Origin of the sequence: Enterobacter cloacae complex sp. P6RS, assembly GCF_014982245.1 — a bacterium.
GTDB lineage: Bacteria > Pseudomonadota > Gammaproteobacteria > Enterobacterales > Enterobacteriaceae > Enterobacter > Enterobacter bugandensis.
Map to the genome: position 1 here is coordinate 1 of NZ_JADCLB010000003.1, position 113737 is coordinate 113737.

Below are 113737 nucleotides of genomic sequence, written 5' to 3' on the forward strand. Positions count from 1 at the left end.
GGCGGGCTTTACAGGGATGTTACCTCCGCCCGTCCCCGATAAGCCGAAAGGAATTAGCCGAAGGTACCGCGTAGCGGCGATTTACCGCCGGGAGCCCGGGTCGCCAGGGCGGCGGCGATTGAGCCGCCCTGGCACGTTCACCGAAACAGCATTTACAGAGTAGCAAGGAACATAAAGTGAACGGAATGACCACCACTGCCGTATGTTCCCCTCACCCTAACACTCTCCCCAAAGGGGCGAGGGGATTGTTCAGTGCTCGCATTAATTTGTGGGGAACCCTCAGCCCACAGGGAGAGGGAGAAAACCGGGTAAGGACGTTAAGCGGAAATCTGCTCCATCGCCTGCAATATACGTTTATCCGAAATCGGATACGGCGTACCGAGCTGCTGGGCAAAGAAGCTGACGCGCAGCTCCTCGATCATCCAGCGGATCTCCTGCACATCTTCATCGTCGCGGCGCGCCGGCGGCAGCTTGTTTAACCACTGCTGCCACGCCTGCTGCACGCTCTCCACTTTCAGCATCTGCGCGCGATCGCGGTGCGGATCGATCGCCATTTTCTCCAGACGTTTTTCAATCGCCTGCAGATAGCGCAGCGTATCGCCCAGACGCTTAAAGCCGTTGCCGGTGACAAAGCCGCGGTACACCAGCCCCGCCATCTGCGCCTTCACGTCCGACAGCCCCAGCGCCATGGTCATATCCACGCGCCCCTTCAGGCGCTTGTTGATATTGAACACGGCGGTGAGGATCTGCTCGACCTGTTTGGCTATCTCCACCACGGTGTCGTTCAGCTCGGCGCGCACCTTGTCATGCAGCTTCGCAAAACCTTCTTCCGTCCAGACCGGGCCACCCGCCTCGTGGATCAGCTTGTCCACGCCGCAGGAGATGCAGTCGTCAATCAGATCCAGCACTTTGCCGTACGGGTTAAAGTAGAGCCCCAGCTTGGCTTTGTTCGGCAGCTTCTCGTGCAGATACTTGATCGGCGACGGGATGTTGAGCAGCAGCAGGCGGCGCAGCCCGCGCCACATCATCTGCTGCTGTTCCTGCGGGTTATCAAACAGTTTGATCGCCACGCTGTCACGTTCGTCCACCAGCGCCGGCCAGGCTTTGACCTTATAGTTGCCGCGCTTCTGCTCGTAGCTTTCCGGAAGCTGGCCAAAGCTCCAGATATGCAGCCCGCTCTGCTCGATGCCGTCGTCCGCCACCGCAGAAAGCGTCTCCTGAACTTTGCCTTTCAGCGCCTCTTTCAGCTCGCTGAGGGAACGCCCTTCCAGCAGCTTTTTGTTTTTATCATCCACCACGCGGAAGCTGATTTTCAGGTGATCGGGCACCTGATCCCAGTTCCAGTCTTCGCGGTCGATAGTGGTGCCGGTCATGCGGCGGAACTCACGCTCCAGCGCGTCCAGCAGCGGCAGTTCCAGCGGCGTGACGCGGCCCAGAAACGCTTCCGCATAGTTTGGCGCTGGCACAAAATTGCGCCGCACCGGTTTCGGCAGGGATTTGATCAGCGCAATCACCAGCTCGCGGCGCAGGCCGGGGATTTGCCACTCAAACCCGCTCTCGTCGACCTGGTTTAACAGCGGCAGCGGAATGTGGACGGTTACGCCGTCCGCGTCGGTTCCCGGTTCAAACTGGTAGGTCAGACGCAACTTGAGGTTGCCCTGATGCCAGAAGTTCGGGTAGTCGAGCTTGCTGACCGACTCCGCCCCCTCTTTAATCAGCATGCTCTTTTCGAAGTTGAGCAGGTCCGGCGTCGCTTTGCTGGCCTTCTTCCACCAGCTGTCAAAGTGGCGGGCGGAGATCACATCATGGCTGATGCGCTGGTCGTAAAACTCAAACAGCGCCTCATCGTCCACCAGAATGTCGCGGCGTCGGGACTTGTGCTCAAGCTCTTCCACCTCGGCGCGCAGCTTCAGGTTTTCACGGAAGAACGCGTGGCGCGTCTGCCAGTCCCCCTCCACCAGCGCGTGGCGGATAAACAGCTCGCGGCTGAGCGCCGGATCGATCTGGCTGTAGTTGACCTTACGCGCGGCGACCACCGGCAGGCCGTAAACGGTCACTTTTTCGGTCGCCATCACCGCGCCCTGCGCGCGCTCCCAGTGCGGCTCGCTGTACGAGCGTTTCAGCAGGTGCTGAGCCACCGGCTCAACCCATTCCGGGTCGATGCGCGCGGCAATGCGCCCCCACAGGCGGCTGGTTTCCACCAGCTCCGCGACCATGGTCCACTTCGGCGGCTTCTTGAACAAGCCGGAACCCGGGAAGATGGAGAAACGCGCGTTACGCGCGCCGGTATATTCCTGCTTATCCGCATCCTTCATCCCGATATGGGACAGCAGGCCGGTCAGCAGCGCGATGTGAATTTCGCGGTACTCCGCCGGTTCAGTGTTCACCGGAATGCCCAGCTCTTTCACAACCTGGCGCAGCTGGGTGTAGATATCCTGCCACTCGCGCACGCGGAGGTAGTTAAGGAAATCCACGCGGCACTGGCGGCGGAACTGGTTCGAGGAGAGCGCTTTCTGCTGCTCGCCGAGGTAGTTCCACAGGTTCACAAAGGCGAGGAAATCGGACTCTTTGTCGTGGAAGCGACGGTGCTTTTCGTCCGACGCCTGCTGTTTGTCCATCGGACGCTCGCGCGGGTCCTGAATGGAGAGCGCCGAGGTGATGATCATCGCCTCGCGCACGCAACCGTGCTTTTGCGCTTCCAGCACCATGCGCGCCAGGCGCGGGTCGACCGGCAGCTGGCTGAGCTGGCGGCCCAGCGGCGTCAGCTTATAGACCGTTGCCTGCTCGTCGGTGGTAATCGCTCCGAGCTCTTCCAGCAGACGCACGCCGTCCTGAATGTTGCGCTTATCCGGCGCTTCGACAAACGGAAACGCCGCGATGTCGCCCAGCCCCAGGGCCGTCATCTGCAGGATTACGGACGCCAGGTTGGTGCGCAGAATTTCCGGGTCGGTAAACTCCGGGCGCGACAGGAAATCGTCTTCGGAATAAAGACGAATACAGATCCCTTCCGACACGCGGCCGCAGCGGCCCTTACGCTGGTTAGCAGACGCCTGGGAGACCGGCTCAATCGGCAGGCGCTGAACCTTGGTGCGGTAGCTGTAGCGGCTGATGCGCGCCGTGCCCGGGTCGATCACGTATTTAATCCCCGGTACGGTCAGCGAGGTCTCCGCCACGTTGGTCGCCAGCACGATGCGGCGTCCGCTGTGTGGCTGGAAGACGCGGTTCTGTTCGCTGTTGGACAGGCGGGCATACAGCGGCAGGATCTCAGTGTGGCGCAGGTCGCGCTTGCTGAGCGCATCGGCAGTATCGCGAATTTCGCGCTCGCCGCTCATGAAGATCAGGATGTCGCCCGCGCTCTCGTTGCCCAGCTCGTCAACGGCGTCGAAGATGGCCTGCAGCTGATCGCGCTCGGTATCGTCCGCCTCTTCCACAATCGGGCGATAGCGCACTTCCACCGGATAGGTGCGGCCCGACACTTCAATAATCGGCGCATTGTTGAAGTGTTTTGAGAAGCGCTCCGGGTCGATGGTCGCGGAGGTGATGATGATTTTCAGATCAGGGCGACGTGGCAGCAGCTCTTTAAGATAGCCAAGCAGGAAGTCAATGTTCAGGCTGCGCTCGTGCGCTTCGTCAATGATGATGGTGTCGTACTGCATCAGCAGGCGGTCCTGCTGTATTTCCGCCAGCAGGATACCGTCCGTCATCAGCTTGACCATGGTGTTGTCGCTGACGTGGTCGCTGAATCGCACCTTGTAGCCGATGCAGCCGCCCGGCTCCGTCTGCAGCTCTTCGGCAATACGGTTCGCCACGGTGCGCGCCGCCAGACGACGCGGCTGGGTGTGGCCAATCAGCCCCTTCACCCCGCGGCCCAGCTCCATGCAGATTTTCGGCAACTGGGTGGTTTTGCCTGAACCGGTTTCCCCCGCGACAATCACCACCTGGTGATCGCGGACGGCCTCAAGGATGTCCTGTTTCTTCTGACTGACGGGCAGGTTTTCCGGGTAGGTAATCACCGGGCGCGCAGCTTCGCGCAGCACAACCTTCCCTGCCGCCTGTTCAATCTCTTTGGCCATCTCCTGGTAAATGGCCTGTTGTGCATCAGGATTTTTAACCTTCTTCACGCCGTGCAGACGGCGGGCGAAGCGCTGTTTATCGCGCAGCGTCAGAGAATCGAGCTGTTGCAGGAGCATCGGGAAGGTGAATTTTTGTTGTTCTGTCATAGCGTTAACGGGCAGTGCTCTGCCGGATAAAATCTCTTTTTAATGATTGCTATAGAGTACCACATTGACGCTTTTAGCGCCTTATTCAAAAAATTCGAACATAGACTTCGATATATTGCGCTATCTCTGTGGCAGGATTGTGAATAAAGTGTCAACAAGCAACGGGGCACCCCCCTTCAATCAAATGCAACAACAGGAATCATCCATGAGCAAAGTATTAGTTTTGAAATCCAGTATTCTGGCAGGGTACTCTCAGTCTGGTCAGCTGTCTGATTACTTCGTTGAACAGTGGCGTGAACAGCATTCTGCAGACGAAATCACCGTGCGTGACCTGGCAGCAAACCCCATTCCTGTCCTGGACGGCGAGCTGGTTGGCGCGCTGCGCCCGAGCGATGCGCCACTGTCCCCGCGTCAGCAGGAAGCCCTGGCCCTGTCCGACGAGCTGATTGCTGAGCTGCAGGCGCACGACGTTATCGTCATCAACGCCCCAATGTACAACTTCAACATTCCTACCCAGCTGAAGAACTACTTCGACCTGGTGGCGCGCGCTGGCGTAACCTTCCGCTACACCGAGAACGGCCCGGAAGGTCTGGTAAAAGGCAAGCGTGCGATCGTCCTGACCAGCCGTGGCGGTATCCATAAAGATACCCCAACTGACCTGGTTGCGCCGTACCTGAGCCTGTTCCTCGGCTTCATCGGCATCACTGACGTGAACTTCGTGTTCGCGGAAGGCATCGCTTACGGTCCTGAAGTGGCGACCAAAGCGCAGACCGACGCGAAAGCCGCCATCGACAGCCTGGTAGCCGCGTAAGATTTCCCCCTCTCACCGCCCGGTGGGAGGGTTTTTCTTTTCCCCGCATTTCGCTATCATCCGCATCCACTCTCCAGCCGGACGGCCTGATGTCTGCGATTATCGATTCTTTTATTGCCCCACCGTGTCACGACGACATTGAGATCCTCTGGCAGGATGAACATCTGCTGCTGATTAATAAGCCTTCCGGCCTGCTCAGCCTCTCGGGCAAAAACCCGCAAAACCTCGATTCTGTCCATTATCGTCTGGTCCAGACGTTCCCCGGATGCACGCTGGTACACCGTCTGGATTTCGGCACGTCCGGGCTGATGGTGGTTGCGCGCAATAAGGCCATCAACGCGGCGCTTTGCCAGCAGTTCAGCCAGCGCAGCGTGGAGAAAGTCTACAGCGCCCTGCTTTATGGGCATCTGGAAAACGACGAGGGAATAATAGACGCGCCCATTGCCAAAGACCCGGCGCTGTTCCCGCTGATGTCGATCTGCGCCATCAACGGTAAACCCGCTCGTTCCCGCTATCGGGTGGTGGAACGTTTTTATCAGGGGACAGGAGTGTCGTTAACGCGGGTGGAACTGACGCCGGAAACCGGGCGAACCCACCAGCTGCGCATCCACTGCCAACAGCTGGGGCACCCTATTCTGGGCTGCGATCTGTATGGCGGTCTTGACGCGCCGGGGGCTGAGGAAACGCCCCGGCTGATGCTGCATGCCAGCGAGCTGAATTTTATTCATCCCGTGAGCGGAGAGCCGGTTAACGCCCGCCACGCCGCCCCGTTTTGAACGCGGTTTACCACATCAAATCGTCAGGAATTTTGAAGTCCGCGTACGGATCGTCTTCGTCCTGCTCTTCCTGACTGAGCGCGCTGTTTAACACGATGCTGTCGGCATCGCGCTGGGCAATTTTATCAGCCACCACCGCCGGAATGATCGCGTATTCACAGTCGCCGTTTGCATTGAGCACCAGGCGCGCAATGGCCAGACGGCCGTTGATCAGCTGGGTTTGCGTCTGCTTGTCGACCTCAATTTTTTTGATCAGATTACCGTCGGTGAAGTTAAAGGTGATGTTGCCCTTCGCCACGGTGATGCGGTTCATCTCGATCAGCTGCTTCACCTGGGCTTTAAACTCTTTCGCGAGTACGGCCTGCTTCTGCTGCTCGCTCAGCAGCTTGTCACGCTCGATCTGCGCCTTCTTGTTCTCTTCTACCGCTTCCCGAGCCTCACGTGCCTGAACGCGTGATTTCTTTGCCGTACGCTGCACTTTCGCCGCTTTCTTGCTGCTGACCAGGCCCGCTTTCAGCATCTGCTCTTGTAAGGTGAGTTTTGTCATGATCGTTTCTAAACCGGTTGGAAATTTTGGGGATTATAGCGGGAATTGCGGAGCGTGTGCCAGAGAAGTAGGCATGGAGATGGGTTGCCTGAGCCTGGTTCATTATTTTTTAGCATTAACTCACATTAATGGCTGAATAGTGATTAAAAATTGTCGAGTCATTTTCTTAAAAAAAAATGCGCAGTTCATAAATATGATGTGTGTTCAATATCTCTACCCACTACAGGCGTAGGCTGCCTTTTTCTTATTACAAGGCAGCGGAGAAAATATGGCCTTAAAAGGAACGATGATGCTCAATGGTGCAGACTATGCCCCTTTTAATCTGCACGGCGTGGGTGTGTTTATGGCGCATTCCGGACAGGGAATTTACAGAAACCATGGATTTTGTGATGCAGTTAAAGGCGCAGGTCCAATTCCCCCAGGAAAATACTGGATTGTTGACAGAGGGACTGGAGGTTTCTTTTCAGGGTTAAAAGCAAAAGTTCAGGATCGGTGGAACCAGGTCAGAACCGGCGCAGAATTTGGCCGCGATGAGTGGTTTGCTTTATACAAGGATGACTGGGGAATCGATGATGGTACCTGGATTGATAACATCTATCGGGGTTTGTTTCGGTTGCATCCAGGTACGGTATCTGAAGGATGTATCACTATTGCCCATAATTCTGATTACGCATTGATCCGGAATGCACTCATGAGTACAGAGCTAATTCAGGTTCCCTGTATGCGTTCACTTATGGCACGCGGCTGGGTTGAGGTGATTGAAAGTGGATATATCAGCACTTGCCCTTAAATGGGGAATCAGGCTATTCAAAACGGTCTGGTTTCTGTGCATCAGCATTTTTGTAGGCCGCACACTTGGGCCCGCTGAACACTATCTTGATTATGACGTGGTCTCATCAATATGTAATTTTATTTATGGCGATGTGAATGCTGAAACAATTTACGACACATATACCAATATCGATATTTTAATCGTACTTACCCTCACCACGGTTATTTATCGCTTAACAACACTGTTACTCAATAAAATAAGGAAATAAAGAATGCCAATTCCTCCCTACATGTGGCTAAAAGACGACGGTGGAGCACATATTAAAGGTTCTGTAGATGTTCAGGACCGTGAAGGTAGCATTGAGATAATTGGGCTGAGCCATGGCATTAACCTCCCGGTAGACAGCGCTAACGGCAAGATCATCGGCACGCGTCAACACTCATCCATGCGGATTGAAAAGGAAGTTGATAGCTCCACGCCCTATCTCTACAAAGCGGCATCTACCGGTCAGGCACTTAAAAGCGCTGAAATCAAGTTCTATCATATTAATGATGCCGGACAGGAAGTCTGTTATTACACCGTACTAATGGAGAACGTAAAGGTTACCGGTGTTAACTGCAGCGTGCCAAACGTGAAAATCGCTGCCAATGATAAAATGAACCATGTTGAAAGCGTAAGCCTGCAGTACGAAAAAATTACCTGGTGCATTGTCGACGGGAATATCTTGCACAGTGACGCCTGGAACGAACGTCCTTCAGCATAACGCTAAGGGGCGCGATGCCCCTTACCCGTTCACTTCCCTCTCCGTCCTGTTCGCAATACTGTTCATGAACTTCCCTCATGTTGCATTGAAATTAAGTCACTTCCCCTGCGCCGCGGGCTCAGGCATAAATTATGCATTGGTAACTTCTTAGCAACATGAACTTAGGATGCATAACCACAATGAGCAAAGCTTTCACATATACCCTTAAGCGCAGTTGCTTCGATGAGAATTACAACCCGTCAGAAAATACGCGTACGACCACCAACTTTGCCAACCTGGCGCGTGGGGAAAAACGTCAGGAAAACCTGCGCAATACGCTGGTGATGATCAACAACCGCTTTAATGCCCTGGCGCGCTGGGATAACCCGACCGCCGATCGCTACGCGGTTGAGCTTGAAATCATCTCTGTCGATTTGAACATTGGCGCGGAAAAGCCGTTCCCGGCCATCGAGATTTTGCAGACGTATATTATCGACAAAAAAAATAACCAGCGTATCGCAGGCATTGTCGGGAATAACTTCTCCTCTTACGTGCGGGATTATGATTTCAGCGTCCTGCTGCTGGAGCACAACAAGAACCAGCAGCACTTCAGTATTCCGGAAAAGTTTGGCGAACTGCACGGCAATATTTTCCGCCATTTTGTGAACTCGCCTGAATACAAAGAGAACTTCAGCAAGGGCCCGGTGATCTGCCTGAGCGTCTCGAGCAAAGACACCTATCGCCGCACCGGTAACCAGCACCCTGTTCTGGGTATTGAGTACGCGCCGGATGGCGAGTCGTTAACGGAACTGTACTTCGCCAAAATGGGCCTGAAGGTCCGCTACTTCATGCCTGAGAACAGCGTGGCGCCTTTCGCGTTCTTCTTTACCGGAGACTTGCTGAGCGATTACACCGATCTGGAACTGATCGGCACCATCAGCACGATGGAGACGTTCCAGAAAATCTATCGCCCGGAAATTTATAACGCGAACTCGGCGGCGGGACTGTTTTATCGCCCGGACCTGAACCAGCAGGATCATTCATTAACCAAAATTGTTTATGACCGCGAAGAGCGAAGCCGGCTGGCGATTGAACAGGGTCGATTTACCGAAGAATATTTCATTAAGCCTTATAAACACATTCTCGAGCAGTGGTCTGATAACTACACGCTTTAATTCATCAAAAAAGGTCTTTTATTATGAAAACATTGCTCCCGACGTCTACGGCTGGCAGCCTGCCTAAGCCGACCTGGCTTGCGCAACCTGAAACGCTCTGGTCTCCGTGGAAACTGCAGGATCAGGAATTACTGGCGGGTAAACAGGATGCACTGCGCCTGTCTCTTGACGAGCAGATCCGTGCGGGAATCGATATTGTCAGCGACGGGGAACAGACCCGTCAGCACTTCGTCACCACCTTTATTGAACACCTGAGCGGCGTCGATTTTGAAAATCGCCAGACGGTGCGCATTCGTAACCGCTACGACGCCAGCGTCCCGTCCGTGGTTTCTGCCGTTGCGCGTCAGAAGCCGGTATTCGTGGACGATGCAAAGTACCTGCGCCAGCTTACGGACAAGCCGATCAAATGGGCCCTGCCAGGGCCAATGACCATGATCGACACCCTTTACGACGCGCATTATAAAAGCCGCGAAAAGCTGGCCTGGGAATTCGCCAAAATCCTCAACCAGGAAGCGCGTGAATTAGAAGCCGCGGGCGTGGATATTATCCAGTTCGACGAGCCGGCGTTTAACGTCTTTTTTGATGAGGTCAACGACTGGGGTATCGCCGCGCTCGAGCGCGCCATTGAGGGTCTGAAATGCGAAACCGCGGTACACATCTGCTACGGCTACGGCATCAAGGCCAATACCGACTGGAAAAAGACGCTCGGCTCAGAATGGCGCCAGTATGAAGAGGCTTTCCCTAAGCTGCAAACCTCTAACATCGACATCATCTCCCTGGAGTGCCACAACTCCCGCGTACCGATGGATCTGCTGGAGCTGATTCGCGGTAAAAAGGTGATGGTTGGGGCGATTGACGTGGCAACCAACACCGTCGAAACGCCAGAAGAGGTCGCCGACACCCTGCGTAAAGCGCTGCAGTTCGTCGACGCCGACAAGCTTTACCCCTCAACCAACTGCGGCATGGCTCCCCTCTCCCGTCAGGTGGCTAACGGCAAGCTGAAAGCGCTCAGCGCTGGCGCAGAAATTATCCGCAAGGAGCTCGGCGCGTAATTGCCTTACGTTTGCCAGTACGGTGGCGAGCCGAAAAACGCCACGTAATAATCAATCACCGCCCTGACGTTCAGGGGCGGATGACGTGCGTGAGGATAGATCGCCGCAATATTCAGCGGCTCCGTATTGATAGCGCACGCCATTTCCGGCATAAGAGCGACCAGCTCCCCGCGCTGCAGCCTGTCGCCAATCAGCCAGTCCGGAAACAGGACGATACCCATTCCACCCAGCGCGGCAATGAGCAGCGACTCCGCATTATTGGACGTCATCAACGGCGCCACGGGGTAGTGCACCCAATTCTCCCCCTTGCGTCGCACAAGCCAGCGATTAGGGCCAGACGAACCGCGATACACCAGGCATTTATGCTGGCTCAGCTCGGCCGGGTCGGCCGGTACGCCGTGTTGACGCAGATACGCGGGCGACGCGGCAAAATGGTAGCGCTGCTGCCCGAAGATGCGGGCGTGGAACGTCGAGTCCGTCAGCGTGCCGATGCGAAAAATGAGGTCGGCGGCATCCCGGTGCGGGTCGATAAAGTCATCGGTCAGCGTCAGCTCTATGGTTAACCGTGGATAACGCTCGGCCAGGCCTGCCAGGCCGGGTGCAACGTGCCTCTGTCCAAAAAATACCGGCCCGTTAATACGTACCGTGCCGGAGGGTTCGGTCGAACGTTCATCCAGCTCCCGACGCGCCTCTTCGAAGTTATCGACCATCGCCCGGGCATAGCGGATAAAAAGATGCCCGTTTTCCGTGGGGATCACCGCCCGGGTATTGCGATAGAACAGCTGCTGGCCGAGCGCGTCTTCAAGCTGATGAATAATCCGCGACACCTGCGAGGCAGAAATGCCCTCCCGTCGCGCAACGACGGAAAAGTTCTGCGTTTCATAGACGGCAATAAACAGCAGCAGTGAGCGAAGGTTCATGCTTCCGGCATCTGACATTAATGCATTTCCTGCAAAGGTGTTTCCTGCATTATGACATTTTTCTCACATGTCTACCGACGTAATCTTCTTCGCCTGATAATGGAGGAAGCATAATGCAGTTTGTATTGATTTTACTGGTGATTGCCGGCGGGATGGGCCTCTCCGTCGAGGCGGGTTTGCTGGGGCCGTTAGGGGGAGAAGTGGGCGATTTATGGGCCACGTTCAGCATTTTCGGGGTCGGCGCTGCGCTGACCTTTCTGCTGATGCTGTTTTTCAGCCCGCGCAACGGTCCGTCGTTTTTCGCACAGCCCGGCTGGCAGCTGCTCGGCGGCGTGCTGGGCCCTGTTTACGTTGTCATTCTGACTATCGCCACCCCCGCTATCGGCATCGCTCTGACGATGATCGGCATTCTGGCAGGTCAGGTTTTTAAAAGCCTGATCATTGACCACTTTGGCCTGCTGGGTACGCCGCACAGGAAGATAAACGCAAGACGCATCGTGGCGCTGGTTTTTATTATTGCCGCACTGGTACTGGTCGCAAAGGGGTAAACACATGACACTGATGATGATAATTCTGGCCATCTGCGGCGGCGCGACGCTGAGCATACAGGCCGCAATTAACGGACAGCTCGGCAGCAGCGTGGGCGTTTTCAAGAGCGCGTTTCTGACGTTTTCCGTCGGCGCGCTGGTGACCGCCCTGCTCATTTTCTTCTTTGAGCCTAAGCAGACGGTCACGCTGCTGGACGTGCCGAAATGGCAGCTCCTCGGGGCGATGTTCGGCGTGCCCTACATTGTGATCATGGTGCTTGCCGTGCAGCGCATCGGCACCGCCGTCGCCACGGTGGCGGTGATATTCGGCCAGCTCGCCATGAGCATGCTGATAGATAACTTTGGCTGGTTGAACAATCCCGCTATTCCGTTTTCACCGAGCCGTCTGGGCGCGGTGGTGTGCCTGGGGATTGCCCTGTACTTCATTTACTCCAGCAGCAAAACCGGCGATGTTCGCGACTAAGCTTCCGTATTCCGGGTAAAGAACAGCGTCACCGTGGCGACGGTGACGCCAAATTTCTTCATCTCGGTTTTATTGAACAGATGCGTCTCATCCTGCAGGTACATCCAGTCATCAAAGTTTAGCAGCCACGTTTTGCCGTTGGCCTTCACGTTCATGCTGTAATGCCAGTTAAAGGCGTTGCCTGCGGCCTGCCCGGTGGCAACCCCTTCAATATCACCTGCCGTTCCCTCGTAGCGGTCGTTCCCCACGCGGCGAATGTGCCATACCCGCTGCTGCTTCTCGCCGTCGTCGTAAACGAAGCGCTCGTTCAGCGTCAGCGTATCGCCGATGACGTCCCCGGCAATCTCAACGTGAAAGCGGCGGATCTGCTTGCCGCTGCGATCCTGCACCATGCCCCACGCTTCGGTTTTACCCTGAAAGTAGTGGAAGATATCAAGCCGCGGCTGCTGCTGGCGATACTCGGAAACCTCCGTACTGCAGCCGGCCAGCAGCATCGTGAATGCCAGCGCCAGCGTCAGGATTCGTTTCATTTTTTGCCTCCGATTAGCTGCTGACGCAGCTCAGGATATTGCGTGCGGGGATCGAGCCAGATGGCCAGAAAGCGGGTGCTGAACGCTTCTGACTGGCGCGGACCGAGCGGAATAAAAGATTTTTGCGCCGACGACGCGCGGTACCAGAACTGCCCCTGCTTATCGTTGAGAACAAACGCCAGCTGTGAACCCGGTCTGACATCCGGCCACAGGGACTGGAGCATCCTTAGCCAGGCTTCACTTTGCGGTTCCTGCGTCAGGATCCCCTGCGCCTGCCACTGGTCGCGGGTCGCCTCAACCAGTTCATCGCGATCTATGTCGCGCGCGTAGGTAATAATCAGCGCCTGATCCTGATCGTCCCGGCTGTAACGGCCATCCGGCGTGCGGAGCTGAGAGGTATAGACCGTGAACGGCCCCCAGGTCAGCGTGGCGTCGCCCACCTTGCGCCAGGCCAGCCAGTCGGCGGCCTGAGCACCAGTAACAACCAGCATGAGCCAAAACAGCAGAACCGCAGTCCTCATTTTTGTCTCCCCATCAGCAGGTGGAAAAACAGCATCAGCACCAGCCAGCCCGGCGCCATCCAGCTGACGACGATAAAGGTCGGCTCCAGAAACGTGATGGCGCCCAACCGCTCGCCAATCAGGTAGGCCACCGGGCCTCCCACGGCCGCCAGCAGGGTCAGCAGCCAGCCGGGCAACGTGGTGGTACGCGCAAGCTGCGTCCAGACCACGGCGAACATCAGCCACAATGCCACCATCCATAGCGGCATCAGGGAGTCGCCCGTGAAGGCAATCAGCCCCGTCAGCGCCCAGAGCGCATCCAGCAGGCTGCCCGCCGCGGCCAGCCCAATGGCGTAAAGACGGTATGCTGACGGCAAGAGAAGGCACGCCAGGATCGCCAGCCCGAGCCAGATAATCAGGCCCTGTTCGCGAAAAAGCACTACCAGCGCCCAGTAAAGATCGAACGCGACGGCCAGCAGAAAGACCTGAAGGTAGCGTCTCATACGCGCTCGGCGGTCAGCTGCACCACGCTGATGGTGCGGGCGTTAAACCCGGCTTCGCAGTAGCCGAAGTAGTACAGCCACATGCGGCGGAACCGTTCATCAAAGCCAAGCTTTTCAATCTCCTGCCAGGCGTGGACAAAGCGCTGCCGCCAGTGGGCCAGCGTGCGGGCGTAGTCCGGTCCCATGTCGAAGAGATTGCGCACCACGAAATCGGTGTGGCGCGTCATCAGCTCGTTCATCGCCGTAATGCTCGGCAGGAAGCCGCCGGGGAAAATGTAGCGCTGGATAAAATCGACGCTTTTGCTGTAGTCGCGGTAGCGCTGGTCCTGAATGGTGATGGCCTGAATCGCCATCCGTCCACCGGGGCGCAGCCGCGCCTGACAGGTACGGAAGAACGTAGGCAGATAGCGTTGCCCGACGGCTTCAATCATCTCTATCGAGACCAGCTTGTCGTACTGCCCGGTGAGGTCGCGATAGTCGCAGAGCAGTACCTCAACCCGATCCTGCAGCCCGGCGCGGGCAATGCGCTCGGTCGCCCAGATATATTGCTCCTGCGACAGCGTGGTAGTGGTCACCCGACAGCCGTAGTGACGGGCGGCGTATTCCGCCATCGCCCCCCAGCCGGTGCCAATTTCCAGCAGGTGATCGCCCGGGTTTAGCGCCAGTTGCTCGCACAGGCGCGCCATTTTGGCCTGCTGAGCCGCCGTCAGATCCTGCTCGTCCCCGGTAAACAGCGCGCTGGAGTAAAGCAGTTCCTTATCCAGAAAATGGGCATAGAAAGCGTTGCCCAGATCGTAATGGGCGGCAATATTTTCGCGGGCCTGGGCACGAGAGTTGCGCCGCGTCCAGTGGCGCAGCCGCTCCAGCGGTCGGCCAAGCAGCCGGAACCCGTTCTCCAGACGACCAAGCACCTCGCCGTTGAGGGCCAGGATTTGCAGAAGCGGCGTAAGCTGCGCGGTCTCCCATTCGCCGTCCATCCAGGCTTCTGCGGCGGCAAGGCTACCGCCCGTTAAGACGCGCCAGTAGACGCCGGGCGTGAGGATCTGCACGTCGGCGTGCAGCGCGGAGGATGTCTCGCCAAAATGGAAGGTCTGCGCCCCTTCACGCAGGGTGAGTGAGCCGCCGCGAATGCCGCTTAACAGACGAAACAGCAGCCATCGCGCGATGCGGACGTTGCGCGGGATATCGGGTTCTAGCGCAAAGACGGGATCGGTCATGAGCGTTCACTCCTGCTGACGGGATGGTTATACAGCGGCACGCGCTTGAGCCATAGCCTCAGCGCCTGCCAGTAAATGGCGAAAACGGTTTTCAGAGTCATCAGCGGGATGCGCAGCAGCAGCGCGCGCAGCGCCGGGCGGGTCAGAGGCTCCCGGCGCAGGGCCAGCGTGGCGTCAAAGACCTTCGCTTCCTGATGATTTTCAATGTGCATATGCAATGTGTTGTCCGGGTTGTTGAAGCGCCAGTGGTAGACCATGTCCATCGGGTTGAAGGGGGAAACGTGAAACGCTTTTTCCGTGGGCCGGGCATTTTGCCCGTCGACCGCGTAATAATGGCGCTCGTTCCACGGCGTATTGCGCACCTCCGCCAGCACCCAGCGAAGCGTGTTTTCCTGGTCATAGCAGTAGTAAAAATTGACCGGATTGAAATGAAACCCGAAGTAGCGCAGCTGCGTCAGAAGCATGACCCGCCCTGCGGGACGTTCCCCGGTCAGGCTCTCCAGCCTGTTCAGCACGTTCTCTTTAAGCGGCGTGCCGAGCGGGTAGTCCGCGTCATGGAACGCGGCGGCGGCAAAGCGGTTGCGCCGCACGCCGACGGACGCCAGCAGCGGCAGTTCATCAAGATCCAGCCAGGCCATAAAAACGCCGTAGCTGAATTCATGCGTTTTCGGCTGAAGGCGGCGGTGGCGCAATACGCCGTGATAGAGGCAGCTGTTCATGTCAGTTCCCCTCCCCGGCGGCTATTTCATTGACAACGTCCAGCGCGCTGCGCACGCCGTCTTCATGAAAACCGTTGTACCAGTAAGCGCCGCAGAACCAGCTCCGGTGATGACCGTTGATCTCCCCACGGCGCGCCTGCGCACGCCAGCTTTGCGGGTTAAACAGCGGATGCTCATAGACAAAGCGTTGCAGGACGAAGCGTTCATCCACCGGCGCGTCCGGGTTCAGGGTGACGCAGAACAGTGGGCTGCCCGCAGGCAGACCCTGCAGAATGTTCATGTTGTAGGTGACGCAGGCGCTGGCCTGCTCCTGCGCGCTCAGGCGGTAGTTCCAGCTGGCCCAGGCGCGCTGCCGCACCGGCAGCCAGCGCGGATCGCTGTGCAAAACAACCTCGTTGCGCTGCCAGCCGATATCGCCCAGCACTTCGCGCTCTGAGGCGGTTGGGTCGTCAAGCATGGCCAGCGCCTGGGCGGAGTGGCAGGCAAATATCACCTGGTCGAAGGTGTGGCTGCCGTTTTCAAGCTGGAGCGTGACCCCGTGCGCATGGCGGCTCACCCGCAGAACAGGCGTGTTCAGGTGCAGCGTCAGGCGGTCGCCCAGTTTTTGCAGCATGGCGCGGATATACTCCCGCGAGCCGCCCGGCACCACGTACCACTGCGGACGCTGGGTGATATCCAGCAGGCCGTGGTGATGAAAGAAGCGCAGGAAGAGCGGCAGCGGGAAACGCTTCATCTCCTGCAGCGATGACGACCAGATTGCAGCCCCCATCGGCAGAATGTAGTGGCGCGCAAAAAACGGCGTGAAGCCGTGCTGGTCCAGAAACGTCTGCAGCGTGGCGTTCGGATCGACTTCCCCTTCAAGGGCCTGTTTCGCCAGGCGGTTAAAGCGAACGATTTCGCCCAGCAGACGCCAGAATGCCGGATTTACCAGGTTTCGGCGCTGGGCAAACAGCGATGTCAGGGTGTGGCCGTTGTACTCAAGCCCCGTCTCGGGGTTGTGTACTGAAAAGCTCATCTGTGTTTTTTGCCCGCTGATGCCGAGCTCGCTGAGCAGGCCCATAAAGCGCGGGTAGGTGCGGTCGTTGTAGACAATAAACCCGGTATCGATCGCGTATGTGCCCTGGGGCGTTGAGACGTCAACCGTCGCGGTATGGCCGCCGGGCGTGGTGCCCGCTTCAAACAGGGTTACCTGATGATGCCCTGCCAGCCGCCAGGCGCAGGTCAGCCCGGCGATGCCGCTGCCGATAATTGCAATGTTCATGAGCGCACCATCCTGCGCAGCAGCGTGCGCTGCAAAAAAGCGGGCAGCCCGGAGAGCAGCCGCAAAATAAGGCCAAACGCGGCCGGAAACGCGATATGCATTTTGCCCTTTGCCAGCCCGGTGCGGATCGCCTTTACCGCTTCGTCAACGCTCACCTTACCCGGCATGGCAAAATCGTTTTTGCGCGTCAGCGGGGTATCGACAAATCCCGGAGAGACGACCGTCACGGCAATCCCCTTTGGCTCCCAGTCCAGACGCAGACTGTCGGCAAACCAGCTCAGCGCCGCTTTGGACGCGCCGTAGGCCTCTGCCCGCGGGAAGGGAAGCCAGTGGGCCATCGAGCTCACCAGCACCACGCGGTTACCGGCAACCAGCTGCGGCTGCAGCGCGGCCAGGCAGTTCACTGGCCCGAGAAAATTAGTGGTCATGACCCGCTCCACCAGCGCCGCATCCACCACGCCGCCGTCGAGATATTCGCAGGTACCGGCGCAGAGAATAACCAGATCGGCGTAAACGCCGCTCAGCGCCTGGCGACAGGCGTCCCTGTCTGTCATATCGAACGGGCGAACGGTGAGATTGGGGCAGGTCTGATGTAGCGCTTCTAGCCGCGCCGGATCGCGCCCGCAGGCAATCACGTGGTAGCCGTCAGCGGCAAAGGACTTCGCCAGCCCCGCGCCGATGCCCGAGCTTGCGCCGGTAATCAGCACCGCCTTCATGATTTGACCCTCCGCTTCACGCCGCGTACCGCCCAGCCCAGCAGAGGGAGGTGTTCGTAGATCATCTCTCCTGCATCGTAGAAGTCCCGCTGACGGGTGATGAGATTGTTTTCGGTGTCCACCACCGAACATCCTGGCAGTTCAAGCGGCTCGCCTCCGGCAATGCGCGGATGCGACCAGTGCATTACCCAGGTGACAACAAACCGGTTCCCGCTGCAGAGCGGCGGATCGATAGAAAAACGGCACTGCTCGACATTTGCCAGCAGATGGGTGAAATAGCGCTGAAGCGCGAAAATACCGTTGTGCTCGCCGAACGGATCGATAAGGGTGGCATTCGAATGGTAAAGCCCGACCAGCGCGGTCGGCGGCTGGCTATCCAGTGCGGCGTAGTACTCAATAAACCGACTCACGACAGAGGGCAAAGTGCTCATGGGTCACATCCTGGCTGTAAACAACGTGGCGTAATCGCATAATTAAAACTTACACAATTAATGTTATTTGTCCAAGTTTGTGCAAATTTATTTTTTATTACCCATAAATATCAACAATTTGAAAACACAATCACTTGACGGTTTTGTAGGCCGGGTAAGGTGTAGCCGCCACCCGGCTTTCACTTTCAGGTTATCCTTAAGGCAAATTCAGCCGTCATCTTCCAGGCTTATCCTTTTTATTCATAAGGATGCCTGACATGAAACGTTTCTTTCTCTCCCTATTCTCAAGCCCGGAATCCTTACTGCAGGTGATGAGTCAGCAGGAAATTATTGAAGCCGTGGAAGATGGCGATCGCATCATTATCGACCAGGACGGGAACGCCTCGGTGAACTACAAGAGCAACGAGGTGCGGCAGGACTTTCTGCGTCACGTTAACGCGCTGAAGAGGGCCTGATATGGGAACGGCGATATTTATGGTGCTGATGGTCTGCGGGTACTGGTACACCAGCCGCGACCTGTCGACCCGCTTTAAAATCAAGCGTTCCTTTGGCTGGGACGTCTATTTTCTCGTCGCGCTTTACGGCTGTATTTTCGTTCTGCAGGGCGTAATCGCCACGGGATTGCTCTGGCTGCTGTTGTTCGCCCTTTCCGCCGCCAACAACGCTTTCCACTTTGCCTCACCGAAATACACCGACTGGCAAATCGACTTTATGAACTGGAGTTTTTTAGGCATTCAGGCTCCGGTGGTCGTGATGCTGGCGTTTGCTATCCTGTTTTGCCTCTACCGCTCTAACTGGGCAGGAAGCGCCAGGCTGGACGGCGAGAGCAGGAAAAAGCTCTACAAACGGCTTGCGCAGGCGAGCGGGATTGAACAACTGCTCTATCAGTGTATGGAGCAAGGCGAGCTGGCGCAGATCACACTCCGGTCGCGGCGGATTTACGTCGGCATGATCCACACCGCGACGCTGGAATATGAAAAAACGGCCAATATCGTGCTGATCCCAATGTTGAGCGGGTACCGGGATGCGAAGACGATGAATCTGCGCATCGAGAATAATTACAGCAGGTGGTATGCGGAGCATGACATTACGCTCGACTCTGAACCCCGCAGCGCCATGTCATTCCGCAAGGTGATTTTACTCAATCAGATTGAGAGCATCTCGCTGTTCGACCCCGCCAGCGCCAGCGCGCTGTCGCTGGCACAGCGGGACGAGAGCCAGACGTCCCCATAATTTTGAGTACGCTCTGCTGGGAAGCGTGCACGACGAAAGGCGAATGACACATCATTTACGGTGATGTTCACGGTTGCGCATTCTGATAAAGATCCCAGCGGTTGCCGTAAATATCTTCAAAAACCACTACCGTCCCGTACTCTTCCTCACGAGGTTCTTCGCAGAAATGAACACCTTTTGCTTTCATGGCATGGTAATCGCGCCAAAAGTCATCCGTCTGAAGGAACAGGAAAACTCTTCCGCCGCTTTGATTACCGATAAAACCTTCCTGCCTTTCGTTGGAGGCACGAGCCAGCAGGATATTGCAGTCGCTTTCCGGGTTGGGTGAGACGACTACCCAGCGTTTCCCCGGCTGGGGCGTATCCTCTACGAGGGTAAAACCCAGCCTGTCAGTGTAGTATTCAATGGCGCGATCGTAGTCATCAACCACGATAGCCACGCATCCCAGGCATCGTTTCTGCGTTCTCATATTTTTCGTTTCCTTTGCATAAATAGCTTAGCGATTCGGTGAGTCGATATTCCAGCTACCGTAATACTTGCCCCACGCCGCTTGCGGCAGATTCAGGACTTATTTCTGACCGGTCAACGCCTCTAACCCACTTTTTAACACATTTATTACCGTCTCTGAATCCGTGCCCATTTGTGCATGAATAATGGCGCCGTCAATAAGCAGCATGATTTCATTGACGACGCGCTCATCAGCGATCTTCGTCAGCGACGCAATCATATTTTTAGTTTCGATTTTATGATCGCGGCATATCGCTTTTATTTCGCTTTCTATATCCTCGGATTTGGCTTCTGCACTGGCATTAATAAACGCGCAGCCGTGGAACTCTGGCGAAATAAACCATTCATAAAGGGTTGCAGATATCGCATCAGAAGGTATTTCGCCTTCATCAAGATGTCGACGCAGCGTGGTCTCAAACCAGTTAATCCATATTTCATGTCGATAGTGCAGGTAGGCGAGAATAAGTAAACTTTTACTCGGAAAATGGCGATAAAACGTCACCTTGGTCACCTTCGCCTCTTTAATCAGCGTATCCACCCCCGTCGCCCTGAAGCCATTAGAATAAAACAGATCGTGCGCCGTCAGTAATATTTTATCCCTGACGCTGATTTTTGCTTCGTTGCCTGCGTGCTCGGTTTTCACTTTTCGGTAGCCTCAAAACGGATGTTGACAGCGTTATTTTTCAGGCATAGATTAGCGCAAGTAGACAGACCTGTCTACATCATCACACAGAGGTTATCGCTATGAACACTCGTCCTCCATTACCGCCCTTCACCCGTGAAAGCGCGATCGAAAAGGTCAGACTGGCAGAAGATGGCTGGAACAGTCGGGATCCGGCGAAGGTCGCGCTGGCCTATACGCTGGATACTCAATGGCGCAACCGCGCGGAGTTCGCCACCAACCGTGAAGAGGCGCAGGCGTTTCTGGAGCGGAAATGGAAAAAAGAGCTCGATTATCGTTTGATTAAAGAGCTTTGGGCGTTTACGGATAACCGCATCGCCGTTCGCTATGCCTATGAATGGCATGATGATTCCGGCAACTGGTTCCGCTCGTACGGCAATGAAAACTGGGAGTTTGAACCGGACGGATTGATGAAGCGCCGTTTTGCCTGCGTTAACGATATGCCGATAAAAGAATCCGAGCGACTGTTCCACTGGCCGTTGGGTAGACGCCCGGACGATCATCCCTCATTGAGCGATCTGGGGTTATAGTTTTGTCACCAAAATCAGAGATAGCGCGCATTTCGGTGACCACCTCAGGACTACCCTATGAGCGGTTTTCAGGAGGAACAAAATATGAAAAAGCTTCTGATATGTTGTTTGTTCGGTAATACCGCAAACGCTCTTGCCAAAAAAATGCAGTCCCTGGCAGAACAAGAAGGCTATCCACTGATGATTAGCGCCGTTGGGCTGGATAACTTCGCCAGCGTCGCCCCCGCTTTCGACGGTTTTCTTATCGCGCCGCACATTCAGTACAAACTCGACGAAATACACGCAACGGTGGGCAATACACGTTCAATCGCCATCATTGAGAGTCTTCCCTACGCGTCTCTGGACGCGAAGAAGGTGTTGAATTTCGTAAAGGAGCAAATGCCTGAACTGGCTGCCTGACAGACAAGGCCGCATCGCTATTGCGGCCTCCTCGCCCCCGCAGACAGATAGATGCCATAGCGCGCGAAAAACAGTGATACACTTACCCCACCGGGTTGATCGTCCCGTCTGAACGGCTCATGAAGAAAACGGATGTAACCAAAATACGAAATGGTCACTCGTTGTCAATCGTAGCTCGTCACGCTAAGCTTACATAATGACTAAAACTATGAACGCCCCATCAATACGTGGTCCACTTGACCATTCTGTCAGAGAGCAAATCGTCGAAGCGGCCTTTGAGCACTTCGGTCACTACGGCTATGAAAAAACCACCGTCGCCGAGCTGGCGAAATCTATCGGTTTTTCAAAATCCTACATTTATAAGTTCTTCGATTCCAAGCAGGCTATCGGCGAAGTGATCTGCGCTAACCGCCTGGAGCTGATCATGACGGCCGTGCTTTCCGCCATTGCGGATGCGCCGTCAGCCAGCGAAAAACTCCGCCGTCTCTTCAAAGCACTTACCGAGGCCGGAAGCGAGCTGTTTTTCCACGATCGCAAGCTCTACGACATCGCCGCCGTCGCGTCACGGGAGAAGTGGCCTTCGACGGAAAGGTATACCGAAAGCCTCCTGAAGCTGATTGAGAGCATCATTATCGAAGGCAGACAGGCTGGAGAGTTCGAAAGGAAGACGCCTCTGGATGAGGTCACCTGCGCCGTTTACATGGTGATGTGCCCTTACATTAACCCCGTTCAGCTGCAGTACAACCTTGAAACTGCCCCAACGGCAGCGGTACTCCTCTCCTCACTAATTTTAAGAAGCCTGGCCCCCTGATTAGTGACCATTGACTTTATTGGTCACTAATCACAGAATGCGGAAACTGTCCTGTTACTTCAAAAGGGTTTCCCATGCTCAGGCTCACTTCAGCCCGCCTTGCCATATGTCTTCTGCCGTTTGCCCTCGCGGCATGCGGCGATATTTCCGCGAGTGACGATCCGCGCACCAGGCCACCGCTTGTCAGATCCGCCTCCGTCGAGATGGCGAATCCAGCGGCTCGCACCTTTACGGGCGTGGTGGTGGCAAGAACGCAAAGCGACCTGGGCTTCAGGGTTCAGGGTAAAATCCTCGAACGTCTGGTGGATACCGGGCAGACTGTCAAACAGGGCCAGCCCTTACTGCGTCTGGATCCGGTTGATCTGAAATTACAGGCTCAGGCGCAGCAGCGCGCGGTGGATGCTGCCCAGGCGCGGGCGAGAAAAGCCACCAGCGATGAGGCGCGTTATCGCGGTCTGGTGGCATCCGGCGCGGTGTCCGCCGCGGAGTACGATCAGATTAAAGCGGCGGCCGATACAGCCAGGGCGGATCTCAGCGCCGCCCGGGCGCAGGCCAACGTGGCGCAAAACGCCACGGGCTATGCCGTCCTGCTGGCGGATTCAGACGGCGTGGTGATGGAGACGCTAGCCGAACCCGGTCAGGTGGTCAGCGCCGGGCAGGTGGCGATCCGCCTTGCCAGAGCGGGACAGCGCGAAGCGCTCGTGCAGCTTCCGGAGACGCTGCGCCCTGCCGTCGGCAGCGAAGCACGAGCCACGCTTTATGGCCGTGAACAACACCCGGTCACCGCCACGTTGCGCCTGCTGTCTGACTCCGCGGATGCCACAACCCGGACGTATGAAGCACGCTACGTGCTGGCTGGCCAGCTGGCGAACGCGCCGCTGGGGGCGACCGTCACGCTCAGCCTTGAGGACCCGAAAGCGGAAGGTCAGGCCATGCAGGTCCCGCTGGCTTCACTCTACGATGCGGGTAAAGGGCCCGGCGTCTGGCGCATTTCCGCCCAGCCGGCAAAGGTCACATGGACGCCGGTTAAGGTGCTGAGCGTGGGCGAAGATGCGGTCCAGGTCACGGGCGGCGTGAAGCCCGGGGAGAAGATTGTTGCGTTAGGTGCCCATCTTCTGCACGAAGGTGAAGTTGTCAGGCTGGCAGAACAACGCCATGCCGCTCCGGCTGAGAACGCGCCATGAGCCAAAGTCGCTTCAACCTGTCCGCGCTGGCCGTCCGCGAGCGTTCCGTCACGCTGTTTCTGATCGTTCTGGTGACCATTGCCGGTATTTACGCTTTTTTTGGACTGGGACGCGCGGAAGATCCGCCCTTCACCGTGAAGCAGATGACGGCGATTGCCGTCTGGCCGGGCGCAACCGCGCAGGAGATCCAGGATCAGGTGGCCGAACCGCTGGAAAAGCGCCTGCAGGAACTCAAGTGGTATGACCGTACGGAAACCTATACCCGCCCCGGCATGGCGTATATCACCCTGTCACTGCAGGACAAAACCCCGCCTTCTGAGGTGCAGGAGGAGTTCTATCAGGCGCGTAAAAAGCTTGGGGATGAATCCCAGCGTCTCCCGGCGGGCGTCATCGGCCCGATGATCAATGACGAATTCTCGGATGTCACCTTTGCCCTCTTTGCTCTGAAAGCAAAAGGCGAACCGCAGCGGCAGCTGGTACGCGATGCCGAAGGCCTGCGCCAGCAGCTTCTGCACGTTCCAGGAGTCAAAAAAGTGAATATCATCGGTGAACAGGCCGAGCGGATTTATATCGCCTTCTCCCATGACCGTCTGGCGACAATGGGCCTCTCACCGCAGGATATTTTCAATGCCCTCAACGACCAGAATGCCCTGGCCGCGGCGGGCGCCATTGAGACCCGGGGCGCGCAGATTTTTATCCGCCTGGACGGCGCGTTCGATGAACTGCAGAAAATCCGCGATACGCCTTTAGTCGCTCAGGGCAAAACGCTCACGCTGTCGGATGTGGCAACGGTTGAACGAGGCTATGAAGATCCCCCGACGATGCTGATACGCAATCAGCATGAACCCGCCCTGCTGCTGGGTGTTGTCATGCGTGAGGGCTGGAACGGCCTGGCGCTGGGTAAAGCGCTGGATGCGGAGACGGCGAAAATCAATGATAGCCTGCCGCTTGGCATGACCCTGACCAAGGTCACCGACCAGTCCGTGAATATCCGCTCGTCGGTCGATGAGTTTATGATCAAATTCTTCGTCGCCCTGCTCGTGGTTATGGTGGTCTGTTTTATCAGCATGGGCTGGCGCGTGGGCGTGGTGGTCGCGGCGGCGGTCCCGCTGACGCTGGCGGTCGTCTTCGTGGTGATGGAGGCCGCGGGAATAAACTTTGACCGCGTCACGCTGGGCTCCCTGATCCTCGCCCTCGGCCTGCTGGTTGACGATGCCATTATCGCCATCGAAATGATGGTGGTGAAGATGGAGGAAGGTTACGACAGAATCAAAGCCTCAGCCTACGCCTGGAGCCACACCGCCGCGCCGATGCTGGCCGGTACCCTGGTGACGGCGATTGGCTTTATGCCGAATGGGTTTGCCCAGTCGACCGCCGGGGAATACACCAGCAATATGTTCTGGATTGTCGGCCTCGCCCTGATTGCCTCATGGTTTGTTGCGGTGGTGTTCACGCCGTATCTGGGGGTGAAGATCCTGCCGGCGATCCCCAAAGTGGAAGGCGGCCATGCCGCCATCTATAACACGCCTCGCTATAACCGTTTTCGCCAGCTGCTTGGCCGCGTTATCGCCAGAAAATGGCGCGTGGCCGGGTCCGTGGTCGCCATTTTCATTCTGGCCGTGCTCGGCATGGGGCTGGTAAAAAAACAGTTCTTCCCGACCTCCGATCGCCCGGAAGTGCTGGTTGAAGTACAGATGCCTTATGGTACCTCGATTGCGCAAACCAGCGCCGCTACTGCAAAAATAGAAGCGTGGCTGGGCAAGCAGCCAGAAGCCAAAATCGTCACGGCCTATATTGGTCAGGGCTCGCCCCGTTTCTATCTGGCAATGGCCCCCGAGCTGCCCGATCCCTCTTTTGCGAAAATCGTGATCCTGACGGACAGCGAGACGTCACGCGAGGCGCTCAAGTTCAGGCTCAGGGAGGCCGTCGCCAGCGGCCTTGCCCCCGAAGCCCGCGTGCGGGTGACGCAGCTGGTGTTTGGCCCCTACTCGCCTTTCCCGGTTGCCTGGCGCGTGTCAGGGCCGGATGTCAAACAGGTGCAGGACATCGCCGAACGGGTGAAAGCCGTGCTTCAGGCAAGCCCGATGATGCGAACCGTTAACACCGACTGGGGCTCGCGCGTTCCGGTGCTCCATTTCACTCTCGATCAGAACCGCCTGCAGGCGACCGGCTTAACTTCCAGCGCCGTTGCCGGGCAGCTTCAGTTCCTGCTCTCAGGCGTGCCTGTCACCTCCGTGCGGGAAGATATTCGATCGGTAGAGGTCGTTGCCCGCGCGGCGGGTGATATCCGCCTTGACCCGGCAAAAATCGAAGGCTTTACCCTGGTCGGCAATGCGGGACAGCGCGTGCCACTGTCTCAAATTGGCAAGATAGAGGTCGGTATGGAAGACCCGGTCCTTCGCCGTCGCGATCGCACCCCCACGATTACCGTACGGGGCGATATCGCCGACAATCTTCAGCCGCCGGACGTGTCGGTCGCCATCATGAAGCAGCTCCAGCCGATCGTTGATACGCTGCCGGCCGGCTACCGCATTGACATGGCGGGGTCGATTGAGGAGTCAGGCAAAGCCACGCAGGCCATGTTACCGCTGTTCCCGATCATGATTGCCCTGACGCTGCTGATCATCATTTTGCAGGTGCGCTCACTCTCCGCGATGGTCATGGTGTTCTTAACCGCGCCGCTGGGGCTGATTGGCGTTGTGCCGACCCTGCTGATATTTAATCAGCCGTTTGGCATCAACGCGCTGGTCGGCCTGATCGCCCTTTCTGGCATTCTGATGCGAAATACGCTGATCCTGATCGGTCAAATCGATCATAACCAGAGGGACGGCCTCGATCCGTTCCAGGCGGTGGTCGAGGCGACGGTCCAGCGAGCGCGGCCGGTCTTACTCACCGCCATGGCGGCCGTGCTGGCGTTCATTCCCCTGACGCATTCGGTATTCTGGGGCACGCTGGCCTGGACGCTGATTGGCGGCACGCTGGGCGGGACGATCATTACGCTCGTCTTCCTGCCTGCGATGTATGCGATCTGGTTCCGGATCCGCCCGGCTGAACAACGTGTGCAGCATGCCACGGAAAACGTGTAAACTACCATCAGTAGATAACTGACCTGAGGCAAGCATGGTTGTTAAGCGCTTAAGAAAAGAGGACCGCCGCGTACAGCTGCTGGGGGTTGCGCGAGGGATCGTGCGTCAGCAAGGCACGGAGGCGTTGACCCTTGGCTATCTGGCAGAACGGGCTAACGTGACCAAGCCTATCCCCTACGACCACTTTGGCGATCGTGAGGGGCTGCTGATGGCACTGTATCAGGACTATAGCGATCGGCAGCTGGCGAAATTCAGGGAGACGCTGGCGGTGGACAGCAAAACGCTGGAGAAGACGATCCGCTTTTTCAGCGCCGCCTATATCGACTGTGCCATTGCCGCCGGGCCTGAAACCGGGCCAATCGCCGCGGCGCTGTCCGGTTCTCGGGCGCTGCAGACGTTTCGGGAAGCATGCGTGGCCGAATGCGCCGACTGCCTGCGCACCGCGCTTTCTCCTTTTATCGTCTTAAAAGGTGTTAAGGGAGAAGCGGTACTGACGGCCATCATTGGCGCGGCGGAGGCGCTCAGCACCTCGGCGGGCAACGGCGTGCTCGCCCGGAATGTGGCGGAAGATATGCTCTGCGGCGCCATGACCGGGGTGCTGGAGACCTACGCGAGTAACACAAAATGATTGCCGGGGGCGGATTGACACCTAAGTTACCAATAGTAATATAGGCATCACTTCTCCCCCATCTGGAGGTCGCTATGTCTGCAACCCATGCCATTAAAAACGCGCTGATCGTGACGGCACACCCGATCGACAATTCGTTGTCCCATACGCTGGCAGCTCGTATTGCCGGGAAATTACGCGAGGAAGGTACGCAGATTGAGATCGCCGATCTGCATGCTGAAGGGTTTAATCCGGCGATGACCCGCGCCGATCTCGATTTGTATCACGGCGATCCGAGCGCCCTTCCCGACGATATTCTGCGCGAGCAAAAGCGCGTCGAGCGCGCGGATATGCTGGTATTCGTCTTCCCGGTGTACTGGTGGTCGGTTCCCGCGCTGTTGAAAGGCTGGTTCGATCGCGTGTTAACCCTGAACTGGGCGTATAAGGTGGCCGACGACGGCCGGATTGTGGGCAATTTACGTGATGTTCCCGTCCGCCTGATTGCCACCGGCGGTAGCGATCTTACCGGCTTCGACAAACACGGCTATTCGACGGCGATTCAGACGCAGATAATCGAAGGGGTATTTGGCTTCTGCGGGTTGAAGAACGTTAAGCTCGAAATCCTTTACCAGGCAGACACGGCTACGCCTGAGCAGGTTGAGGAATTCCTGCAAAGACTCGGCGACATCCAGTAAACCATACGGTGCTGGCGCGCTTTTCTGCGCGCCGGGAACACTACAGGAAAATTACAGGGTAAAACGCCTATCACCCACCTGCGCCTGGGCGTACCATTTCATCAACTCTACAGTACCTGGCGCGTTCTCAGCAGGCGACCACGGGGCGGTATCATGCTCAGGCACGGGCTGATACGCCCCGTGTTTTACCTCAAAAATGACGCCGCCTTTATCCAGCGACAGCACGGCATGCCAGGTTCCGGCATCCATCTCCAGGACTTTACACTCTTCGCCTAACACCACGCGCCGGGTCACGTTTCCGCTGTCGTCAAAATTCAGCACCAGAAAGCGACCACTCAGCGCCGTCAGCAGTTCAAACGTGTGCGGATGGCGATGGGGGCGGACATAGGTACCGGGTTCCATTGCAATGGCCAGGCGCTGCACCGGGTCGCTCAGGTCAGGGTGTAAATTACGGTGTGCGCGTAAGCGAGGAGAATGTGCGGCCTGCTCGCTTTGCTGCTGCAGGTCACTAAAAGTAATTTGTTTCATATAAGCCTTTGAGAATGTGGCGATTAACGGCAAGCCGATTGCTGCACGACGTTATACCATCCTGAAAAGCCGATAAACTAAGGCATTTGTGAAACAAAACGCTGCCGTGAGAGGATCTGCAATGTTGGAGCCCAGAGCGCCACATTGAGTAAAACTCACATTAATGCCAACTATTTATCGTTTTTCAAACATAACCGCACTGAAATACCATCCATTTACCCCTGGTATACCGCTGTCAAAAACAGATAGCGACGTAAAAACAATAAATAATAATGTGCGGATATGGAGCACCTATGACACTCGATGTTTTATTCCATTTAATGAAAACCCTCTCACCAGAAAAAAGCTCCGCTGATGAAAAAATACCTGCGCTAATCACCTTACTTTCCTTAGAAAGTCATCGTTCAGAAGCGCTTTCGCCATTTATACATCGACTGCACCTGCTCTCATTTGCCCAGAACGCTCCTGGCAATGCCGAGGAGCTACTCTCAGCTCATATTACAAAAGACGACGGACTCTTCCCCCAGCCTGACTTCGCGGACTGGCCACGGGTGCGTTACGCCGAGTCCGGTGAAGTACAGACGCCGGAATCAGAAGAGTATTTTCGTAAAATGACCTCGGCTGCCAATGTGCTACGTTCTTCGCTGATCGACGAAGAGCGCGCAAAGGGGACGCCAGCGCTTTATATTCTGGATAAATTACTTAACCTGAATAGCGCACTGCCGGAAAGATATAAAAAGATGGCGAATATACCCTACGCGTAAACTTATTAAACAGGATAGTCCGTAAGGAATATCCTGTTTAATTTAAGACAGCCGCTTTTCATTATACTCAAGGCAGACGATATCCAGCGAAGGAACGACCGGCGAATTGAGGTTAAGCCAGGCCAGCAACCGTTCAATACTCTGTCCTCTGAGCGAATTTTTCGGCCAGACAAGATAGTAACCGTCCCCTGTTGCTATCGCCTCCCGGAAGGGCAGCGCGAGCAAGCCGCTTTTCAGCGCGTCGAGCGTGAGCCGGAGATCGGCCATCGCCACGCCGTGTCCGTGCATGGCCGCAAGGCTTCCCTGCTCCAGGGTGTCGAATACGATCCCGCCGCTCATGTCGAGGCCGGGGAATAAGCCCGTCCTTTTCAGCCAGCGCTTCCAGTCCCGTCGGTCCGGTGACGGATGAATAAGATCGCATTCTGGAAGCTGATGCCGGGCAGACTCGAGCAAAGACGGCGTACAAACCGGAATAAGCCATTCGCTGAACAGCAGCCTGCTCTCCGTTGACTCGCCGAAATAGCCGTTACCGAGGAGGATCGCACAATCGTAGGGCTCGCGGCTGAAGTCAACCGTGTCGAAGTCCATCCAGACGCTGGCGATTTCGATTTTCGGCTTCGCATGATTCTCCCGAAAGGATTTAAGCACATTGAGAAGCCATCGCATCGTCAGGGTGCTGGGGGCCTTGAGGCGCAGAAGATGGTTTTCACTTTTGAATGCGCGACAGGCCCACTCAATATTCGAGAAACTTTCGCTAAGCTGCCCGGCCAGAATACGCCCGGCGTCGCTGACCTCCACTCTCGGTCCCTGCCGTTTAAACAGCTCACAGTCGAACCACATCTCAAGCGTCCGGACATGCCTGCTGACCGCCCCCGGCGTGATATTCAGGACTTCAGCCGCTTTGCTGAACGAGTTCAGCCGTGCGGCAACTTCGAACGCGCGCAGCGCATACAGTGGCGGTAAAGACATACATTCCCTTTTTGGAAGGTGTAATCATACAGTTTTTGTATTATCGGCACACGATGACGTCAGCCAACATTTTTTATCGCCGAGGCTTCCTGCTGAGGCATGCCGATGATCCTGGCCTGGGTGGTGATGAAGATAGCTACTTTGCGATAATCTCTGTTCAGACTGACGGAAGAGAGGATGTTTAAAGTGCTGGCTTATATCACGATTGGGACAAATGACTTTCAGCGCGCCGTGAACTTTTATGACGCTATTTTTAACGTGCTGGGCTATACGCGTCTGCCCGCCTGGACTGATAGCTGGGCAATGTGGGGAAACGAAAATCATCCGGATGACGAATTTAGCTTCTGCATTTGTCCTCCTTTTGACCAGCAACCCGCGACGGCGGGAAACGGGACAATGTTCGCCTTCAGAGCAAATAATGCGGACATAGTCAGACGCTTCCATGTAGCGGGACTCCGTGCGGGAGGGAAAAATGAAGGCGTGCCCGGAACACGGACCGCCTACGGCCCCGACTTTTATGTTGCCTATCTGCGCGATCCTGACGGGCATAAACTGGCGTGCGTTTGCCAGCATTATTCTCCTGATGCAGATAAGCTATCAGGCGAAGAAGAGTCACTTCAATAATAAAATTTTGCGGTAAGGACCGGTAGACACCCAGTCCTGCGGAGATCACTTCAGCTCCAGCGTGCTTATCACATGGGCAATATCCGCGATGTCGCCAGCTGACAACGGTTGCAGAGGGCGAGGCAGGCAATCCATGTCGGTAAGCCCAAGCACGCCAGACGCAGCGGCAATAACGCGAATACTTCCGCCATGTTTACGGAACAGCGACCACAATGGCTCAAGGCGGGTTGTCAGGGCTGTAACGCGTTGACGATCGTTTGCCGCCGCGGCTTCACTGATTTGTTTCGCCATCTCAGGGAACAGACCGCCACACACGGAATACCACACTTCACAACCGGCGTTTAATCCCAGTCCCGCATAAGCGTCGCCACTGATACCGATTGTTACGCCAGGATGCAGATGTTGACGTAACGCCTTCACCCGCTCAGTTGCTGCAGCGGGGCTATTCGGGACGCCAGGGATCTTGACCGAGCGGACACCCTCAAGTGATGAGAGACGACCGTGGAGTTCATCCGTAAAGGTAAAATGCGTCGTGCCCGGATTATCATAGATACACACCGGTACAGACACGTGCCGGGTAACGGTCTCAAAGAGTGAGAAGACTTCTTCGTCACGGAGTGGCTGGTAGCTGACCGCCGGGAGTAACAGCGCATTTGCACCAGCTGCCTGTGCATCATCTGCCAGATGCAGAATGGCATCGGTACTGACCGCTCCCACACACACCATCACGGGGATGTTCCCTGCATGCTGTTTGGCCAGCGTTGCTACGCGCTTGCGCTGCTCCCGGGTGAGATAGGCGTAGCTTCCGGTTGACCCCAGGATGCCCATTGAATCAACCCGAGCGTCTGTAAGACGAGAAAGGATATGGCTGAAACCCTTTTCATCCACGCCGCTGGCGGTGACTGGGGTTAATGGAAATGCCGACAAGCCGGTAAACATACATGTTTCTCCTGAAGGATATTACTGCTGTTGTTCTTCGATGAGAGCAACGTCAAACCACAGACCGGGCATCATTTTTTCCAGGCCGTCGGTCAGCATTTTTCCGGCTTCGTGAAGCGTCTCCAGCGGCATCTGCGGGAGACTCTCCAGAATGAACCACATTTGCTGCGCTTCCACGCCTAAGCGGGTTCTGATCCCCTGTCGCCAGTTCCAGCGACGGCAGGTCACGCCGATATCATCACACCAGATAACCTCACCTTGTGAAGGATACTCAACGGTGGTCTCTCCCTCTTTGACCGTATCAAAAGGTTCTGTTCCTTTGGCCACAGTCAGACGCGGCGCCCCCTGATAGGCAGAGAGATCCTCTCCACCAACCGGAACGGCATAGCGGAGACTGACGGCATTATAAAGATCAACGACAGGATCGAGCGCTGGCATCGTTCCGTCACGTAAGACGCGCTTGCGTAACGCATCCGCTGAGCAAGGGGTGCGTTTAGGTTTAGCCCCAAATTTTTGAAAAACGTCGGCCCATGCCGCCAGATGAGATTCCGCCCAGGCAGGCTCACCGGCCAGAACCGCCTCACAGGCTTCTCGCAGCGCCGTTTCTCCAGTGCCGGGATTAAGCACTGGCGCAGCTTTTACGCGGATACTGAGCGCCCGAAAACCGGGAGCAATACGATAAATTTCAGGAGAAATTGACGGAGATACTGTTAACACGTGATAATCCTGTAATGACCAATTTATTCCATGATAATGACCAATGACCAAAAAAGTCAATTTAATGACCGATGCAAATTCGATCGCCAGCTCCGTGAATGAAGCCGTATCGCAGCGAATTAAACTGTATCGTAAGCAAAAGAAAATCTCCCTTGATGAACTCTCGCGTCAGGCGGGTGTAAGTAAGGGAGCGTTAGTTGAGATAGAGGGATGCCGGGCGAATCCCAGCATTGCTCTGTTATGTCGCCTGGCTGCCGCGATGGGGGTTTCGGTGGCTGATTTTGTGGATGTCAGTGCCAAACCGACCGTGCATCTCATTGCTGAAGATGAGATCCCAGAATTGTGGCAAGGTGAAACAGGCGGGAGAGCAAGATTGCTCGCAGGATCGGGTGGCCCTGATATGACCGAGCTCTGGATGTGGGAAATGCAGCCCGGGGAAAAGTTTGCGTCACCCGGCCACGCGGAAGGAACGCTAGAACTGTTTTATGTTCAGTCGGGCACGCTCACACTCGGCGTACAGGATCACGTGTATCAGGTAAAAACTGGCTGTTCGGCAACTGCCAGAACGGACGTTCCTCATTTCTATGAAAACCGGGAGAAGGACCCATTGGTATTCATCATGACAGTGCATGAGAAAGCGTCCTGAGTTGTAGCCCGGTATGCCAGCAGGGCTTTTCTCATTAAAGCAATTTACAATTTATTCACATAACTGCCTTTGTCTAATTGATTGGCGCAAAGTAAGGGTGTAACATCCACTCTTTCGGATAAAGAAAATGTCTGTTACTGATTCTCTCCTTGCCTTCTCTCTCGCGGCACTACTGCTCACCCTCACTCCGGGCCTGGATACGGCACTCATTCTACGAACGGCATGTGCTGAAGGTGGAAAGAAGGCTTTTCAGGCAGCTCTTGGAATTGATGCTGGCTGTTTTATCTGGGGCGCACTCGTTGCGCTGGGACTGGGAGCGCTGCTGGCGGTGTCAGAGCTCGCTTATACCATGCTGAAAATGTGTGGTGCGACTTACCTTTGCTGGCTGGGTTTACAACTGCTGAGGCGGCCACGTTCATCTTTCAATCACGGCGATGGCGTTAATCCTTCAGCGGGGAACTGGTTTATAAAAGGAATGCTGGGAAATGTACTCAATCCTAAAATGGGTATTTTCTATGTCTCTTTTTTACCTCAATTCATACCTGCCGGGCATTCCCCTTTTGTATGGACTTTTATACTTGTCAGCATTCATGTCGCAATAGGGACAATGTGGTCAGTCACGCTCATTTTATCCACGCACTTTGCATCAGCCATACTGAAGAAAAGCAGTGTTGTCAGGGGAATGGACAGAGCAACAGGAGGATTGTTTTTGTGCTTTGCGGCTAAACTTGCACTCAGCACAAGATAATCTGATTAACGCTAACACAGCTCAGAACGTCCGCTGTGGTCACATAACTGACGTTATGAACGGTGCCCTGTGAAGCTTTTGAAATCAAACCGATAATACGAAGGCGGCTGTCCCGTGACACGGCGGAACATCGTGGCGAAAGATGATGCATTGTCGTATCCGAGAGTGAGTGCCACTTCATTCACCGGTTTACCTGTTATCAGCAACGTCAGTGCACTGACGACACAGGCTCGCTGTCGCCATGCAGAAAATGACATGCCGGTTTGCCGTAAGAAAAGTCGACGAAAGGTACTGGCGCTCATAAACAGCGTACTGGCCCAGCGCTCAGCAGGGTCATGGATTGAGGGGTTGAGTAAAAACGCCTGACAAAGAGCCAACAGTGCCGGATGTTGTGGCAGCGGAATATCGAATTCGCGAACCGGCATTTCCGCCAGTTCCAGTAACAGCAGATTTACCAGCGCACGGTCGCGTGCGCTGTCATACATCAGCGGCAAATCCACGGCATCAAGCAACAACTGACGTAACAATGGCGATACGCTGATCACCTTACAGTGTCGATACTTAATCGATCCCGTCACGCATGTTGGTTCAATATATAAGCTACGCGTGGTCACACCTACAAACCGGACAGCGTGAGGGGTTTCGGGTGGGATCCATACTGCATGTTGTGGGGGAACAACCCACTCTCCGTTACAGGTTGAGACGTACATGAGACCCGTTGCACCATACAGCAGCTGCGCGCGGCGATGTTGGTGTTGTGGCAGTATAAATCCCTGCGCATAGTCATTGCCTAACGCCACCACTTCACGATCGAGCTTATCGACATCTTCAATTTTTACGTTGCGCACACCGGTCTCCGTCTGAACGATTTACAAAGGTAATTGAGCGCTGCGCAAATGGGAAGCAGGATGCTACCGGTATAAGCTGCTCGCTCATTTTCAGGTCGGGGATATTCTCTTGAACGATATCGCAATTATTGCACTGGCAGGCTTTACTACCGGTATCACCACGGTGCTCTTTGGTTTTGGGGGCGGTTTTGTCGTGGTGCCATTTGTTTATCAACTGATGCTGCGGCAGTCTGAGCTGGCAGGAAACGCCATGCATATCGCGGTTGCTACCTCAACGGCGGTGATGATTTTTAACGCGGGCTGGGTCAGCTACCGAAACTGGCGCGCCGGCAAACTTTCAGCGCAGACATTGTTCCCATTATTATGGTTTATCGCCATCGGGGCTGTCGTGGGTTCCTGTCTGGCGGGAGTCTTCAGCGAGAATATTGTTCGCGCACTGTTCATTCTTTATATGCTGGTAACCATTGGCGATTGTTTGTTGCGCAAAGGTTTTTTTAGCTGCAGTTCCCCGCGTCGCTTGTCACTTTCTGTGGTAACGGGCGGCGGAGTGATCATCGGCATGATAGCCGCATTGCTGGGCGTGGGTGGCAGCGTGATGACAGTGCCATTATTACGGCGACACGGCTATGCGATGGGTGAATGTATTAGCGCTTCTAACCCGCTTTCTCTGCCTGTCGCGCTGTGTGGTGCCGTGACGTATGCGGTCATTGGTTGGCAAAATATTCCGGTGAGCGGATTTCTCGGTTTTATCAGCCTGAAAATTTTAGGCCTGTTGGTACTGACGGGCTGGGCTGGAATAGTTTTTAGCCGTCGGGTTATACCTGCTTTACCTGACATATGGCACGCACGAATCTATGTAATACTGCTGTGCCTGGTGCTACTGGCGATGCTGCTCCAGTAAACCCATCCATCGCGGCGACTACTGGGCTACCTGTACCAACGTCCGCTCCTGGCACAGAGCGGACATAATGAATTTCGGCTATATCCGGCAAATGGATGGCTCTGGCGACAAAAACACTCACCTTTCCAGTGCCGCAACAATTGCCCCCTCCATTTTCTCTGGCGTCGTCATCGGTGCAAAACGCTTGAGCGGCTTACCGTCGCGTCCGATCAGAAACTTAGTAAAGTTCCACTTGATCCGCCCACCCAGCACGCCAGGCAATTCGTTTTTCAGATAACGAAAAATCGGATGTGCTGCGGCGCCATTGACCTCAACTTTCCCGAACATGGGAAAACTGACGCCGTAGTTAATGTAACAGGTCTTTGAGATTTCATCGGCGTCGCCGGGTTCCTGCTTACCGAACTGGTTGCAGGGGAAGCCCAGCACCACTAACCCTTGTTCGGCGTATTTCTTGTATAGCGCTTCGAGACCCGCATACTGAGGCGTAAAGCCGCACTGGCTGGCGGTATTGACGACCAAAACCACCTTCCCCGCATAGTCGGCCATTGAGATAAGACTGCCATCCAGGCGGGTGGCGGTAAGCTGATGAAAGCGTGTCATGCTGAAATCCTCAAAGCAGGCCGAAAAGCTGCTATGACCACCCACGCGGCGGCCTCCGTACAGAAAGTTTACATTCAAACAGGCTAAGTGTGATACATTCCCGCCGCGCCAATGACCACCACACTCGCTATCAGGTATGCAGAACATCACAAAAAAAATTCGCTGGCTTCTGTTTGCTATCCCATTACTCAGCGGTTGTGGCACGCTCTCGCAAATGTCCTCCCCGGAAGGTACCCAGGAACTCCTCACCCATGAATCGCTGGATGGCGACGTTGACAGCGTGGTGCGCCACTACATGGCGCAAAAGTCCGTTCCAGGAATGACGGTCGCGGTAATCCATAATCACGGCTCGCCTCAGTTTTACACCTGGGGCGTTACCGATGCGGTCAACCGCTACCCGGTCAGGCCCGATACCCTGTTTGCGCTCGGCTCGCTCAGCAAAGGGATCACGGCGGAAGTGGTGGCCTGTCTGGTGAGTGAGGGGCAACTGAACTGGAACGACAGCCTGGCGACATTGCTACCGCCGGGAACGCCGCTAAGTAAGGATGCACAAAAAATCACCCTGCTGGAGCTGGTAACCCACACCTCCGGCCTTCCGCGCCAGAATATGGACGTTTCGATGCTAGGAAAATTCATCCGCTACTTAGGCACGGGTGATAATTTCTACGGTGAACTGGACAGCGATAACGTGCTGCGTTATCTGGCGAACTGGCGCGCGCCGAGAGATAAAACGCCGCAATACTCGAATACCGGCTACGCCCTGATTGGCTATATCCTGAAGCACAAAACCGGCGAAGATATTCAGAGTTTAGCGTCACGCTATATTTTCCGTCCGCTGCACATGGTTAACAGCAGCTTTACGCCCCAGAAGCTCAAAGGATACCCCCAGCGGGCGCTCGGCCACGCGGGCGATCAGCCAAAATTCATCCCGCGCGGGCAGCTGACGCCAGACTGGCATTTTTCCAACAACATGGTGGCGGCAGCAAGCCTGTACAGTAACGCCGAAGATCTGGCGGCCTATGCCCGCTATCACGTCTCTACGACCCACAATCCCTTGCTGGACAGCGTCTTTGACGAAGTCAGAAATACCGATATTCAACGCCCCGACGGGGTGCAGGGCATTGCCTGGACCACCGACTTTATCGGTCTGGAAAAAATCACCTATCAGGTCGGCTATATCGGCGGCTACTCCAGCTTCATCGGCTATGACAAAGAGAAAGGCAATGCGGTGGTGGTGCTGCAAAATATCTTTAACTGGAGCAACTATATTGGCATCGCGCTACTGATGGATATGGCGAAAAAAGACGGCCTTACCGCTACATCGCCGACTTCGGCCTTAAGTTCTCGTCAAACGCCAGCCGTTTCCGGTCAGGCTCAGCCTCGCGCAGCGGCTCAACCTGGTGCATAGTTAGCTTGCAGCGCTCCACCAGCACCTGATACTCCCGCGTGCCCTGCCGCTTCCACGCCATCTCCTGCTCGCTCAGCTCGCGAATCGCTTTCGCCGGGCTGCCAATAATCAAGTGGTTGGCAGGCATCTCCGCTTTCGCCTTCACGAACGCCGCCGCGCCGACGATGCTGTTTTCACCGATCACTGCCCCGTCCATCACCACCGCGTTCATACCCACCAGCGCGTTGCGGCGGATGATGCAGCCGTGCAGGATGGCGCTGTGGCCGATATGCCCCTCCTCCTCCACCACCGTGTCCTGCTCCGGGAAACCGTGCATCACGCAATTATCCTGAATGTTCGCGCCATCTTTCACCACGATACGGCCAAAATCACCGCGCAGGCTGGCATTAGGGCCAACATAAACGCCTTTACCCAGAATTACGTCGCCAATCAGCACCGCCGTTGGGTGAACATAGCTCTCGTCAGGTACCACCGGCGTCAGACCGTCAATTTGATAAACTGGCATCTTCACTCCTTATGCGCTTGTAAGACCACCAAAGCGTTGATAGTAGAGCGTGCCGGGCACGGGCAGTTCGCCCACGGAGGTTTCGCCCTTCTCGCTGACAAACGCCAGCGCCCCCGGCGCGACACGCTGATAGATATTAATGCAGAGCTGTCGGGCGCTTTGCCCCGCCCAGTGCGCGGGCAGTAACTCCTCCGGCAACAGTGGGTCTTTCAGCACCACGCGGCGATAAAAGTGAATCAGCAGCAGCTGGATCTGGAAGCAGCGCTCCGGCGTCAGCTCCTCCGGCGCGGCCTCCTTCAGCAGCGGCAGCAGCGGGCGGAACGAGTTGATAAACGACTCGTACATCGCGTTTTGCTCGGTTAACTGCCAGCACTCTTCCACCCGCGAACGCAGCGCGGCGCGGGAGAGCGCCAGCGGCGAGTGGGCTTCGAAGAAGATCACGTTTTCCGCCACGCCGGCATCGTGAAGCAGGGACTGCACATCCGCCAGATGCTGCGACGGCGAGGCCATCAGGCTCGGTGCCAGCGTGCCAAATCCTTGCCAGATGAGCTGTTTTTTCACATCCGCGAGCGTAGTTTTATCCAGCCCTTCGGAGAGCAGAAGCAGCCATTTGCCGTCCCAGGCGGGCAGCTCTGAGCGATAAATCTTATTCTCCGCGCGACGCGTCAGCCGCAGCCCCTTATCGCTCAGGCGGTAAAAGCTTCGCCGCCCGATGCGGGAGACGTCCAGCCAGCCCTCTTTGTTGAGGCGAAACAGCGCGGTGCGCACGAAGCGCTCGCCAAATCCCATGCCTTCCAGTAAGGCGGCCAGGCTGCCGAGCCAAATCTCGCCGCCGCGGTGGGAAAGCGCGTCACCGTATAACGAGGAGATAAGCGACGTTCCGCTGACGGGAACCGAGCTGACCGCGTGCTGGATAAAGGCATCGAGTTTATTCATGTGATTCATTCTGTTGTTATTTTTGTCCTGGATGAATCATAGCATAAGTCCCTCACCCTGGCCCTCTCCCCAAAAGGGAGAGGGGAAGGTGTTTTAACCGTTAGCCGCAACTTTACGCAGATCAAACACCCGGCAGGCTTTCCCCTCCGAGCGCGGGATGCTGCCGCAGTTCACAATCATCACGTCGGTGGAAATCCCGACCATCGACTTTATGCGGTGGCGCAGCTGGTGGCACACCTGGCAACGCTGCTCGTGCGTCAGCGTTAAGCTGCTCTCTTTCAGCTCCACCTTCACGGAAAGTGAATCAAGATGCCCACGACGATTCACCTCCAGCTGATAGTGCGGAGAAAGGTGTTCGAACTTCACGATCTCCTCTTCCAGCTGCGACGGGAAAACGTTGACGCCGCGGATGATCAGCATATCGTCGCTGCGTCCGCCGATCCGGTCCATACGGCGCATGCTGCGCGCGGTTGCCGGTAGCAGGCGCGTCAGGTCGCGGGTGCGGTAGCGGATCACCGGCAGCGCCTCTTTGGTCAGCGTGGTGAACAGCAGTTCGCCCTGCTGGCCGTCATCCAGCGGCGTGCCGTCGTTCGGGTTGACGATCTCCGGGTAGAAATGATCTTCCCAGATGGTTGGGCCGTCGGCGGTTTCGATACACTCCATCGCCACGCCCGGCCCCATCACCTCGGAGAGGCCATAAATATCCAGCGCCGTAATGCCTAAGCGTTTTTCGATTTCGCGACGCATGGCCTGCGTCCACGGCTCCGCGCCGAAAACGCCAACGCGCAGTGAGCAGGTGCTGGCGTCGCCGCCCATCTGGCGCTCCAGCTCCTCAATCAGGTTGAGGCAGTAGGACGGCGTCACCATGATCATGTCCGGCTGGAAATCACGGATCAGCTGCGCCTGTTTCTCTGTCTGGCCGCCGGACATCGGGATCACCGTCGCCCCCAAACGCTCGGCGCCGTAGTGTGCGCCCAGCCCGCCGGTAAACAGGCCATAGCCATAGGCCACGTGAATTTTGTCTTTCGCGCTGCCGCCCGCAGCGCGCAGGGAGCGGGCCACCAGGTTGGCCCAGTTGTCGATGTCACCCTGCGTGTAGCCGACAACGGTCGGTTTGCCGGTGGTGCCGGATGACGCGTGAATACGCACCACCTGCTCCATCGGCACGGCAAAGGTATCAAACGGATAGTTATCCCGCAGGTCCTGCTTGGTAGTGCACGGGAATTTGCGGATATCCGCCAGCTCGTTGAAATCGTCAGGGTGAACGCCCGCGGCGTCAAACTTGCGTTTGTACATCGGCACGTTGTTATAGGCGTGGTGCAGCGTCCATTTCAGACGCGCGGTCTGCAGCGCCTGCAGTTCGTCAAGGGAGGCCGTTTCAATCGGATCAAGCTTTGTTGTATTTGTCATTGTAGGGTACTCACATTGTTTTTATGCTCAAACACGCTCAAGGATCATGGCAATGCCCTGACCCACACCGATGCACATCGTACACAGCGCGTAGCGCCCGCCGCGTCGGTGCAGTTCATTACTCGCGGCCAGCGCCAGTCTGGCGCCGCTCATCCCCAGCGGGTGACCAATCGCTATCGCGCCACCGTTCGGGTTGACGTGCGCGGCATCATCCGGCAATCCCAGCTGACGCAGCACGCCCAGCGCCTGCGCGGCGAAAGCTTCGTTGAGCTCGATCACGTCCATCTCGTTAATGCTGAGTCCGGCGCGCTCCAGCACCCTGCGGGTAGCCGGGACCGGACCGAGCCCCATCAGACGTGGCTCCACGCCTGCCGTCGCCATCGCCACGATCCGCGTGCGCGGGACCAGCCCCTGCGCCAGCGCCATCTGCTCGCTGGCGACGATCAGCGCCGCTGCGCCGTCGTTGACGCCGGAGGCATTTCCCGCCGTGACCACCCCGTTCCTGCGGAACGGCGTTTTTAGCCCGGCAAGCTGCTCAAGCGTGGTGTCCGCGCGGGGATGTTCATCCTCGCTGAACTCGTTGACCGCCCCTTTTTTCCCCGGCACCTGCACCGACACAATCTCCTGCGCCAGAATGCCGTTCTGCTGCGCCTGCGCGGTACGCTGCTGGCTGCGCAGCGCGAACGCGTCCTGATCGGCACGGCTGATATTTAACAATTCAGCTACATTCTCTGCCGTTTCCGGCATGCTGTCAGTTCCGAATTGCTGATGCATGAGCGGATTCACAAATCGCCAGCCGATGGTGGTATCAAAGATCTCCGCCTGTCGCTGGAACGCGGCGGTGGCTTTGCCCATCACAAACGGCGCGCGGGACATGGACTCCACGCCGCCCGCAATCAGCAGGTCGCCGTCGCCCGCCTTAATGGCGCGTGCGGCAAAACCAATCGCGTCCAGCCCCGACCCGCACAGGCGGTTAATGGTGGTTCCGGACACCGTCTGCGGCAGCCCGGCCAGCAGCGACGACATACGCGCCACGTTGCGGTTATCTTCACCCGCCTGGTTCGCGCAGCCGAAGATCACGTCGTCAATCCGCTCCAGATCGAGCTGCGGATTGCGGGCCAGCAGCGCGCGCAGCGGCACGGCGCCGAGATCGTCAGTCCGAACGGCGGAAAGCGCCCCGCCGTAGCGCCCCACCGGGGTTCGAACGCCATCACAAATAAATGCGTCACGCATCAGGCCTCTCCTGTCACATTGCCGCCGATGCGGTGAGATTTTCCGCGAAAAAGGGCGACGGTTTTCTGTTGCTGGTTCTGAATTTCAATGTCGTACACGCCGGTCAGCCTGCCCTGATGCTTCACCCGCGCAGTGGCGGTGAGCGTGTCCCCGGCAAAGCCCGGACGCAGAAAATCAATTGAGCAGCCGGAGGCCACCGCCGCCAGCCCCTGACTGTTGCAGGCATAGGCAAAGGCGGTGTCTGCCAGCGAAAACAGCTGTCCGCCGTGGCAGGTTTGGTGGCCGTTGAGCATCTGCGGGGTGATGGTCATGGACACCACCGCGTAGCCGTCGTCCATATCGACAATGTCCATCCCCATCGCCTGCGCGCAGGCGTCCCGTTCGTACATGGCGCGGGCGTTGTGCCAGGCGTTATGACTCATAGCTACTCTCCAGAAGCGCGCGCTGGCGCAGCAGGGAACAGGGGCGATAGCGTTCTTCGCCGTAATGACGCTGCAGGTTCTCCAGCAGCGTCAGCAGGCGCTGCCAGCCCAGACGCTCGCCCCAGGCGATCGGTCCGCTCGGGTAGTTGACCCCCAGGCGCATGGCGGTATCGATGTCCTTCTCGCTGGCGACCCCTTTTTGCAGAGCATCCAGCGCTTCGTTGGCAATCATCGCCACCGTGCGCCAGACCAGCAGGCCGGGATAATCGGCAATCTGCACCACCCGAAGCCCCTGCTGCTGCAGGTAGCGGATGGCCTTTTGCGTCGCGGTATGCGGGTTGCTGGCGGCTGCGGCGATGATCGCGACGTCGCGCTCGATGCGGTCCACCACCACCACCGGGCCGTTAAGCCGCAGCGCCAGGGCCTGCGCGGTTTCGCCCTGCGTTTCAATCAGGTACACATCATCAATTTCTGTGACACTGTCACGCTTTCTTTCCACGCGCATCGGGCTGTAGCTGTCGTTCACGGTATCAGCCCAGCGCACCCCGGGCCTGTCGCCCTGCCAGTCATAAACGCCCTTCCCGCTTTTTTTGCCCAGCCTGCCAGCCAGCACCAGCTCCTGCTGGACCAGCGAGGGCAGAAAACGACGCTCCTGCCAGAAGGCGTTAAATACCGAGCAGGTCACCGCGAAGTTCACGTCCTGACCAATCATGTCGGTCAGCTCCAGCGGGCCCATCGGGAAGCCGCCGCCTTCGCGCAGGGCGGCGTCAATCACCTCCGGCGCGGCCACCTGCTCTTCCAGCGCGCGCCAGGCCTCGGAATAGAACGGACGCGCGACGCGGTTGACGATGAACCCCGGCGTTGACTGGCAGCGCACGGGCTGCTTGCCCCAGTTCAGCGCCAGCTCGCATAGCGCGTCGGCCACTTCCGGGGAGGTCGCCAGCCCGCTGACCACCTCCACCAGCTTCATAACCGGCGCCGGGTTGAAGAAATGCAGCCCGGCGACGCGCTCAGGATGGTGGATGTCCGCAGCAATCGCCGTGACGGAGATCGAAGAGGTATTGCTGGTCAGCACCGTCTGCGGCGGGCAGATTTCCGCCAGCTGCGAAAACAGCGCCTTTTTCACCTCCAGCCGTTCCGAGGCCGCTTCAATCACCAGTTCGGCGACGGAGAGCGCGGCGATATCCGTGACGGGAAGCAGCCGGGCGAGGATCTGGCTCCCGGCATCGGCGGAGAGTTTTCCGCGCGTCACCCGGGAGGCCAGACGCTGGCGGATCCCCTCGATAGCGCGGGATATCGCATCGCTGGAGATGTCGTAGAGCAGCACCTGATGCCCGTGGCTGGCCGCCACTTCTGCAATCCCCGCGCCCATCGTGCCGCTGCCAATCACGGCGACAGTCCGTATGTTGAGCATCTTATTTCCCCGTAAAGTTAGGCGCGCGCTTCGCGAGGAAAGCGCTGACGCCCTCGCGGTAGTCGTCGCTGCGACCGGCCAGACGCTGATAGTCGCGCTCCAGGTCAAGCTGCGCGTCGAGGGTGTTGGTTTCCGCAGCATTGATCGCCTGCTTGATCAGGCCCAGGCCGAAGGTCGGCTGCGAGGCAAAGTGCAGCGCCATCTGCTGCGCCGTGGCGGAGAGCTGGTCGTCGTCCACCACCTGCCAGATCATCCCCCACGCCTGCGCCTGCTCGGCGCTGAGTTTGTCCCCGAGCAGCGCCAGCCCCATGGCGCGGGCGCGTCCGGCCACGCGCGGCAGCAGCCAGGTGCCGCCGCAGTCCGGCACCAGGCCGAGCTTGCTGAAGGCCATCACGAAGTTGGCCGACCGGGCGGCAATCACCATGTCACAGCCGAGCGCCAGCGTAGCTCCCGCGCCAGCCGCCACCCCGTTAACCGCGCAGATGACCGGCTTCGGCAGCTTTGCCAGGCGGCGCACCAGCGGGTTGTAGAAGGTTTCCACGGACATCCCCAGATCCGGCGCCGGGCCGTTGGGGTCGACGTTACGGTCGTTCAGATCCTGACCGGCGCAGAACCCGCGTCCTGCCCCGGTGATCAGCAGGCAGCGGATGGCATCATCGCGTTCGGCCTGCTTCAGGCACTCGGCAAGCTGCTGGTGCATCACGTCGTTAAAGCTGTTCAGACGCTCCGGACGGTTCAGCGTAATGGTCATTACGCCCTGTTCTACGTGACTGAGAATAAATTCCACAATTAGCGTCCTTTAAAGTCGGGGGTGCGTTTTTGTAAGAAGGCGTCGATACCTTCCCGGCGGTCTTCGGTGGCGGCAAGCAGCGTAAACAGCTGGCGCTCCTGGGCCAGACCGGCCTGTAGCGGCACCTCCTGCGACTGCCGCAGCGCCTGCTTCGCCGCCTGCAGCGCCAGTGGAGAGTGGCGCGCCATCAGCGCCGCCTGCTTCAGGGCGTACTCTAGTGTCAGAGACGCCGGGAAGAGATCGCTCACCAGCCCGGCGCTCAGCGCCTGCTCTGCGGTAATACTCTCGCCGGTCAGCACCATTTTGCTGGCCAGGGATTTACCGACGCTGCGGATAAGACGCTGGGTGCCGCCCGCGCCGGGCATGATGCCCAGCGTGATTTCCGGCAGGCCGAAACGGGCGTTATCGCCAGCAATGATCACGTCGCACAGCAGCGCCAGCTCGCAGCCTGCGCCCAGCGCGAAGCCGTTCACGGCAGCAATCAGCGGTTTGTTAAACGCGTTAATGCGCGCCCACAGCTGCGGGCGGATATCGTTCAGGGTGGCAGGCAGGTCTTTCTCCGCCATTTCGTTGAGATCGGCCCCGGCGGCAAAGCAGCGCTCGCTGCCGTAAATCACGCAGACGGCGATGTCGGCATCCACGGCGGCAGCCTCAAGCTGTTCCGCAAGCTGCGCCAGCAGCGCATTGTTAAGGGCGTTGCGCGCCGCCGGACGGTTCAGCGTCAGCTGCAGCACGCGGCCATGACGGGTAACAATCAGCTCGCTCATGCCATCCCCTTCGCGTCAAAGTCGACAATCACGTCGGCGGTTAACGGCAGCGACTGACAGCTCAGTACGTACCCGGCGGCCAGCTCGTCCGGCTCCAGGCTGTAGTTGGTTGCCATGTCCACCTTGCCGCGCAGCACTTTGCATTTGCAGGTGGCGCACACCCCGCCCTTGCAGGCATACGGCAGATCCGCTCCCTGACGCAGGGCAGCATCAAGAATGCTTTCGTCGTCCGCCGTCAGGGTGATTTCACGGTCGCGCCCGTCCTGGCGCACGGTCACTTTGTGTCCTTCCGCCTGCACGTGCACCGCGCGCTTAACGGTGATTCCGGAGGTGTTAAAGCGCTCAAGGTGAATGGATTTTTCCGGCATCCCCAGCGCTTTCAGCGTCGCTTCGGCGTCGTCCATCATCGCCGACGGGCCGCAGATAAAGGCCTCGTCATACTGGCGGAAGTTGATCAGGGTTTTCGCCAGCGCCTGCAGCTTTTCCCCATCGATGCGGCCAAAGAGCAGGTCGCTGTCCAGCCGCTCCTGGCTGAAGATGGAGACCAGCTGCAGCCGCTGCGGGTATTTGTCCTTCAGGTCCGCCAGCGCCTGGCGGAACATCATGCTCTGGCTGCTGCGATTGCCGTAGATCAGGGTGAAATGGCTGTTGGATTCGGTTGAAAGCGTGGCGGAGATAATCGCCAGCATCGGGGTGATCCCGGAGCCTGCGGCAATTGCCAGGTAGTGGCCTTCACGTTCAGCCTGCGGCTGGTAGCCAAACTGCCCTTGAGGAACCATCACCTCCAGCGCCATGCCGGCTTTGATCTCATCCCGGGCGTAGCGGGAAAAGCGCCCGCCCTCAATCGCTTTGACCGCCACGCTGATCTCACCCGGCGCGGTGCTGCGGCAGATGGAGTAGCAGCGGCGCAGCTCATCTTCGCCCAGCGTCGTTTTCAGGGTCAGGTGCTGGCCGGGGCGGAAGCGGTAGGCCTCCTGCAACGCCTGCGGCACCGCGAAGGTGATGGTTACCGCGTCGCGGGTTTCAGGTTCCACTTTTGCCACTGTTAATGAATGAAACGTTGTCATGGCAGCCTCAAATACATTTGAAATAGTCGAAGGGTTCGCGGCAGGTATTGCAGCGGTAGAGCGCTTTGCAGGCCGTCGAGCCAAATTCACTGATAAGGGAGGTGTCGGTGCTGGCGCAGCGCGGGCAGCTCACCTCTGCCGGGGCGTGCGCGTGGCAGCTATGCCCCACGGGTGGGCTGATGCCATACGCCCGCAGGCGCTCGCGCGCGTCGGCGGTCATCCAGTCGGTGGTCCAGGCAGGTTCAAGCTGGAGCACGATGTGCACGGGAGTGAAACCATGCGCGGTCATCGCCTCGCGGATCGCCCCCAGCAGGTGTTCCGTTGCCGGGCAGCCCGAGTAGGTTGGCGTGAAGCCAATCACCCAGCCTTCCCCCTGCGCCTTCACGCTGCGCACCATGCCTAAATCGGTGATGGTTAACACCGGCACTTCCGGATCGGGGATCTGGCTTAACAGCGACCAGATCTGCGGAATTTGCGCAGGCGCGATGTCGACGAGGCGTTGCATAGCGTTCTCCTTTACCACTGCTGACCGGGATACGCGCGCTGGAGATACTGCATTTCCGCCAGCATCGGACCCAGATGTTCGGTATGAAGCCCCTTCTTGCCCCCGGTGCGGTACGCCACCTCTGCGGGAACCTGCAGACAGGCTTCTTTCAGACCAGCAAACACTTCGCTTTCCCACGGCTGGCGCAGGGTTCGCGGATCCACCGCCACGCCGGCGTCAATCAGCTCAAGCTCGACCTCATCGGCGTCAAACAGCTCCGCCGTAAACCGCCACAGGCTGTCGATGGCCTGCTGCATTTTTTGCGCGGAGGTTTCGGTCCCGCCGCCCAGCCGCACCAGCCAGCCGCGGCTGAAGCGCAGGTGGTAGCGCGCCTCTTTGATCGCTTTGGCGGCGATGGCAGCAAGCTGGCCGTCGCTGCTCTGAGTCAGGCGTTCGTACAGCGCCACGTTCCAGGCGTCCATCAGGTACTGGCGGGCAATCGTGTCGGCGAAGCTGCCGTTCGGCTGCTCCACCAGCAGGACGTTGCGGAACTGGCGCTCGTCGCGGCCAAACGCCAGCGTGTCTTCATCGCCCTGGCCTTCCAGCTCCGCGGCGTAGGCCAGGTAATTGCGCGCCTGGCCCAGCAGATCGAGGCCGATATTGGCGAGCGCGAGGTCGATTTCCAGCTCCGGCGCGTGGCCGCACCAGGCGCCGAGACGCTGGGAGAGCACCAGACCGTTGTCGCCCAGACGCAGGGCATAGGCAGTCACTGAGTTCATTCTTTGCCTCACATATGCTCGATGCCGTCGGGGATGGTGTAGAACGTCGGATGGCGGTAAACCTTGCTTTCCGCCGGGTCGAAGAACTCGCCGCTCTCTTCTGGCTGGGAGGCCACAATTTCACTCGCCTTCACCACCCAGATAGAACACCCTTCGCTGCGGCGGGTGTAGGCATCACGGGCATTTTCCAGCGCCATGCGATCGTCGGCGGCATGCAGGCTGCCCACATGACGGTGGGATAACCCTTGTTTGCTGCGTACGAATACTTCGTACAGCGGCCAGTAGACATTGCTCATGGTTATTTCCTCTTATGCGGCCTGACGGGTACGTTGTTTTTCGGCGTGCGCCAGCGCGGCTTCCCGCACCCACGCCCCGTCGTCCCAGGCTTTGCGTTTCGCGGCCAGACGTTCGTGGTTACAGATGCCGCGCCCGCTAATGACCTCGTCAAACTCCTGCCAGTCGATCTCGCCGAAGCGGTAGTGACCGCTCCCTTCATCGAAACGCAGGTCCGGATCCGGCACCGTCATGCCCAGCATCTCCACCTGCGGCACCGTGTTGTCGACAAAGCGCTGTCGCAGCTCGTCGTTACCGAAGCGTTTGATTTTCCAGGCCAGGCTGCGGGCGCTGTTCGGCGAGTTGTCGTCGTTCGGCCCGAACATCATCAGCGCCGGCCACCAGAAGCGGTTGATGGCGTCCTGCAGCATCTGGCGCTGGGCCTCGCTGCCCTGCGCCAGCGCCATGCAGGCCTCAAAGCCCTGACGCTGGTGGAAGCTCTCTTCTTTACAGATTTTCACCATCGCCCGGGCATACGGGCCGTAGGAGGTACGGCACAGAGCCACCTGGTTGACGATGGCCGCGCCGTCCACCAGCCAGCCGATCACGCCGATATCGGCCCAGCTCAGGGTTGGATAGTTGAAGATGGAGGAGTATTTCATCTTGCCGTCGAGCATCTTCTGGTAGATGTCTTCCCGCGCGCAGCCCAGCGTTTCCGCCGCGCTGTAGAGGTAAAGCCCGTGTCCGGCTTCGTCCTGCACTTTCGCCAGCAGGATCGCTTTTCGGCGCAGCGTCGGCGCGCGGGCTATCCAGTTCCCTTCCGGGAGCATGCCGACAATTTCGGAGTGCGCGTGCTGACCAATCTGGCGGATCAGCGTTTTACGGTAGGCTTCCGGCATCCAGTCCTGAGGCTCAATCGCCGTCTCCTGCGCTATGCGCTGCTCAAACCGTTGTTCTTGCGTCACGTCATCACCTTTATGATTCGTTAGTTTGCAAATTAAAGCGAAATGTTGAATCACTTTGTTTTTTAAAAGTTACACAAAGGTTAAATATAACCCCAAGAATTGTTTCCCGGTTTTGTGATGCTGCTCGCAAGGCTTTTACGCCAGGCCTTTTGCAAAGCGCCCTTATGCGACGCGATTCGTCTAGTCAGATCACAACGTTAACAATTCATTAAAAACACAGCTTGATTTTTATGATTCACGATCAAACTATTAATGGTGAAATCACGAAACATTTGGAGATAAGCGATGCAGCAGTTAGCCAGCTTCTTGTCCGGTACCTGGCAGTCTGGCCGGGGCCGCGAACGCGCGATTCATCACGCCATCAGCGGCGAAGCACTCTGGGAAGTGACCAGCGAAGGGCTGGACATGGCGGCCGCCCGTCGCTATGCCATTGAGCATGGGGGCGAGGCATTGCGCGCCATGACCTTTATTGAACGTGCCGCCATGCTGAAAGCGGTGGCGAAACACCTGCTCGGCGAAAAAGAGGCGTTTTATGCCCTGTCCGCCCAGACGGGCGCGACGAGGGCGGACAGCTGGGTCGATATTGAAGGCGGTATCGGCACCCTCTTCACTTACGCCAGCCTGGGCAGCCGCGAGCTGCCGGACGACACGCTGTGGCCGGAAGATGAGCTAATCCCCCTGTCGAAAGAAGGCGGCTTTGCGGCGCGCCACGTTCTGACCTCGAAATCCGGCGTGGCGGTACACATCAACGCCTTCAACTTCCCCTGCTGGGGAATGCTGGAAAAACTCGCGCCGACCTGGCTTGCCGGGATGCCCGCCATCATCAAGCCCGCCACCGCTACCGCGCAGGTGACGCAGGCGATGGTCAAATCCATCGTGGACAGCGGGCTGGTGCCGGACGGCGCCATCAGCCTGATTTGCGGCGGCGCGGGCGATCTGCTCGACCAGCTCGACAGCCAGGACGTGGTGACCTTTACCGGCTCCGCCAGCACCGGGCAAAGCCTGCGCGTGCACCCGAATATTGTGGCGAATTCGATTCCGTTCACCATGGAAGCCGACTCCCTGAACTGCTGCGTGTTGGGTGAAGACGTCACGCCGGAGCAGCCGGAGTTTGCCCTGTTCATTCGGGAGGTGGTCCGCGAAATGACCGCTAAGGCCGGGCAGAAATGTACTGCCATTCGCCGGATTATCGTCCCGCAAAGCCAGGTTGATGCCGTCAGCCAGGCGCTGATTGCCCGTCTGGAAAAGGTGGTGATGGGCGATCCGGCGCAGGAAGGGGTGAAGATGGGAGCGCTGGTCAACACTGAACAGCGCGCGGACGTGCAGGAGAAAGTGGATCGGCTGGTCGCCGCAGGCTGCCAGATCCGTCTGGGCGGCAAAGCGGATTTGCATGCCGCGGGGGCGTTCTTCCCGCCGACCCTGCTGTTCTGCCCGCAGCCGGATGAAACCCCGGCGGTGCACGATACCGAAGCCTTCGGCCCGGTCGCCACGCTAATGCCGTATCGCAGTGCAGAGCACGCCATGCAGCTTGCCCGCGCGGGCGGCGGCAGCCTGGCGGGGACGCTTGTCACCGCTGACCTGAACATTGCCCGCCAGTTTATTGCCGGCGCGGCGCGCGCCCACGGGCGTATTCAGATCCTTAACGAAGAATCATCAAAAGAGTCTACCGGCCACGGCTCCCCGCTTCCTCAGCTAATGCACGGCGGCCCTGGCCGCGCGGGCGGCGGCGAAGAGCTGGGCGGCCTGCGCGCGGTGAAGCACTACCTGCAGCGCACCGCGATTCAGGGTAGCCCGACGATGCTGGCCGCCATCGGCAAGCAGTGGGTGCGTGGCGCAGCGGTGCAGGAAGATCGCGTCCATCCGTTCCGTAAATACTTTGAGGAACTGCAGCCGGGCGACAGCCTGCTGACGCCGCGCCGCACGCTGACGGAGGCGGACATCGTCAATTTTGCCTGCCTGAGCGGGGATCACTTCTACGCCCATATGGACACGATCGGGGCGGCAGAGTCGATCTTTGGCGAACGCGTGGTCCACGGCTACTTCCTGATCTCCGCCGCGGCGGGACTGTTCGTTGATGCGGGCGTCGGGCCGGTGATTGCCAACTACGGCATGGAAAACCTGCGCTTTATCGAGCCGGTCAAGCCGGGCGACACCATCCAGGTGCGTCTGACCTGCAAGCGCAAAACGCTGAAGAAACAGCGTACCGCCGAGGAAAAACCGACCGGCGTGGTGGAATGGGCGGTAGAGATTTTCAACCAGCACCAGCAGGCCGTGGCGCTCTACTCCATTCTGACGCTGGTGGCGCGCCAGCGGGGTGACTTCAGCTAACGTTCTCCCTCATCCTGACCCTCTCCCCAGCGGGGAGAGGAGATTGCTCTGCACGACCCTGTGATTTATCTCAGCGCCTTTTTTAACCTGGCAAGACCAACAAATAACCTGGCAGATGCAGGCAAACGCTTTTCTCAGGCGCCTGTCAGGATAAGGCTGTCACAACACAATAAACACAACAAGATGAGGTCTACGATGGGAAGCAATTCTTCTTTTTCTGCCCGTAGAACGGCACTGGCCATGGCCGTTGCGCTGTGTTGCGCCTGGCAATCCCCTGCTTTCGCCCACGGCAGCGAGGCGCATATGGTCCCGATGGACAAAACGCTGCAGGACTTTGGCGCGGACGTTCAGTGGGATGATTACGCACAGGTGTTCACCATTGCGAAAGACGGCGCCTTCGTGAAGGTCAAACCGGGCGCAAAGACGGCCATCGTCAACGGTCACCCCCTCAAGCTTGAGGTGCCGGTAGTGATGAAGGACAAAAAAGCCTTTATCTCAGAGACCTTCATCAACGATGTTTTCCAGTCTGGTCTTGACCAGACCTTCCAGGTTGAAAAACGCCCTCACCCGCTAAACGCGCTCACGGCGGACGAAATTAAGCAGGCTGTCGGGATTGTGAAAGCCTCTGCGGATTTTAAACCCAATACCCGCTTTACCCAGATCGCCCTTGCGGAACCAGAGAAAGCCAAAGTGTGGGACTTTGTGCTCAACGGTACGGCAGTGGATGCCCCTCGCCTGGCGAAGATCGTCATGCTCGACGGCAAGCACGTTATCGAAAGCGTAGTGGACCTGAAGGATAAAAAAATCCTGCGCTGGGAGCCGGTGAAGGACGCGCACGGCATGGTGCTGCTGGATGATTTCACCGCGGTTCAGCAGATCATTAACGAGAGCTCGGAGTTTGCCGAGGTGCTTAAAAAACACGGCATCACCGACCCGAAAAAAGTGATCACCACGCCGCTTACCGTCGGCTACTTCGACGGTAAAGACGGCCTGAAGCAGGAAGACCGCCTGCTTAAGGTGGTGAGCTATCTGGACGTCGGCGACGGCAACTACTGGGCGCACCCGATTGAGAACCTCGTGGCCGTGGTCGATCTTGAGCAGAAGAAAATTCAGAAGATTGAAGAAGGTGCCGTTGTGCCGGTTCCGATGACTCCGCGCCCCTATGACGGTCGCGACCGCGTCGAGACGCCGAAAAAACCGCTCAACATCATTGAGCCGGAAGGCAAGAACTACACCATTACCGGCGACATGGTGCACTGGCAGAACTGGGATTTCCACCTGAGCCTGGATTCCCGCGTCGGCCCGATGATTTCAACCGTCACGTATAACGACAACGGGAAAAAGCGTCAGGTGATGTATCAGGGATCGCTCGGCGGCATGATTGTCCCGTACGGCGATCCGGACGTGGGCTGGTACTTCAAGGCCTATCTCGACTCCGGCGACTACGGCATGGGCACCCTGACCTCACCGCTGGTGCGCGGTAAAGACGTGCCGTCCAACGCCGTGATGCTCAACGAAACCATCCCGGACTACACCGGCACGCCGATGGAAATCCCGCGCGCGATCGCCATTTTCGAACGCTACGCGGGGCCAGAATATAAACATCAGGAGATGGGCAAGCCGAACGTCAGCGCCGAACGCCGCGAGCTGGTGGTGCGCTGGGTGAGTACCGTGGGCAACTACGATTACATCTTCGACTGGGTGTTCCATGAAAATGGCACCATCGGCATTGACGCCGGTGCAACGGGTATCGAGGCGGTGAAAGGCGTGCAGGCGAAAACCATGCATGATGCCACCGCCAAAGACGACACAAAGTACGGCACGCTGATCGATCATAATATCGTGGGCACCACGCACCAGCACATCTATAACTTCCGTCTTGATATGGACGTGGACGGCATCAACAACAAGCTGGTGGCGATGGATCCGGAGGTGAAGCCGAATACCGCCGGCGGTCCGCGCACCAGCACCATGCAGGTCAATCAGTACGATATTGATACCGAACAGCAGGCGGCGCAGAAGTTTGACCCAGGCACCATCAGATTGCTGAGCAACACCAGCAAGGAGAACCGCATGGGTAACCCGGTCTCATACCAGATTATCCCTTACGCGGGCGGTACGCACCCGGTGGCAACCGGCGCGAAATTTGCCCCGGACGAGTGGATCTACCATCGTCTGAGCTTTATGGATAAACAGCTGTGGGTGACGCGTTACCACCCGGACGAGCTGTATCCGGAAGGGAAATTCCCTAACCGCTCAATCCACGATACAGGCCTGGGCCAGTACAGCAAGGATAACGAGTCGCTCAACGACCAGGACGACGTGGTGTGGATGACCACCGGCACCACCCACGTCGCGCGCGCGGAAGAGTGGCCGATCATGCCGACGGAATGGGTGCATACCCTGCTTAAACCGTGGAACTTCTTCGACGAGACGCCAACGCTCGGGAAGAAGAAAGAAGAAAAATAACCACCCGCCGGGCAATTGCCCGGTTTTTTTTGCCCTGACGTTTGATGATCGCCCTCGCTTGCTTATAGTTACTGATATATCACCTGCATGATTTTTCCCCCGGACGGGAAAGGGTTTATGGAAAAAAGAAAAAAACCGACGCTGGAACGAGCAACCTGGCCGACGCGCCACGCCATGGTTATGCACGGGCTGGCGATGAACCTGCCCTGGCTGGCTTTCGTCAACATCAGCTTCGCCGTGATGATTCTGCTGCGCCATGTTCTGCTTAACGCCAGCGACCCCCTTTATCCCCACATGCCGCATATGATGAAAATAGTCGACGCTTCGATGCTCGGCATTATTATCCTCTCGGCTGCACTGATCCTTATGGGCTGGCGGCGCATCGCCGGTATCAGCGTAGTGCTGTGTATCTGTAGCGTTATCTGGTCGATATCGTGCTTCTGGTTTATCACCGATTTACTGCTGCCCCACGTCTGGCCGCTGTGCGTTATTTTATTACTCGCAGGGTTAACGGCCCTCTACTTTTACCCTGAGGGGTTGCTCGCCTTCGTGTTCCCGCTCTGGATAACCCTGCCGATTGCAAGCTGGGTACTGAATGATGGCCTTAATCTTCACTTCGTTATTATCTGGAGCGTCTTTTCGCTGATCCTGATCTGCGGGCGTTTCATCCTCTTAAGCTGGTTTGACGAGGCCTGGCGACGTAACCAGCAAAACCAGCTGCTGATCTCACGACTGGATGCGCTGGCGCATCAGGATCCGTTAACCACAACCGCCAACCGCCGGAAGATGGAAGTGGTGCTGGAGAACGCGGTTGAGCAGAAGAAACCGTTCTCGCTGATTATGCTGGATATTGACTATTTCAAACGCTACAACGACACCTACGGTCACCAGGCGGGTGACGACTGTCTGACGCGCGTGGCGCGGGTATTGAAGCAGTCAGTGCGAACGCCTGACGATGTGGTGTCACGTTACGGCGGCGAGGAGTTTGTGGTGATCCTGTTTAACTGCCCGGAAAATATCGCGGAAAAAGTTGCGGTACGCATTCAGGACGGCCTGCGCGCGGAGTCGATACCGCACAGCGCGTCATCCGTCAGCGATCGTGTCACCGTGAGCATGGGGATTGCGGGTATGGTCGAGGGGCTTGCGGGTACCGAGATTATTGCCCGCGCCGATGCGGCGCTGTACCGGGCGAAAGAGGCCGGGCGGGATCGGTGGTCGCTTTGAATAACGCCGGGTGGCGGCTACGCCTTACCCGGCTTGTTTTTTAATACCGCACGCAAACCGACTTGGTTTCGCACCAGCCGTCCAGCCAGTCCGGGCCAAAATCACGTCCGGTGCCGGACTGCTTCATGCCACCGAACGGCAGGTTGGCGTCAATCAGCGTATGGCTGTTCACCCACACGGTGCCCGCCTGCAGCCGATCGGTGTACTCCAGCGCCTTGCTGATATTCTGCGTCCAGACGCTGGCCGTCAGGCCATATTCGGTGTCGTTTGCCAGCTGGAGCGCCTCTTCTCCGTCGGATACCCGCACCAGGTTGACCACCGGACCAAACACCTCTTCTCGGGTTAACCGCAGCGCGGCATCCGGGTTCACCACCAGCGTAGGCGACACGTAATAGCCTTTGCCCTCCGGGCCGCGATTACCGACGATCAGCTCCGCATTGCGCGACGTCGCCTCGTCGAGGAAGGTCTGCACCTTATCGCAGTGGGCGCGCGACACCAGCGGGTTGATAAACGCCTCCGGCGACATGCCCGGCCCGACGCTCAGGGATTTCACCGCCTGTTCGAACCCGCTCACCAGCGTGTCAAACAGCGGCGCTTCAATGTAGATGCGCGAGCTCGCCGCGCACACCTGCCCCTGGTTCAGGAAGCTGCCGGTCATCAGTCCTTCGATCACCCACGCCGGGTCCGCATCCTTGAGTACAATTGCCGGGTTTTTCCCGCCCAGCTCCAGGGTCACTCCGGTTAGCGTGTCCGCCGCCGCGCGGGCAATTTGCTTACCCGTTGCCGTCGAGCCGGTAAAGCTCACCTTTGCAATATGCGGGTGCGAGGTCAGCGCTGCGCCACACACCGCGCCGCTCCCGGTTACCACGTTGAACACCCCGTCAGGGATGCCCGCTTCGCTGGCCAGCTCCGCCACGCGCAGCATGGTTAGCGGCGTGGTTTCAGACGGCTTAATGACGATAGAGCAGCCCGCGGCCAGCGCTGGCATCACTTTCCACATCCCGATCATCAGCGGGAAGTTCCAGGGCACAATCCCGGCCACCACACCAACCGGCTCCTTACGCGTCCACGCCTGGTAGCGCGCACCCTGCGGCAGCGGGATGGAAAGATCGAGTGTTTTGCCCGCAATTTTGGTGGTCAGCCCGGCGGTATAGCGCATCCAGTTGAGGGTGCAGCCCACTTCAAAAGCCCGGGAGATGTTAATTGATTTGCCCTGCTCCAGCGTTTCAAGCTGGGCCAGCTCCTCGCCGTGCTGTTCCACCAGATCGGCGAAATGGAGCAGGATCCGCTCGCGCTCCGCCGGTAATTTTCCGGCCCAGCTACGGGCGACAAACGCGCGCCAGCCGGACATAACGGCCCGGTCAACGTCATCGACGCTGGCATCGGCGGTCGAGGCAATCACCTCGCCCGTGGCCGGGTTGTAGACGTTCAGCCGCTTTTCACTGTCCGACGCGGCCTGACGCCCTTCAATCCACAGGCCATGTTGTCGGTCTAAAAATTGCTGCACGGCAGGCTGAATAGCCACCAGTGATTCAGACATAGGATACTCCTTCGTTATTCTTCGCAGGGTGTTCATCCAGTCTATGTGGGGTTTTGCATTCTCGCTTTTGTCTCTGTGACATTCGCTTTGCCACCTGTGACAGGTGCCGCAAATCGCGATAATCGCCGCTTATATCGCTGTTACCGGTGAGTGTTCTTTCCTATAGTCAGCCTCATAGCTCTGACAAAATGCAACACAAATGCAACAATGCGAAAACGTTGACGGTGCAGCGAGAGAAACGATGGCGTGTGCAAGCGAGCAGGAACAGTATCAGCAGTGGCTGGCGCAGATTAACCAGGTTTGCGGGCGTTTTAACGCGCAGCCCACCGAGGGAAAGTTCTACGGCGAGCTGGAGACCAGCTATGCGCGCAGCCTGAAGCTCAGTACCGTCACCGCAGGCGGCGTTAACCTGTTCCGCTCCCGTCATGAGATTAAGCAGAGTAACGATGCCTGGTTCTATACCGTGTTTCAGCTCGAAGGGAGTGCGGAAATTGAGCAGGATGACCATCGCGCGGTACTCAGAACCGGTGATATTACGCTGATTGATGCCTCACGCCCGTGCTCGATCAACTGGCAGGAAAAGTCCCGCCAGATTTCGCTCCTGGTTCCCCGTCAGATTATCGAGCAGCAGTGCCGCTTTCAGGAGATAAGCTGCGCGCTCGCCCTTTCCCGCACCTTACCCACGGTACAGCTGAGCCATCGCCTGCTGATGGAAAGTATGAACAACCGCGACCTGAGTGACCGGGAGAGTGAAGCGGCGCTTGAGGCGATGGTCTGCCTGCTGCGCCCCGCGTTCCAGCAGCGCGACGTGATTCAGCCGCGCAAGGAGCGCCAGTTCCAGCACGTTGTGGCGCTGATTGACAACCATATTCAGTCTGAATCGCTGCGTCCGGAATGGATTGCCGCTGAGAGCGGAATGTCCGTGCGCAGCCTCTACCGCATGTTTGCCGAGAAGGGGCTGGTGGTGGCGCAGTACATTAAAAACCGTCGTCTGGATCTCTGCGCGCAGGAATTGCAGTCAACCGGCGACGATGAAAAGCTGGCAGGCATTGGCTACAGCTGGGGATTCACCGACCATAGCCACTTTTCAACGGCCTTTAAGCAGCGTTTTGGCGTCTCGCCGGGTGAATACCGCAAGCGCTACCGTTAGCTATTTTTTCAGCCACTTACCGTTAATGCCCTTCACGTACTCGCCCGGCTGCGCGCGGGCCACCAGCTTTTGCCCCGCCATTTTCGCCACTTCATCAACCGGCAAATTATTGCTGTCGGCCAGCTTCTGATAGCTCTCCGTGCGCGCTGCGTTAATGCGATTCACCAGCTCCAGCGTTTCGGCATCCTGTTGGATCGGAGCAAGATAGCCGCTCAGGGTTTCCCCCACGCGCCCCTGCGCGCGGGCATCGTTTAAGGTCAGCGCAGCCGCCTGCACGTTTATACTCAGGGCCAGTAAAATCAACGCTAATCGTTTCATGGCATCCTCAGAACAGATCGCTGCGCGATTTCAGCAGGGCTTCAACGTCTTTATCGACCTTGATGTGGATCTCGTGTTCGATTTTGACATTCATATTGATGGTAATCGGCTCCTTTGGCGCAGCGACTTCAATGCGCGGCGTACAGCCGGTCAGTAGCGCGGCAACGGTGAGCGCACCAGCCATCTTTTTCATTGTTGTTCCTCACTTTCCTTGCCAGTCGAACTGCGGAGACCGGGAATCGCCGCGTGTTGCTCAAACCAGGTTTGCAGGTTGTCGCCAAAACGCAGGCTGCGCCACAGGGTAAAGACATTCTCGTCATGGGTGTAGTTCAGATTGACGGAGCTGCTTTTGCCGTCCACGCGGCTGGTCCCCTTGATGGTCGCCTGCATGGTTAATTCACCCAGGTTATCTAAATTGATTCTCGTCCACGACTGCGAAATTTCCATGTAGCGGAGCCAGTTAATCGCTGCGCCCGCGACCATATTATCCTTCACGATGGCGTCTGCCGTATCTTTGTCGATGCGCAGCGTCATTGGCCCCGGGTTGGTCAGCCAGCCATCTTTAATGATCCATTTTTCATTGTCCAGCCAGAACGGCAGCGCCCCGCTCACCGGGCCCGACAGGGTAAACTGCTTCGGGTTGACGGCGCTGATCAGCTCGCTTGAGGAGATATTGTCCACGCGCAGCAGGGCCGGATCGTGCTGCGGCATCCGCAGTTGCTGCATGGTGATCTTCCCGCCGAGCGTTTCTACCTTAACGTTGGTGAGCAGCAGCGGGTTGTCCTCCGTCCAGGGGTAATTCCCCTGCAGGTCCGCGGTAATGTTGCGCGCGGTCACCAGATTTTCCACTTCGCCAATCCGCAACGTGACCGGGCCGCGCGTGCCCAGGGACCAGGTCCCCTCGCTGAAGCGGAACGGCAGCACAAAATCGACGCCGTTGATCTGGTTGTCCGGCATCCAGGCGCTGCCGGATTTCAGCACGCCGTGTCCGCCCGCCTCAAAGCCCTGATCGGGGGCCGCCGAGAAGGCAACCTGCGCATAGAGTTCACCGTCACGCAGCGTCATTTTCCAGTCCGGCGGGACCAGCGGCTGGAAGACGGTGAGCGACTGTTTCGGCCACCAGGCCTGCCCGCGAAGGCGCACGCCATCCCAGCGTCCGTTCACCTGTACCGGGCCGATGTCGTCCGCATGGAGGTCGCCCTTAAACTGAAAAACAGTCGGGTCGGTACCGTCGACGCTGAAGGTCAGGACCGAGGGTGGCAATACGCTGCCGCCGGAGAACCGGGTTTGCCCGGCATTCAGCGACAGCGCGCCGCTGAATGCGGGTTTTTCGGCATCGCGCAGCCAGCGTACAGGCCGATCCAGCACCAGACGCGGCTTGCTGACCTCCATGGTGCCGTACTGGAGCTTGTCAAAACCGGTGGAGAGCGCCGTCAGCTCAATAAGGTTGTCTCGCCACTCGCCTTTCCCGGCGACATCCCAGCGGGCATGCATCGGCGTAAAGCCGCCTTTTCCCCAGTAGCGCCACTGCCACAGGCCGTTATCAGGTAAAAAGTCGTTGGCCTGACCGTCCAGGTGGAGTTCAAAACCGCCCATCTCGTTTTCATGGGCACGCAGAATAGCCTGCAGACGCCCGTCCACGCCCTTCTGGGTGAGCTTCACGCCCGCCAGCGGCCAGCGGATTTCATCGATATCGAGTGAGTCAATGATGCGCCCGCGCGAGCGGAGCAGCGCGCCGGGCTCAAAAGCAAGCTGCGGTTCATACAGGCTGCCGGTCAGTGTGGCGGGCAATTTGGCGTAAAGAATGAGATCGTTTTGCTTCGCCTCGCCGCTCAGATGCAGCGGCATGTTACTGTTTTCCATGCTGAGCCTGCCGGGCCCAATGTTCAGTACCGCGTTACCTTTACCCGCATCGCCTTGCGTCAATACGTTCAGTCGTCCGGTCAGGGTGGCTTTCTCCAGCCCCTGCTGCCAGTTGTCGGCGCGAAGGGACACACGTCCGCTCAACGGCATACCCGAAAGATCCCAGTTCCAACGCCCGTCGCTGATGTTCAGCTGTTCCGCCGTGATCTGCCACGGCAGGTCGAGAAGCGGATCGGGGTTATCCCGCGCCATCACCACCAGCTGTCCCTGATTGTCTTCCCAGTCGAGATCGGCATCGACCAGAGACGTTAACTGTGGCACGTTAAAGGTCGCGACCGCATGGCCTTTCACCGGCACGCCGTCCGGCACCAGCGGCAAAGTGAACTCGCCCACCAGCTTAATCGGCTGCGCCTGGTCAGGGAGCTGAACATCGAACTGGCTGACGGAGAGTGTCTGGCCGCGAAGCGTGCCTTTAATGCTGATCTGCTCGCCTTTATAGGCGATCTCCTGGCTGGACGGGGTCAGCGACGCGTGAAGCTCCCCCTGCCACTGCTGCCACGGCGAGAGCGTCAGACGGTGGATTGTGAGCCAGGTATTGGGTAACACCGCCTGCCACTGGGCCAGCGTTTTCGGGGCGACCGTTGAGGGCGCAGACTCGGGGATTTTGCTCAGGCAGATGGAATTAAGATCCAGCGCGCCGATATCCAGTTTCCAGCGGCTAGGATGTGACAGCGTCACGTTATCGATGCGGGCAATTTCGCAGTCTTCCACCAGATAGCGAAGATCGGGGATCACCAGCGCGTGGCGAGTCAGTTTTGGGCTTTCTTCGAAAGCAATGCGCGTCCCGACGGGGAGCCAGATCCCGGCGAGCGTCGGCACCCACTGGGCGAGCGTCATCAGCAGCGTCAGCGGCACCAAAATCAACAGCAGTAAAACCGCAATGGCGGCTTTGTATTTACCCTTCATGGGCAGTTAATATCCTGATTTTTCGAAAGAATTAAGCCGGCAATGCCGAATATTGTCGCATATTTGGCGGTTGAGTTGAAGTTGACCCCAAGATAAAGGATAGATGCTGTAAAGAGTATGAGAAAACTTTTTGCTATGCGTGACCTACAGAACACATTGTAGATTCAGTGGGTTACGCATTATCTCAGACGTAAAAACGGGAAAACACTGCGTAACTAATACTTGTTCCTGGGCATTGCCAATAGGTAGAGCATGGCGAATATCAACGACCCCCAATACACTGAATCGTACCGCCATGGATCAAAATCGATATGTAAAAAACCGCGAACAAACTCATAGCCGTTGGCAAAAACATTAATCTGGATGGCTGCAATCGCTATCACAAACAGCGTATAGGCAATGAACAATGGATATTTACGGAGCCTATTGACCTGGAGTTTTCCAATCAACAGTAAGAAGAAAACCGCAATAGATGCTATAAAATAGTACAAAACAGGCAGCATCGGCGCAGATAAGGATAACTCCACTTGTTGCGACATGCATCATTCTCCCTCTTTTCAGAAACTCACCCGGTTCCTAATATCGTCCCATCACATCCGGAAGGATTGCAGTTTTCACCCCCTATTGCCATTCTTTCAAGTAATACCGATATGCGTTTTTCGCACCCGTTACCCACTCCATTTTGCCCAACCTGATTTGAACCGAGTCGCGCCGAAGATTTCTCGTACTAAGAATATCATGGAGTTAGGGTGTATATCTGCTCTAGAATAATTGATAGAACTTATTGAATTCAATAATATTTTATAAATTGTAAGATAATTTTAATCATGCTAACGTGAATGCAAAATCACTGGAGAAAGTCTTATGAAACTCGCGGTATACAGCACAAAGCAGTACGACAAAAAGTATCTGCAACATGTTAACGAAGCTTACGGGTTTGAGCTTGAATTTTTCGACTTTCTGTTGTCCGAAAAAACCGCTAAAACGGCGCACGGCTGTGAAGGCGTCTGCATTTTCGTAAACGACGACGGCAGTCGTCCGGTGCTGGAAGAGTTGAAAAAGCAGGGAGTGAAGTATATCGCCCTGCGCTGCGCCGGCTTCAACAACGTGGATCTCGACGCGGCAAAAGAGCTGGGTCTGAAGGTGGTTCGCGTCCCGGCGTACTCCCCGGAAGCGGTTGCGGAACATGCGATTGGCATGATGATGTCGCTCAACCGTCGTATTCACCGCGCTTATCAGCGTACGCGTGACGCCAACTTCTCGCTGGAAGGGCTGACCGGCTTTACCATGTACGGCAAAACCGCGGGCGTGATCGGCACCGGTAAAATTGGCGTGGCTGCCCTGCGCATTCTGAAAGGCTTCGGCATGCGTTTGCTGGCATTCGATCCGTACCCGAGCGCCGCAGCGCTGGATCTGGGCGTGGAGTACGTTGACCTGCCGACGCTGTTCTCGCAGTCCGACGTGATCTCCCTTCACTGCCCGCTGACGCCGGAAAACTACCACCTGCTTAACCAGGCGGCGTTTGACCAGATGAAAGACGGCGTGATGATCATCAACACCAGCCGCGGCGGTCTGGTTGACTCTCAGGCTGCTATCGAAGCGCTGAAAACCCAGAAAATTGGCGCGCTGGGGATGGACGTGTATGAGAACGAGCGCGATCTGTTCTTTGAAGACAAGTCCAACGATGTGATCCAGGACGACGTGTTCCGCCGTCTGTCTGCCTGCCATAACGTCCTGTTTACCGGCCACCAGGCGTTTCTGACTGCCGAAGCGCTGATCAGCATTTCGGAAACCACGCTGAGGAATCTTCAGCAGTTAGAAAAGGGTGAACCGTGTCCTAACGAACTGGCTTAAATGCTACGCCGGGTGGGGCTAAGCTTCATCCGGCGCGTTTGTTTCCCAGCTTCGGTGAGCAACGCGCCACCAGAGCAGGACGGCGGCCAGCGCAATCGCGCTCAGGACACTGAATGCCGTCGCAAACGAGTAATGACCGGCGATAGTGCCGGTTAACGCCGGGCTCATGGCTGCCCCCACTCCCTGCATCAGCATCACCACACTCTGCCCGGCATTAACGTGCCCGCTTCCGCGCAGCAGCACCACAATAAACGACGGTACGACGACACCCAGGATCCCGGCGGCGAGACCGTCGAGAATTTGTACCGGGATCATCATTAACGGCGCGTCGGTCGATGCCGCCAGCGCCGCGCGCACCGGCATAACCAGCAGCGCCAGCATAATCAAGCGCCAGTAGCCGTAGCGTTCTATTCGGCCTGCAACCCAGATGGCAATGGGGATCATCACCGCCTGCGAGATGATGACGGTGCCTGCCGCGTACAGGCCAGGGTTGATCGAGGCGGGTGCCGCGGCCACCCTCATGCTCAGCATCGGCAGCAGTGCGGCATTCGCAAGGTGGAACAGCAGTAGCGTCAGTCCGGTCACAAACAGCGCCCGGTTTTTAATCAGCACCGCGAAGCCGGGGACAGGAACGCTACCTGAGGATGAAAGCCCTCGCGCCGCATCGTTATCAATGTCTTCGTTGCGGATGGCAAGCAGCGCGCAGAGCGTCAGCAGCGTCGTGCAGGTCATCAGCAGGAAAATTCCCCCGACGCCCCAGTACCAGGCAATGCCGCCTGCTATCACTGCGGTGACAAAATTGCCGCCGTGATTAAACGCCTCATTTTTGCCCATCTGCGTGCTGAACCCGCGCTGGCCGGTCAGGCCCAGCGTAATCCCGGCGATGAGCGGCCCGACAAACGCCGCGCAGATGCCGGTGACCATTTGTGAGACGGCAACAACGCTGGTCTGCTGGCTAAACCAGAGCAGCAGCGTGCTCAGGGTGATCAAAGTGCAGAGCAGCGCCAGCACGGCGCGTTTGTTCCGCGAAGTGTCAGTAATTACCCCCGCCGGGAGCGTAGCCAGCAATCCCGCCAGCCCACCGGCAGTCATCAGGATGCCGATATCATCGGGGCTCCAGTGGCGTTCTGTCAGAAAGATACCGAGAAAAGGACCAAGGCCATCACGGACATCCGCAATGAAAAAACTTGTCAGGCATAACGCCCGCAGCGAACGAAGAGACATACTTCCTGCCTGTAAATTATCCGGCTCGCGTTTCGCGATGACCCGCGTCCAGACGCTCGTACAATAAAGTTTAAAATGTAGCGTAGCGCTGCTTATTGAAAATCAGATGACGGCCCAAAAGACCGGATTAACAAGGGAGGCTACGCGTCACACCAGCCTCCAACGAGCTGTAGCAAAATGTGAATAGCCGCCGGGAACGTCAACAGGAAGAGTAAAACTGTCACCACAGCAATCGCCATCAGAAACTCCTTTTAAATTTTTCGTTTTACGAAATCGTAGTCAGTATTTTTAAATTGTCACTGACGCTCGGCTATTTTCTTCATTATTCACGGGGACGCCCCTTTTTATTAGCGCCCCCGTTGCTGGTTTGATTAAAATTCGCGTTTAAAACGCCGGAGCTTTACCTTTTGATTATGCCTTTGCTTCTCAAATAGCAAAGTTTTCCGTCATCTGCTTCAGTGCCCTGGACTGCTCGGTCAGCGCCTGCGATGCCGCTGCGGACTGCTCAACGAGCGCCGCATTACCCTGCGTCACGCCATCCATCTGGGTGACAGCAGCGCTGATTTGCATGATGCCCTGCATTTGCTCAACCGAGGCCATTGAAAGACTGTCCATAGTTTCAGCAAGCGTAGCCACGTTGCTCGCAGCCCGCAAAATCGTCTCCGCCGTTCTGGATGCCACCGACACACCGTTATCGACATCCTCAACGGCATGCTCAATCAGCGCCCCAATTTCTTTGGACGCCGTTGCGCTGCGCTGAGCGAGATTTCTGACTTCCGTCGCCACCACGGCGAAGCCACGACCATGCTCACCGGCACGTGCAGCCTCGACCGCCGCATTCAGCGCCAGAATATTAGTCTGGAAAGCAATCCCTTCTATAACGCTAGTGATTTCCTTTATCTTCAGGGCGTTAGCCGAGATATTCTGCATCGTTTCGCTCATTTCGCCCACGGCAGACTCACCTTCACGTGCCAGTGCTTCCGTCTTTCTTGCTGACGTTGCCGTATGCTCCGCGACCTCGGTATTGTTCCGAACGGTCATCGTCAGCTGTTCCATGCTGGCGGCAGTCTGCTGCAACGCCGCCGCCTGCTCCTCGGTACGAGACGATAACTCCATATTGCCCTGCTCGATCTCACCGGCAGCCAGATCCACCGACGTCGCGGCCTCTTTGATTTCAGTGACAAGGGTTTTCAACTGGGTCTGCATGTTGTCCAGAGCCGCAAGCAGCGTGCCGGTTTCATCCATTCGGGTAATACGTATGGTTGAGGTGAGATCGCCGGCGGCAATGGTGTTCGCCGTATTCACGGCCTGCTTTAGCGGTCGGAGAATACTGCGCGACAGCAGAATACCCGTCAGCAGCGCGGTGACAATCGCCGCAATCATTCCCAGGATTATCATCATGCGCGTACGGAAGCGTTCTTCAGCCAGTCGGGTTTGACGTTCAGCCATAATGCGGTACTCGTCGTTCAGCGCTTGCTGAATAACATCCCGCATGGCGTCCATTTGCTCTTTTCCGGTATTACGCTCCAGGCTACTGATGAACGCATCCATATGTTCGCCCCCGCGGGATACGCTCTCTCTTCGCTGGATTAACGGCAGCGCAAATGATCTTTTCCATTCTTCTTCAAGCCTGGAGAGGGTGGTTAATTTTTGCTGCTGCGACGGGTTATCACGCGTAAGCCCTGCAATTTCGTCAACTTTGCTTTTAAACCTCTCATCCCCCTGCGTGAAGGGTTGAAGAACGTCCTGATTGCCGGTGAGCGCAAAACCGCGAATGCCGGTTTCCATGTTGATCAGGTTTTCGGTTACGGAGCGAAGGTTATCGACCACTTTATAGCTATGAACGTTGAGCTTGCTGACGGCCGTCACTCTGTCAAAGCTCAAATAGAGCAGCCCGCAGACGACTGACATTAAAACCACAATTGCGCCAAATGCTATGGTAAGCCGGGTGCCGATGTTGAGATTTTTAAACATGACTCTTCCTTAATAATTAGCATAGGTTCATCTTCTGGAGATGAATTTTAATAACGGCTTATTTTTTGTGGTTAATGGAAATGGGTTTCCACCACGACCACACCCATGCTAATCGGCAGAGCAAATTAATACTTTAGGCTGAGATAAAAATATAATAATCATCTTTTTGCGATGATTCTTATATGCAATAAACGGCCATGTACTAGTCAGCATAAATAATTAAATAAACTTGCGAGCATTATAAAATTGAGATTGGTAAAAGCGCCTAAATTTAAGCACATTTAATATAAATATATTTCAAACCATTATTAAATGTAAATTTTAGTTCTTTTTTTGACCACTTTAGGGCTTTCAGAACTATAAAAAAACCGGGCGCGGGGCCCGGTTATCTTCTTAGCTAAAAGTAACTTTATGCACTCAACCCGCGATTCTCCAGCATCGGTTCAATCTTCGGATCGTGTCCGCGCCAGTTTCGATAAAGTTCGGCTAAATCAGCGCTGTTGCCGCGAGACAAAATCGCCTCACGGAATTTCTGTCCGTTTTCACGCGTCAATCCACCCTGCTCCACGAACCACTGATAGCCATCGTCCGCCAGCATTTGCGTCCACAGGTAGGCGTAGTACCCCGCCGCGTAGCCGCCGCCAAAAATATGGGCAAAGTAGCTGCTGCGATAGCGCGGCGGTACAGCGGGCAGATCCAGCCCCTCTTTTTTCAACGCTGCGGCTTCGAATTCTTCAACGCTCGACACGGCTTCGCTGATGCCGTGCCAGTTCATGTCCAGCAGCGCCGCATTCAGCAGCTCCGTCATGTCATAACCCTTGTTGAAATGGGTCGCGTTGAGCATGCTTTCCCGCAGCGCGTCCGGCATGGGGTCACCGGTTTCGTAATGACGGGCATAGTGGCTAAACACCTGAGGATGGCTGGCCCAGTGCTCATTGATTTGCGACGGGAATTCAACGAAATCACGCGGCGTATTGGTACCGGACAGCGTGGCGAAGCGCTGGCTGGCAAACAGACCGTGCAGGGTATGGCCAAACTCGTGGAACAGGGTTATCACGTCATCCCAGGAGAGAAGCGCGACGCCGCCGTTACCCGGCTTTTGGTAGTTGCAGACGTTGTAGATCACCGGGCGGGCAGCAAGCTCAAAGGATTGCTCGATGAAATTGCCCATCCAGGCCCCGCCCTGCTTGGAATCGCGGGCAAAGAAGTCGCCGTAAAACAGCGCCATGCCCTCACCGGTGTGGTCAAAAATTTCCCATACGCGGACGTCAGGGTGATAAACCGGAATGTCGAAACGCTCCACAAAACGAATGCCAAACAGCTGGCTGGCCGCCCAGAATACGCCATCCTGCAATACGGTATTGAGCGCAAAATAGGGTCGAATCTGCGATTCATCGAGGGCGTATTTCGCCTGGCGCACGCGCTCGGCATAAAAGGCCCAGTCCCAGGCCTGCACGCTGAAGCCACCCTGCTCGTCGTCGATGAGCTCCTGAATATCGGCCTGCTCGCGTTCCGCGCGGGCGCGGGCGGCAGGCACAATGCCGCGCATAAATTCCAGCGCGGCGTCGGGGGTTTTCGCCATCTGGTCGGCAATGCTCCAGCTGGCGTAATCCTCAAAGCCGAGCAGACGGGCCTGGCGCGCCCGCAGCGCCGTAAGGCGCAGGATCAGCGTGCGGGTGTCGTTTTCATCCCCTTTCTGGGTGCGCGTCCAGCCGGCGTTGAACAGGTTTTCGCGCGTCTGCCGATTGCGCAGCGCGCCTAGCGCAGGCTGCTGTGTCGTATTCAGGAGCGGGATCAGCCAGCGGTCGTTAAGCCCTTTTTCCGCGGCGGCCTGCGCCGCAGCAGCTATCTCTTCGGCGCTAAGGCCTTCAAGCTGGTGCGCGTAATCCACCACCAGCCCGCCCGCGTTGTTAGCGGCCAGCAGGCGCTGGTTAAACTGGCTGGTCAGGGTCGCGGCCTCGGTATTCAACGCCTTCAGCTCGGCTTTTTCCGCTTCATTCAGGCGCGCGCCGGCCAGAATAAAGCGCTGGTACGTCTCCTCGACCAGCCGACGGGATTCGGCATCCAGCGCGGCGCGATCCTGCCAGACGCTCTCGACGCGGGCGAAAAGGGTGTCGTTCAGCCAGATGTCGTTCGCCAGCGCGGCAAGTTCGGTGGAGAGCTGCTCCTCCAGTTCCTGCAGGTACGCATTGGTGTGCGCGGAGGTCATGGCGAAGAAAACGCTGCTGACGCGCGCGAGCATGACGCCGCTTTTCTCCAGCGCCAGCACGGTGTTAGTGAAGTCTGGCGCAGCGGTGTGAGAGACTATCGCCTCTATGTCCGCCCGCTTCTGGCGAAGCGCTTCATCGAAGGCCGGACGATAATGCTCGTCTTTGATGGTATCAAAATGGGGGGCCTGGTAAGGCAGCAGGCTAATGTCAAAAAAGGGGTTGGTCGCCGTCATCTTTCACTCCTCCGAACGAGTATCTTCCCAGAGTAGGCCAGGCCGCCATCGCCTGCAACGCCGTCATACAAATGTTGCCTTAACGCACCCTCTGCGGGCGTGCTATGTTAGTACCACACAAAAAGCGTTGAGGAACAGTGAGATGATTATTTTAGTTACCGGGGCAACGGCAGGTTTTGGTGAAAGCATCACGCGTCGCTTCGTCGCCAACGGGCATAAGGTGATTGCAACGGGTCGTCGTCAGGAGCGCCTTCAGGAGCTGAAGGACGATTTAGGTGACAGTATCCTGACCGCGCAGCTGGACGTGCGTAACCGTGCGGCCATTGAAGAGATGATTGCCAGCCTGCCGGCAGAGTGGCGAGCCATCGACGTGCTGGTCAACAACGCCGGTCTGGCGCTGGGCATGGAGCCTGCCCACAAAGCCAGCGTTGAAGACTGGGAAAACATGATCGACACCAACAACAAAGGGCTGGTGTACATGACCCGCGCGGTGCTGCCGGGCATGGTCGAGCGCAACCGCGGCCACATTATCAACATCGGTTCTACCGCCGGGAGCTGGCCTTACGCGGGCGGTAATGTCTACGGCGCGACCAAAGCGTTTGTGCGCCAGTTCAGCCTGAACCTGCGCACCGACCTGCACGGCACCGCCATTCGCGTCACCGATATCGAGCCGGGGCTGGTAGGCGGCACCGAATTCTCCAACGTGCGCTTCAAGGGCGATGACGCGAAAGCGGATAAAACCTACGAAAACGCCAACGCCCTGACGCCGGAAGACGTCACCGAAACGGTCTGGTGGGTCGCAACGCTGCCAAAACACGTCAACATCAATACCGTGGAAATGATGCCGGTCAGCCAGAGTTTTGCCGGACTTAGCGTCCATCGTGGCTAAATAAGCCCTTCCCGGCCCGCGGGCCGGGTCTGTTTCGGGTTATAAAAGAATGGTAGTATGTTCGGGCTAACTCTCTGAGAAATGACAACTCATGGCCGCTGAATCGCAACTCAATCCCACCCAGCCCGTAAACCAGCAAATCTATCGCATTCTGCGACGTGATATTGTCCATTGCCTGATCCCACCGGGAACGCCGCTTTCTGAAAAAGAGGTCTCCGTGCGTTTTGACGTGTCCCGTCAGCCGGTGCGTGAAGCGTTTATTAAGCTTGCGGAGAACGGCCTGATTCAGATCCGCCCGCAGCGCGGCAGCTACGTGAACAAAATTTCACTCTCACAGGTGCGCAACGGCTGTTTCGTACGCCAGGCAATTGAATGCGCGGTGGTGCGCCGTGCCGCGACGCTCATTAATGACAACCAGTGTTACCTGCTGGAGCAAAACCTGCATCAGCAGCGCATTGCGATTGACCGTAAACAGCTCAACGATTTCTTCCAGCTTGATGATGAGTTTCACCAGAAGCTGGCGCAAATTGCAGACTGCCAGCTGGCCTGGGATACCATCGAGAACATCAAGGCCACCATTGACCGGGTGCGCTACATGAGCCTCGATCACGTCTCCCCGCCGGAAATGCTGCTCCGCCAGCATCACGATATTTTCAGCGCGCTGGAAAAACGCGACCCGGACGGCGTGGAAAAAGCGATGACCCTGCATCTGCAGGAGATAGGCGAATCCGTGCAGCTTATTCGTCAGGAAAATAGCGAGTGGTTTAGCGAAGAGTGATATTTGCCGCCCTTTTCGCGGGCGGCGCCGTAATTAACGAACGACTAACACCGGAATTGTGGCGTAGCGCAGAATAGACTCCGCATTTGACCCCAACAGATGGGTGGTGATGCCCGGATTTTTTGACCCGATGACAATCACGTCATATTCCCCTTCTTTGCTCAGCTTGATAATTTCATCGCGGACGCTGCCAAAACGAACCAGAGTGTGAATATTCTCCAGGGAGATATCGAACAGTCGTTTTAACTCGTTCATTTTCTTCCCGGATTCTACGCTCATATACTCTTCAAACTTTTTAATATCGGCGTTGAATCCGCGCAGCAGAGACCGGCTGCTGGCAGGCAGAATATTGACCAGGGTAATCGACGCGCCCTCGGCCTTCGCGAGGTTAGCCGCGTGGCGAACCGCTTTGTCGCTTAAATCCATTTCAAACACGTCAACAGGCATCAAAATCTTCTTATACATAAGCCTGACTCCTTATTCCGATGAAGGGTTATTTCCTGCAACCAGAATGGCATCGGGAATATAAACCAATCCTCAACGCTTCCCCGTAGAAACTATCAATAAGTGAAAATAACGGTCTGCTTTGTAAATTGCCGTCGTGAAGCGTCAACGCCCCATGTAATAAACAAAAAAGTGTGAGTTTGATCAAAAACAAAAACATGACTGGCAGACAGGCGTATTTATAGTGCCCCGTGAACGGCAAAACCTGAAATAGCGCCGTAACGGATAGTTTAGAGAGGAGAAAATACCATGATGACATACGACCGTAACCGCAATGCAATCACCACCGGCAGCCGCGTCATGATTAGCGGCACCGGCAAAACCGGCGTGATTAAGGCGATCCACAGCGACGGGCTGGATGCCGCGCAGGTGCGCCGTGGCAAAACGGTGGAAGTGGAAGGATGCGAAGGTAAGTTCGAACCAATTGAACTGATTCGTCTGGGTATGCACTAAATTGTGCGCCGACATGCCGCCGCGAACGGCGGCATGTGTTGAATTACAGGTGCGACACGTACTCCGCCACCGTGGTCTTAGCCCCCTTCTGCAGCAGCGTCTGATACGCGCTCATCACGGCATCTGTGAAGGCTTTTTCTCGCGGCAACTCTTTCCCAAAAATGGCCTCAATGCCGAGCAGCGCGTTAACCCGGCTTTCCCCTTCGGCACTTCCCTTCACCGCCGCCTGAATCACCGCCAGCTGCGGATCGCTCACGTCAATAGCGTTACCCTGCTCGTCCACGCCGCCGACATAGCGCATCCACCCAGCCACGCCCAGCGCCAGCAGTGGGAAAGGCGTCTGGTGCACCAGGTGCCAGCGCGCGGGATCCAGCATCCGCTGCGGAAGCTTCTGGCTGCCGTCCATCGCAATTTGCCAGGTACGGTGGCGCAGGGCCGGGTTACTGTAACGGGCGATCAGCAGGTCAGCGTAGCGTTCTAAATCGACGCCCTTCACTTTCAGGGTCGGCGCCTGCTCGTTGAGCATCAGCGCGTGCGCGGCGACGCGATAGTGTTCGTCTTCCATACACTCATTGATGTGCTGATAACCGGCCAGATAGCCCAGGTACGCCAGGAAAGAGTGGCTGCCGTTGAGCATACGTAGCTTCATCTCTTCAAACGGGATCACGTCTGAAACCAGTTCGGCTCCGGCTTTTTCCCATTCCGGACGCCCGGCCACAAAGTTATCCTCGATAACCCACTGGCGGAACGGCTCGCAGGCCACCGCCGCCGGATCGCGTACGCCGGTCAGCTGCGCGATTTTATCCAGCGTATCGGGTGTGACCGCCGGTACGATGCGGTCCACCATGGTTGACGGGAAGGTGACGTTAGCCTCGATCCAGTCCGCCAGCTCGCCGTCTACCGCCCGGGCGTACGCGCAGGTTACGTTGCGCATCACGTGACCGTTCTCCGGCATATTGTCGCAGGACATCACGCTAAACGCGGGCAGCCCCGCCGCTTTACGGCGCGCCAGCGCTTCCACCACCACGCCCGGCGCAGATTTCGGCTGATGCGGGTTTTGCAGGTCGGCAACGATGAAAGGATGATCGAGCATCAGTTGCCCGGTTGCCGGAGAGTGGCAGTAGCCTTTTTCGGTGATGGTCAGCGAGACAATCGCCACCTGCGGTTCACACATTGCCGCCAGCACGCTTTCCAGCCCGTCGACCTGCGCGTGCAGGGCCTTTTTGACTACGCCAACCACGCGGGACGTCCAGGCATCGGCAGACATTTCCGCTACGGTGTAGAGGTTATCCTGCGCCTTCAGGTCGGCAATCTGCTGCTCGCCGCCAATCAGGTTAACCTCACAGTACCCCCAGTCGCTGCCGTGTTCAGCCGCGAGGATGTCCGCATACACCGCCTGATGCGCGCGGTGAAATGCGCCGAAGCCTAAATGAACAATGCGTGCTTTAAGGCTGTCGCGATCGTACTGAGGCAGCGTCGCGTTGGCCTGTAATAAGGTGTTTTCCATGATTAAGACTCGCTAATTAGAAAGCTGTGGATCGCTGCCGCCCCCAGTCCAGAGCGGCAGCTCCTGCTGACTACACCAACTAGAATGGCAGTCGGGGTAAAAAATTACTGCCATCAACCATACTGATACTGCCGTTTGAGTTTTTGATTTATATTAACTTTTGCTGAGGTGGTGTGACATAAACAAAAAGTTGTGTGATAAGTCACGAAAGATATAAACCGCTAGCGTCGCGTGGAAACCGCGCCGTAACCCACGCGCTCTTTCGGCGCGGCCTCGGCGGCATCTTCAGCCGCGCTGAGATCGCGGTCGCGGACTTCCGGCATCAGGAACGCCGAAACCAGCCCAATCACGGAATAGGCCACCAGCATGGCTACTATCGGCCACCAGGAACCCGTCATATTGCAGAAAATCCCCGCCAGTACCGGACCAAAGCCCACCGCCACCAGACCGCCCGCCTCCTTGGAGATAGCCATACGGGTAAAGCGATTTCGCGAGCCAAACATCTCCGCCATGGTGATATTTTCCAGCGCAAACAGCCCCAGCACGGCGAAGTTATGGATAACAATGATCGAGAGCATGATTGTCCCCGGCGCGTAGCTCTTATCGACGATAATCGACAGCATCGGGTACGCCAGAATAATGGCGGAGATATTGAGGATAATGTACGGCAGCCTGCGCCCCACTTTGTCGGAAAGCCAGCCCAGCAGCGGGATGGTGATAAACCCGAGAATAGAACTTATCATCAGCGCGTCGGTGGGAATCGCTTTATCGAACAGCAGCGTCTGGACCAGATAGCCCGCGAGGAAGGTCTGGATCAGCCCCGAGTTGCCCGCCTGACCGAAACGCAGGCCGGTCGCCAGCCAGAAGGATTTACTTTTCACCATTGAACCCAGCGAGGTGTCCGGCTGCACGGTTTCTGCATCGTTTACTTTCTCAAAGACCGGGCTCTCCTTGAGGTTCATTCGCAGCCAGATGGCAAAGATCATCACCACGACGCTGGCAAGGAACGGCACGCGCCAGCCCCAGGCGAGCAGTTGTTCACGATCGAGGGCGAAGAACATAATGGCCCAGATCGCCGTGGCGCTCAGCGTCCCGCAGTTAGTCCCCATCGCCACCAGCGAGGAGATGATGCCGCGTTTCCCTTTCGGGGCGTACTCCGCCAGCATGGTTCCGGCCCCGGAGATCTCCGCCCCGGCGCCCAGCCCCTGAATGATACGCAGCGTCACCAGCAGTACGGGCGCAAAAATGCCGATCTGCGCGTAGGTCGGCAGCACGCCAATCAGCGTGGTGCAGATCCCCATCATGGTGATGGTGATAAACAGCACCTTTTTACGACCAATGCTGTCGCCCATTCTGCCGAAGATAAAGGCCCCGACGATACGCGCGATGTAGCCCGCGCCGTAGGTTCCCATCGCCAGAATCAGCGCCATCGCGGCCGACTGTTCCGGGAAGAAGATTTCATGAAATACCAGCGCCGCCCCCAGCGAGTAGAGCTGGAAATCCATAAACTCCAGCGCGGTGCCCAGCCAGCCGGAGACGGCGGCTTTCACCAGATCTGAGGTGGTTCTTTGAGGTTGTGCTTGCGTCATAATGGCTATCTCTAAAGGTAAGATGCGTACCACTGAGAGCCCGTCTTCGCGGGCTCTTAACCGCGTGTAGGGTTATTGCCCGAACGTCAGTAAAACCTTGCAGCACTGCCGCTGGTCTTTTTCAAACAGTTCGATGGCGTCTGTTACATGGTGATAGTCAAAGGTATGGGTGATCAGTTTTTCCGGGTCGATCAGCCCTTTTTCAAGCCAGTCGATGACGACCGGGAATTTATTGGCATTGAGGCGCGAAGAGAAGATCGCCAGCTCTTTACCGGTAATCCCCTGCTGGACTATCTGGCTCGGCTCGCTGGAGAAGCCCATCAGCACGATGCGCGCCGCCGGGGAAGCCAGGGTGACCGCCTCCTGCAAAATCGACGGATGACAGGCGGCATCAATAATCAGCGTCGGCTTGATGCCTTTTTCGTCCAGCGCGGCCTGCAGCGACGTTTCGCCGTTATTAAAGACCCAGTCCGCGCCGCTGCGCTGGGCCATGGCCAGACGCTCATTGATTCTGTCGACGACGATAACCTGCTTCACGTTGTAGACGCCCTTCAGCGCCTGTACGGTGACCAGTCCCATCGGCCCTGCACCGTAGATCAGCGCAACGTCCTGTTCGGTAGGGCTAGCCTGCCCCGTCACGTTGGCGGCAATGGTGAAAGGTTCAACCATCACGGCGTGTTTATCCGGGATCGCATCCGGGATGCGCCAGGCATTTTTAGCGGGCACGGCGGCATATTCGCTGAATCCGCCGTCGCGGTGGACGCCCAGCACCACCAGCGAGGTGCAGACGTTGGGCTTGCCGACGGAGCACGGGTAGCAGTGCCCGCAGCTGATCACCGGATCCACCGAAACGCGCTCCCCTAACCGGGACGGTTCTACGCCCTCGCCCACGGCGTCGATCGTGCCAAAAAACTCGTGGCCAATCACGCGCGGATATTTTGCAAACGGATTATGCCCGCGGTAGATGTGGCTGTCTGACCCGCAGATCCCGGCCAGCTTGATTTTGACGCGGACTTCCCCTGCGCCTGGCTCCGGGCGCGGACGCTCTTCAATCACCAGCTGGTTCGGCTGTTGAATCACTACGCTTTTCATCGTTTGCTCCTCGGTTACCAGTTCCACAGCGTGCCGTCTTCGAGACGGGCCACCGGAAGATAGGCCGGATCGTACGGGTATTTCGCCGCCAGCTTTTCATCAAACTCAATGCCCAGCCCCGGCTTCTCGCCCGGATGCATATAGCCGTTATCAAAGCGCCAGCTGTGCGGGAAGACTTCCAGCATCTGTTCAGAGTATCCCATATATTCCTGCACGCCGAAGTTCGGCACCCACAGGTCGAAATGCAGTGCGGCCGCGTGGCAGATCGGCGACAGATCGGACGGGCCGTGCGAGCCGGTACGCACCTGATAGAGCGACGCGAAGTCCGCGATGCGGCGCATCCCGGTGATCCCCCCCGCATGGGTGATAGTGGTGCGGATATAGTCGATAAGCTGCTCTTCAATAAGCTGCTTGCAGTCCCAGATGCTGTTAAACACCTCGCCCACCGCAATTGGCGTGACGGTATGCTGGCGGATCAGGCGGAAGCACTCCTGGTTTTCCGCAGGCGTTGGGTCTTCCATCCAAAACATGCGGAACGCTTCGATACTCTTGCCGAAGCGCGCCGCTTCGATGGGCGTCAGGCGGTGGTGCATGTCGTGCAGGAGATGCTCATTGAAGCCAAATTTACTGCGCACCGCGTCAAACAGTTTTGGCGTGAAATCGAGGTATTTCTCGGTGGACCAGAGCTGCTCTTCCGGCCAGTCGCCTTTAGTGGCGGGCTCGTAGGCCAACCCCTTCCCTTTAGCCATGCCGTAGGTGGTTTTCATACCCGGCACGCCGCACTGAACGCGGATCGCCTTAAAGCCCATCTCCTTATGGCGGGCGTAATCTTCCAGCACGTCGTCAATGGTATGGCCGGTGGTGTGACAGTAGACCATCACCCCTTCACGTGAGGCGCCGCCCAGCAGCTGGTAGAGCGGCATGTTGGCCGCTTTGGCTTTGATATCCCACAGCGCCATATCCACGGCGGAGATGGCCGACATGGTGACCGGACCGCGACGCCAGTAGGCGCCTTTATAGAAGAACTGCCAGATGTCTTCGATGCGGTGCGCATCGCGGCCAATCAGCTGGGGGCAGAGGTGATCCTTCAGGTAAGAGGCCACGGAGAGCTCACGCCCGTTCAGCGTGGCGTCACCGAGGCCAACGATCCCTTCATCGGTAGTGATTTTAAGGGTGACAAAGTTCCGCCCCGGGCAGGTAACAAACACGTCAGCCGCGACAATCTTCATAATTCCTTTCCTTACATCGTTCGTTGTGATGCTGGAAATTTACCCATCAACCCTACTACCATACAAGTATAATGATCATAAAATCAGCTAACGATCACAAAACCCGGGGGGCTCAAGCACGGCCCCATCCCGCCACAATAATCAGCATACCGCACAGGGCAATCAGCGCCCCGGCCCAGTCATATGCGCTGAGTTTGACGCCGTCCACCACGCGCAGCCACAGCAGCGCCGTGCAGACATAGACGCCGCCGTAAGCCGCGTAAACGCGCCCACTGGCCGCCGGATGCAGCGTTAACAGCCAGACAAACAGAGCCAGCGCGACGCCCGCCGGGATCAGCAGCAGTGCGCTTCCCCCCTTCTTCAGCCAGAGCCAGGGCAGGAAGCAACCGATGATTTCGCATAGCGCGGTGGCAAAAAAAAGCAGCGTCGTTTTGAGCATATTTCACGTCAGGTGAGGATTTATTTAACCATCATACCTGATGATGCCCTTTACTTTTCCATACTTGCTCCGCGGGTATGCCGTTATTGCTCTTTGGTGTAGAATCTGAACGGGGAAACTTGCTCATCTGCACCCATTTAAAAGGAAACGCTATGACTACATTAAGCAAACGCCTTTGTCTGACAGCCCTGCTGGCGCTTTCATCGTTCGCCTTTGCCGCCTCTGCGACAGCGGAAACCAGCAAGCTCATTATTGAGTCTGGTGACAGCGCGCAAAGCCGCCAGAACGCCGCGATGGACAAAGAACAATGGAATGACACCCGCAGCCTTCGTCAGAAGGTCAACAAACGTGCTGAAAAAGAGTGGGACAAAGAAGATGTCGCCTTTGACGCACGCGATAAGTGTCAGCAAAGTGCGAACGTCAATGCCTACTGGGAGCCGAACACCCTGCGCTGCCTGGATCGCCGCACTGGTCGTACGGTAGCCCCATAATGTCGGCGCCCTGTGACGTAAAGCTCCGGCCGCTGGAGCGTGAAGACCTGCGCTTTGTCCACCAGCTCGACAATAACGCCAGCGTGATGCGCTACTGGTTTGAAGAGCCGTACGAGGCCTTTGTCGAGCTGTCGGATCTTTACGACAAGCACATTCACGATCAGAGCGAGCGTCGTTTTGTGGTGGAGTGTGAAGGCGACAAAGCCGGGCTGGTGGAGCTGGTTGAGATCAACCACGTTCACCGCCGGGCGGAGTTCCAGATCATTATTTCGCCGGAGCACCAGGGGAAAGGTCTGGCCTCCCGGGCGGCGAAGCTGGCGATGGATTACGGTTTCAACGTTCTGAATCTCTACAAGCTTTATCTGATCGTGGATAAAGAGAACGAAAAAGCGATCCATATCTACCGCAAGCTGGGCTTTATGGTAGAAGGCGAGCTGATTCATGAGTTCTATATCAACGGTGAATACCGCAACACCATCCGCATGTGCATTTTCCAGCATCAGCATCTGGCCGGTCACAAGCCGTCAGGCGCCAGCCTGCTGAAACCAACCGCGCAGTAGCCTGCGCCGTTTCATTCTCAGTAATACTCAATCGTGTTTTTGATGGTGTACTTGCGCTCAACGGCGGGTTTGACGCTGTCATCCGTGATCGTCAGATCGCAGCTCACCGGGTTATTGTGGCGATCGTAGTCGCAGCTTTGCGTCACGTTGCCCAGCGGCTTATCGTTTAACAGGCTCACGGCCGAGTAATCCATTCTTTTGCGCAGATCCTTAGACGGCGTCGACTGTACCGATAAATGCTGATCTCCGGAGACGGTGGTTTTGCCCAGCGGGTAGCCATCCGCATCGTAGCGGTACTTCACCTCCATCTCTTTACCATGTGCGGCCACCACGAAGCCGTTGTCGTCGGTATCCCACGTCACCCCGGCTGACGGCAGTTCGGCCAGCTGGCATTTGCCCTGCAGCTTCACCTTACGCTGCTGGGTTTCTGCATCGATGTAGTAGTTTGCATCCAGCACCAGCGCTACGCCCGTGTTAGCCTCCAGGTCGTGCAGCTCCAGCGTATCGAAACACCCTTCCGCCGACACGGTGCCGGTGACCCGTTTGGACACTTCACCCTTCTCGTTGAACAGCGTCTGGGTAAAATCCTTGACCGGGCCGCGAAGAGGGTCGAAATCAAATTCGTTCGAAAAACTCGCCATCTCGGGCGTAAACGACAGCGGCGCGGAGTTGTTATCACACCCTGCGAGAGTAGCTGCCAGGAGCGTTATCGCTGCATATTTCTTCACATTCTTTACCAATACAGAGAGATTATTCCCAATCATATTAGCAAATACAGTTGTTTACACGAAGCCTGCTAAAATTAATCTCTACACAGAGAAAAGGAGCTACAGATGAAACGGTTACCCTGGATTACCGCCCTGCTGTTAATGAGTGCCTCAACGGCCGCGCTGGCGGCACCGGACTCCTGCGAGCGCGTGAAAAGCGACATTCAGCAGAAGATCATCAACAACGGCGTGCCGGAGTCAGGTTTTACGCTGAACATTGTGCCGAACGATCAGGCTGACCAGCCGGACGCTCAGGTGGTGGGCCACTGTGCCAACGACACCTTTAAAATTTTGTACACCCGTACGGGCAGCGGGGCGGCGTCCGGCAATCAGGATAATGCGCCGGCTGAAACTCAGTAAATCACCGTCAATCCCCTTTGATTTGACAAGGATTAATATTTAATACCTCCAAATAAGTAACACTCACCCCATCATTAGCCCGGTTATCATTTCGGGAAAAATAATACGTAATCACAATGGTGGGGTGAGCCATGTCCGATATCGAACATCACGGCGGGATTAGCCGTCGAACACTCGTGAAATCTACGGCGATAGGTTCTCTGGCGCTTGCCGCTGGCGGAATTTCGTTGCCTTTTGGACTGAAAAGCGCCGCAGCCGCGGTACAAAATGCAATGAAACCGGCAGAAGATAAAGTGGTCTGGGGCGCCTGTTCGGTCAACTGCGGCAGCCGCTGTGCGCTGCGTCTGCACGTCCGCGATGACGAAGTGTACTGGGTCGAAACGGATAACACCGGTGAGGATATCTACGGCAATCACCAGGTCCGGGCCTGCCTGCGCGGGCGCTCCATTCGCCGCCGCATCAACCACCCTGACCGTCTGAACTACCCTATGAAACGCGTGGGTAAGCGGGGTGAAGGCAAGTTCGAGCGCATCAGCTGGGACGAAGCGCTGAACGTCATCACCGCCAGCCTGAAAGACGTGGTCAGCAAGTATGGCAACGAAGCGGTGTATATTAATTACTCCTCCGGGATTGTCGGCGGCAATATCACCCGCTCCTCCCCTTACGCTTCGCTGGTGGCGCGCCTGATGAACTGCTACGGCGGTTTCCTGAGCCACTACGGCACCTACAGCACGGCGCAAATCGCCTGCGCGATGCCTTATACCTACGGCAGCAATGACGGCAACAGCACCTCGGATATCGAAAATACCAAACTGGTGGTGATGTTCGGCAATAACCCGGCGGAAACGCGCATGAGCGGCGGCGGGATTACTTACTATCTGGAGCAGGCCCGCGAGCGTTCTAACGCACGTATGATTGTCATCGACCCGCGCTACACCGATACGGCAGCCGGACGCGAAGACGAGTGGATCCCGATCCGTCCGGGTACCGATGCCGCCCTGGTGGCGGGGATTGCCTGGGTATTGATCGACGAAAACCTGGTGGACCAGCCGTTCCTGGACAAATACTGCGTTGGCTACGACGAAAAAACGCTGCCGGAAGGTGCCCCCGCGAATGGTCACTATAAAGCGTATATTCTCGGCCAGGGTGAGGACAACACGGCGAAAACGCCGGAGTGGGCCTCGCGCATCACCGGCATTCCTGCAGACCGCATCATTAAACTGGCCCGCGAGATTGGATCCGCGAAGCCGGCCTATATCTGCCAGGGCTGGGGACCACAGCGTCAGGCGAACGGTGAACTGACCTCCCGCGCCATCGCGATGCTGCCGATTCTGACCGGCAACGTGGGGATCAACGGCGGCAACAGCGGCGCCCGTGAGTCGACCTACACCATCACTATCGAACGTATGCCGCTGCCGGAAAACCCGGTCAAAACGCAAATTTCCTGCTTCAGCTGGACGGACGCCATCGCCCGTGGCCCGGAAATGACCGCTCTGCGCGACGGGGTACGCGGTAAAGATAAGCTGGACGTACCGATTAAGTTCATCTGGAACTACGCGGGCAACACCATTATTAACCAGCACTCCGATATCAATAAAACCCACGATATTCTGCAGGACGAAAGCAAGTGCGAAACCATCGTGGTGATCGACAACTTTATGACCTCATCGGCGAAGTACGCCGATATCCTGCTGCCAGATTTAATGACAGTCGAGCAGGAAGACATTATCCCTAACGATTACGCAGGGAACATGGGTTACCTGATTTTTCTCCAGCCCGTGACCGCGCCGAAGTTTGAGCGCAAGCCTATCTACTGGATCATGAGCGAAGTGGCGAAACGCCTCGGACCGGATATCCATCAGAAATTTACCGAAGGGCGAACGCAGGAAGAGTGGCTGCAGTATCTGTATGCCAAAATGCTCGCAAAAGATCCCACACTGCCGTCCTATGACGAGCTGAAAAAAATGGGCATCTATAAGCGCAAAGATCCGAACGGACACTTTGTGGCCTATAAAAAATTCCGCGAGAACCCGGAAGCCAACCCGCTGAAAACGCCCTCAGGCAAGATTGAAATTTATTCCAGCACGCTGGCGGATATTGCGGCGACCTGGGAGCTGGCAAAAGATGAGACCATCAGCCCGCTGCCCGTCTACGCATCCACCTTTGACGGCTGGGATGCGCCCGAGCGCGCGCAGTTCCCGCTGCAGCTGTTTGGCTTCCATTTTAAAGCTCGCACCCACTCGAGCTACGGTAACGTCGACGTGCTGCAAGCGGCCTGCCGCCAGGAGGTCTGGCTGAATCCCGTTGATGCCGCGAAACGTGGCATTAAAAACGGCGATACGGTGCGCGTCTTTAACGATCGCGGTGAGGTGAGAATAGAAGCCAAAGTCACGCCGCGCATCATGCCAGGCGTAAGCGCCATGGGCCAGGGAGCCTGGCACGATGCCAATATGAATGGCGATCGTATCGACCACGGCTCGTGTATCAACACCCTGACCACGCACCGCCCGTCACCGCTGGCAAAAGGCAACCCGCAGCACACCAATCTGGTGCAGATTGAGAAGGTGTAAGGGGTGAATTCTATGACCCTGGTTTATGCTTTGGTCTGTATTAATGGTTAATCACGTCGCGCGGACATAACCGCGCGAGCAAGGAAGGTTTAATGAAAGACGTCTCACACCGTGACTCGTTCGCGTTCAGCGCCCGCGTACTGGGCGCGCTGTTTTACTTCGCCCCAGACAGCGAGCAGACAGCCCCGCTGGTGCAGGCACTTACCGCTGGCGAATGGATAGAGGACTGGCCCCTGCCGCCGGAAACGCTGCTGCCCGTTGCCGAAACCTTTGCTTCATCTTCCGATGAGCCGCTGACGGATGCCTGGCAACGGCTGTTTATTGGTCCTTATGCCCTGCCCGCTCCGCCGTGGGGTTCCGTCTGGCTGGACCGTGAATCCGTGCTGTTTGGCGATTCAACCCTCGCGCTGCGCCAGTGGATGCGGGAAAACAATATCGCGTTTCAGATGCAGCAAAATGAACCGGAAGATCATTTCGGCACCCTGCTGCTGCTGGCGGCATGGCTGGCCGAGAATGGCCGCGAGTCGGAGTGCGATCGGCTTCTGGCGTGGCATCTGCTGCCGTGGAGCACTCGCTTTCTGTCGGTGTTTGTCGACAACGCCGGGCATCCGTTCTATATCGCGCTCGGCAGGCTCGCGCAGCTGACGCTGGCGGACTGGCGATCGGCGTTGGTTGTTCCGGTTGCGGAAAAGACGCTGTACCGCTAAGGGATATGGCTTGCTCGCGAGTGGCGAGCAAGCCTTTAACCAGGGTTTGGTTGTGCATCACCACCTAATTCACTCACACTCTCTTTGCTTTGAATGAACCGGAGTGCCAAATAGAGGTCTGGCGCCAGAATCATGTCATCATCATTCATCGTTGGCCGACTTTCTTTAAACCAACGTGTTAATTCCGTTTTCCTGCCCGCAAGGATTAACATAATCTGTCGGGCTTTCAGGTCACGCTTTAACTCATTAATGGTTGCCAGGACACTGATATCTGAATAGGTGAAGCAAGCCACGGCATCAATAACCACCCATTTAGGTTGTAATGCTGCACCATCAACCAGGTTCAATACCCGACGTTTAAAATAAGCCACATTAAAATAGGTCAACGGTGAGTTAAATCGATACATCAGCACGCCCGGGACCATTTTAATATCGGTTGTATTCCCTAATGAGTGGATCATTCCATTTTCGTCAGTCCCCAGTAAGTGCTCAGAGGGACGAAATACCGTACGCAGGAACTGTAACAGGCCAAGCAACACCGCAAGGCCGATCCCCTGGATTACACCGATGATTAAAACACAGCCAAACGTAAAGAAGGCCAGGCGAAATGCCTGTTTATTTCTTCGCCTCAGGTTCCATAACCCACGTAAATCAATTAATGACCACGATGCATACATTAGAACAATACCTAATGCAGATACCGGAATAAATTGTAATGGCTGCGTGAAAAATACCACCACTAAACCTATCAGTAAGGCCGCGACTATGGAAACCAGCTGACTTTTCCCCCCAACGGAATCATTAACCGCGGTCCGGGAATCGGCTCCACTGATGGCAAATCCCTGAGATAGCCCAGACATAATGTTCGCAATACCCAGTGCCCGGAACTCTGCATCAGCATTAATTTCATAGCCATTTTTCGCGGCGAAACTGCGAGCGGTCAGCATCAGACTGACAAAACTCACTAAAGCCAGGTTCAGCGCCGGGATCACTAATTCTCGCATCGGACCGGGCTGGAACGCACCCCAGTTAACGACGGGTAAACCAGGCTGGAAGCCATCCCCCCCAATCGTGGCAATACCATACTGTTGCGCAGATGTTCCCCATACCAGTATCGTTGTTATCACAATGGCAATCAGAGGTGCTGGCCAGTTGCTGCGATACGTTTTGATAACCATTAAAATAATTAACGTTAAAAGTGATATCCCTATTGTTAATACATGGCTGTCTAAAAGTCGGCCTGGCAAGGCCAGTATTTTCTCAATAACCTGCGCTTCATCGAGCTTGATCCCCAAAACCTTGCCTAATTGCCCGACAATAATCGTCACGGCTACGCCATTAAGCAACCCTGTAAGAATGGGATGAGAAAGGAGATCGGCAAGTGCACCCAGATGGAATTTACTGGCAAGCAGGCACCACCCGCCCATCATCAACGTCATGACGATCGTCAGTTGCCAGTGCAGTTCAGGATTGCCTGCAGAAAGAGGAAACACGACGGCTGCAATCACGGCACAGGTCGTTGCATCAGGGCCAACAATAAGCTGACGTGAAGAACCAAACAGTGCATAAGCTATCATCGGTAAAACGCAGGAATAGAGCCCCACTATTGCCCCAACACCCGCCAATTCAGCATAAGCAATAGCAACGGGTAGCGCTACAGCCGCAACGGATAATCCAGCTTTAACATCATGTTTTAGCCAGCTTTTATCGTAGGCTAACAAATTTTGTAACCCTGGCATGTACTTTAACAATAATTTTCCGAGCACTTTATTCTCCGGACAGGGATTATAGCCACGTAATATTGGCACACTTCTCAGTGAGGTTATGGTTTCCAAATGCTCCGGAGTCAGGTCGATGCCTCTCAGTTTTTGATAAAGCGTCAGTCAACTCATTATTCTGACTGCTGTTAAACATCATTTAAAAACTACCGCCCCATCATCTTTCCGGGGCGGTTCAAATTCGTCGCTATTGTGCGCTCATATTTATAAGCAACCTGCAATCAGAAACTGTACGTCACCTTCAGGCTTCCCGTTGGCGACGTTTTACGTTGCACGATCGGGCTATCACCCGCATCCCCCGTCAACTGCGTTACGCCCGCGGAGGTGAGAACGCTCCAGCGCGAGGTGAGCCTGTAGGTCCAGTCAAGGTTCATCGACCAGGCGTAAATTCCCGCTCCGGCGTCATGTCGGGCAAATCCCGATGCGGCGGACTGGGCAGCATTAACCCCGTAGTACGTTTGCATGTACTTGCCGGAACCCCAGCTGCCCGTCAGCCCCAGCGTCACCGCATTTTTCGACGATGTGTAGAGCGGGCTGGAAATGCCGAAATGCACCGCCTCACCGTTGTCTCTCTCAGAAACCGGGATCTCAGCCTGCAGCTGCAGATTGAGCCAGTCGGTCACCTTATACCCCAGACCCGGCACCACGATAGCGGAACCTTTGATATCGCCCATCCCCCGCAGGTAGTCGCTGCCGGAGCTGATCGAATCACTGCTCACGTCTTTATCTTTACGGCCTGTTCGGTAGCTCACTGCGGCGTTGTAATCCAGGTTGCCAATGTTGTTTCCGTAACCGATACCCCGCGTGGTGCTGATAAAGAAACCATTTGCCATGGAATAATCTACTACCTGAGCTGCCGAGACCCGGCTTTTATCCGAACCCGAGTAGCGTGGCGCGACGTCCACGCCTCCCCCCAGGGTTAAGACATTGCCCTGTTTCTGCTCTGCCGCCAGTACCGGGGTAGCCAGTAACGCCAGAATAACGCCCGGCACGATGTTTTTCAGTCTGCGGCTCGGAAGTAAATAGGGGAAAGAATGACGCAGTTCGATGTTACTCATTGAAGAAGTCCTTTGGATTCAAATGATTGCAATGCAAGCGGTTTACACGCCAGAGCACTCATTCTGAATACTCACCCTGAGGTTCTTATGAGCCGAAAATGAAGAAACGCTGAAGCGCGTGCGGGCGCTGTCAACCGGACGGATTTCCTGCTACTGTTTTTTTCTTAAGTTGTTCTTCATTCACTGTTGATACAGTTACCAATGTGAAAATCTTACTAATCGAAGACGACCTGGATCTCGGCAATGGCGTACGTATCGCCCTTTCAGATCAAGGATTTGATGTCATATGGGTTCGCCGTAAAGAGGATGCGCTGCATCAGCTTGAGGTCGGCGTGCCGGAACTTATTCTGCTCGACCTGGGGCTGCCCGACGGCGACGGCATGAGCCTGATGACGCGTTTGCGCCAGCAGCTTAAGGGGATCCCCGTCATTATCCTGACGGCGCGAGGCACCCTGCAGGATCGCCTGTGCGGGCTGGATGCTGGCGCAGACGACTATCTTGTCAAACCCTTCGTTCTCGCCGAACTGCTGGCGCGAGTCAGAGCCCTTGCGCGACGCAGCTACGGTTTTGAAAATGAAGCGATAGAAATCAGGAGCTTATCGCTTCATATCCCGACGCGTCGCGTAACGGTGAACGCGCGTCACGTTGAGTTGACGGCCAGTGAATATGCGCTGCTTGAAACGTTGATGCTGCGCGCTGACCGGGTGATCACGCGGCGGTTCCTGGAAGAGAGGATATTTGGCGCGAAGGAAAATCTCAGCAATGCGCTCGACGTGCATATGGGGAATTTGCGGCGAAAAATTGGTGACGGCTATGTACGAACGGTGCGGGGCGTCGGGTATGTCATTGATACCGTCGCTATCCAGAAGGTGACAGATTAATGCGAAATGTCTGGCACCAACTGAGGCGCCCAACGCTGGTACGGCGAATTATCATCGCCCAGATGCTGCTGCTTACCCTGCTGTGGTGTCTTTTTTTAACCTTTATTTTATTGGAAGACCTGCGTAGCCCTCCGATACTCACGGGAAGTAAGACTTACGAAACCATTTTTACTCTGGTTGATCTCAGTGACGAGCACCCGCAGGATCGTAATGATGTCCTGGAAGCCTTCAGCAAAGCGTTGCGGGAAGGCTATGGCGGCGGTGAAGATCCGGAGCTGTCGATTAACCTGATCGTTCGCAAAAGCAACGAGGTTATTTTCTCTTCTGATGGTGCACCTACGGGGGTAAAAAACACCAGACTGGGCGAAATGCAGCGCGTTCAGAGTGAAGGTCACGCCTGGACGAGCCGCACGCTTAAATCCCCCCACTCCGACGTGGAGGTTACCCTTTTCACCCCTGCCGGAAGCTGGAACTTCTTTATCTACCTGAACTCGCGGGGCTACTACATTATGCCGCTGCTGGTGTGCATTCCTTTTCTTCTTTTTCCTGCGTGGCTGTCAATCCGCATTGCGATGCGCCCCTGGAGCAAGGTGGTTAATGAGATCTCATTACGTTCGCCTGACGATCTCTCCCCTTTAAAGGCCGTTCCCGGGCATAAGGAGCTCCGCCAGATGGTGGACGCGATAAATGATTTTCTTGCCAGAGTGCGGGAAAGCGCGGAACGCGAACGGGTATTCATTGCGGACGCCGCGCACGAGCTGCGTACGCCGCTGGCCGCGATGCGCATCAACGTGGAGGCGCTGCAGTCCTGGGTGAGCAGCGAGAGCCAGCGGCAGCTGCTTGCAGGAATTGTGCGCAGCAATAGCCGGGCGGCCCGTCTCGTCAACCAGCTGCTGCTGATGATGCACAGTGAAGCGCGCATTGACACCGCGATGGAGCCCGTGCCGCTAACCTCGCTCATACAAGAGCGGATGGCTGCGCTGGAGCCGCTAGCGTCCGGGCGCAAGATTGAGCTGGAATTCTTCGCTGAGGATGAGATTTGGATCGCTGGCGTCAGGGAGCGTCTGATGTCGCTTATAGACAATCTCATTGAAAACGCCGTGAAGTACAGTCCTGAGGGCGGGCGGATTCAGGTAGAGGTACGCCCAGCAGATAAATCAGCCCAGCTACGCATCTCCGATCGGGGGCCGGGTATCCCGGTTGAATTGCGCGAGCGCGTATTCGACCGGTTTTTCCGCGATCCCAATCAGCTCCAAAGCGGGAGCGGACTAGGGCTTGCCATTGTCAAAGCCGTTGCACAGCAGCACGGCAGCAGCGTAAACCTGAGTACTTCCGCAGAAGGTGGCCTGCTGGTGACGGTTGACTTCCCGAACCGCACGTATAGCTAAACCGGAACAGGGTGTTTGATCGCAAATGCCGCAGATTGCTTCAAAAAAATTACCGTATTTGTTATATTGTTGTTTATTGCTTATTCACCTCTGCGGTGCCAAAAAGAACAAGATTCACCGCAACCCAGGAAAGAGAAATGTTAGATTACCGCTTCCCGACAGCTTTGCAGATGGTTCTCAGCGTAGCGATGGCGGAGCAACTAGGTGAACGTTCGACGAGTGCGATTCTGGCCTACGGCCTGGAAGCCAACCCGAGCTTTATCCGCAAATTGATGGTTCCACTCACGCGTGACGGCATTATCGTCTCAACGCTTGGCCGCAACGGCTCAATTCATCTTGGACGTCCGCCGGAAGAGATTACCCTGCGCGATATCTACCTTTCAGTCACCGAAGATAAAAAACTTTGGGCGTCGCGCCCGGACGTGCCGGCCCGCTGCGTGGTCAGCGCGAACGCCTGCTGGTACTTCAAATCTATTTCCGAAGAAGCAGAGCAGGCCTCGCTCGCGGTATTAGCGCGCCACACCGTGGCAAGCGCGCTGGACGAGGTCAAAAAAGCCGATACCAGCGGGTGCGATCCTTTACCTGAACTGATTGCCCAGTACAAAAAAGCCCAGTAATTTACGCAAAAAAAAACCGCCCTCATAGTGAGTGCGGTTTTTTGTTATCTGCGATATCCCTACGCAGGCAGAACCTCTCTTTCCTCTTTGCCGCGCGTCACGAACTTACGCAGCGTCACGTAAAAGACCGGCGTCAGGAACAGACCAAACAGCGTCACGCCCAGCATCCCGGAGAAGACCGTAATCCCGGTGACGCCGCGCACTTCTGCGCCCGCGCCGTGACCGAGGATCAGCGGAATGGTCCCGGCGATAAAGGCGATGGATGTCATCACAATCGGACGTAAACGCAGGCGGCACGCTTCCAGCGCTGCTTCCATGATGCCTTTCCCCTGAATTTCCAGCTCGCGGGCAAACTCCACGATAAGAATCGCGTTTTTACAGGCCAGCCCCATCAGCACCACCAGCCCCACCTGCACGAAGACGTTGTTATCGCCCCCGGTCAGCCAGACGCCAAACAGCGCGGAAAGCATGGTCATCGGAACGATGAGGATCACCGCCAGCGGCAGCGTCCAGCTTTCATACAGCGCCGCCAGCACCAGGAACGCCAGCAGTACCGCGACCGGGAAGACGATCAGCGCCGTATTGCCCTGCGTGGCCTGCTGGAAGCTTAGATCCGTCCATTCAATGTTCATTCCGTTCGGCAGGATCTGCTTAGACATCGCGTCCAGCTGCGTCATCGCCTGCGCGGACGAGAGCACGCGCGGGTCGGCATCGCCAATCAGATCCGCCGCCGGGTAGCCATTGTAGCGGATAACCGGATCCGGTCCGTAGGTGGTCGTGATTTTCACCATACTGCCAATCGGCACCATTTCGCCCTGGCTATTCCGTGTGCGTAAATTCGCAATATCTTCCACGCTGTCGCGGAACTGCCCGTCTGCCTGCGCCATCACGCGCCAGGTGCGCCCGAACTGGTTGAAGTCGTTCACGTACGACGAGCCCAGATAGGTTTGCAGCGTACCGAACAGATCGGTCAGCGACACGCCCTGCGCTTTCGCCTTATCGCGGTCAACCTGCACGTCGAGCTGCGGAACGTTAGCCTGATAGGTTGAGATCGGGAAGTGCATTCCCGGCGTCTGCATAATCGCACCGGACATGGTGTTCACCGCGTTTTGCAGCGCGCCATAGCCCAGACCCGCGCGATCCTGAATATACAGCGAGTAGCCAGACCCCTGACCCAGCCCCAGAATCGGCGGCGGCAGAATGGAGAAACCAAAGCCCTGCTGGATTTGCGCGATTTTCGCGTTGATCTCCGCGTTAATTTCCGCCGCAGAGTGCTTGCGCTGGTCAAACGGCTTCAGGCCAAAAAACACCGTCCCGGTATTCGGCGTGTTGGTAAACTGCAGCGCGTTCAGCCCCGGGAAAGCCACCGCGTAGTCCACGCCTTCGGTATTCATGCCGATTTCGCTCATTTTGCGGATCACCGCGTCGGTGCGCGCCAGCGACGAGCCTTCCGGCATCTTCACGCCGCCAATCAGGTAGAGCTTATCCTGTGTCGGAATAAACCCGCCGGGTACCGCTTTAAACATGACGCCCGCGGCACACAGCAGCAGCAGATACACCACAAACACCGCGCCGCGTCGACCAAGCGTTTTGCCCACCAGCCCCTGATAGCCGTTAGAGCTACGATGGAAAAAGCGGTTAAACGGACGGAAAATCCAGCCGAACAGGCGATCGATAAGCCGGGTCGGGAAGTCTTTCGGCGCGCCGTGCGGTTTTAACAACAGCGCGGCCAGCGCCGGAGAGAGCGTTAGCGAGTTGATGGCGGAGATCACCGTGGAAATCGCTATCGTCACCGCAAACTGCTTGTAGAACTGACCGGTTACGCCGGAGAGGAACGCCATCGGCACGAACACCGCGCACAGCACCAGCGCAATTGCGATAATGGGCCCGGAAACTTCACGCATCGCCTGATGCGCCGCCGCAAGCGGCGCAAGCCCCTCTTCAATGTTTCGCTCGACGTTTTCCACCACCACGATGGCATCGTCCACCACGATACCAATCGCCAGCACCAGCCCGAATAAACTCAGGGTGTTAAGCGAAAAGCCCAGCAGATAGAGAATGCTGAACGTCCCCACCACCGACACCGGCACCGCGATCAGCGGAATGATCGACGCGCGCCAGGTTTGCAGGAACAGGATCACCACCAGTACAACCAGCACCACCGCTTCCAGCAGGGTTTGCACCACCGCACGGATGGAGTCGCGTACGAAAACCGTCGGATCGTAAGGTGCCGCCCACTTCATATCTTCCGGGAAACGGGTGGACAGCTCGTCCATTTTGGCGCGCACCGCGTTAGACAAATCGATGGCGTTCGCCCCCGGTGACTGGAAGATACCAATCCCGACCGCGTCTTTATTGTTAAGCTGGGAACGCAGCGCATAGCTGCCGGAACCCATTTCAATCCGCGCCACGTCACGCAGGCGGACGACCGAACCGTCCTCCGACGTTTTCAGGACAATGTTGCCAAACTCTTCTTCGGTATGCAGACGACCCTGGGCGTTAATGGAGATCAGGAAATCGCTCTCTTTCGGCAGCGGCTCGGCGCCAAGCTGGCCCGCGGAGACCTGCACGTTCTGCTCCTGCATTGCCGTGACCACGTCCGAGGCGGTCAGCCCGCGGGCCGCGACCTTGTTCGGATCCAGCCAGATGCGCATCGCGTATTCACCGGAGCCGAAAATCTGAATCTGGCCGACGCCGGGCAGACGCGCCAGCTCGTCCTTCACCTTCAGCGTGGCGTAGTTGCGCATGTACAGTGAATCGTACTTGCCGTTAGGCGAGAACAGATGCACCACCAGCGTCAGCGTTGGCGACTGCTTCTGCGTCGTGATGCCCAGGCGCCGCACGTCTTCCGGCAGACGCGCCTCGGCCTGCGCTACGCGGTTTTGCACCTGCACCTGCGCCTGATCCGGATCGGTACCCGGACGGAACGTGACGGTAGTAACCAGCACGCCGTCCGAGCCGGCAACGGATTTCATGTACATCATGTTCTCAACGCCGTTGATCGCCTCTTCCAGCGGCGTCGCCACGGTCTCGGCAATCACTTTCGGGTTGGCGCCCGGATACTCCGCGCGCACCTGCACGCTTGGCGGTACGACGTCAGGATATTCACTCACCGGCAGAAGCGGGATGGCGATTAATCCTGTGATAAAAATCAGAATCGACAGTACGGCAGCGAAAATCGGCCTGTCGATGAAAAAGCGGGAAAAGTCCATGGGAAGGATTCTCAGGTCAAGTGATCAGTTGAGGGCGTTGCTGGTGGTCATGGCGACGGTTTTCGCGTTCACCGGCATACCCGGCATGAACACTTTCTGTAGACCGTCAACGATGACCTTATCGCCAGGTTTCAGCCCCTGCTGCACGATGCGTAAACCGTCGGCCAGACGCCCCGGCGTAATATCGCGACGCTGCGCTTTACCCTCTTTATCCACGATATAGACATACTTGCGATCCTGATCGGTCAGTACCGCTTTGTCGTCAATAAGCATGGCCTGGAATTCCGCGCTGCCCGGCAGGCGCACGCGGGCAAAGAGTCCCGGCGTGAACTGACGCTGCGCGTTATCCAGCAGCGCGCGCATGCGGATCGTACCGGTACTCGGCGTGAGCTGATTATCAAGGAAATCCACTTTACCCTGATGGGGGTAGCCCTCCTCGCCGGCAAGGCCGATCTCAACCGGTAGCGCCGTATGGTGGCTGGACGCCCCCTGCCCGTTGCGGGCGAGATTTTGATAGTGAAGATAGGTTGCCTCATCCACGTCAAAGTAGACGTAAACCGTCTTCTGCGAGACCAGGGTAGTGAGCACGCTGGCGCTGTCGCCCGCGGAGACCAGATTGCCGCTGGTGATTAACGCCCGGCTGGCGCGGCCATCAATAGGAGCCGTCACTTTGGTGAAGTCGAGATTCAGCTGCGCGGCGTCTACCGCAGCCTGGGCCGCGCGAATATCGGCCTGTGCCTGAATGGCGGCCGAACGGCGCTGCTCCCACTCTTCACGGGATACCAGGTTGGTATTGATGAGTTTATCGGTACGGTTAGCCTCGCTTCGCGCCAGGCTGGCCTGCGTTTTGGCTCTCTCCAGCGTCGCCTGCGCCTGCTCCAGCGCGGCGCGATAGGTTCGGTCATCAATCGTGAACAGCACCTCGCCCTTTTTCACCTCCTGGCCGTCGGTGAAATTCACTTTGTCGATGTAGCCAGAGACACGGGGACGAAGCTGCACGCTTTCCACGGCTTCAATCCGTCCGTTAAAGCTATCCCACTGGCTAATGGATTTCACAACCACGTCTGCAGCATTAACGGCGGGCGCGGGCGGCGCGGCGTTTTGCGCGACGCTGTCATCACATCCGACGAGCAGCACGGAGAGCAGCATCGCTCCCAGCGCATTCAGATGATAGTTTCCCCAGGTTTTTTGCAGGCTCATTATTTTTATTCCGGTAATTGTAGCCGCCGGGCAAGACGCAGCGGGAGGTGCCGCGCCACTTCCTTTGTCCGGGCTGGCTTAAGGCCATTTGTGTCGTTCATCGCCACAAAACTGTAACAGTTTCGAATACACTATCGCGGCGATTGTAGGAATGCGCCTAACTAAGTGCAAGAATAATTGTTGCACTTTATGTGCTATTTGAGGCGGCAATAAAAGGCCCGTTTCGGGCAAGGATTTAAATGCAACAATAAAACTTGCAATTATCGTGAAACCAGGCCACCTTAAAATGCAACAGACAAAGATACCTTTCTATCGCTGCGTGGGGGAAACCTGATGAACACTGGCGCATTTATGCATGATTTACTCGACTGGATTGATAACAACCTCGACAGTCGCCTGGACATTGAGACCGTCTCCAGGCGCTCCGGCTACTCGAAATGGCACCTCCAGCGCCTGTTTAAAGAGCATACGGGCTATCCCCTCGCCGGCTATATTCGCGCGCAAAAGCTGCAAAAATCGGTTGAGCGCTTAGCCCACAGCGATGAGCCCATCCTGAACGTGGCAATCGCGCTCGGGTTTGACTCTCAGCAGTCGTTCAACCGCAGCTTTAAGCGCCAATTCGGTCAGGCACCTGGCGCATGGCGACGCAGTATTGGCGGCCGTGAAACGCAGCCGATGCACCAGTAGCTCACTTTTTACTGCAACATCATCCCGAAGCTGTTATACTGTATATAAATACAGTATGAGAGGTGCGTGATGGCTGTTGAAATAAAATATGTTGTCGTAAGAAAAGGTGAAGAGAAAATGACATTTGCCAGTAAGAAAGAGGCTGACGCTCACGACAAGCTGCTCGATATGGCAGACGCGTTCACCGACTGGCTGTTGCAAAGCGGAATGCAGATGGATGAAACGCAGGCTGAAAATCTTGGTCTGTATCTCGCCGAGCAGAAAGAGACCGTGCAGCATATTCTGCGCACCAGCAAGCTCCCTGCTCTCGATGCCCCTGCGGCTGACAGTAAAAAAATCAGAGCGGTAAAAGCTGCCTGATTGCCACATCGTCACCGAGCCTGACGCCGCAAGCAGCATGCTGCTTGCGGCTTTTTTATTAACGTCACGTGCCGGATTGCGGCAAGGCATCAATCATCTCTTGTAGTTCATTGTACAGTCTTGCCACATGGAAACCATCGCACACGGAATGATGAACCTGAACGGCAAGGGGCAATAATACTTTGCCATCTTGTTCATAGTATTTCCCAAGCGTAAACATAGGGGCAAAAAAGTTCTTCATGTGCGCAACGTTGACGTTAAAGCTGGTAAAACTCACCCAGGGAATACCCGATATGAAAAAGATATTTTCCCGGGATTCGTCCTTAGGCCAATAAGAAAGATTATTACCGTAGCGCGCAATGTCTTCAGCGTAGGTCTTCTGGAAGTGCTGAATACTGCCATCATAATGGCTCCATAATGATGAAAAGGTCTCTGTTTCATTATGGAAAATGGTATAATTTGGATGAACTTCGTTCCATATAATAAGCTCATTGTCTTTCATGGCCATACGGAACTCCGGATGACTGTTGACGATTTTCGAAATGAGAAAAATAATAGTCGGGTAAAATTTCCAGCCGACCGCTTTGATATGTTTTAACAGCGCAGTAATATCGATTAAAACCGTCTGGTTAAACGTCGACTGAGCGAACCCCTGAAAAATCTCAAAATGTTCCTTCCTTGCCCAACGAGATAAGTCAACGGACGTATATTCAGGGGTTATTTTTTCCATTTCTAAGCCTTTAATGAGCAAGCATATCTCTGAGGTTAGCCTAAATTTTTTCCAGGCATTAAGCAAGCAGGCGCCTCTGGAGAAAACGGCGCGGAATCACCGCCATTACGCACCCTGAAGACGTAACGTTTCCGCTTAAAACGCGCTGACCTGCCCGTACAGCGCACTCCTCACTCAATATTATCCCTCCCTCTTCGCACAAAGGGTGTATTGTTTTAAATGATTAATCCCCCTGAAGAGAAGCGGCGTCATGATTAACATCCTCGGTAAAACCACCTCCATCAACGTTCGTAAAGTGCTCTGGACCTGTGAAGAAGCGGGCATCCCTTACCTGCAGGAAGACTACGGCAGCGGTTTTGCCTCAACAGAAACGGATGACTTCCGCGCGCTGAACCCCAACGCCATGGTGCCGGTGCTGATGGATGACGATTTCGTGCTGTGGGAGTCCAACGCCATCTGCCGCTATCTGGTGCGCAAGGCCGGACGTCACGATCTGCTGCCTGCAGAGCCGCAGGCCTGCGCCAACGTTGAGCGCTGGATGGACTGGCAGGCAACTGAATTCAATAACGCCTGGCGCTATGTCTTCCCGGCGCTGGGACGAAAAAACCCGGACTTTAACGACCCTGCGCGCATTGCGGCGGGAATAAAAGAGTGGAACCACTGCATCACCATTCTGGAAAACCAACTGCAGCGCACCGGGGCCTTTGCGGCGGGAGAGACGTTTACCCTTGCGGACGTGGTGCTTGGGCTGTCGGTGAATCGCTGGAAGATGACGCCGTTTGACAAGCCCGACGTGCCGGCGATTGAGGCCTGGTATGAGCGCCTCAACCAGCGCCCGGCGTTTTTGCGTCACGGCAATAACGGCATGATATAAATTATTTACGCCCACACCTTGAGTAAGGATATTTTATTTAATTACTAAACCCTGATTGGCGTCAGAGGGAATAATAATTAAGCCATATCCTGGACAGCCCGTTGCACCGCTTTGCTAGCCTGACTATTCAGGCAAAGCTCAACCCGGAGGTATTCTTGCTGATTAGACTCAAGAAAGAACGAACGCATAAGGAGGATCGTCGGCTTGCCCTCTGGCTGGCGACCTCGGCAGGTTTGCTTAACGCCATCGCCCTTGGGGCATTTGGCTTTTTCCCCTCTCACATGACCGGCAATACCTCACAATTATCCAGCGAAGTTTCCTCCACCGATCTGAGCGATATGATTTTCTTTGGCTCGATTATTCTCTCTTTTGTCACCGGCGCCATCCTTGCTCGTCTTATTGTACTCTGGGGCATTATCCACAATATCAGGCTGGTTTTTTGCCAAATCCTTTTCGTCGAGGGGGTACTATTGACCGGCATCTCTCTCTACGAGATGTATTTCCACGCCCTCACGAGCAACCGCGAGATTATTATTTTTCTGTGCGGCCTGATGGGCATTCATAATTCAACCTCCACGCAGCTCTCCGGAGGGCGGGTGAGATCGACGCACATTACCGGCACGCTAACGGATGCAGGCATATCACTGGCCTCCGTGCTGGTGGCGATGCTTCGCAGGGATTACTCGAAGGATACCGCGGCACAAAAAAGTCAGTTGAAGACCCACTTAACCACCATTTTCTCGTTTATGAGCGGAGGGATTGCTGGTCTGCTGCTGTTCAGATGGATTGGGTTTAACGCCATGCTGGCGCTTGGGCTGCTGCTCGCGATTGTTGCCATTTTTTCTATCATTAGCATCTCGGTTCGCGTTCGCCGGGTTCGTGCCTCTATCTAAATAACGAACGACTCTCGGCGTAAGGGCGCCCTTTAATATGTGACACTGTCACTATTGAAAATTCGCTTTAGGACTATTCTGCCCGGCACGCAACCAGCCCTTACGCCATAAGGCTTTAATAAAGGTTGTCACTAATTTCATAGGGTTACTGATTTCCCCCCTTCGCTGGAACCCTTCCCAAACGCTTGCTATAGGTCAATTACCCCTGCCGAAACATGGCATAACAACAGGCAACCATTGGTTGCTATAACGCATGCGCACAGGGAGACACACCGCAATGCACCCATTACTCAAACGCTCGCTGCTGTTTGTCGGCGCCATTCTCGTGGTCCTCGCCCTCCTCGTCTGGGGAATCGGGCTTGAGACAATCAAGGCGCGCCAGGTTGACCTGGTCTACCTAGGGCAACAGCACATGATTCTGGTTTTCTCGTCGATGTTTTTTGCCCTGCTGGTGGGCATTCCGGCCGGTATTTTGCTGAGCCGTCCGGCCGCGCGGGGCGTCGCCGAATACGTGATGCAAATCTTTAATGTCGGCAACACCCTGCCGCCGCTGGCCGTGCTGGCGCTGGCGATGGTGGTGATTGGTATCGGCGATACGCCCGCCATCATCGCCCTGTTCCTCGCCTCGCTGCTGCCGATTGTGCGCAATACCTACGCCGGGCTGTGCTCGGTCCCGTCGTCGCTGCTGGAAGCGGCAAACGGGATTGGGATGACCAAATGGCAGCGCCTGCGCCAGGTTGAGCTGCCCAACGCCTGGCCGGTTATGCTCTCGGGGATCCGCATCGCCACCGCCATTAACGTCGGTACCGCGCCGCTGGCGTTCCTGATTGGCGCCAGCAGCTACGGCGAGCTGATTTTCCCGGGCATTTACCTGAACGATTTCCCGACCCTGATCCTCGGCGCGGCGGCCACCGCCCTGTTCGCCCTGATCCTCGACACCCTGCTGGCGGCGCTGGGTCGCGTGATGAGTCCCCATCTCGCTCGATAACAATAACAAGGAGCTTTTATGAGACTGATATCCAGCCTGGCGGCGCTGTGTGCCGCGGCGCTGTTCACCGGCCAGGCGATGGCAGCCCCGCTGATTCTGGCGACCAAGAGCTTTACCGAGCAGCACATTCTCTCGGCGATGACCGTACAGTACCTGCAAAAGAAAGGTTTTCAGGTTCAGCCAAAAACCAATATCGCCACGGTGATCTCCCGCAACGCGATGATCAACAAGCAGATTGATATGACCTGGGAGTACACCGGCACGTCGCTGATCATCTTCAACCACATCAACAAGCGCATGTCACCGCAGGAGTCCTGGGAGACGGTGAAGCGCCTGGATGCGAAGCACGGTCTGGTGTGGCTCAAACCCGCCGACATGAACAACACCTACGCTTTCGCCATGCAGCGCAAGCGCGCCGAGGCGGAGCATATCAACACCATGTCGGAGATGGTGGCGAAAATTGAACAGGTTCGCAAAACCAACCCGGACAAAAACTGGCTGCTGGGCTTAGACCTTGAATTTGCCGGGCGCAGCGACGGCATGAAGCCACTGCAGGAGGCCTATAAGATGGATCTGGACCGTCCGCAAATCCGCCAGATGGACCCGGGTCTGGTCTATAACGCCGTGCGCGACGGCTTCGTCGACGCCGGGCTGGTTTATACCACCGACGGGCGCGTGAAGGGCTTTGATCTCAAAGTGCTGGAAGATGATAAAGGCTTCTTCCCGAGCTACGCGGTCACCCCGGTGGTGCGCAAGGACACCCTGGAGGCCAATCCCGGTCTGGAAGAGGCGCTCAATACCCTCTCGGCCCAGCTCAACAACGACGTTATCACCGAGCTGAACAAGAAGGTGGATATTGACCATCAGTCACCGCAGCAGGTCGCCCGCGATTTCCTGCGTAGCAAACAGCTGCTGTAGGAGGCGCTATGGATACCGTTCACTACATTCTGGACAACTGGGACTATCTGTTAACCCTGACGCTGCAGCATCTGTGGCTGGTGGCGCTGGCCGTGGGCTTAGCGATTATCATCGGCGTCCCGTTGGGCATTTTGATTGTGCGCCACAAGTGGCTGGCGACGCCGGTGCTGGGGATTGCCACCATCGTGTTGACCATCCCGTCCATTGCCCTGTTTGGCCTGATGATCCCGCTGTTTTCGCTGATCGGTCAGGGGATTGGCGCCCTGCCCGCAATCACGGCGGTGTTTCTCTACTCGCTGCTGCCGATCGTGCGTAACACCCACACGGCGCTCGACAGCCTGCCGCCGGGCCTGCGCGAAGCCGGACGCGGCATCGGCATGACGTTCTGGCAGCGTCTGCGCTGGGTGGAAATTCCGATGGCGCTGCCGGTGATTTTCGGCGGGATCCGCACCGCCGTGGTGATGAACATCGGCGTGATGGCGATTGCCGCCGTGATTGGCGCGGGCGGACTTGGCCTGCTGCTGCTTAACGGCATCGGCGGAAGCGATATTCGTATGTTGATTGCGGGCGCGCTGATGATCTGTCTTTTAGCGATTGTGCTCGATTGGCTGCTGCACCGTCTGCAGGTGGTTCTGACTCCAAAGGGGATTCGATAATGATAAAACTGGAAAACCTCACCAAACAATTTTCACAGAAGCACGGCCAGACCTTTAAGGCCGTCGATAACGTCAACCTGAACGTGCCCGAAGGGGAAATGTGCGTCCTGCTCGGCCCATCCGGCTGCGGGAAAACCACCACCCTGAAGATGATTAACCGTCTCATCACCCCAAGCAGCGGAAACATCCTGATTAACGGCGAGGCCACCAACGGGATGGACACCGTGACCCTGCGCCGCAACATCGGCTACGTGATCCAGCAGATTGGCCTGTTTCCGAACATGACCATTGAAGAGAACATCACCGTCGTGCCGCGCATGCTGGGCTGGGATAAAGCGCGCTGCAAAGCTCGCGCCGAAGAGCTGATGGATATGGTGGCAATGGATCCGCACAAGTTTCTCCACCGCTATCCGCGCGAGATGTCCGGCGGCCAGCAGCAGCGTATTGGCGTTATTCGCGCCCTGGCGGCGGATCCTCCGGTACTGCTGATGGATGAACCGTTCGGCGCGGTGGACCCGATCAACCGTGAGGTGATCCAGAACCAGTTCCTGGAGATGCAGCGCAAGCTGAAAAAAACCGTCATGCTGGTCAGCCACGATATCGACGAAGCCCTTAAGCTCGGCGACCGCATTGCGGTATTCCGTCAGGGAAAAATCGTCCAGTGTGCCAGCCCGGATGAACTGCTGGCGAAACCGGCGAACGAGTTTGTTGGCTCGTTTGTCGGTCAGGACCGCACGCTGAAGCGCCTGCTGCTGGTCTCGGCCGGCGACGTCACCGACCAGCAGCCGACCATTACGGTACGGGGTTCGACTCCGCTCCCGGAAGCCTTTGCAACCATGGATGATAACGATATTCGCGCAATTACCGTGGTTGACGAGCACGGCAAGCCGCTGGGCTTTGTGAAGCGTCGCGAAGCGCGTAACGCCAGCGGGACCTGCGCCGACATCCTGCATCCGTTCCGCATGACCGGCAAAGCCGAAGACAACCTGCGCGTGGTGCTGTCACGCCTGTATGAGAGCAACACCAGCTGGATGCCGATCGTGGATGAGGACGGGCGCTACAACGGCGAGATTTCGCAGGATTATATTGCCGAATACTTGAGCTCAGGACGTACGCGCCGGGCGCTGAATATTCATAGCGACAGTTAATTTTTCCAGCCGGGCATCGCCCGGCTTTTTCGCACGCATACCTTTTGCTAACCCCACGATTTCCCGCCACAATATTGTATCGTCCCCGTTTACTCGCGACCCATGCAACGTCTTCATACGTACCCCGACATCCGCGCAATGTTTCGCCGACTCCTGATTGCCACCGTCACCGGCGTGCTGGCCGCGCTGGCCGTTTCGGTGTTCCGCCACAGCATGTACCTGCTGGAGTGGCTGCTTCTGAGCAACGACAGCGGCAGCCTGGTGAATGCCGCCGCGTCGCTCTCCCCCTGGAGGCGCGCGCTGACGCCCGCGTTGGGCGGGCTGGCTGCCGGGCTGTTGCTCTGGGGATGGCAGCGCCTGACCGCCCAGCGGCCTCATGCCCCCACCGATTATATGGAAGCGCTGGAGACCGGCGACGGTCAGTTTGATTACGGCGCGAGCCTCGTTAAATCTCTTGCTTCGCTGCTGGTCGTTGCCAGCGGAAGCGCCATCGGCCGCGAAGGGGCCATGATCCTGCTTGCCGCCCTCGCCGCCTCCTTTTTTGCCCGGCGCATTACGCCCAAAACGGAATGGAAGCTTTGGATCGCCTGTGGCGCCGCCGCCGGGATGGCCAGCGCCTACCATGCTCCGTTAGCGGGAAGCCTGTTCATTGCAGAGATTCTGTTTGGCACGCTGATGCTGGCCTCGCTCGGCCCCGTGGTGATTGCGGCGGTGGTGGCGCTTCTTACGACGCAACTCCTGGCACCGGGTGCCGGTACGCTCTACGAGGTCCATCTGAGCGGCATACTCACCGCGGCCGATTATGCCCTGCTGGTCGCGATGGGGCTGCTGGCAGGTCTCTGCGGACCGCTCCTGATGTGGCTGATGGCGTTCAGCCACGGGCTGTTCCTGCGCCTCAGGCTTTCACCGCCGTGGCAGCTGGCGCTCGGCGGCTTGATTGTCGGGTTGCTGTCTCTTTTGACGCCGAAGGTTTGGGGGAACGGCTACAGCGTGGTTCAGGCTTTTCTGCTCGCCCCGCCGCTGCTGTCGGTGATTGCCGGCGTGTTCATCTGTAAATTGCTGGCAGTGCTGGCAAGCAGCGGTTCGGGTGCGCCGGGCGGGGTATTTACGCCTACCCTGTTTGTCGGTATGGCTACGGGGATGCTGTTCGCGCAGCTTTTTGCGCTGTGGCTGCCGGGTTCTGAGACGGCCATGTTGCTGGGGCTGGCCGGGATGGCAACGCTGCTCGCTGCGACCACGCATGCACCCATTATGTCGGCGCTGATGGTCTGTGAAATGACCGGGCAGTATTTTTTACTGCCCGGTTTACTGGTCGCCTGCGTGATAGCGTCCGTACTGTCGCGGACGTTACGCCACGACTCGGTCTACGGTCAACACGCCACCGAGGGCAGAGAGATCGATGTACTGCGCTAGCTCGCGCTGCTCGGCGCGAGGCAGATAAGGCAGCTCGCCCACCAGCGGGCCAGGCAGTTTGGTGCTCAGTACGTCGATGATCTCCGCGTAGTGCGCGAGGCCTGGATTAATACGGTTTGCCACCCAGCCAGCCAGCGGCAGGCCGTCATTGGCAATCGCCTGCGCCGTCAGCAGCGCGTGGTTGATACACCCTTCCTGGATCCCCACTACCATCACTACCGGCAGTTGCTCCTGCACGACCCATTCAGACAGCGGGCGTAAATCATTCATCAGGCTGCGCCAGCCGCCCGTTCCTTCGACGACTACGTGATCGACCTGCTCACTCAGGTTCGCCAGCCCGTCGGATAACAGGGAATAATTGATCGGGCCGCTGTGCGCCACGCTGCTTTCATCTTCGCTTAACGCAATAGGATTGACCGCGTGGTAAGGCAGTTCCAGCGACGAGACGCTTTGCAGCACCAGGGCGTCTTTATTTCGCAATCCCTCTGGCGTCTCTTTACTCCCTTTTGCGACCGGTTTGTACCCAGCGACGCGTTTACCGCTTGCTGTCAGAGCCTGCAGCAATGCGCGGGATACAACGGTCTTGCCGACAGAGGTATCTGTACCAGTAACAAAGAAACGCTTAAGCATGACTCACTCCACCTCTTGGGTATGCTTCGAAAATATCAACCAGGTAAATAATTCAGTGGAGGAAGTCTACGGGATGCGTGCGCTACCCGGCTTGAGATAGCGCAATTTTTCTTACATCTGCGGAAAAGAGTTAACCCTGTAACAGGCGGATAAGCAGCGAGCCGTTGTACATGGCATCTTTGACTAGCGCCGCGCCGGCCATTGTGCCCTGGTTGGAAAACTGGGTACTTTCTACCGCAATATTTCTGCTGTAGGCGGGAAGCGACTGCTGCTGAATACAGGCCGTAATCGCCGGAAAAAGGATCTCCGCCGCCTGGCTGAGCGGTGAGCCGATCAGGATTTTTTGCGGATTGAAGAGGTTCACCATAATCGCCAGAATGCGGCCTACGTTATTACCCACCCCGGTAATAATGTCCTTCGCCAGCAGATCCCCCTGACGCGCGGCGGCGCAGAGGGAATCCACCGTTAAGGGTTGGCCGTGAAGCGAGGAGCTCATGGACTGACTGAGCCTCACCTGCGCCAGTTCGAGCACGCTTTCCACGCTGGCGATCGTCTCCAGACAGCCATGGTTCCCGCAGTAGCAGCGTTTACCGTACGGGTCGACCTGGGTATGACCAATTTCCACCAGGCTGCTGCTCCCGGCGTGGAGAAGCCGTCCGTCGGTGATCACCCCCGCCCCGACGTTATGGTCAATGACCACCTGAATGACATCCCGCGCACCGCGCGACGCGCCAAACAGCGCTTCCGCCATCGTCCAGGCGCTAATGTCGTGCTGAATATAGACCGGCACGCCGGTATGGTTTTCCAGCACTTCGCCCAGCGGCATCTCTTTAACATCGTCGTAAAACGGCATGCGGTGAACAATACCATTTTCGGTATCAATAATGCCGGGCATGGTGATGGCAATCGCCGTTAAGCGTTCAAGCCGCTGCTGATGGCGAATAAAGAAGCGATCGATATGGGAGACAATCGCATCGAGAAGCGGTTCCTCGGCGTTGAGCGGCAGCTCAAGCCGGTCTTCCACCACCAGCTTGCTGCTGAGATCGCGCAGCGCAAGGAAGATCTCTCCGCGGCTGATGCGCAGCGAGAGGTAGTGCCAGGCTTCCGTCTCGACCACCAGGCCGACCGCCGGACGACCACGGCTGCCCGGCTCCTGAATTTCCGTCTCCTGTACCAGGTGCGCTTCCAGCATTTCGCGGACAATTTTGGTGATACTGGCAGGTGCCAGCTGTGCCAGGCGCGACAGATCGATACGCGAAACCGGACCAAGCTGATCAATCAGGCGATACACCGCGCCAGCGTTGGTCTGCTTAATCTGATCAATATGCCCTGGCTGACTATCAGCAACCACCTCGTACTCCCTTATTTTCGAGCTTCGAAATAAACTGTTGGCTATGGTGAAGCACTTCCATGGGTGTCGTCAAATATTTACTTAGCCATGTGATTTACCGCACATTTTTACCCGTTTTCCAGGGAAATATCAGACCGCGGAAGCCTGGATTAACCGCTGTTTGAAGCGCTGGGCAGCATGACTCTGTTCGCGATGTTTTGACCACACCAGCCACATCTCCGAAACGGCATCCTCCTCGGCGATAGCAACCCAGCGCATCTCGCGTAGCTGTACCCGCTTAAAGGAGGCCGGGAGTATCGACACGCCCAGCCCGGCGGCGACCAGGCCGATAATGGTCATCGCCTCTCCCACTTCCTGGGTAATGACCGGCGCCAGATCGTAGCGGCGCATCAGCCCCAGAATATCGTCATACAGGCCCGTCCCGACCTGCGGGTCAAAAAAGACAAACGGCTCTTTTGCCAGCTCCGCCAGCGAAACCGCCGGACGCGACGCCAGCGGGTGATCGTTCGGGATCATGGCCATCAGCGGTTCGCGCAGGATAACCTCCCATGCCAGCGTGTCCGGCAGCTGGGTATTACGCATCAGCCCCAGATCGAGCGCACCTTCGTTAAGCGGCGCAATCTGCTCGCGGGTATTAATTTCGCGCGTCTGAATATGCACGTCCGGAAAATGACGGCGGAATGACGAAAGCGTCTGCGAGACGGCGCTGATAAACGGCGCGGACGAGGTAAACCCGATCCGCAGCTCCCCGGCTTCCCCAAGATAGAGCCGTTCCGCCCGGGCAGCGGCGTCGTCGACCATGCTCAGAATTTGTCTACTGTCGATCAGAAACTGCTTACCCGCTGCCGTCAGGCTCACGCTGCGGTTGGTGCGGGCCAGAAGACGCGCCCCGACCTGCTGTTCGAGGATTTGAATCTGCTGGCTTAAAGGCGGCTGAGAAATGTTCAGTCGTGCCGCCGCGCGGCCAAAATGCAGCTCTTCGGCGACGGCGACAAAGTAGCGAAGATGACGCAGCTCGATATTCATATTTTTAAAGTATCATTTGAGATTATTAATATATTAGACAGAATATTTACATTTTCCTACCCTAAACGTGTGGTCATACCCGTCACCAGAAATCACGGGGATGTTTAAGCAAGGAAACTGTGTGAGTCGTACATCTACCATTGATATCGAGCCGGCCAGAGATATTAATGATTTGCCTGTAGCATCGCAGCCGGTTCAGTTCATCAAACGTGGTACCCCCCAGTTTATGCGCGTCACGCTGGCGCTCTTTTCCGCCGGTCTGGCAACGTTTGCCCTGCTCTACTGCGTTCAGCCGATCCTGCCCGTTCTCTCCCACGAGTTTGGCGTATCTCCTGCCAGCAGCAGCGTTTCGCTTTCCATTTCAACCGGGATGCTGGCAATTGGCCTGCTTTTTACCGGCCCGCTCTCCGACGCCGTTGGCCGTAAACAGGTGATGGTAACCGCCCTGATGCTGGCCTCGGTCTGTACGTTACTCTCGACGATGATGACCAGCTGGCACGGCATTTTGATGATGCGCGCGCTGATCGGGCTCTCGCTCAGCGGCGTGGCGGCGGTCGGGATGACCTATCTCAGCGAGGAGATCCACCCGAGCTTCGTTGCCTTTTCGATGGGGCTGTACATCAGCGGGAACTCGATTGGCGGGATGAGCGGGCGTCTGCTGAGCGGGGTATTCACGGACTTCTTTAGCTGGCGCATTGCGCTGGCGGTGATCGGCTGTTTTGCGCTGGCATCGGCCCTGATGTTCTGGAAAATCCTGCCAGAATCGCGCCATTTTCGCCCGACGTCTCTGCGCCCGAAAACGCTGTTTATCAACTTCCGCCTTCACTGGCGTGACAAAGGTTTACCGCGACTGTTTCTGATGGGATTCCTGCTGATGGGTTCCTTCGTGACGCTGTTTAACTATATTGGCTACCGCCTGATGCTCTCGCCGTGGCATCTGAATCAGGCCGTTGTGGGTTTGCTTTCCGTGGCCTATCTCACCGGTACGTGGAGTTCGCCGAAAGCCGGGGCGATGACGGCACGCTTTGGCCGCGGGCCGGTGATGCTGGTGTTTACCGCAGTGATGCTGCTCGGCCTGCTGCTGACGCTCTTCTCTTCCCTGTGGCTTATCTTTGCCGGGATGCTGCTCTTCTCCGCAGGGTTCTTCGCCGCTCACTCCGTCGCCAGCAGCTGGATTGGCCCGCGCGCGCGTCGCGCCAAAGGCCAGGCATCGTCGCTGTATCTGTTTAGCTATTATCTGGGCTCAAGCATCGCCGGGACGCTGGGCGGCGTGTTCTGGCATCACTACGGATGGAACGGCGTGGGCGGGTTTATCGCGCTGATGCTCTGTGCCGCACTGCTGGTGGGCGCAAGCCTTCATAAACGCCTGGAATAATCATCCTGCGGGCTGATGCCCGATCCAGATAAACGGCACCAGCTTACTGGTGCCGTTTCACGTTCAGGAATCCCAGGCCTGCTCTATCTTACCGGCTTCAAACTGTGGAGGCGGTTTTCGGAAGCGGCGCGTGAGCCAGGTCAGGTAAAGGACACCCAGTGCCGCCCAGATGAGGCCAAGCGTCAGGGACGTCGCTTCGAGGTTGATCCACAGCACGCCGACCGTTGCGGCACCAATGAGTGGCAGCATGAAATAGTGGAGCCGATCTTTCCACGTTTTGTTCAGCCCCTTACGCCGCCAGAAATGGTTGTACACCGAGAGATTAACAAACGTAAACGCCACCAGCGCGCCAAAGTTGATCAGCGCCGTCGCGGTCACCAGATCAAAGTACAGGGCCGACAGCGCCACTATCCCTACCATAATGACGTTCAGGGCCGGAGTGCGCCACTTCGGATGCACGTAGCCAAACACACGCTCAGGAAAGACGTTGTCACGCCCCATCACGTACAATAAGCGTGAGACGCTGGCGTGCGAGGCCAGGCCTGAAGCGAGCGTATTCACAAACGTGGTGCACAGAAACACCGACTGGAAGAGCTTGCCGCCCACGTACAGCGCAATTTCCGGCAGCGCGGCGTCCGGGTTCTTGAAACGCGCGATCGTCGGGAAAAAGAGCTGCATGAAAAACGAGGCAACAATAAATATCAGCCCGCCATACAGTGCGGTCAGGAAAATGGCTTTGGGAATAACCCGCGCCGCGTTTGGCGTCTCTTCCGACAGCGTGGTGACCGCGTCAAAGCCGAGGAAAGAGAAGCAGACGATAGTCGCGCCGGTAATGATAGGAAGCAGGTGCGCGTTCTCGCTGATAAACGGCTGGAGCGACCAGACGGTGCCAACCCCCTCACCCTTGTGCAAGCCATGCACTACGAGTATGACAAAGACCACCATGATGGCGACCTGCACCAGCACAAACAGGGTGTTAAAGTTGGCGACCAGGTTAACGCTTTTCAGGTTCGCCAGCGTCAGGATCGTTACAAAACCCACCACCCAGACCCAGGGCGGGACTTCAGGGAACAACGCGGAAAGGTAGATCTTCGCCAGCAGCACGTTGATCATCGGCAGGAAGAGATAGTCCAGCAGCGATGACCAGCCAACCATAAAGCCTAAGTGAGGGCCGATCGATTTCTGCGTATAGGTGTAAGCAGAGCCCGCTTCCGGGAACTGTCGCACCAGTTTGCCGTAGCTGATGGCGGTAAACATGACGCCCGCCAGCGCCAGGAGATACGAGGCGGGCACGTGGCCATTGCTGATACCGGACACAATGCCGAAGGTATCAAACACGGTCATGGGAGTGAGGTAAGCCAGCCCCATCATGACCACCTGCCAGAGCTTGAGGGAACTGCGCAGCCGGGTTCTTCCGGCCATGCGCGGCGAGTCAAGAGAGGTGTTAGTCGCCATAAACCGTCCCCCCCATGCTTACCGTGGTTTGCAATCGCGTTGACCGTAACGCAAACCTGCTTAGCAAAGGGGGAAGTTGTAAAGAACATACGCGATCGTACCAGCGCAGCGTCTCTCGCTCGCACTCACAGCAGGCGCCTGACTGGCCCCCTTCGCCCTGCGGATAGTTGAACATCTGCATCATTTCCTACCTCGTCACACAGTGTCGTTAAGAAAGTCCCTGTGCCGCCTGCGCTCCATAACGCGACTCCCGGGAGATAGCTGGCGTGCCAGCGAACGTTTCGGCCAGGCTCCGCGCAGGCCGTTTGGTGATACGTATGCGATGAAACAAAGCGGCCCCTAACCGGGGCTCGTCATCAGGCGTTTTTCAGCATCCACTCAATTTCTGTTTCGGTAATCAGGCGTTCAAACTGCAGTAATTCATCGTTTTTGCAGGCGTGATAGACGTGGCAGAAACGTTCGCCCAGCCGCTCGCGGAGGTGATCGTTTTGCATAAATTCCCACAGCGCATCGCTCTGACGAATCGGGAACGGCAGTCCGTCCTGCTCCAGACCATTGCCTTCCACTTCTTCCTGCAGGGGTAAATCGTTATCCAGCCCGTGCAGAATGCCGGCAAAAATCGCCGCCATCACCAGATACGGGTTTGCGTCTGCTCCCGCCACGCGGTACTCGACCCGATGGTTATGGCGATCGCCGCAGGGGATACGCAGGGCAACGGTGCGATTATTGTGTCCCCATGACGCCTGCGTCGGTACGTACATTCCCGGCTGGAAGCGGCGGTAGGAGTTGACGTTCGGCGCCAGCAGCGCCATGGACGCAGGCATCAGATCGATCATCCCGGCCAGCGCGCGTTTCAGCAGCGCGGAATCCTCGCCGCTGGCGTCTGCGAGCACGTTTTCGCCTCGGTTGTTTTGCATGCTGATGTGAATATGCATCCCGCTGCCCGCATGCTCTTCATACGGCTTTGCCATAAACGTGGCGTGCATCTTATGTTTTTCCGCCATCTGCCTGACGAGACGTTTCAGTGCCAGCGCATCATCGCAGGCATCAAGCACGTTTTCCGTATGATGCAGGTTAATTTCAAACTGGCCCGGGGAGGCCTCAGCCACGGCCCCGTCGGCGGGGATCAGCTGCAGCTGCGCCAGTTCGTCAATGTCGTTCAGCACGTCAGCAAAGTGGTTCAGGTTATCAACCGAGTAGACCTGACTCTGCGTGTTACGTACGTCGGTGCCCGGCGCGCAGGGTGGCTGCAGATAGCCGTCGGCATCGCGCTTACGGTCAAGTAAATAGAACTCCAGCTCTACCGCTACCACGGGGAACAGACCGCGCTGGCGCAGCTGCTGCCAGAGTCGGTTGAGTACGTTCCGCGGCTCAACGTCAAAGGGAGCGCCATCTTCATCGACCATGGTGAGCTGCACCTGACCAATGTATTCCGGGTCGGCGGCGGACGGCGTCAGGGTACCCGGCACCGGCACGCAGATACAGTCCGGCTCGCCGAGCTCCTGCCCCAGGCCCGCCTCTTCCACGACGTTACCCAAAATGTCCATGGCGAAAACCGATGCCGGGAAATAGCAGCCTTTTTCAAGCTTGCTCAGTCCGGCAACCGGGATGCGCTTGCCGCGAAAACAGCCGTTCAGGTCGGTCAGAAGGACATCAATAAACTGGGTGTCAGGATACTTTTCTAAATAGCGCTTCACTTCCTGCGTAAAGGCGCTGCCCCGCCTCTCATCCGTGTGCTGCACAAAGTTCTCAACTTCTACGATATTGGTTTCCATGATTTACCACCGTTTTTGGGATTTGCGTTCGCTGCTCTGGACTGTCAAATATAATGTCCACCCTATCGAATCTGTATGCAAACAAATTGTTTGTCAAATGTTAAATTAAGTTTGCAAAAGGCAGATCTCGTTGCTAGATTGAGAAAATATTGAACGAAAAGGCCGTTTCACAGGCGAGAATGGCCTAAATTTAGTCCACTTTGTGAGGGCGATCATGGAAAATATAATGAACAAGCCAGTTATTGGCGTAGTGATGTGCAGAAACAGGCTTAAGGGTCATGAGACCCAGACCCTGCAAGAAAAGTACCTGAATGCCATTATTAACGCGGGGGGCTTACCGATTGCCTTACCCCATGCGCTGGCAGAGCCAGAGCTACTTACCGCTCTGCTGCCAACCCTGGACGGGATTTACCTGCCGGGCAGCCCAAGTAACGTGCAGCCGCACCTTTATGGTGAAAACGGCGATGAGCCTGACGCCGATCCCGGGCGAGATCTTCTGAGTATGGCGCTGATTGCCGCCGCGCTCGAAAGGCGCATCCCCATTTTCGCCATCTGCCGGGGGCTGCAGGAACTGGTTGTTGCGACGGGAGGAACGCTGTATCGCCGCCTGTTCGAGCAGAACGACCTGCTTGAACACCGGGAAGATCCTGAACTGCCGGTTGAGCTACAATACGCCCCTTCTCATGAGGTTCAGGTTCAGGAGGGAGGACTGCTGTCTCAATTAATACCAGGCTGTAACACATTTTGGGTAAACTCGTTACACGGGCAAGGTGCACGAACGTTAGGACCACGGCTTCGCGTGGAGGCCCGTTCGACGGATGGGCTGGTCGAAGCGGTCAGCGTTCATGACCACCCTTTTGCCCTCGGCGTGCAATGGCACCCCGAATGGAACAGCAGCGAGTACGCCCTCTCACGTATGTTGTTTGATGGTTTTATCACCGCCTGTCAAAGCCACATTGCCGAGAAGCAACGGCTTTGACCACTACCGTAAAGGAAATGCAACTATGAGCGATGACGGACTGGCGCCAGGGAAACGTCTGTCTGAGATCCGCCAGCAATTGGGTCTCTCGCAGCGGCGTGCCGCCGAACTGTCTGGGTTAACACACAGTGCCATCAGCACCATTGAGCAGGATAAAGTGAGTCCTGCCATCAGTACGCTGCAAAAGCTGCTGAAAGTCTATGGGCTGTCGCTCTCGGAATTCTTTTCGGAACCGGAAAAACCTGATGAACCGCAGGTGGTTATTAATCAGGAAGACCTTATCGAAATAGGCAGTCAGGGGGTTTCGATGAAGCTGGTTCATAACGGAAATCCGAACCGTACGCTGGCGATGATTTTTGAAACTTACCAGCCTGGAACCACGACCGGAGAGAGGATCAAACATCAGGGTGAGGAGATCGGTACGATACTGGAAGGTGAAATAGTGCTGACCATTAATGGCCAGCCTTATCACCTGGTTGCAGGGCAGAGCTATGCCATCAATACCGGCATACCGCACAGCTTCAGCAATACCTCGGCAGGCATCTGCCGCATTATCAGTGCCCACACCCCCACCACGTTCTAATTACCACTCAGTCCCGGCGTAAGCGCGCTTACGCCGGGACAAATAAAAACGATCAATGTCGGCATTCAACGGGTTAATTCCCGGGATGCCCCACGGCTTCGTATTGCCTGAAACGGCCATGCCTTTATTTATCTGATTGCGAAAGAAAGGAGTGAATATGCATTTTCAGCACCTGACTTACTGGCAGGATAAAGCAAAAAACAGCGCCATTGAGACCCGGTTATTTATTAACGGTGCCTATTGTGACGCCGCCGATAATGCCACATTTGAAACCGTCAATCCCGCTACCCAACAGACGCTGGCGAACGTGGCCCGGGGCAAGCAGGCGGACGTGAACCACGCGGTTCAGGCCGCACGTGAGGTATTTGAGCGCGGCGACTGGTCACAGGCGTCTCCGGCGCAGCGCAAGGCCGTGCTGAATAAGCTCGCCGATTTAATGGAGCGCCACGGCGAAGAGCTGGCCTTACTGGAAACGCTGGACACCGGTAAACCCATCCGCCACAGCCTGCGCGACGATATTCCCGGCGCGGCTCGCGCCATTCGCTGGTACGCCGAAGCGGCGGATAAAGTCTACGGCGAAGTGGCGCCTACGGGTCCGGGCGAGCTGGCGATGATCGTGCGCGAGCCGATCGGGGTTGTCGCGGCCATCGTCCCCTGGAACTTCCCGCTGCTGCTGGCCTGCTGGAAGCTGGGCCCGGCGCTGATCGCGGGCAATAGCGTGGTATTAAAACCGTCGGAGAAATCACCGCTCACCGCCCTGCGCCTGGCCGGGCTGGCGAAGGAGGCGGGCCTGCCGGACGGCGTGCTGAATGTGATAAGCGGTTACGGCCACGAAGCGGGCCAGGCGCTGGCACTGCATCCGGAGGTCGAAGTGCTGACGTTTACCGGCTCTACCCGTACCGGCAAGCAGCTGTTGAAGGACGCGGGAGAAAGCAACATGAAGCGCGTCTGGCTGGAGGCAGGCGGCAAGAGCGCCAACATTATCTTTGCCGACTGTCCGGACATGGACAAGGCCGTGAGCGCGACCGCCGCCGGGATTTTTTACAACCAGGGGCAAGTCTGTATCGCCGGTACCCGCCTGCTGCTCGAAGACAGCATCGCCGATGACTTCCTGGCAAGGCTGAAAGCGCAGGCCCGTCACTGGCAGCCGGGCGATCCGCTCGACCCGGACAGCACGATGGGCATGCTCATCGACGCTGCGCACGCCGATACCGTCCACACGTTTATTCGCGAGGGAGCCCGGAAAGGTACGCTGCTGCTGGACGGGCGGGAACAATCATGGCCTTCCGCAGTCGGTCCCACCATTTTTGTCGACATCGACCCTGCCTCCCCGCTGTGCCGGGAAGAGATTTTCGGGCCGGTGCTGGTCGTCACCCGTTTTAAAACCGAAGAGGAAGCCTTAACGCTGGCCAACGACAGTGAATACGGGCTTGGCGCGGCGGTATGGACCCGCGATCTCTCCCGCGCGCACCGCATGAGCCGCCGCCTGAAAGCCGGCTCGGTCTTCGTCAATAACTACAACGACGGTGATATGACCGTCCCCTTTGGCGGCTATAAGCAGAGCGGCAACGGTCGCGATAAGTCCCTGCACGCGCTGGAAAAATTTACCGAACTGAAAACCATCTGGATTGCCCTGGAGCCTCAATCATGACCGAACATACCACCAGCTACTACGCGGCCAGCGCGAATGCTTATGAACCTTTCCCGACGCTTAACGAGTCGATCAGCTGTGACGTGTGCGTGGTGGGCGGCGGCTATACCGGCCTCTCCTCCGCGCTGCATCTCGCCGAAATGGGCTACGACGTGGTGCTCCTTGAAGGGGCGCGCATCGGTTTCGGCGCCAGCGGACGCAACGGCGGCCAGCTGGTTAACTCCTACAGCCGCGATATCGACGTGATCGAGAAAAACTACGGGCCCGATGCCGCCAAAGTGCTCGGGAGCATGATGTTTGAAGGCGGGGAAATTATTCGGGAGCGTATCCAGCGCTATCAGATCCAGTGCGACTATCGTCCCGGCGGGCTGTTTGTGGCACTAAATCATAAGCAGCTGGAGACGCTGGAGGAGCAAAAGTCCAACTGGGAACGCTACGGCAACACGCAGCTGGAGTTGCTGGACGCCAGCGCCATCCGCCGGGAAGTCGACAGCGACCGCTATACCGGCGCGCTGCTGGACCGCAGCGGGGGGCACATTCATCCGCTGAACCTGGCGATCGGCGAAGCGGACGCCATTCGCCTGAACGGTGGGCGTGTATATGAACAGTCTCCGGTGACCGCCATTCAGCACACCAGCCCGGCAGTAGTAAGCACGCAGCATGGCCAGGTCACGGCCCGCTACGTGATCGTCGCCGGGAATGCCTATCTGGGCGATAAGATAGAACCGGAGCTGGCAAAACGCAGCATGCCCTGCGGCACCCAGGTGGTGACCACCGCTCCGCTGCCGGAAGAGGTCGCCCGCACGCTGATCCCCAATAACTACTGCGTGGAAGATTGCAATTATCTGCTGGATTACTACCGCCTCACCGCCGACAACCGCCTGCTGTACGGCGGTGGCGTCGTCTATGGCGCGCGCGATCCGGACGATGTCGAGCGTCTGGTGATGCCAAAGCTGCTGAAAACTTTCCCTCAGCTGGCAGGCGTCAAAATCGATTACCGCTGGACGGGCAACTTCCTGCTGACCCTGTCGCGGATGCCGCAGTTTGGCCGTCTGGACAAAAACATCTATTACATGCAGGGCTACAGCGGCCACGGCGTGACCTGCACCCACCTGGCCGGACGGCTGATCTCGGAACTGTTGCGCGGTGACGCTGAGCGCTTTGATGCGTTTGCTAACCTCCCGCACTACCCCTTCCCGGGCGGCCGTAGCCTGCGGATTCCATTCACGGCGATGGGCGCGGCGTACTACAGCCTGCGCGATCGTCTTGGCGTATGATCGTTTCGACAAAAGGGTATCTGACATGAGTAACCAGGAATTTCATCAGCGCAGACTTTCTGCCACCCCGCGCGGCGTAGGCGTAATGTGTAATTTCTTTGCCCGCACGGCGGAGAATGCCACCCTCACCGACGTGGAAGGCAGCGACTATATTGATTTCGCCGCCGGGATCGCGGTGCTGAATACCGGCCATCGTCATCCTGAACTGGTGGCCGCAGTGGAAAAACAGCTTCACCAGTTCACCCACACGGCCTACCAGATTGTGCCGTATGAAAGCTATGTTTCATTAGCTGAGAAACTTAACGAGCTGGCCCCGGTGCAGAGCCCGGCCAAAACGGCGTTCTTCACCACGGGCGCGGAAGCGGTGGAAAACGCCATTAAAATCGCCCGGGCCCACACCGGCAGACCGGGCGTGATTGCCTTCGGCGGAGGCTTCCACGGCCGAACCTATATGACCATGGCCTTAACCGGCAAGGTCGCGCCTTATAAGCTGGGATTTGGCCCCTTCCCGGGGTCGGTTTATCACGTGCCGTATCCCTCCGAGCTGCACGGCATCACGACGCAGGATGCCATCACGGCGATAGAACGCCTGTTCAAAGCGGATATTGAGGCGAAACAGGTGGCGGCGATTATTTTTGAACCCATTCAGGGTGAAGGCGGATTCAACGTCGCCCCGCCAGAGCTGGTGGCCGCCATCCGCCGAATCTGTGATGAGCACGGGATCGTGATGATTGCCGACGAAGTGCAGAGCGGCTTCGCCCGTACGGGTAAACTGTTTGCCATGGAACACTACGTGGACAAGCCCGACCTGATGACGATGGCGAAAAGCCTGGCAGGCGGAATGCCGCTGTCTGGCGTGGTGGGTCGCGCCGAAATCATGGACGCGCCGGCGCCCGGCGGTCTGGGGGGGACCTATGCAGGCAACCCGCTTGCGGTGGCCGCCGCGCACGCGGTGCTGAATATTATCGACAACGAGTCACTGTGCGCCCGCGCCTGCCATCTGGGGGATCGACTGAAAGCCACGCTGGAGGAGATTCAGGGCACCTTCCCTGCGCTCGTGGCGATAAGGGGAAGAGGATCGATGATTGCGGCGGAGTTTTTTGATCCCGAGAGCCGTGAGCCTTCGGCCGCCATCGCGCAGGCGATCCAGCAAAAGGCGCTCGCCCAGGGCC

At 57.0% G+C, this 113737-nt stretch carries 111 protein-coding genes (1 of these 111 cut by a window edge); 54 read left to right on the forward strand and 57 right to left on the reverse strand.

Going from position 1 to position 113737, the window contains the following annotated elements:
- Positions 1 to 317 precede the first annotated feature (317 nt).
- A complete protein-coding gene (gene hrpA / locus INF73_RS01000) occupies positions 318 to 4220 on the reverse strand; it encodes an ATP-dependent RNA helicase HrpA (protein WP_193542693.1) in 3903 nt (1300 codons plus the stop codon).
- A 205-nt stretch (positions 4221 to 4425) separates the two neighbouring features.
- Here hrpA and azoR point away from each other — a divergent pair, with 205 nt between their 5' ends.
- Positions 4426 to 5031 carry an FMN-dependent NADH-azoreductase gene (gene azoR / locus INF73_RS01005; protein WP_008502313.1) on the forward strand — a complete coding sequence of 202 codons (606 nt, stop codon included), beginning with the start codon at positions 4426 to 4428 and terminating at the stop codon, positions 5029 to 5031.
- Between the two features lie 89 nt (positions 5032 to 5120).
- Positions 5121 to 5807, forward strand: coding sequence for an RluA family pseudouridine synthase (locus INF73_RS01010; RefSeq protein ID WP_193542695.1), 687 nt, complete (start codon positions 5121 to 5123; stop codon positions 5805 to 5807).
- A gap of 7 nt (positions 5808 to 5814) precedes the next feature.
- Here INF73_RS01010 and INF73_RS01015 read toward each other — a convergent pair whose 3' ends face one another.
- Positions 5815 to 6354, reverse strand: coding sequence for a DUF2058 domain-containing protein (locus INF73_RS01015; RefSeq protein ID WP_028013071.1), 540 nt, complete (start codon positions 6352 to 6354; stop codon positions 5815 to 5817).
- 268 nt (positions 6355 to 6622) lie between these two features.
- Here INF73_RS01015 and INF73_RS01020 point away from each other — a divergent pair, with 268 nt between their 5' ends.
- The 4 genes from INF73_RS01020 (at position 6623) to INF73_RS01035 (ending at position 10095) form a co-directional block, all read left to right on the forward strand.
- Positions 6623 to 7144 (forward strand): DUF2778 domain-containing protein, encoded by a 522-nt coding sequence (locus INF73_RS01020; RefSeq protein ID WP_193542697.1) that lies wholly within the window; start codon positions 6623 to 6625, stop codon positions 7142 to 7144.
- Between the two features lie 253 nt (positions 7145 to 7397).
- The gene (locus INF73_RS01025) at positions 7398 to 7889 is read left to right on the forward strand and encodes a type VI secretion system tube protein TssD (protein ID WP_193542699.1); all 492 of its coding nucleotides are present in this window, start codon (positions 7398 to 7400) and stop codon (positions 7887 to 7889) included.
- Positions 7890 to 8068: 179 nt separating this feature from the next.
- Positions 8069 to 9043 (forward strand): DUF1852 domain-containing protein, encoded by a 975-nt coding sequence (locus tag INF73_RS01030; RefSeq protein WP_193542702.1) that lies wholly within the window; start codon positions 8069 to 8071, stop codon positions 9041 to 9043.
- Positions 9044 to 9066: 23 nt separating this feature from the next.
- Positions 9067 to 10095: a methionine synthase gene (locus tag INF73_RS01035; RefSeq protein ID WP_193542704.1), complete on the forward strand. Its 1029-nt coding sequence runs from the start codon at positions 9067 to 9069 to the stop codon at positions 10093 to 10095.
- A 5-nt stretch (positions 10096 to 10100) separates the two neighbouring features.
- Here the strand turns inward: INF73_RS01035 and INF73_RS01040 are convergent, their stop codons facing one another.
- Positions 10101 to 11033: a LysR family transcriptional regulator gene (locus tag INF73_RS01040; protein ID WP_193542706.1), complete on the reverse strand. Its 933-nt coding sequence runs from the start codon at positions 11031 to 11033 to the stop codon at positions 10101 to 10103.
- A 95-nt stretch (positions 11034 to 11128) separates the two neighbouring features.
- On the opposite strand from INF73_RS01040, the gene INF73_RS01045 reads away from it, so the two are divergent.
- Positions 11129 to 11563 carry a DMT family transporter gene (locus INF73_RS01045; RefSeq protein WP_028013065.1) on the forward strand — a complete coding sequence of 145 codons (435 nt, stop codon included), beginning with the start codon at positions 11129 to 11131 and terminating at the stop codon, positions 11561 to 11563.
- A gap of 4 nt (positions 11564 to 11567) precedes the next feature.
- Positions 11568 to 12026 (forward strand): DMT family transporter, encoded by a 459-nt coding sequence (locus tag INF73_RS01050; RefSeq protein WP_028013064.1) that lies wholly within the window; start codon positions 11568 to 11570, stop codon positions 12024 to 12026.
- On the opposite strand, the gene INF73_RS01055 is transcribed toward INF73_RS01050, so the two are convergent.
- The 8 genes from INF73_RS01055 to INF73_RS01090 are packed head-to-tail and all read right to left on the reverse strand — an operon-like array spanning position 12023 to position 17903.
- Positions 12023 to 12556, reverse strand: a complete 534-nt coding sequence (locus INF73_RS01055; protein WP_028013063.1) for a DUF3833 domain-containing protein — start codon at positions 12554 to 12556, stop codon at positions 12023 to 12025. The two genes, INF73_RS01050 and INF73_RS01055, sit on opposite strands and share 4 nt — an antisense overlap.
- The gene (locus INF73_RS01060) at positions 12553 to 13077 is read right to left on the reverse strand and encodes a hypothetical protein (protein ID WP_193360293.1); all 525 of its coding nucleotides are present in this window, start codon (positions 13075 to 13077) and stop codon (positions 12553 to 12555) included. Before INF73_RS01060 ends, INF73_RS01055 begins: the two co-directional genes overlap by 4 nt.
- Positions 13074 to 13559 (reverse strand): DUF2878 domain-containing protein, encoded by a 486-nt coding sequence (locus INF73_RS01065; RefSeq protein ID WP_028013061.1) that lies wholly within the window; start codon positions 13557 to 13559, stop codon positions 13074 to 13076. Before INF73_RS01065 ends, INF73_RS01060 begins: the two co-directional genes overlap by 4 nt.
- A complete protein-coding gene (locus INF73_RS01070; RefSeq protein ID WP_193542708.1) occupies positions 13556 to 14776 on the reverse strand; it encodes a cyclopropane-fatty-acyl-phospholipid synthase family protein in 1221 nt (406 codons plus the stop codon). The genes INF73_RS01065 and INF73_RS01070 overlap by 4 nt, the downstream gene beginning before the upstream one ends.
- Positions 14773 to 15495, reverse strand: a complete 723-nt coding sequence (locus tag INF73_RS01075) for a DUF1365 domain-containing protein (protein WP_045630379.1) — start codon at positions 15493 to 15495, stop codon at positions 14773 to 14775. The genes INF73_RS01070 and INF73_RS01075 overlap by 4 nt, the downstream gene beginning before the upstream one ends.
- 1 nt (position 15496) lies before the next feature.
- Complete coding sequence (locus INF73_RS01080) at positions 15497 to 16756, reverse strand: NAD(P)/FAD-dependent oxidoreductase (RefSeq protein ID WP_193542710.1); 1260 nt, start codon at positions 16754 to 16756, stop codon at positions 15497 to 15499.
- Complete coding sequence (locus tag INF73_RS01085; protein ID WP_193542712.1) at positions 16753 to 17472, reverse strand: SDR family NAD(P)-dependent oxidoreductase; 720 nt, start codon at positions 17470 to 17472, stop codon at positions 16753 to 16755. The genes INF73_RS01080 and INF73_RS01085 overlap by 4 nt, the downstream gene beginning before the upstream one ends.
- Positions 17469 to 17903 (reverse strand): nuclear transport factor 2 family protein, encoded by a 435-nt coding sequence (locus tag INF73_RS01090; protein ID WP_028013056.1) that lies wholly within the window; start codon positions 17901 to 17903, stop codon positions 17469 to 17471. The genes INF73_RS01085 and INF73_RS01090 overlap by 4 nt, the downstream gene beginning before the upstream one ends.
- A gap of 257 nt (positions 17904 to 18160) precedes the next feature.
- Here INF73_RS01090 and INF73_RS01095 point away from each other — a divergent pair, with 257 nt between their 5' ends.
- Complete coding sequence (locus INF73_RS01095) at positions 18161 to 18358, forward strand: hypothetical protein (protein WP_008502331.1); 198 nt, start codon at positions 18161 to 18163, stop codon at positions 18356 to 18358.
- A gap of 1 nt (position 18359) precedes the next feature.
- The gene (locus INF73_RS01100) at positions 18360 to 19136 is read left to right on the forward strand and encodes a hypothetical protein (RefSeq protein WP_193542715.1); all 777 of its coding nucleotides are present in this window, start codon (positions 18360 to 18362) and stop codon (positions 19134 to 19136) included.
- A 67-nt stretch (positions 19137 to 19203) separates the two neighbouring features.
- Here INF73_RS01100 and INF73_RS01105 read toward each other — a convergent pair whose 3' ends face one another.
- A complete protein-coding gene (locus INF73_RS01105) occupies positions 19204 to 19605 on the reverse strand; it encodes a VOC family protein (RefSeq protein ID WP_028013054.1) in 402 nt (133 codons plus the stop codon).
- 99 nt (positions 19606 to 19704) lie between these two features.
- Complete coding sequence (locus INF73_RS01110; RefSeq protein ID WP_048998461.1) at positions 19705 to 20286, reverse strand: TetR/AcrR family transcriptional regulator; 582 nt, start codon at positions 20284 to 20286, stop codon at positions 19705 to 19707.
- Between the two features lie 101 nt (positions 20287 to 20387).
- Between INF73_RS01110 and INF73_RS01115 the strand changes: the two genes are divergently transcribed.
- From INF73_RS01115 to INF73_RS01145, 7 genes are all read left to right on the forward strand, one after another.
- A complete protein-coding gene (locus tag INF73_RS01115) occupies positions 20388 to 20855 on the forward strand; it encodes a nuclear transport factor 2 family protein (protein ID WP_059354822.1) in 468 nt (155 codons plus the stop codon).
- An 84-nt stretch (positions 20856 to 20939) separates the two neighbouring features.
- Positions 20940 to 21254 (forward strand): PTS sugar transporter subunit IIB, encoded by a 315-nt coding sequence (locus INF73_RS01120; protein ID WP_047365488.1) that lies wholly within the window; start codon positions 20940 to 20942, stop codon positions 21252 to 21254.
- A 196-nt stretch (positions 21255 to 21450) separates the two neighbouring features.
- Positions 21451 to 22065, forward strand: a complete 615-nt coding sequence (locus INF73_RS01125) for a TetR/AcrR family transcriptional regulator (RefSeq protein WP_041910138.1) — start codon at positions 21451 to 21453, stop codon at positions 22063 to 22065.
- A 74-nt stretch (positions 22066 to 22139) separates the two neighbouring features.
- Complete coding sequence (locus INF73_RS01130) at positions 22140 to 23249, forward strand: efflux RND transporter periplasmic adaptor subunit (RefSeq protein ID WP_136343236.1); 1110 nt, start codon at positions 22140 to 22142, stop codon at positions 23247 to 23249.
- Positions 23246 to 26335: an efflux RND transporter permease subunit gene (locus INF73_RS01135; RefSeq protein ID WP_193542717.1), complete on the forward strand. Its 3090-nt coding sequence runs from the start codon at positions 23246 to 23248 to the stop codon at positions 26333 to 26335. The genes INF73_RS01130 and INF73_RS01135 overlap by 4 nt, the downstream gene beginning before the upstream one ends.
- A gap of 34 nt (positions 26336 to 26369) precedes the next feature.
- Positions 26370 to 26963: a TetR/AcrR family transcriptional regulator gene (locus INF73_RS01140; RefSeq protein ID WP_193542719.1), complete on the forward strand. Its 594-nt coding sequence runs from the start codon at positions 26370 to 26372 to the stop codon at positions 26961 to 26963.
- A gap of 74 nt (positions 26964 to 27037) precedes the next feature.
- A complete protein-coding gene (locus INF73_RS01145; protein WP_193542721.1) occupies positions 27038 to 27637 on the forward strand; it encodes an NAD(P)H-dependent oxidoreductase in 600 nt (199 codons plus the stop codon).
- A gap of 51 nt (positions 27638 to 27688) precedes the next feature.
- On the opposite strand, the gene INF73_RS01150 is transcribed toward INF73_RS01145, so the two are convergent.
- Positions 27689 to 28165, reverse strand: a complete 477-nt coding sequence (locus tag INF73_RS01150) for a WbuC family cupin fold metalloprotein (RefSeq protein ID WP_028013049.1) — start codon at positions 28163 to 28165, stop codon at positions 27689 to 27691.
- Positions 28166 to 28458: 293 nt separating this feature from the next.
- On the opposite strand from INF73_RS01150, the gene INF73_RS01155 reads away from it, so the two are divergent.
- Positions 28459 to 28929: a hypothetical protein gene (locus INF73_RS01155; protein WP_193542723.1), complete on the forward strand. Its 471-nt coding sequence runs from the start codon at positions 28459 to 28461 to the stop codon at positions 28927 to 28929.
- Between the two features lie 42 nt (positions 28930 to 28971).
- On the opposite strand, the gene INF73_RS01160 is transcribed toward INF73_RS01155, so the two are convergent.
- Positions 28972 to 29898, reverse strand: coding sequence for a LysR substrate-binding domain-containing protein (locus INF73_RS01160; protein ID WP_048959099.1), 927 nt, complete (start codon positions 29896 to 29898; stop codon positions 28972 to 28974).
- Between the two features lie 186 nt (positions 29899 to 30084).
- On the opposite strand from INF73_RS01160, the gene INF73_RS01165 reads away from it, so the two are divergent.
- Complete coding sequence (locus INF73_RS01165) at positions 30085 to 30522, forward strand: VOC family protein (RefSeq protein WP_193542750.1); 438 nt, start codon at positions 30085 to 30087, stop codon at positions 30520 to 30522.
- Between the two features lie 45 nt (positions 30523 to 30567).
- Here the strand turns inward: INF73_RS01165 and INF73_RS01170 are convergent, their stop codons facing one another.
- Both INF73_RS01170 and INF73_RS01175 read right to left on the reverse strand, forming a co-directional pair.
- Positions 30568 to 31461: a dihydrodipicolinate synthase family protein gene (locus INF73_RS01170; protein ID WP_193542725.1), complete on the reverse strand. Its 894-nt coding sequence runs from the start codon at positions 31459 to 31461 to the stop codon at positions 30568 to 30570.
- 21 nt (positions 31462 to 31482) lie between these two features.
- Positions 31483 to 32178 (reverse strand): B3/4 domain-containing protein, encoded by a 696-nt coding sequence (locus tag INF73_RS01175; protein ID WP_088205388.1) that lies wholly within the window; start codon positions 32176 to 32178, stop codon positions 31483 to 31485.
- A gap of 43 nt (positions 32179 to 32221) precedes the next feature.
- Between INF73_RS01175 and INF73_RS01180 the strand changes: the two genes are divergently transcribed.
- Both INF73_RS01180 and INF73_RS01185 read left to right on the forward strand, forming a co-directional pair.
- The gene (locus INF73_RS01180) at positions 32222 to 32824 is read left to right on the forward strand and encodes a helix-turn-helix domain-containing protein (RefSeq protein ID WP_048998449.1); all 603 of its coding nucleotides are present in this window, start codon (positions 32222 to 32224) and stop codon (positions 32822 to 32824) included.
- 127 nt (positions 32825 to 32951) lie between these two features.
- Positions 32952 to 33572 (forward strand): LysE family translocator, encoded by a 621-nt coding sequence (locus tag INF73_RS01185; protein ID WP_193542728.1) that lies wholly within the window; start codon positions 32952 to 32954, stop codon positions 33570 to 33572.
- A 53-nt stretch (positions 33573 to 33625) separates the two neighbouring features.
- Here INF73_RS01185 and INF73_RS01190 read toward each other — a convergent pair whose 3' ends face one another.
- Complete coding sequence (locus tag INF73_RS01190; RefSeq protein ID WP_032674706.1) at positions 33626 to 34420, reverse strand: helix-turn-helix domain-containing protein; 795 nt, start codon at positions 34418 to 34420, stop codon at positions 33626 to 33628.
- A 109-nt stretch (positions 34421 to 34529) separates the two neighbouring features.
- Between INF73_RS01190 and INF73_RS01195 the strand changes: the two genes are divergently transcribed.
- The gene (locus INF73_RS01195; protein ID WP_032674705.1) at positions 34530 to 35321 is read left to right on the forward strand and encodes a sulfite exporter TauE/SafE family protein; all 792 of its coding nucleotides are present in this window, start codon (positions 34530 to 34532) and stop codon (positions 35319 to 35321) included.
- 117 nt (positions 35322 to 35438) lie between these two features.
- On the opposite strand, the gene INF73_RS01200 is transcribed toward INF73_RS01195, so the two are convergent.
- Positions 35439 to 35921 carry a glutathione peroxidase gene (locus INF73_RS01200; RefSeq protein ID WP_193542730.1) on the reverse strand — a complete coding sequence of 161 codons (483 nt, stop codon included), beginning with the start codon at positions 35919 to 35921 and terminating at the stop codon, positions 35439 to 35441.
- 136 nt (positions 35922 to 36057) lie between these two features.
- On the opposite strand from INF73_RS01200, the gene INF73_RS01205 reads away from it, so the two are divergent.
- The gene (locus tag INF73_RS01205; RefSeq protein WP_193542732.1) at positions 36058 to 37329 is read left to right on the forward strand and encodes a serine hydrolase; all 1272 of its coding nucleotides are present in this window, start codon (positions 36058 to 36060) and stop codon (positions 37327 to 37329) included.
- On the opposite strand, the gene paaY is transcribed toward INF73_RS01205, so the two are convergent.
- The 13 genes from paaY to paaA all read right to left on the reverse strand — a co-directional run bounded on the left by paaY (position 37238) and on the right by paaA (position 48374).
- A complete protein-coding gene (gene paaY, locus INF73_RS01210) occupies positions 37238 to 37834 on the reverse strand; it encodes a phenylacetic acid degradation protein PaaY (RefSeq protein WP_028013037.1) in 597 nt (198 codons plus the stop codon). The two genes, INF73_RS01205 and paaY, sit on opposite strands and share 92 nt — an antisense overlap.
- Before the next feature lie 9 nt (positions 37835 to 37843).
- A complete protein-coding gene (gene paaX / locus INF73_RS01215) occupies positions 37844 to 38779 on the reverse strand; it encodes a phenylacetic acid degradation operon negative regulatory protein PaaX (RefSeq protein WP_126346054.1) in 936 nt (311 codons plus the stop codon).
- An 84-nt stretch (positions 38780 to 38863) separates the two neighbouring features.
- The gene (gene paaK, locus INF73_RS01220) at positions 38864 to 40180 is read right to left on the reverse strand and encodes a phenylacetate--CoA ligase PaaK (protein WP_041910177.1); all 1317 of its coding nucleotides are present in this window, start codon (positions 40178 to 40180) and stop codon (positions 38864 to 38866) included.
- A 27-nt stretch (positions 40181 to 40207) separates the two neighbouring features.
- Positions 40208 to 41413, reverse strand: a complete 1206-nt coding sequence (gene pcaF / locus INF73_RS01225) for a 3-oxoadipyl-CoA thiolase (protein WP_059357011.1) — start codon at positions 41411 to 41413, stop codon at positions 40208 to 40210.
- On the reverse strand, positions 41413 to 41835 hold the full coding sequence (paaI, locus tag INF73_RS01230) for a hydroxyphenylacetyl-CoA thioesterase PaaI (RefSeq protein ID WP_028013034.1): 423 nt from the start codon (positions 41833 to 41835) through the stop codon (positions 41413 to 41415). Before paaI ends, pcaF begins: the two co-directional genes overlap by 1 nt.
- Complete coding sequence (paaH, locus tag INF73_RS01235; RefSeq protein ID WP_193542734.1) at positions 41825 to 43249, reverse strand: 3-hydroxyacyl-CoA dehydrogenase PaaH; 1425 nt, start codon at positions 43247 to 43249, stop codon at positions 41825 to 41827. Before paaH ends, paaI begins: the two co-directional genes overlap by 11 nt.
- Before the next feature lies 1 nt (position 43250).
- Positions 43251 to 44039 (reverse strand): 2-(1,2-epoxy-1,2-dihydrophenyl)acetyl-CoA isomerase PaaG, encoded by a 789-nt coding sequence (gene paaG, locus INF73_RS01240; RefSeq protein ID WP_041910183.1) that lies wholly within the window; start codon positions 44037 to 44039, stop codon positions 43251 to 43253.
- A complete protein-coding gene (gene paaF / locus INF73_RS01245) occupies positions 44039 to 44806 on the reverse strand; it encodes a 2,3-dehydroadipyl-CoA hydratase PaaF (protein WP_059357008.1) in 768 nt (255 codons plus the stop codon). The genes paaG and paaF overlap by 1 nt, the downstream gene beginning before the upstream one ends.
- Positions 44803 to 45873, reverse strand: a complete 1071-nt coding sequence (gene paaE / locus INF73_RS01250; RefSeq protein WP_047368476.1) for a 1,2-phenylacetyl-CoA epoxidase subunit PaaE — start codon at positions 45871 to 45873, stop codon at positions 44803 to 44805. The genes paaF and paaE overlap by 4 nt, the downstream gene beginning before the upstream one ends.
- A 7-nt stretch (positions 45874 to 45880) precedes the next feature.
- Positions 45881 to 46378 carry a 1,2-phenylacetyl-CoA epoxidase subunit PaaD gene (gene paaD, locus INF73_RS01255; RefSeq protein ID WP_028013029.1) on the reverse strand — a complete coding sequence of 166 codons (498 nt, stop codon included), beginning with the start codon at positions 46376 to 46378 and terminating at the stop codon, positions 45881 to 45883.
- Positions 46379 to 46389: 11 nt separating this feature from the next.
- Positions 46390 to 47136 (reverse strand): 1,2-phenylacetyl-CoA epoxidase subunit PaaC, encoded by a 747-nt coding sequence (paaC, locus tag INF73_RS01260; RefSeq protein WP_193542736.1) that lies wholly within the window; start codon positions 47134 to 47136, stop codon positions 46390 to 46392.
- Positions 47137 to 47144: 8 nt separating this feature from the next.
- The gene (paaB, locus tag INF73_RS01265) at positions 47145 to 47432 is read right to left on the reverse strand and encodes a 1,2-phenylacetyl-CoA epoxidase subunit PaaB (RefSeq protein WP_003857353.1); all 288 of its coding nucleotides are present in this window, start codon (positions 47430 to 47432) and stop codon (positions 47145 to 47147) included.
- A gap of 12 nt (positions 47433 to 47444) precedes the next feature.
- Positions 47445 to 48374, reverse strand: coding sequence for a 1,2-phenylacetyl-CoA epoxidase subunit PaaA (paaA, locus tag INF73_RS01270; RefSeq protein ID WP_370567483.1), 930 nt, complete (start codon positions 48372 to 48374; stop codon positions 47445 to 47447).
- A gap of 285 nt (positions 48375 to 48659) precedes the next feature.
- Here paaA and paaZ point away from each other — a divergent pair, with 285 nt between their 5' ends.
- The 3 genes from paaZ to INF73_RS01285 all read left to right on the forward strand — a co-directional run bounded on the left by paaZ (position 48660) and on the right by INF73_RS01285 (position 54395).
- Positions 48660 to 50702, forward strand: a complete 2043-nt coding sequence (gene paaZ / locus INF73_RS01275; RefSeq protein WP_193542738.1) for a phenylacetic acid degradation bifunctional protein PaaZ — start codon at positions 48660 to 48662, stop codon at positions 50700 to 50702.
- A gap of 195 nt (positions 50703 to 50897) precedes the next feature.
- The gene (gene tynA, locus INF73_RS01280; protein WP_193542740.1) at positions 50898 to 53171 is read left to right on the forward strand and encodes a primary-amine oxidase; all 2274 of its coding nucleotides are present in this window, start codon (positions 50898 to 50900) and stop codon (positions 53169 to 53171) included.
- Between the two features lie 117 nt (positions 53172 to 53288).
- Positions 53289 to 54395 (forward strand): GGDEF domain-containing protein, encoded by a 1107-nt coding sequence (locus tag INF73_RS01285; protein WP_193542743.1) that lies wholly within the window; start codon positions 53289 to 53291, stop codon positions 54393 to 54395.
- 40 nt (positions 54396 to 54435) lie between these two features.
- On the opposite strand, the gene INF73_RS01290 is transcribed toward INF73_RS01285, so the two are convergent.
- Positions 54436 to 55935 (reverse strand): aldehyde dehydrogenase family protein, encoded by a 1500-nt coding sequence (locus INF73_RS01290; RefSeq protein WP_192971014.1) that lies wholly within the window; start codon positions 55933 to 55935, stop codon positions 54436 to 54438.
- Between the two features lie 241 nt (positions 55936 to 56176).
- Here INF73_RS01290 and feaR point away from each other — a divergent pair, with 241 nt between their 5' ends.
- Positions 56177 to 57085: a transcriptional regulator FeaR gene (gene feaR, locus INF73_RS01295; protein WP_047368759.1), complete on the forward strand. Its 909-nt coding sequence runs from the start codon at positions 56177 to 56179 to the stop codon at positions 57083 to 57085.
- On the opposite strand, the gene INF73_RS01300 is transcribed toward feaR, so the two are convergent.
- From INF73_RS01300 to INF73_RS01315, 4 genes are all read right to left on the reverse strand, one after another.
- Positions 57086 to 57403: a YdbL family protein gene (locus tag INF73_RS01300; RefSeq protein WP_028013020.1), complete on the reverse strand. Its 318-nt coding sequence runs from the start codon at positions 57401 to 57403 to the stop codon at positions 57086 to 57088.
- Positions 57404 to 57410: 7 nt separating this feature from the next.
- The gene (locus INF73_RS01305) at positions 57411 to 57596 is read right to left on the reverse strand and encodes a YnbE family lipoprotein (RefSeq protein ID WP_028013019.1); all 186 of its coding nucleotides are present in this window, start codon (positions 57594 to 57596) and stop codon (positions 57411 to 57413) included.
- Positions 57593 to 60232, reverse strand: coding sequence for a YdbH family protein (locus INF73_RS01310; protein ID WP_193542745.1), 2640 nt, complete (start codon positions 60230 to 60232; stop codon positions 57593 to 57595). Before INF73_RS01310 ends, INF73_RS01305 begins: the two co-directional genes overlap by 4 nt.
- Before the next feature lie 215 nt (positions 60233 to 60447).
- Positions 60448 to 60771, reverse strand: a complete 324-nt coding sequence (locus tag INF73_RS01315) for a hypothetical protein (RefSeq protein ID WP_193542747.1) — start codon at positions 60769 to 60771, stop codon at positions 60448 to 60450.
- Between the two features lie 325 nt (positions 60772 to 61096).
- On the opposite strand from INF73_RS01315, the gene INF73_RS01320 reads away from it, so the two are divergent.
- Positions 61097 to 62086 carry a 2-hydroxyacid dehydrogenase gene (locus INF73_RS01320; protein ID WP_193542872.1) on the forward strand — a complete coding sequence of 330 codons (990 nt, stop codon included), beginning with the start codon at positions 61097 to 61099 and terminating at the stop codon, positions 62084 to 62086.
- A gap of 18 nt (positions 62087 to 62104) precedes the next feature.
- Here the strand turns inward: INF73_RS01320 and INF73_RS01325 are convergent, their stop codons facing one another.
- From INF73_RS01325 to dcp, 3 genes are all read right to left on the reverse strand, one after another.
- The gene (locus INF73_RS01325) at positions 62105 to 63310 is read right to left on the reverse strand and encodes an MFS transporter (RefSeq protein ID WP_193542870.1); all 1206 of its coding nucleotides are present in this window, start codon (positions 63308 to 63310) and stop codon (positions 62105 to 62107) included.
- A gap of 426 nt (positions 63311 to 63736) precedes the next feature.
- Positions 63737 to 65284: a methyl-accepting chemotaxis protein gene (locus tag INF73_RS01330; RefSeq protein WP_193542868.1), complete on the reverse strand. Its 1548-nt coding sequence runs from the start codon at positions 65282 to 65284 to the stop codon at positions 63737 to 63739.
- A 409-nt stretch (positions 65285 to 65693) separates the two neighbouring features.
- Positions 65694 to 67727: a peptidyl-dipeptidase Dcp gene (gene dcp / locus INF73_RS01335; RefSeq protein ID WP_193541270.1), complete on the reverse strand. Its 2034-nt coding sequence runs from the start codon at positions 67725 to 67727 to the stop codon at positions 65694 to 65696.
- A 142-nt stretch (positions 67728 to 67869) separates the two neighbouring features.
- On the opposite strand from dcp, the gene ydfG reads away from it, so the two are divergent.
- Together ydfG and INF73_RS01345 are read left to right on the forward strand one after the other, a co-directional pair.
- A complete protein-coding gene (ydfG, locus tag INF73_RS01340) occupies positions 67870 to 68616 on the forward strand; it encodes a bifunctional NADP-dependent 3-hydroxy acid dehydrogenase/3-hydroxypropionate dehydrogenase YdfG (RefSeq protein WP_028013011.1) in 747 nt (248 codons plus the stop codon).
- Between the two features lie 91 nt (positions 68617 to 68707).
- On the forward strand, positions 68708 to 69394 hold the full coding sequence (locus tag INF73_RS01345) for a GntR family transcriptional regulator (RefSeq protein ID WP_028013010.1): 687 nt from the start codon (positions 68708 to 68710) through the stop codon (positions 69392 to 69394).
- A 33-nt stretch (positions 69395 to 69427) separates the two neighbouring features.
- On the opposite strand, the gene INF73_RS01350 is transcribed toward INF73_RS01345, so the two are convergent.
- Positions 69428 to 69859: a universal stress protein gene (locus INF73_RS01350; RefSeq protein WP_193541272.1), complete on the reverse strand. Its 432-nt coding sequence runs from the start codon at positions 69857 to 69859 to the stop codon at positions 69428 to 69430.
- Positions 69860 to 70147: 288 nt separating this feature from the next.
- On the opposite strand from INF73_RS01350, the gene ydfZ reads away from it, so the two are divergent.
- Positions 70148 to 70351 carry a putative selenium delivery protein YdfZ gene (ydfZ, locus tag INF73_RS01355; protein ID WP_028013008.1) on the forward strand — a complete coding sequence of 68 codons (204 nt, stop codon included), beginning with the start codon at positions 70148 to 70150 and terminating at the stop codon, positions 70349 to 70351.
- A 43-nt stretch (positions 70352 to 70394) separates the two neighbouring features.
- On the opposite strand, the gene INF73_RS01360 is transcribed toward ydfZ, so the two are convergent.
- From INF73_RS01360 to INF73_RS01380, 5 genes are all read right to left on the reverse strand, one after another.
- Complete coding sequence (locus INF73_RS01360; protein WP_047368464.1) at positions 70395 to 71858, reverse strand: mannitol dehydrogenase family protein; 1464 nt, start codon at positions 71856 to 71858, stop codon at positions 70395 to 70397.
- Positions 71859 to 72079: 221 nt separating this feature from the next.
- A complete protein-coding gene (locus tag INF73_RS01365) occupies positions 72080 to 73447 on the reverse strand; it encodes an MFS transporter (protein WP_193541274.1) in 1368 nt (455 codons plus the stop codon).
- Positions 73448 to 73519: 72 nt separating this feature from the next.
- On the reverse strand, positions 73520 to 74539 hold the full coding sequence (locus INF73_RS01370; RefSeq protein WP_028013005.1) for a Zn-dependent oxidoreductase: 1020 nt from the start codon (positions 74537 to 74539) through the stop codon (positions 73520 to 73522).
- A gap of 14 nt (positions 74540 to 74553) precedes the next feature.
- Positions 74554 to 75768, reverse strand: a complete 1215-nt coding sequence (manD, locus tag INF73_RS01375) for a D-mannonate dehydratase ManD (protein WP_028013004.1) — start codon at positions 75766 to 75768, stop codon at positions 74554 to 74556.
- A 112-nt stretch (positions 75769 to 75880) separates the two neighbouring features.
- Positions 75881 to 76207, reverse strand: coding sequence for a YnfA family protein (locus INF73_RS01380; protein WP_025757996.1), 327 nt, complete (start codon positions 76205 to 76207; stop codon positions 75881 to 75883).
- A gap of 152 nt (positions 76208 to 76359) precedes the next feature.
- Between INF73_RS01380 and INF73_RS01385 the strand changes: the two genes are divergently transcribed.
- Complete coding sequence (locus tag INF73_RS01385) at positions 76360 to 76698, forward strand: DUF1283 family protein (protein WP_008502414.1); 339 nt, start codon at positions 76360 to 76362, stop codon at positions 76696 to 76698.
- Positions 76698 to 77258 (forward strand): spermidine N1-acetyltransferase, encoded by a 561-nt coding sequence (gene speG / locus INF73_RS01390; RefSeq protein ID WP_193541276.1) that lies wholly within the window; start codon positions 76698 to 76700, stop codon positions 77256 to 77258. The genes INF73_RS01385 and speG overlap by 1 nt, the downstream gene beginning before the upstream one ends.
- A gap of 17 nt (positions 77259 to 77275) precedes the next feature.
- Here speG and INF73_RS01395 read toward each other — a convergent pair whose 3' ends face one another.
- Entirely contained in the window at positions 77276 to 78022 is a 747-nt protein-coding gene (locus tag INF73_RS01395) for a YnfC family lipoprotein (protein ID WP_032644870.1), read from the reverse strand.
- Between the two features lie 69 nt (positions 78023 to 78091).
- On the opposite strand from INF73_RS01395, the gene INF73_RS01400 reads away from it, so the two are divergent.
- The 3 genes from INF73_RS01400 to dmsD all read left to right on the forward strand — a co-directional run bounded on the left by INF73_RS01400 (position 78092) and on the right by dmsD (position 81662).
- A complete protein-coding gene (locus INF73_RS01400) occupies positions 78092 to 78385 on the forward strand; it encodes a DUF1161 domain-containing protein (RefSeq protein WP_193541278.1) in 294 nt (97 codons plus the stop codon).
- A 131-nt stretch (positions 78386 to 78516) separates the two neighbouring features.
- On the forward strand, positions 78517 to 80955 hold the full coding sequence (ynfE, locus tag INF73_RS01405; protein ID WP_193547276.1) for a selenate/tellurate reductase subunit YnfE: 2439 nt from the start codon (positions 78517 to 78519) through the stop codon (positions 80953 to 80955).
- 92 nt (positions 80956 to 81047) lie between these two features.
- Positions 81048 to 81662: a Tat proofreading chaperone DmsD gene (dmsD, locus tag INF73_RS01410; protein WP_028012998.1), complete on the forward strand. Its 615-nt coding sequence runs from the start codon at positions 81048 to 81050 to the stop codon at positions 81660 to 81662.
- A gap of 35 nt (positions 81663 to 81697) precedes the next feature.
- Here the strand turns inward: dmsD and INF73_RS01415 are convergent, their stop codons facing one another.
- Both INF73_RS01415 and INF73_RS01420 read right to left on the reverse strand, forming a co-directional pair.
- Positions 81698 to 83428, reverse strand: a complete 1731-nt coding sequence (locus tag INF73_RS01415) for a SulP family inorganic anion transporter (RefSeq protein ID WP_193541280.1) — start codon at positions 83426 to 83428, stop codon at positions 81698 to 81700.
- 233 nt (positions 83429 to 83661) lie between these two features.
- Entirely contained in the window at positions 83662 to 84498 is an 837-nt protein-coding gene (locus INF73_RS01420; RefSeq protein WP_048956351.1) for a MipA/OmpV family protein, read from the reverse strand.
- Positions 84499 to 84701: 203 nt separating this feature from the next.
- On the opposite strand from INF73_RS01420, the gene INF73_RS01425 reads away from it, so the two are divergent.
- The 3 genes from INF73_RS01425 to INF73_RS01435 all read left to right on the forward strand — a co-directional run bounded on the left by INF73_RS01425 (position 84702) and on the right by INF73_RS01435 (position 87384).
- Positions 84702 to 85379 (forward strand): response regulator, encoded by a 678-nt coding sequence (locus tag INF73_RS01425; protein WP_028012995.1) that lies wholly within the window; start codon positions 84702 to 84704, stop codon positions 85377 to 85379.
- A complete protein-coding gene (locus tag INF73_RS01430) occupies positions 85379 to 86767 on the forward strand; it encodes a HAMP domain-containing sensor histidine kinase (RefSeq protein WP_193541283.1) in 1389 nt (462 codons plus the stop codon). Before INF73_RS01425 ends, INF73_RS01430 begins: the two co-directional genes overlap by 1 nt.
- A 137-nt stretch (positions 86768 to 86904) precedes the next feature.
- A complete protein-coding gene (locus INF73_RS01435; RefSeq protein WP_028012993.1) occupies positions 86905 to 87384 on the forward strand; it encodes an Rrf2 family transcriptional regulator in 480 nt (159 codons plus the stop codon).
- A gap of 59 nt (positions 87385 to 87443) precedes the next feature.
- Here INF73_RS01435 and oqxB read toward each other — a convergent pair whose 3' ends face one another.
- Positions 87444 to 90596, reverse strand: coding sequence for a multidrug efflux RND transporter permease subunit OqxB (oqxB, locus tag INF73_RS01440; protein ID WP_045261448.1), 3153 nt, complete (start codon positions 90594 to 90596; stop codon positions 87444 to 87446).
- A 24-nt stretch (positions 90597 to 90620) separates the two neighbouring features.
- Complete coding sequence (locus INF73_RS01445; RefSeq protein ID WP_193541285.1) at positions 90621 to 91796, reverse strand: efflux RND transporter periplasmic adaptor subunit; 1176 nt, start codon at positions 91794 to 91796, stop codon at positions 90621 to 90623.
- Between the two features lie 333 nt (positions 91797 to 92129).
- On the opposite strand from INF73_RS01445, the gene INF73_RS01450 reads away from it, so the two are divergent.
- Both INF73_RS01450 and INF73_RS01455 read left to right on the forward strand, forming a co-directional pair.
- A complete protein-coding gene (locus tag INF73_RS01450; RefSeq protein ID WP_028012990.1) occupies positions 92130 to 92483 on the forward strand; it encodes a helix-turn-helix domain-containing protein in 354 nt (117 codons plus the stop codon).
- Between the two features lie 69 nt (positions 92484 to 92552).
- Positions 92553 to 92843, forward strand: coding sequence for a YebG family protein (locus INF73_RS01455; protein ID WP_028012989.1), 291 nt, complete (start codon positions 92553 to 92555; stop codon positions 92841 to 92843).
- Between the two features lie 64 nt (positions 92844 to 92907).
- Here INF73_RS01455 and catA read toward each other — a convergent pair whose 3' ends face one another.
- Positions 92908 to 93573, reverse strand: coding sequence for a type A chloramphenicol O-acetyltransferase (gene catA / locus INF73_RS01460; RefSeq protein ID WP_193541287.1), 666 nt, complete (start codon positions 93571 to 93573; stop codon positions 92908 to 92910).
- A 250-nt stretch (positions 93574 to 93823) separates the two neighbouring features.
- On the opposite strand from catA, the gene INF73_RS01465 reads away from it, so the two are divergent.
- From INF73_RS01465 to clcB, 7 genes are all read left to right on the forward strand, one after another.
- A complete protein-coding gene (locus INF73_RS01465; RefSeq protein ID WP_028012987.1) occupies positions 93824 to 94447 on the forward strand; it encodes a glutathione S-transferase family protein in 624 nt (207 codons plus the stop codon).
- A gap of 155 nt (positions 94448 to 94602) precedes the next feature.
- Positions 94603 to 95340 carry a YoaK family protein gene (locus INF73_RS01470; protein ID WP_041912015.1) on the forward strand — a complete coding sequence of 246 codons (738 nt, stop codon included), beginning with the start codon at positions 94603 to 94605 and terminating at the stop codon, positions 95338 to 95340.
- A 277-nt stretch (positions 95341 to 95617) separates the two neighbouring features.
- Positions 95618 to 96328, forward strand: a complete 711-nt coding sequence (gene osmY, locus INF73_RS01475; RefSeq protein ID WP_045261451.1) for an osmoprotectant ABC transporter permease OsmY — start codon at positions 95618 to 95620, stop codon at positions 96326 to 96328.
- Positions 96329 to 96346: 18 nt separating this feature from the next.
- Positions 96347 to 97246, forward strand: coding sequence for an osmoprotectant ABC transporter substrate-binding protein OsmX (osmX, locus tag INF73_RS01480; RefSeq protein WP_041910236.1), 900 nt, complete (start codon positions 96347 to 96349; stop codon positions 97244 to 97246).
- A gap of 8 nt (positions 97247 to 97254) precedes the next feature.
- Entirely contained in the window at positions 97255 to 97902 is a 648-nt protein-coding gene (gene osmW / locus INF73_RS01485) for an osmoprotectant ABC transporter permease OsmW (protein WP_028012983.1), read from the forward strand.
- Positions 97902 to 99050 carry an osmoprotectant ABC transporter ATP-binding protein OsmV gene (gene osmV, locus INF73_RS01490; RefSeq protein WP_193541289.1) on the forward strand — a complete coding sequence of 383 codons (1149 nt, stop codon included), beginning with the start codon at positions 97902 to 97904 and terminating at the stop codon, positions 99048 to 99050. The genes osmW and osmV overlap by 1 nt, the downstream gene beginning before the upstream one ends.
- A 102-nt stretch (positions 99051 to 99152) precedes the next feature.
- Positions 99153 to 100463, forward strand: a complete 1311-nt coding sequence (gene clcB, locus INF73_RS01495; RefSeq protein WP_193541291.1) for a voltage-gated ClC-type chloride channel ClcB — start codon at positions 99153 to 99155, stop codon at positions 100461 to 100463.
- Here the strand turns inward: clcB and bioD are convergent.
- The 3 genes from bioD to INF73_RS01510 form a co-directional block, all read right to left on the reverse strand.
- Entirely contained in the window at positions 100398 to 101093 is a 696-nt protein-coding gene (bioD, locus tag INF73_RS01500; RefSeq protein WP_028012980.1) for a dethiobiotin synthase, read from the reverse strand. The two genes, clcB and bioD, sit on opposite strands and share 66 nt — an antisense overlap.
- Before the next feature lie 130 nt (positions 101094 to 101223).
- Complete coding sequence (gene mlc / locus INF73_RS01505; RefSeq protein WP_041910244.1) at positions 101224 to 102444, reverse strand: sugar metabolism global transcriptional regulator Mlc; 1221 nt, start codon at positions 102442 to 102444, stop codon at positions 101224 to 101226.
- 129 nt (positions 102445 to 102573) lie between these two features.
- Complete coding sequence (locus tag INF73_RS01510; RefSeq protein ID WP_028012978.1) at positions 102574 to 103470, reverse strand: LysR family transcriptional regulator; 897 nt, start codon at positions 103468 to 103470, stop codon at positions 102574 to 102576.
- Between the two features lie 121 nt (positions 103471 to 103591).
- Here INF73_RS01510 and INF73_RS01515 point away from each other — a divergent pair, with 121 nt between their 5' ends.
- Positions 103592 to 104845 (forward strand): MFS transporter, encoded by a 1254-nt coding sequence (locus INF73_RS01515; protein ID WP_193541293.1) that lies wholly within the window; start codon positions 103592 to 103594, stop codon positions 104843 to 104845.
- 63 nt (positions 104846 to 104908) lie between these two features.
- Here INF73_RS01515 and INF73_RS01520 read toward each other — a convergent pair whose 3' ends face one another.
- Together INF73_RS01520 and INF73_RS01525 are read right to left on the reverse strand one after the other, a co-directional pair.
- A complete protein-coding gene (locus INF73_RS01520; protein ID WP_193541296.1) occupies positions 104909 to 106300 on the reverse strand; it encodes an APC family permease in 1392 nt (463 codons plus the stop codon).
- A 356-nt stretch (positions 106301 to 106656) separates the two neighbouring features.
- Entirely contained in the window at positions 106657 to 108075 is a 1419-nt protein-coding gene (locus INF73_RS01525; protein WP_024909135.1) for a glutamine synthetase family protein, read from the reverse strand.
- Between the two features lie 214 nt (positions 108076 to 108289).
- Here INF73_RS01525 and puuD point away from each other — a divergent pair, with 214 nt between their 5' ends.
- From puuD to puuE, 5 genes are all read left to right on the forward strand, one after another.
- Positions 108290 to 109054 (forward strand): gamma-glutamyl-gamma-aminobutyrate hydrolase, encoded by a 765-nt coding sequence (gene puuD / locus INF73_RS01530; RefSeq protein ID WP_028012974.1) that lies wholly within the window; start codon positions 108290 to 108292, stop codon positions 109052 to 109054.
- Positions 109055 to 109079: 25 nt separating this feature from the next.
- Positions 109080 to 109637, forward strand: coding sequence for an HTH-type transcriptional regulator PuuR (gene puuR / locus INF73_RS01535; RefSeq protein ID WP_013096835.1), 558 nt, complete (start codon positions 109080 to 109082; stop codon positions 109635 to 109637).
- Positions 109638 to 109794: 157 nt separating this feature from the next.
- Entirely contained in the window at positions 109795 to 111288 is a 1494-nt protein-coding gene (puuC, locus tag INF73_RS01540) for an aldehyde dehydrogenase PuuC (protein ID WP_045261456.1), read from the forward strand.
- Positions 111285 to 112565 carry an FAD-binding oxidoreductase gene (locus INF73_RS01545; RefSeq protein WP_045261457.1) on the forward strand — a complete coding sequence of 427 codons (1281 nt, stop codon included), beginning with the start codon at positions 111285 to 111287 and terminating at the stop codon, positions 112563 to 112565. Before puuC ends, INF73_RS01545 begins: the two co-directional genes overlap by 4 nt.
- 25 nt (positions 112566 to 112590) lie before the next feature.
- Positions 112591 to 113737, forward strand: partial view of a 4-aminobutyrate transaminase gene (puuE, locus tag INF73_RS01550; protein WP_045261458.1) — the 5' portion only. The gene runs 125 nt beyond the window's last position; only the first 1147 of its 1272 coding nucleotides appear in the window; the start codon lies at positions 112591 to 112593; the stop codon falls past the right edge of the window.

Excerpts from the sequence above, each read along its gene's own strand:
- hrpA (WP_193542693.1), bottom strand. The coding sequence starts at position 4,220 with ATGACAGAACAACAAAAATTCACCTTCCCGATGCTCCTGCAACAGCTC.
- azoR (WP_008502313.1), top strand. The coding sequence starts at position 4,426 with ATGAGCAAAGTATTAGTTTTGAAATCCAGTATTCTGGCAGGGTACTCT.
- INF73_RS01010 (WP_193542695.1), top strand. The coding sequence starts at position 5,121 with ATGTCTGCGATTATCGATTCTTTTATTGCCCCACCGTGTCACGACGAC.
- INF73_RS01015 (WP_028013071.1), bottom strand. The coding sequence starts at position 6,354 with ATGACAAAACTCACCTTACAAGAGCAGATGCTGAAAGCGGGCCTGGTC.
- INF73_RS01020 (WP_193542697.1), top strand. The coding sequence starts at position 6,623 with ATGGCCTTAAAAGGAACGATGATGCTCAATGGTGCAGACTATGCCCCT.
- INF73_RS01025 (WP_193542699.1), top strand. The coding sequence starts at position 7,398 with ATGCCAATTCCTCCCTACATGTGGCTAAAAGACGACGGTGGAGCACAT.
- INF73_RS01030 (WP_193542702.1), top strand. The coding sequence starts at position 8,069 with ATGAGCAAAGCTTTCACATATACCCTTAAGCGCAGTTGCTTCGATGAG.
- INF73_RS01035 (WP_193542704.1), top strand. The coding sequence starts at position 9,067 with ATGAAAACATTGCTCCCGACGTCTACGGCTGGCAGCCTGCCTAAGCCG.
- INF73_RS01040 (WP_193542706.1), bottom strand. The coding sequence starts at position 11,033 with ATGTCAGATGCCGGAAGCATGAACCTTCGCTCACTGCTGCTGTTTATT.
- INF73_RS01045 (WP_028013065.1), top strand. The coding sequence starts at position 11,129 with ATGCAGTTTGTATTGATTTTACTGGTGATTGCCGGCGGGATGGGCCTC.
- INF73_RS01050 (WP_028013064.1), top strand. The coding sequence starts at position 11,568 with ATGACACTGATGATGATAATTCTGGCCATCTGCGGCGGCGCGACGCTG.
- INF73_RS01055 (WP_028013063.1), bottom strand. The coding sequence starts at position 12,556 with ATGAAACGAATCCTGACGCTGGCGCTGGCATTCACGATGCTGCTGGCC.
- INF73_RS01060 (WP_193360293.1), bottom strand. The coding sequence starts at position 13,077 with ATGAGGACTGCGGTTCTGCTGTTTTGGCTCATGCTGGTTGTTACTGGT.
- INF73_RS01065 (WP_028013061.1), bottom strand. The coding sequence starts at position 13,559 with ATGAGACGCTACCTTCAGGTCTTTCTGCTGGCCGTCGCGTTCGATCTT.
- INF73_RS01070 (WP_193542708.1), bottom strand. The coding sequence starts at position 14,776 with ATGACCGATCCCGTCTTTGCGCTAGAACCCGATATCCCGCGCAACGTC.
- INF73_RS01075 (WP_045630379.1), bottom strand. The coding sequence starts at position 15,495 with ATGAACAGCTGCCTCTATCACGGCGTATTGCGCCACCGCCGCCTTCAG.
- INF73_RS01080 (WP_193542710.1), bottom strand. The coding sequence starts at position 16,756 with ATGAACATTGCAATTATCGGCAGCGGCATCGCCGGGCTGACCTGCGCC.
- INF73_RS01085 (WP_193542712.1), bottom strand. The coding sequence starts at position 17,472 with ATGAAGGCGGTGCTGATTACCGGCGCAAGCTCGGGCATCGGCGCGGGG.
- INF73_RS01090 (WP_028013056.1), bottom strand. The coding sequence starts at position 17,903 with ATGAGCACTTTGCCCTCTGTCGTGAGTCGGTTTATTGAGTACTACGCC.
- INF73_RS01095 (WP_008502331.1), top strand. The coding sequence starts at position 18,161 with ATGAAACGTTTCTTTCTCTCCCTATTCTCAAGCCCGGAATCCTTACTG.
- INF73_RS01100 (WP_193542715.1), top strand. The coding sequence starts at position 18,360 with ATGGGAACGGCGATATTTATGGTGCTGATGGTCTGCGGGTACTGGTAC.
- INF73_RS01105 (WP_028013054.1), bottom strand. The coding sequence starts at position 19,605 with ATGAGAACGCAGAAACGATGCCTGGGATGCGTGGCTATCGTGGTTGAT.
- INF73_RS01115 (WP_059354822.1), top strand. The coding sequence starts at position 20,388 with ATGAACACTCGTCCTCCATTACCGCCCTTCACCCGTGAAAGCGCGATC.
- INF73_RS01120 (WP_047365488.1), top strand. The coding sequence starts at position 20,940 with ATGAAAAAGCTTCTGATATGTTGTTTGTTCGGTAATACCGCAAACGCT.
- INF73_RS01125 (WP_041910138.1), top strand. The coding sequence starts at position 21,451 with ATGACTAAAACTATGAACGCCCCATCAATACGTGGTCCACTTGACCAT.
- INF73_RS01130 (WP_136343236.1), top strand. The coding sequence starts at position 22,140 with ATGCTCAGGCTCACTTCAGCCCGCCTTGCCATATGTCTTCTGCCGTTT.
- INF73_RS01135 (WP_193542717.1), top strand. The coding sequence starts at position 23,246 with ATGAGCCAAAGTCGCTTCAACCTGTCCGCGCTGGCCGTCCGCGAGCGT.
- INF73_RS01140 (WP_193542719.1), top strand. The coding sequence starts at position 26,370 with ATGGTTGTTAAGCGCTTAAGAAAAGAGGACCGCCGCGTACAGCTGCTG.
- INF73_RS01145 (WP_193542721.1), top strand. The coding sequence starts at position 27,038 with ATGTCTGCAACCCATGCCATTAAAAACGCGCTGATCGTGACGGCACAC.
- INF73_RS01150 (WP_028013049.1), bottom strand. The coding sequence starts at position 28,165 with ATGAAACAAATTACTTTTAGTGACCTGCAGCAGCAAAGCGAGCAGGCC.
- INF73_RS01155 (WP_193542723.1), top strand. The coding sequence starts at position 28,459 with ATGACACTCGATGTTTTATTCCATTTAATGAAAACCCTCTCACCAGAA.
- INF73_RS01160 (WP_048959099.1), bottom strand. The coding sequence starts at position 29,898 with ATGTCTTTACCGCCACTGTATGCGCTGCGCGCGTTCGAAGTTGCCGCA.
- INF73_RS01170 (WP_193542725.1), bottom strand. The coding sequence starts at position 31,461 with ATGTTTACCGGCTTGTCGGCATTTCCATTAACCCCAGTCACCGCCAGC.
- INF73_RS01180 (WP_048998449.1), top strand. The coding sequence starts at position 32,222 with ATGACCAAAAAAGTCAATTTAATGACCGATGCAAATTCGATCGCCAGC.
- INF73_RS01185 (WP_193542728.1), top strand. The coding sequence starts at position 32,952 with ATGTCTGTTACTGATTCTCTCCTTGCCTTCTCTCTCGCGGCACTACTG.
- INF73_RS01200 (WP_193542730.1), bottom strand. The coding sequence starts at position 35,921 with ATGACACGCTTTCATCAGCTTACCGCCACCCGCCTGGATGGCAGTCTT.
- INF73_RS01205 (WP_193542732.1), top strand. The coding sequence starts at position 36,058 with ATGCAGAACATCACAAAAAAAATTCGCTGGCTTCTGTTTGCTATCCCA.
- paaY (WP_028013037.1), bottom strand. The coding sequence starts at position 37,834 with ATGCCAGTTTATCAAATTGACGGTCTGACGCCGGTGGTACCTGACGAG.
- paaX (WP_126346054.1), bottom strand. The coding sequence starts at position 38,779 with ATGAATCACATGAATAAACTCGATGCCTTTATCCAGCACGCGGTCAGC.
- paaK (WP_041910177.1), bottom strand. The coding sequence starts at position 40,180 with ATGACAAATACAACAAAGCTTGATCCGATTGAAACGGCCTCCCTTGAC.
- pcaF (WP_059357011.1), bottom strand. The coding sequence starts at position 41,413 with ATGCGTGACGCATTTATTTGTGATGGCGTTCGAACCCCGGTGGGGCGC.
- paaI (WP_028013034.1), bottom strand. The coding sequence starts at position 41,835 with ATGAGTCATAACGCCTGGCACAACGCCCGCGCCATGTACGAACGGGAC.
- paaH (WP_193542734.1), bottom strand. The coding sequence starts at position 43,249 with ATGCTCAACATACGGACTGTCGCCGTGATTGGCAGCGGCACGATGGGC.
- paaF (WP_059357008.1), bottom strand. The coding sequence starts at position 44,806 with ATGAGCGAGCTGATTGTTACCCGTCATGGCCGCGTGCTGCAGCTGACG.
- paaE (WP_047368476.1), bottom strand. The coding sequence starts at position 45,873 with ATGACAACGTTTCATTCATTAACAGTGGCAAAAGTGGAACCTGAAACC.
- paaD (WP_028013029.1), bottom strand. The coding sequence starts at position 46,378 with ATGCAACGCCTCGTCGACATCGCGCCTGCGCAAATTCCGCAGATCTGG.
- paaC (WP_193542736.1), bottom strand. The coding sequence starts at position 47,136 with ATGAACTCAGTGACTGCCTATGCCCTGCGTCTGGGCGACAACGGTCTG.
- paaB (WP_003857353.1), bottom strand. The coding sequence starts at position 47,432 with ATGAGCAATGTCTACTGGCCGCTGTACGAAGTATTCGTACGCAGCAAA.
- paaZ (WP_193542738.1), top strand. The coding sequence starts at position 48,660 with ATGCAGCAGTTAGCCAGCTTCTTGTCCGGTACCTGGCAGTCTGGCCGG.
- tynA (WP_193542740.1), top strand. The coding sequence starts at position 50,898 with ATGGGAAGCAATTCTTCTTTTTCTGCCCGTAGAACGGCACTGGCCATG.
- INF73_RS01285 (WP_193542743.1), top strand. The coding sequence starts at position 53,289 with ATGGAAAAAAGAAAAAAACCGACGCTGGAACGAGCAACCTGGCCGACG.
- INF73_RS01290 (WP_192971014.1), bottom strand. The coding sequence starts at position 55,935 with ATGTCTGAATCACTGGTGGCTATTCAGCCTGCCGTGCAGCAATTTTTA.
- feaR (WP_047368759.1), top strand. The coding sequence starts at position 56,177 with ATGGCGTGTGCAAGCGAGCAGGAACAGTATCAGCAGTGGCTGGCGCAG.
- INF73_RS01300 (WP_028013020.1), bottom strand. The coding sequence starts at position 57,403 with ATGAAACGATTAGCGTTGATTTTACTGGCCCTGAGTATAAACGTGCAG.
- INF73_RS01305 (WP_028013019.1), bottom strand. The coding sequence starts at position 57,596 with ATGAAAAAGATGGCTGGTGCGCTCACCGTTGCCGCGCTACTGACCGGC.
- INF73_RS01310 (WP_193542745.1), bottom strand. The coding sequence starts at position 60,232 with ATGAAGGGTAAATACAAAGCCGCCATTGCGGTTTTACTGCTGTTGATT.
- INF73_RS01315 (WP_193542747.1), bottom strand. The coding sequence starts at position 60,771 with ATGTCGCAACAAGTGGAGTTATCCTTATCTGCGCCGATGCTGCCTGTT.
- INF73_RS01320 (WP_193542872.1), top strand. The coding sequence starts at position 61,097 with ATGAAACTCGCGGTATACAGCACAAAGCAGTACGACAAAAAGTATCTG.
- INF73_RS01325 (WP_193542870.1), bottom strand. The coding sequence starts at position 63,310 with ATGTCTCTTCGTTCGCTGCGGGCGTTATGCCTGACAAGTTTTTTCATT.
- INF73_RS01330 (WP_193542868.1), bottom strand. The coding sequence starts at position 65,284 with ATGTTTAAAAATCTCAACATCGGCACCCGGCTTACCATAGCATTTGGC.
- dcp (WP_193541270.1), bottom strand. The coding sequence starts at position 67,727 with ATGACGGCGACCAACCCCTTTTTTGACATTAGCCTGCTGCCTTACCAG.
- ydfG (WP_028013011.1), top strand. The coding sequence starts at position 67,870 with ATGATTATTTTAGTTACCGGGGCAACGGCAGGTTTTGGTGAAAGCATC.
- INF73_RS01345 (WP_028013010.1), top strand. The coding sequence starts at position 68,708 with ATGGCCGCTGAATCGCAACTCAATCCCACCCAGCCCGTAAACCAGCAA.
- INF73_RS01350 (WP_193541272.1), bottom strand. The coding sequence starts at position 69,859 with ATGTATAAGAAGATTTTGATGCCTGTTGACGTGTTTGAAATGGATTTA.
- ydfZ (WP_028013008.1), top strand. The coding sequence starts at position 70,148 with ATGATGACATACGACCGTAACCGCAATGCAATCACCACCGGCAGCCGC.
- INF73_RS01360 (WP_047368464.1), bottom strand. The coding sequence starts at position 71,858 with ATGGAAAACACCTTATTACAGGCCAACGCGACGCTGCCTCAGTACGAT.
- INF73_RS01365 (WP_193541274.1), bottom strand. The coding sequence starts at position 73,447 with ATGACGCAAGCACAACCTCAAAGAACCACCTCAGATCTGGTGAAAGCC.
- INF73_RS01370 (WP_028013005.1), bottom strand. The coding sequence starts at position 74,539 with ATGAAAAGCGTAGTGATTCAACAGCCGAACCAGCTGGTGATTGAAGAG.
- manD (WP_028013004.1), bottom strand. The coding sequence starts at position 75,768 with ATGAAGATTGTCGCGGCTGACGTGTTTGTTACCTGCCCGGGGCGGAAC.
- INF73_RS01380 (WP_025757996.1), bottom strand. The coding sequence starts at position 76,207 with ATGCTCAAAACGACGCTGCTTTTTTTTGCCACCGCGCTATGCGAAATC.
- INF73_RS01385 (WP_008502414.1), top strand. The coding sequence starts at position 76,360 with ATGACTACATTAAGCAAACGCCTTTGTCTGACAGCCCTGCTGGCGCTT.
- speG (WP_193541276.1), top strand. The coding sequence starts at position 76,698 with ATGTCGGCGCCCTGTGACGTAAAGCTCCGGCCGCTGGAGCGTGAAGAC.
- INF73_RS01395 (WP_032644870.1), bottom strand. The coding sequence starts at position 78,022 with ATGATTGGGAATAATCTCTCTGTATTGGTAAAGAATGTGAAGAAATAT.
- INF73_RS01400 (WP_193541278.1), top strand. The coding sequence starts at position 78,092 with ATGAAACGGTTACCCTGGATTACCGCCCTGCTGTTAATGAGTGCCTCA.
- ynfE (WP_193547276.1), top strand. The coding sequence starts at position 78,517 with ATGTCCGATATCGAACATCACGGCGGGATTAGCCGTCGAACACTCGTG.
- dmsD (WP_028012998.1), top strand. The coding sequence starts at position 81,048 with ATGAAAGACGTCTCACACCGTGACTCGTTCGCGTTCAGCGCCCGCGTA.
- INF73_RS01420 (WP_048956351.1), bottom strand. The coding sequence starts at position 84,498 with ATGAGTAACATCGAACTGCGTCATTCTTTCCCCTATTTACTTCCGAGC.
- INF73_RS01430 (WP_193541283.1), top strand. The coding sequence starts at position 85,379 with ATGCGAAATGTCTGGCACCAACTGAGGCGCCCAACGCTGGTACGGCGA.
- INF73_RS01435 (WP_028012993.1), top strand. The coding sequence starts at position 86,905 with ATGTTAGATTACCGCTTCCCGACAGCTTTGCAGATGGTTCTCAGCGTA.
- oqxB (WP_045261448.1), bottom strand. The coding sequence starts at position 90,596 with ATGGACTTTTCCCGCTTTTTCATCGACAGGCCGATTTTCGCTGCCGTA.
- INF73_RS01445 (WP_193541285.1), bottom strand. The coding sequence starts at position 91,796 with ATGAGCCTGCAAAAAACCTGGGGAAACTATCATCTGAATGCGCTGGGA.
- INF73_RS01450 (WP_028012990.1), top strand. The coding sequence starts at position 92,130 with ATGAACACTGGCGCATTTATGCATGATTTACTCGACTGGATTGATAAC.
- INF73_RS01455 (WP_028012989.1), top strand. The coding sequence starts at position 92,553 with ATGGCTGTTGAAATAAAATATGTTGTCGTAAGAAAAGGTGAAGAGAAA.
- catA (WP_193541287.1), bottom strand. The coding sequence starts at position 93,573 with ATGGAAAAAATAACCCCTGAATATACGTCCGTTGACTTATCTCGTTGG.
- INF73_RS01465 (WP_028012987.1), top strand. The coding sequence starts at position 93,824 with ATGATTAACATCCTCGGTAAAACCACCTCCATCAACGTTCGTAAAGTG.
- osmY (WP_045261451.1), top strand. The coding sequence starts at position 95,618 with ATGCACCCATTACTCAAACGCTCGCTGCTGTTTGTCGGCGCCATTCTC.
- osmX (WP_041910236.1), top strand. The coding sequence starts at position 96,347 with ATGAGACTGATATCCAGCCTGGCGGCGCTGTGTGCCGCGGCGCTGTTC.
- osmW (WP_028012983.1), top strand. The coding sequence starts at position 97,255 with ATGGATACCGTTCACTACATTCTGGACAACTGGGACTATCTGTTAACC.
- osmV (WP_193541289.1), top strand. The coding sequence starts at position 97,902 with ATGATAAAACTGGAAAACCTCACCAAACAATTTTCACAGAAGCACGGC.
- clcB (WP_193541291.1), top strand. The coding sequence starts at position 99,153 with ATGCAACGTCTTCATACGTACCCCGACATCCGCGCAATGTTTCGCCGA.
- bioD (WP_028012980.1), bottom strand. The coding sequence starts at position 101,093 with ATGCTTAAGCGTTTCTTTGTTACTGGTACAGATACCTCTGTCGGCAAG.
- INF73_RS01510 (WP_028012978.1), bottom strand. The coding sequence starts at position 103,470 with ATGAATATCGAGCTGCGTCATCTTCGCTACTTTGTCGCCGTCGCCGAA.
- INF73_RS01520 (WP_193541296.1), bottom strand. The coding sequence starts at position 106,300 with ATGGCGACTAACACCTCTCTTGACTCGCCGCGCATGGCCGGAAGAACC.
- INF73_RS01525 (WP_024909135.1), bottom strand. The coding sequence starts at position 108,075 with ATGGAAACCAATATCGTAGAAGTTGAGAACTTTGTGCAGCACACGGAT.
- puuD (WP_028012974.1), top strand. The coding sequence starts at position 108,290 with ATGGAAAATATAATGAACAAGCCAGTTATTGGCGTAGTGATGTGCAGA.
- puuR (WP_013096835.1), top strand. The coding sequence starts at position 109,080 with ATGAGCGATGACGGACTGGCGCCAGGGAAACGTCTGTCTGAGATCCGC.
- puuC (WP_045261456.1), top strand. The coding sequence starts at position 109,795 with ATGCATTTTCAGCACCTGACTTACTGGCAGGATAAAGCAAAAAACAGC.
- INF73_RS01545 (WP_045261457.1), top strand. The coding sequence starts at position 111,285 with ATGACCGAACATACCACCAGCTACTACGCGGCCAGCGCGAATGCTTAT.